The organism is Exiguobacterium sp. s59 (assembly GCF_018617475.1).
GTDB lineage: Bacteria > Bacillota > Bacilli > Exiguobacteriales > Exiguobacteriaceae > Exiguobacterium > Exiguobacterium aestuarii.
On sequence record NZ_JACSKG010000003.1, the window covers coordinates 1 to 115,343 of the forward strand.

At 46.8% G+C, this 115,343-nt stretch carries 112 protein-coding genes (1 of these 112 running past the window's edge); 19 read left to right on the forward strand and 93 right to left on the reverse strand.

Going from position 1 to position 115,343, the window contains the following annotated elements; genetic code table 11:
• Window positions 1-156 precede the first annotated feature (156 nt).
• The 3 genes from KNO91_RS06015 to KNO91_RS06025 all read left to right on the forward strand — a co-directional run bounded on the left by KNO91_RS06015 (window position 157) and on the right by KNO91_RS06025 (window position 4,118).
• The gene (locus tag KNO91_RS06015; protein ID WP_214816990.1) at window positions 157-1,686 is read left to right on the forward strand and encodes a Ppx/GppA family phosphatase; all 1,530 of its coding nucleotides are present in this window, start codon (window positions 157-159) and stop codon (window positions 1,684-1,686) included.
• 2 nt (window positions 1,687-1,688) lie between these two features.
• Complete coding sequence (locus tag KNO91_RS06020) at window positions 1,689-3,854, forward strand: RNA degradosome polyphosphate kinase (protein WP_214816993.1); 2,166 nt, start codon at window positions 1,689-1,691, stop codon at window positions 3,852-3,854.
• Between the two features lie 93 nt (window positions 3,855-3,947).
• Entirely contained in the window at window positions 3,948-4,118 is a 171-nt protein-coding gene (locus KNO91_RS06025) for a DUF1427 family protein (protein ID WP_012726630.1), read from the forward strand.
• A 28-nt stretch (window positions 4,119-4,146) separates the two neighbouring features.
• Here KNO91_RS06025 and KNO91_RS06030 read toward each other — a convergent pair whose 3' ends face one another.
• The 5 genes from KNO91_RS06030 to KNO91_RS06050 form a co-directional block, all read right to left on the reverse strand.
• Entirely contained in the window at window positions 4,147-4,716 is a 570-nt protein-coding gene (locus tag KNO91_RS06030) for a hypothetical protein (protein ID WP_214816995.1), read from the reverse strand.
• Window positions 4,717-4,719: 3 nt separating this feature from the next.
• Window positions 4,720-5,622: a deoxyribonuclease IV gene (locus KNO91_RS06035; protein ID WP_214817428.1), complete on the reverse strand. Its 903-nt coding sequence runs from the start codon at window positions 5,620-5,622 to the stop codon at window positions 4,720-4,722.
• An 81-nt stretch (window positions 5,623-5,703) separates the two neighbouring features.
• Window positions 5,704-7,047, reverse strand: a complete 1,344-nt coding sequence (locus KNO91_RS06040; protein ID WP_214787439.1) for a DEAD/DEAH box helicase — start codon at window positions 7,045-7,047, stop codon at window positions 5,704-5,706.
• Between the two features lie 61 nt (window positions 7,048-7,108).
• Window positions 7,109-8,047 carry a sugar ABC transporter substrate-binding protein gene (locus tag KNO91_RS06045; protein WP_214816997.1) on the reverse strand — a complete coding sequence of 313 codons (939 nt, stop codon included), beginning with the start codon at window positions 8,045-8,047 and terminating at the stop codon, window positions 7,109-7,111.
• On the reverse strand, window positions 8,044-9,798 hold the full coding sequence (locus KNO91_RS06050; protein ID WP_251126579.1) for a sensor histidine kinase: 1,755 nt from the start codon (window positions 9,796-9,798) through the stop codon (window positions 8,044-8,046). The genes KNO91_RS06045 and KNO91_RS06050 overlap by 4 nt, the downstream gene beginning before the upstream one ends.
• A gap of 129 nt (window positions 9,799-9,927) precedes the next feature.
• Here KNO91_RS06050 and KNO91_RS06055 point away from each other — a divergent pair, with 129 nt between their 5' ends.
• Complete coding sequence (locus KNO91_RS06055) at window positions 9,928-10,881, forward strand: 4-hydroxy-3-methylbut-2-enyl diphosphate reductase (RefSeq protein ID WP_214795732.1); 954 nt, start codon at window positions 9,928-9,930, stop codon at window positions 10,879-10,881.
• A gap of 41 nt (window positions 10,882-10,922) precedes the next feature.
• Here KNO91_RS06055 and KNO91_RS06060 read toward each other — a convergent pair whose 3' ends face one another.
• The 26 genes from KNO91_RS06060 to KNO91_RS06185 all read right to left on the reverse strand — a co-directional run bounded on the left by KNO91_RS06060 (window position 10,923) and on the right by KNO91_RS06185 (window position 34,520).
• Window positions 10,923-12,035, reverse strand: coding sequence for a Nif3-like dinuclear metal center hexameric protein (locus KNO91_RS06060; RefSeq protein ID WP_214816999.1), 1,113 nt, complete (start codon window positions 12,033-12,035; stop codon window positions 10,923-10,925).
• Complete coding sequence (locus KNO91_RS06065; protein WP_214817001.1) at window positions 12,035-12,751, reverse strand: tRNA (adenine(22)-N(1))-methyltransferase; 717 nt, start codon at window positions 12,749-12,751, stop codon at window positions 12,035-12,037. Before KNO91_RS06065 ends, KNO91_RS06060 begins: the two co-directional genes overlap by 1 nt.
• Window positions 12,752-12,847: 96 nt before the next feature.
• Window positions 12,848-13,186 carry a cytochrome c550 gene (gene cccA, locus KNO91_RS06070; protein ID WP_012726639.1) on the reverse strand — a complete coding sequence of 113 codons (339 nt, stop codon included), beginning with the start codon at window positions 13,184-13,186 and terminating at the stop codon, window positions 12,848-12,850.
• A gap of 132 nt (window positions 13,187-13,318) precedes the next feature.
• Window positions 13,319-14,413 carry an RNA polymerase sigma factor RpoD gene (gene rpoD, locus KNO91_RS06075; protein ID WP_012726640.1) on the reverse strand — a complete coding sequence of 365 codons (1,095 nt, stop codon included), beginning with the start codon at window positions 14,411-14,413 and terminating at the stop codon, window positions 13,319-13,321.
• A gap of 35 nt (window positions 14,414-14,448) precedes the next feature.
• Window positions 14,449-16,260, reverse strand: coding sequence for a DNA primase (gene dnaG, locus KNO91_RS06080; protein ID WP_214795726.1), 1,812 nt, complete (start codon window positions 16,258-16,260; stop codon window positions 14,449-14,451).
• Between the two features lie 127 nt (window positions 16,261-16,387).
• The gene (locus KNO91_RS06085) at window positions 16,388-17,230 is read right to left on the reverse strand and encodes a pyruvate, water dikinase regulatory protein (RefSeq protein WP_214787425.1); all 843 of its coding nucleotides are present in this window, start codon (window positions 17,228-17,230) and stop codon (window positions 16,388-16,390) included.
• On the reverse strand, window positions 17,217-17,846 hold the full coding sequence (gene ccpN / locus KNO91_RS06090) for a transcriptional regulator CcpN (RefSeq protein WP_012726643.1): 630 nt from the start codon (window positions 17,844-17,846) through the stop codon (window positions 17,217-17,219). Before ccpN ends, KNO91_RS06085 begins: the two co-directional genes overlap by 14 nt.
• 21 nt (window positions 17,847-17,867) lie before the next feature.
• A complete protein-coding gene (gene glyS / locus KNO91_RS06095) occupies window positions 17,868-19,922 on the reverse strand; it encodes a glycine--tRNA ligase subunit beta (protein WP_214817003.1) in 2,055 nt (684 codons plus the stop codon).
• On the reverse strand, window positions 19,915-20,808 hold the full coding sequence (gene glyQ, locus KNO91_RS06100; protein WP_214789808.1) for a glycine--tRNA ligase subunit alpha: 894 nt from the start codon (window positions 20,806-20,808) through the stop codon (window positions 19,915-19,917). Before glyQ ends, glyS begins: the two co-directional genes overlap by 8 nt.
• Before the next feature lie 295 nt (window positions 20,809-21,103).
• Window positions 21,104-21,853 (reverse strand): DNA repair protein RecO, encoded by a 750-nt coding sequence (gene recO, locus KNO91_RS06105; RefSeq protein WP_214817004.1) that lies wholly within the window; start codon window positions 21,851-21,853, stop codon window positions 21,104-21,106.
• A gap of 3 nt (window positions 21,854-21,856) precedes the next feature.
• Entirely contained in the window at window positions 21,857-22,765 is a 909-nt protein-coding gene (era, locus tag KNO91_RS06110; RefSeq protein WP_214787419.1) for a GTPase Era, read from the reverse strand.
• Window positions 22,766-22,795: 30 nt separating this feature from the next.
• Entirely contained in the window at window positions 22,796-23,143 is a 348-nt protein-coding gene (locus tag KNO91_RS06115; protein ID WP_214787417.1) for a diacylglycerol kinase family protein, read from the reverse strand.
• Entirely contained in the window at window positions 23,140-23,616 is a 477-nt protein-coding gene (ybeY, locus tag KNO91_RS06120; protein ID WP_214787415.1) for an rRNA maturation RNase YbeY, read from the reverse strand. The genes KNO91_RS06115 and ybeY overlap by 4 nt, the downstream gene beginning before the upstream one ends.
• The gene (locus KNO91_RS06125; protein ID WP_214787413.1) at window positions 23,594-25,681 is read right to left on the reverse strand and encodes an HD family phosphohydrolase; all 2,088 of its coding nucleotides are present in this window, start codon (window positions 25,679-25,681) and stop codon (window positions 23,594-23,596) included. Before KNO91_RS06125 ends, ybeY begins: the two co-directional genes overlap by 23 nt.
• Window positions 25,682-25,722: 41 nt before the next feature.
• Window positions 25,723-26,679, reverse strand: coding sequence for a PhoH family protein (locus tag KNO91_RS06130; protein WP_214789806.1), 957 nt, complete (start codon window positions 26,677-26,679; stop codon window positions 25,723-25,725).
• A gap of 134 nt (window positions 26,680-26,813) precedes the next feature.
• Window positions 26,814-27,230 carry a hypothetical protein gene (locus tag KNO91_RS06135; RefSeq protein WP_214817430.1) on the reverse strand — a complete coding sequence of 139 codons (417 nt, stop codon included), beginning with the start codon at window positions 27,228-27,230 and terminating at the stop codon, window positions 26,814-26,816.
• Between the two features lie 5 nt (window positions 27,231-27,235).
• Window positions 27,236-28,222 carry a flotillin-like protein FloA gene (gene floA, locus KNO91_RS06140; protein WP_214787409.1) on the reverse strand — a complete coding sequence of 329 codons (987 nt, stop codon included), beginning with the start codon at window positions 28,220-28,222 and terminating at the stop codon, window positions 27,236-27,238.
• Entirely contained in the window at window positions 28,219-28,758 is a 540-nt protein-coding gene (locus tag KNO91_RS06145; RefSeq protein ID WP_224861488.1) for an NfeD family protein, read from the reverse strand. Before KNO91_RS06145 ends, floA begins: the two co-directional genes overlap by 4 nt.
• 105 nt (window positions 28,759-28,863) lie before the next feature.
• A complete protein-coding gene (locus KNO91_RS06150; protein WP_074033373.1) occupies window positions 28,864-29,313 on the reverse strand; it encodes a GatB/YqeY domain-containing protein in 450 nt (149 codons plus the stop codon).
• Between the two features lie 34 nt (window positions 29,314-29,347).
• Window positions 29,348-29,542 (reverse strand): 30S ribosomal protein S21, encoded by a 195-nt coding sequence (gene rpsU, locus KNO91_RS06155; RefSeq protein ID WP_029334745.1) that lies wholly within the window; start codon window positions 29,540-29,542, stop codon window positions 29,348-29,350.
• A 74-nt stretch (window positions 29,543-29,616) separates the two neighbouring features.
• Window positions 29,617-30,282: a deoxyribose-phosphate aldolase gene (gene deoC, locus KNO91_RS06160; protein WP_214787408.1), complete on the reverse strand. Its 666-nt coding sequence runs from the start codon at window positions 30,280-30,282 to the stop codon at window positions 29,617-29,619.
• Window positions 30,283-30,361: 79 nt separating this feature from the next.
• Window positions 30,362-31,240: an EamA family transporter RarD gene (gene rarD, locus KNO91_RS06165; protein ID WP_214817006.1), complete on the reverse strand. Its 879-nt coding sequence runs from the start codon at window positions 31,238-31,240 to the stop codon at window positions 30,362-30,364.
• Window positions 31,241-31,349: 109 nt separating this feature from the next.
• The gene (locus tag KNO91_RS06170) at window positions 31,350-32,507 is read right to left on the reverse strand and encodes a bifunctional cystathionine gamma-lyase/homocysteine desulfhydrase (RefSeq protein ID WP_214817009.1); all 1,158 of its coding nucleotides are present in this window, start codon (window positions 32,505-32,507) and stop codon (window positions 31,350-31,352) included.
• Window positions 32,473-33,411, reverse strand: a complete 939-nt coding sequence (locus KNO91_RS06175; RefSeq protein ID WP_214787401.1) for a PLP-dependent cysteine synthase family protein — start codon at window positions 33,409-33,411, stop codon at window positions 32,473-32,475. Before KNO91_RS06175 ends, KNO91_RS06170 begins: the two co-directional genes overlap by 35 nt.
• A 1-nt stretch (window position 33,412) precedes the next feature.
• A complete protein-coding gene (locus KNO91_RS06180) occupies window positions 33,413-33,880 on the reverse strand; it encodes an S-ribosylhomocysteine lyase (protein ID WP_214787399.1) in 468 nt (155 codons plus the stop codon).
• Between the two features lie 16 nt (window positions 33,881-33,896).
• Entirely contained in the window at window positions 33,897-34,520 is a 624-nt protein-coding gene (locus KNO91_RS06185) for a class I SAM-dependent methyltransferase (protein ID WP_214795717.1), read from the reverse strand.
• Window positions 34,521-34,829: 309 nt separating this feature from the next.
• On the opposite strand from KNO91_RS06185, the gene KNO91_RS06190 reads away from it, so the two are divergent.
• Window positions 34,830-38,483 (forward strand): S8 family serine peptidase, encoded by a 3,654-nt coding sequence (locus KNO91_RS06190; protein WP_214817012.1) that lies wholly within the window; start codon window positions 34,830-34,832, stop codon window positions 38,481-38,483.
• A gap of 44 nt (window positions 38,484-38,527) precedes the next feature.
• Here KNO91_RS06190 and KNO91_RS06195 read toward each other — a convergent pair whose 3' ends face one another.
• The 6 genes from KNO91_RS06195 to hrcA form a co-directional block, all read right to left on the reverse strand.
• Entirely contained in the window at window positions 38,528-39,280 is a 753-nt protein-coding gene (locus KNO91_RS06195; protein ID WP_214817015.1) for a 16S rRNA (uracil(1498)-N(3))-methyltransferase, read from the reverse strand.
• A gap of 3 nt (window positions 39,281-39,283) precedes the next feature.
• Complete coding sequence (gene prmA / locus KNO91_RS06200; protein ID WP_214817018.1) at window positions 39,284-40,222, reverse strand: 50S ribosomal protein L11 methyltransferase; 939 nt, start codon at window positions 40,220-40,222, stop codon at window positions 39,284-39,286.
• Window positions 40,223-40,240: 18 nt separating this feature from the next.
• Window positions 40,241-41,347: a molecular chaperone DnaJ gene (gene dnaJ / locus KNO91_RS06205; protein WP_214787390.1), complete on the reverse strand. Its 1,107-nt coding sequence runs from the start codon at window positions 41,345-41,347 to the stop codon at window positions 40,241-40,243.
• A gap of 110 nt (window positions 41,348-41,457) precedes the next feature.
• The gene (gene dnaK, locus KNO91_RS06210; RefSeq protein ID WP_214787388.1) at window positions 41,458-43,284 is read right to left on the reverse strand and encodes a molecular chaperone DnaK; all 1,827 of its coding nucleotides are present in this window, start codon (window positions 43,282-43,284) and stop codon (window positions 41,458-41,460) included.
• A gap of 29 nt (window positions 43,285-43,313) precedes the next feature.
• Window positions 43,314-43,901, reverse strand: a complete 588-nt coding sequence (gene grpE / locus KNO91_RS06215) for a nucleotide exchange factor GrpE (protein WP_214787386.1) — start codon at window positions 43,899-43,901, stop codon at window positions 43,314-43,316.
• Between the two features lie 17 nt (window positions 43,902-43,918).
• The gene (gene hrcA / locus KNO91_RS06220; RefSeq protein WP_214795708.1) at window positions 43,919-44,941 is read right to left on the reverse strand and encodes a heat-inducible transcriptional repressor HrcA; all 1,023 of its coding nucleotides are present in this window, start codon (window positions 44,939-44,941) and stop codon (window positions 43,919-43,921) included.
• A gap of 192 nt (window positions 44,942-45,133) precedes the next feature.
• Here hrcA and KNO91_RS06225 point away from each other — a divergent pair, with 192 nt between their 5' ends.
• Window positions 45,134-45,739, forward strand: coding sequence for a DUF1054 domain-containing protein (locus KNO91_RS06225; protein WP_214787383.1), 606 nt, complete (start codon window positions 45,134-45,136; stop codon window positions 45,737-45,739).
• Window positions 45,740-45,784: 45 nt separating this feature from the next.
• Here KNO91_RS06225 and hemW read toward each other — a convergent pair whose 3' ends face one another.
• The 5 genes from hemW to lepA form a co-directional block, all read right to left on the reverse strand.
• Window positions 45,785-46,939, reverse strand: a complete 1,155-nt coding sequence (gene hemW, locus KNO91_RS06230; RefSeq protein ID WP_214795704.1) for a radical SAM family heme chaperone HemW — start codon at window positions 46,937-46,939, stop codon at window positions 45,785-45,787.
• A 67-nt stretch (window positions 46,940-47,006) separates the two neighbouring features.
• Entirely contained in the window at window positions 47,007-48,188 is a 1,182-nt protein-coding gene (locus tag KNO91_RS06235; RefSeq protein WP_214817021.1) for a DUF1015 domain-containing protein, read from the reverse strand.
• 10 nt (window positions 48,189-48,198) lie between these two features.
• Entirely contained in the window at window positions 48,199-49,362 is a 1,164-nt protein-coding gene (locus KNO91_RS06240) for a phosphoglycerate dehydrogenase (protein ID WP_214795699.1), read from the reverse strand.
• Window positions 49,340-50,410 (reverse strand): 3-phosphoserine/phosphohydroxythreonine transaminase, encoded by a 1,071-nt coding sequence (gene serC, locus KNO91_RS06245; protein WP_214817023.1) that lies wholly within the window; start codon window positions 50,408-50,410, stop codon window positions 49,340-49,342. Before serC ends, KNO91_RS06240 begins: the two co-directional genes overlap by 23 nt.
• 114 nt (window positions 50,411-50,524) lie before the next feature.
• On the reverse strand, window positions 50,525-52,348 hold the full coding sequence (gene lepA / locus KNO91_RS06250; RefSeq protein WP_214693159.1) for a translation elongation factor 4: 1,824 nt from the start codon (window positions 52,346-52,348) through the stop codon (window positions 50,525-50,527).
• A gap of 219 nt (window positions 52,349-52,567) precedes the next feature.
• On the opposite strand from lepA, the gene rpsT reads away from it, so the two are divergent.
• Complete coding sequence (rpsT, locus tag KNO91_RS06255) at window positions 52,568-52,828, forward strand: 30S ribosomal protein S20 (protein ID WP_012726675.1); 261 nt, start codon at window positions 52,568-52,570, stop codon at window positions 52,826-52,828.
• Between the two features lie 27 nt (window positions 52,829-52,855).
• Here rpsT and KNO91_RS06260 read toward each other — a convergent pair whose 3' ends face one another.
• Both KNO91_RS06260 and holA read right to left on the reverse strand, forming a co-directional pair.
• Entirely contained in the window at window positions 52,856-53,293 is a 438-nt protein-coding gene (locus tag KNO91_RS06260) for a GNAT family N-acetyltransferase (protein WP_214787373.1), read from the reverse strand.
• A gap of 12 nt (window positions 53,294-53,305) precedes the next feature.
• Window positions 53,306-54,316: a DNA polymerase III subunit delta gene (gene holA / locus KNO91_RS06265; protein ID WP_260569857.1), complete on the reverse strand. Its 1,011-nt coding sequence runs from the start codon at window positions 54,314-54,316 to the stop codon at window positions 53,306-53,308.
• A gap of 90 nt (window positions 54,317-54,406) precedes the next feature.
• On the opposite strand from holA, the gene KNO91_RS06270 reads away from it, so the two are divergent.
• Complete coding sequence (locus tag KNO91_RS06270; protein ID WP_214787369.1) at window positions 54,407-54,571, forward strand: YqzM family protein; 165 nt, start codon at window positions 54,407-54,409, stop codon at window positions 54,569-54,571.
• Window positions 54,572-54,632: 61 nt separating this feature from the next.
• On the opposite strand, the gene KNO91_RS06275 is transcribed toward KNO91_RS06270, so the two are convergent.
• From KNO91_RS06275 to KNO91_RS06290, 4 genes are all read right to left on the reverse strand, one after another.
• Complete coding sequence (locus KNO91_RS06275; protein WP_214817026.1) at window positions 54,633-56,750, reverse strand: DNA internalization-related competence protein ComEC/Rec2; 2,118 nt, start codon at window positions 56,748-56,750, stop codon at window positions 54,633-54,635.
• A 1-nt stretch (window position 56,751) separates the two neighbouring features.
• Complete coding sequence (locus tag KNO91_RS06280) at window positions 56,752-57,327, reverse strand: helix-hairpin-helix domain-containing protein (protein ID WP_214787364.1); 576 nt, start codon at window positions 57,325-57,327, stop codon at window positions 56,752-56,754.
• Between the two features lie 252 nt (window positions 57,328-57,579).
• On the reverse strand, window positions 57,580-59,223 hold the full coding sequence (locus tag KNO91_RS06285; RefSeq protein ID WP_214817028.1) for a methyl-accepting chemotaxis protein: 1,644 nt from the start codon (window positions 59,221-59,223) through the stop codon (window positions 57,580-57,582).
• A complete protein-coding gene (locus tag KNO91_RS06290) occupies window positions 59,220-60,191 on the reverse strand; it encodes a BMP family lipoprotein (protein ID WP_214787360.1) in 972 nt (323 codons plus the stop codon). Before KNO91_RS06290 ends, KNO91_RS06285 begins: the two co-directional genes overlap by 4 nt.
• A 207-nt stretch (window positions 60,192-60,398) precedes the next feature.
• Here KNO91_RS06290 and KNO91_RS06295 point away from each other — a divergent pair, with 207 nt between their 5' ends.
• Window positions 60,399-60,668 carry a hypothetical protein gene (locus KNO91_RS06295; RefSeq protein WP_214817031.1) on the forward strand — a complete coding sequence of 90 codons (270 nt, stop codon included), beginning with the start codon at window positions 60,399-60,401 and terminating at the stop codon, window positions 60,666-60,668.
• Between the two features lie 67 nt (window positions 60,669-60,735).
• Here the strand turns inward: KNO91_RS06295 and KNO91_RS06300 are convergent, their stop codons facing one another.
• Genes KNO91_RS06300 through KNO91_RS06310 form a run of 3 tightly spaced genes read right to left on the reverse strand, consistent with a single transcriptional unit; the run spans window position 60,736 to window position 63,182 of the window.
• A complete protein-coding gene (locus KNO91_RS06300) occupies window positions 60,736-62,256 on the reverse strand; it encodes a flotillin lipid rafts scaffold protein FloT (protein WP_214817035.1) in 1,521 nt (506 codons plus the stop codon).
• A 3-nt stretch (window positions 62,257-62,259) separates the two neighbouring features.
• Window positions 62,260-62,781 (reverse strand): NfeD family protein, encoded by a 522-nt coding sequence (locus tag KNO91_RS06305; protein ID WP_214787354.1) that lies wholly within the window; start codon window positions 62,779-62,781, stop codon window positions 62,260-62,262.
• Window positions 62,781-63,182, reverse strand: a complete 402-nt coding sequence (locus KNO91_RS06310; protein ID WP_214787351.1) for a hypothetical protein — start codon at window positions 63,180-63,182, stop codon at window positions 62,781-62,783. The genes KNO91_RS06305 and KNO91_RS06310 overlap by 1 nt, the downstream gene beginning before the upstream one ends.
• A gap of 119 nt (window positions 63,183-63,301) precedes the next feature.
• On the opposite strand from KNO91_RS06310, the gene rnhC reads away from it, so the two are divergent.
• From rnhC to KNO91_RS06325, 3 genes are all read left to right on the forward strand, one after another.
• Window positions 63,302-64,216 (forward strand): ribonuclease HIII, encoded by a 915-nt coding sequence (gene rnhC / locus KNO91_RS06315; RefSeq protein ID WP_214795679.1) that lies wholly within the window; start codon window positions 63,302-63,304, stop codon window positions 64,214-64,216.
• A gap of 71 nt (window positions 64,217-64,287) precedes the next feature.
• The gene (locus tag KNO91_RS06320; RefSeq protein ID WP_214817039.1) at window positions 64,288-65,100 is read left to right on the forward strand and encodes an alpha/beta fold hydrolase; all 813 of its coding nucleotides are present in this window, start codon (window positions 64,288-64,290) and stop codon (window positions 65,098-65,100) included.
• A 300-nt stretch (window positions 65,101-65,400) separates the two neighbouring features.
• A complete protein-coding gene (locus KNO91_RS06325) occupies window positions 65,401-66,423 on the forward strand; it encodes a PTS sugar transporter subunit IIC (protein ID WP_214817042.1) in 1,023 nt (340 codons plus the stop codon).
• Between the two features lie 40 nt (window positions 66,424-66,463).
• Here the strand turns inward: KNO91_RS06325 and pheT are convergent, their stop codons facing one another.
• The 9 genes from pheT to infC form a co-directional block, all read right to left on the reverse strand.
• Window positions 66,464-68,839 (reverse strand): phenylalanine--tRNA ligase subunit beta, encoded by a 2,376-nt coding sequence (pheT, locus tag KNO91_RS06330; protein ID WP_214817045.1) that lies wholly within the window; start codon window positions 68,837-68,839, stop codon window positions 66,464-66,466.
• A gap of 12 nt (window positions 68,840-68,851) precedes the next feature.
• Window positions 68,852-69,874 carry a phenylalanine--tRNA ligase subunit alpha gene (gene pheS / locus KNO91_RS06335; RefSeq protein WP_214787342.1) on the reverse strand — a complete coding sequence of 341 codons (1,023 nt, stop codon included), beginning with the start codon at window positions 69,872-69,874 and terminating at the stop codon, window positions 68,852-68,854.
• Between the two features lie 302 nt (window positions 69,875-70,176).
• Complete coding sequence (locus KNO91_RS06340) at window positions 70,177-70,923, reverse strand: TrmH family RNA methyltransferase (RefSeq protein WP_214787340.1); 747 nt, start codon at window positions 70,921-70,923, stop codon at window positions 70,177-70,179.
• Between the two features lies 1 nt (window position 70,924).
• On the reverse strand, window positions 70,925-72,004 hold the full coding sequence (locus KNO91_RS06345) for a M42 family metallopeptidase (RefSeq protein ID WP_214817048.1): 1,080 nt from the start codon (window positions 72,002-72,004) through the stop codon (window positions 70,925-70,927).
• A 19-nt stretch (window positions 72,005-72,023) separates the two neighbouring features.
• Window positions 72,024-72,506, reverse strand: a complete 483-nt coding sequence (locus tag KNO91_RS06350) for a dUTP diphosphatase (protein WP_214787336.1) — start codon at window positions 72,504-72,506, stop codon at window positions 72,024-72,026.
• A 24-nt stretch (window positions 72,507-72,530) separates the two neighbouring features.
• Entirely contained in the window at window positions 72,531-72,785 is a 255-nt protein-coding gene (locus tag KNO91_RS06355) for a hypothetical protein (protein WP_214787334.1), read from the reverse strand.
• An 86-nt stretch (window positions 72,786-72,871) separates the two neighbouring features.
• On the reverse strand, window positions 72,872-73,231 hold the full coding sequence (gene rplT, locus KNO91_RS06360) for a 50S ribosomal protein L20 (protein WP_012726696.1): 360 nt from the start codon (window positions 73,229-73,231) through the stop codon (window positions 72,872-72,874).
• Between the two features lie 28 nt (window positions 73,232-73,259).
• Entirely contained in the window at window positions 73,260-73,454 is a 195-nt protein-coding gene (gene rpmI, locus KNO91_RS06365; protein ID WP_012726697.1) for a 50S ribosomal protein L35, read from the reverse strand.
• A gap of 30 nt (window positions 73,455-73,484) precedes the next feature.
• The gene (infC, locus tag KNO91_RS06370; RefSeq protein ID WP_074033409.1) at window positions 73,485-74,015 is read right to left on the reverse strand and encodes a translation initiation factor IF-3; all 531 of its coding nucleotides are present in this window, start codon (window positions 74,013-74,015) and stop codon (window positions 73,485-73,487) included.
• Between the two features lie 341 nt (window positions 74,016-74,356).
• Here infC and KNO91_RS06375 point away from each other — a divergent pair, with 341 nt between their 5' ends.
• Window positions 74,357-74,566 (forward strand): hypothetical protein, encoded by a 210-nt coding sequence (locus tag KNO91_RS06375; RefSeq protein ID WP_012726699.1) that lies wholly within the window; start codon window positions 74,357-74,359, stop codon window positions 74,564-74,566.
• A 95-nt stretch (window positions 74,567-74,661) separates the two neighbouring features.
• On the opposite strand, the gene KNO91_RS06380 is transcribed toward KNO91_RS06375, so the two are convergent.
• The 9 genes from KNO91_RS06380 to KNO91_RS06420 form a co-directional block, all read right to left on the reverse strand.
• On the reverse strand, window positions 74,662-75,075 hold the full coding sequence (locus tag KNO91_RS06380; protein ID WP_214817050.1) for a DUF2231 domain-containing protein: 414 nt from the start codon (window positions 75,073-75,075) through the stop codon (window positions 74,662-74,664).
• A 98-nt stretch (window positions 75,076-75,173) separates the two neighbouring features.
• On the reverse strand, window positions 75,174-76,046 hold the full coding sequence (locus KNO91_RS06385) for a DUF1002 domain-containing protein (RefSeq protein ID WP_214787330.1): 873 nt from the start codon (window positions 76,044-76,046) through the stop codon (window positions 75,174-75,176).
• A 104-nt stretch (window positions 76,047-76,150) separates the two neighbouring features.
• Window positions 76,151-78,094 carry a threonine--tRNA ligase gene (gene thrS, locus KNO91_RS06390; protein ID WP_214782220.1) on the reverse strand — a complete coding sequence of 648 codons (1,944 nt, stop codon included), beginning with the start codon at window positions 78,092-78,094 and terminating at the stop codon, window positions 76,151-76,153.
• Between the two features lie 298 nt (window positions 78,095-78,392).
• Window positions 78,393-79,307: a primosomal protein DnaI gene (gene dnaI, locus KNO91_RS06395; RefSeq protein WP_214787328.1), complete on the reverse strand. Its 915-nt coding sequence runs from the start codon at window positions 79,305-79,307 to the stop codon at window positions 78,393-78,395.
• Between the two features lie 4 nt (window positions 79,308-79,311).
• Window positions 79,312-80,664 carry a DnaD domain protein gene (locus KNO91_RS06400; protein ID WP_214795669.1) on the reverse strand — a complete coding sequence of 451 codons (1,353 nt, stop codon included), beginning with the start codon at window positions 80,662-80,664 and terminating at the stop codon, window positions 79,312-79,314.
• 40 nt (window positions 80,665-80,704) lie between these two features.
• Window positions 80,705-81,172, reverse strand: coding sequence for a transcriptional regulator NrdR (nrdR, locus tag KNO91_RS06405; protein ID WP_012726705.1), 468 nt, complete (start codon window positions 81,170-81,172; stop codon window positions 80,705-80,707).
• Window positions 81,173-81,184: 12 nt separating this feature from the next.
• A complete protein-coding gene (locus tag KNO91_RS06410) occupies window positions 81,185-81,556 on the reverse strand; it encodes a hypothetical protein (RefSeq protein WP_214787324.1) in 372 nt (123 codons plus the stop codon).
• A gap of 112 nt (window positions 81,557-81,668) precedes the next feature.
• A complete protein-coding gene (gene speD, locus KNO91_RS06415; protein ID WP_026825618.1) occupies window positions 81,669-82,055 on the reverse strand; it encodes an adenosylmethionine decarboxylase in 387 nt (128 codons plus the stop codon).
• A 231-nt stretch (window positions 82,056-82,286) separates the two neighbouring features.
• Complete coding sequence (locus KNO91_RS06420; RefSeq protein WP_214787322.1) at window positions 82,287-83,318, reverse strand: glyceraldehyde-3-phosphate dehydrogenase; 1,032 nt, start codon at window positions 83,316-83,318, stop codon at window positions 82,287-82,289.
• Between the two features lie 157 nt (window positions 83,319-83,475).
• On the opposite strand from KNO91_RS06420, the gene KNO91_RS06425 reads away from it, so the two are divergent.
• A complete protein-coding gene (locus KNO91_RS06425) occupies window positions 83,476-83,958 on the forward strand; it encodes a site-2 protease family protein (protein ID WP_214817053.1) in 483 nt (160 codons plus the stop codon).
• A 15-nt stretch (window positions 83,959-83,973) separates the two neighbouring features.
• On the opposite strand, the gene coaE is transcribed toward KNO91_RS06425, so the two are convergent.
• The 15 genes from coaE to dnaE form a co-directional block, all read right to left on the reverse strand.
• The gene (gene coaE / locus KNO91_RS06430) at window positions 83,974-84,579 is read right to left on the reverse strand and encodes a dephospho-CoA kinase (protein WP_214817057.1); all 606 of its coding nucleotides are present in this window, start codon (window positions 84,577-84,579) and stop codon (window positions 83,974-83,976) included.
• A gap of 12 nt (window positions 84,580-84,591) precedes the next feature.
• Window positions 84,592-85,419 carry a bifunctional DNA-formamidopyrimidine glycosylase/DNA-(apurinic or apyrimidinic site) lyase gene (gene mutM / locus KNO91_RS06435; protein WP_214817059.1) on the reverse strand — a complete coding sequence of 276 codons (828 nt, stop codon included), beginning with the start codon at window positions 85,417-85,419 and terminating at the stop codon, window positions 84,592-84,594.
• Window positions 85,420-85,440: 21 nt separating this feature from the next.
• Window positions 85,441-88,035: a DNA polymerase I gene (gene polA, locus KNO91_RS06440; RefSeq protein ID WP_214817062.1), complete on the reverse strand. Its 2,595-nt coding sequence runs from the start codon at window positions 88,033-88,035 to the stop codon at window positions 85,441-85,443.
• A 230-nt stretch (window positions 88,036-88,265) separates the two neighbouring features.
• The gene (pnpS, locus tag KNO91_RS06445) at window positions 88,266-89,993 is read right to left on the reverse strand and encodes a two-component system histidine kinase PnpS (RefSeq protein WP_214817065.1); all 1,728 of its coding nucleotides are present in this window, start codon (window positions 89,991-89,993) and stop codon (window positions 88,266-88,268) included.
• Window positions 89,990-90,691, reverse strand: a complete 702-nt coding sequence (locus tag KNO91_RS06450) for a response regulator transcription factor (protein WP_074033421.1) — start codon at window positions 90,689-90,691, stop codon at window positions 89,990-89,992. The genes pnpS and KNO91_RS06450 overlap by 4 nt, the downstream gene beginning before the upstream one ends.
• 182 nt (window positions 90,692-90,873) lie before the next feature.
• A complete protein-coding gene (gene mdh / locus KNO91_RS06455) occupies window positions 90,874-91,806 on the reverse strand; it encodes a malate dehydrogenase (RefSeq protein ID WP_214746459.1) in 933 nt (310 codons plus the stop codon).
• Window positions 91,807-91,843: 37 nt separating this feature from the next.
• Window positions 91,844-93,112: an NADP-dependent isocitrate dehydrogenase gene (gene icd / locus KNO91_RS06460; protein WP_214789804.1), complete on the reverse strand. Its 1,269-nt coding sequence runs from the start codon at window positions 93,110-93,112 to the stop codon at window positions 91,844-91,846.
• Window positions 93,113-93,211: 99 nt separating this feature from the next.
• The gene (gene citZ, locus KNO91_RS06465) at window positions 93,212-94,324 is read right to left on the reverse strand and encodes a citrate synthase (protein ID WP_214787305.1); all 1,113 of its coding nucleotides are present in this window, start codon (window positions 94,322-94,324) and stop codon (window positions 93,212-93,214) included.
• Window positions 94,325-94,509: 185 nt separating this feature from the next.
• On the reverse strand, window positions 94,510-94,974 hold the full coding sequence (locus tag KNO91_RS06470) for a DUF441 domain-containing protein (protein ID WP_214817069.1): 465 nt from the start codon (window positions 94,972-94,974) through the stop codon (window positions 94,510-94,512).
• 67 nt (window positions 94,975-95,041) lie between these two features.
• Window positions 95,042-96,784 carry a pyruvate kinase gene (gene pyk / locus KNO91_RS06475; protein ID WP_214782199.1) on the reverse strand — a complete coding sequence of 581 codons (1,743 nt, stop codon included), beginning with the start codon at window positions 96,782-96,784 and terminating at the stop codon, window positions 95,042-95,044.
• A gap of 90 nt (window positions 96,785-96,874) precedes the next feature.
• The gene (gene pfkA, locus KNO91_RS06480; RefSeq protein ID WP_214817072.1) at window positions 96,875-97,843 is read right to left on the reverse strand and encodes a 6-phosphofructokinase; all 969 of its coding nucleotides are present in this window, start codon (window positions 97,841-97,843) and stop codon (window positions 96,875-96,877) included.
• A gap of 160 nt (window positions 97,844-98,003) precedes the next feature.
• Window positions 98,004-98,939, reverse strand: coding sequence for an acetyl-CoA carboxylase carboxyltransferase subunit alpha (locus tag KNO91_RS06485; protein ID WP_371816645.1), 936 nt, complete (start codon window positions 98,937-98,939; stop codon window positions 98,004-98,006).
• Window positions 98,932-99,786 carry an acetyl-CoA carboxylase, carboxyltransferase subunit beta gene (gene accD / locus KNO91_RS06490; RefSeq protein ID WP_214787295.1) on the reverse strand — a complete coding sequence of 285 codons (855 nt, stop codon included), beginning with the start codon at window positions 99,784-99,786 and terminating at the stop codon, window positions 98,932-98,934. Before accD ends, KNO91_RS06485 begins: the two co-directional genes overlap by 8 nt.
• 14 nt (window positions 99,787-99,800) lie before the next feature.
• Window positions 99,801-100,355 carry a FadR/GntR family transcriptional regulator gene (locus tag KNO91_RS06495; protein ID WP_214787293.1) on the reverse strand — a complete coding sequence of 185 codons (555 nt, stop codon included), beginning with the start codon at window positions 100,353-100,355 and terminating at the stop codon, window positions 99,801-99,803.
• A gap of 77 nt (window positions 100,356-100,432) precedes the next feature.
• Window positions 100,433-103,600 carry a DNA polymerase III subunit alpha gene (gene dnaE / locus KNO91_RS06500; RefSeq protein ID WP_214817075.1) on the reverse strand — a complete coding sequence of 1,056 codons (3,168 nt, stop codon included), beginning with the start codon at window positions 103,598-103,600 and terminating at the stop codon, window positions 100,433-100,435.
• Window positions 103,601-103,703: 103 nt separating this feature from the next.
• Between dnaE and KNO91_RS06505 the strand changes: the two genes are divergently transcribed.
• On the forward strand, window positions 103,704-103,895 hold the full coding sequence (locus KNO91_RS06505) for a YtzJ family protein (protein WP_214787290.1): 192 nt from the start codon (window positions 103,704-103,706) through the stop codon (window positions 103,893-103,895).
• A 16-nt stretch (window positions 103,896-103,911) separates the two neighbouring features.
• Here KNO91_RS06505 and KNO91_RS06510 read toward each other — a convergent pair whose 3' ends face one another.
• On the reverse strand, window positions 103,912-104,880 hold the full coding sequence (locus KNO91_RS06510; RefSeq protein WP_214787288.1) for a DHH family phosphoesterase: 969 nt from the start codon (window positions 104,878-104,880) through the stop codon (window positions 103,912-103,914).
• 75 nt (window positions 104,881-104,955) lie between these two features.
• Between KNO91_RS06510 and KNO91_RS06515 the strand changes: the two genes are divergently transcribed.
• Window positions 104,956-105,270 carry a YtpI family protein gene (locus KNO91_RS06515; protein WP_074033432.1) on the forward strand — a complete coding sequence of 105 codons (315 nt, stop codon included), beginning with the start codon at window positions 104,956-104,958 and terminating at the stop codon, window positions 105,268-105,270.
• A gap of 40 nt (window positions 105,271-105,310) precedes the next feature.
• Here the strand turns inward: KNO91_RS06515 and KNO91_RS06520 are convergent, their stop codons facing one another.
• Window positions 105,311-106,621 carry a DRTGG domain-containing protein gene (locus KNO91_RS06520; protein WP_074033433.1) on the reverse strand — a complete coding sequence of 437 codons (1,311 nt, stop codon included), beginning with the start codon at window positions 106,619-106,621 and terminating at the stop codon, window positions 105,311-105,313.
• Window positions 106,622-106,786: 165 nt separating this feature from the next.
• Between KNO91_RS06520 and KNO91_RS06525 the strand changes: the two genes are divergently transcribed.
• Complete coding sequence (locus tag KNO91_RS06525) at window positions 106,787-107,884, forward strand: M24 family metallopeptidase (RefSeq protein WP_214787285.1); 1,098 nt, start codon at window positions 106,787-106,789, stop codon at window positions 107,882-107,884.
• Window positions 107,885-107,932: 48 nt separating this feature from the next.
• Here KNO91_RS06525 and KNO91_RS06530 read toward each other — a convergent pair whose 3' ends face one another.
• Together KNO91_RS06530 and KNO91_RS06535 are read right to left on the reverse strand one after the other, a co-directional pair.
• Complete coding sequence (locus KNO91_RS06530) at window positions 107,933-108,655, reverse strand: metallophosphoesterase family protein (RefSeq protein ID WP_214787284.1); 723 nt, start codon at window positions 108,653-108,655, stop codon at window positions 107,933-107,935.
• 11 nt (window positions 108,656-108,666) lie between these two features.
• Entirely contained in the window at window positions 108,667-109,392 is a 726-nt protein-coding gene (locus KNO91_RS06535) for an SDR family oxidoreductase (RefSeq protein WP_214795645.1), read from the reverse strand.
• A gap of 183 nt (window positions 109,393-109,575) precedes the next feature.
• Between KNO91_RS06535 and KNO91_RS06540 the strand changes: the two genes are divergently transcribed.
• Entirely contained in the window at window positions 109,576-110,013 is a 438-nt protein-coding gene (locus tag KNO91_RS06540) for a universal stress protein (RefSeq protein WP_012726732.1), read from the forward strand.
• Between the two features lie 54 nt (window positions 110,014-110,067).
• Here the strand turns inward: KNO91_RS06540 and KNO91_RS15430 are convergent, their stop codons facing one another.
• The 4 genes from KNO91_RS15430 to tpx all read right to left on the reverse strand — a co-directional run bounded on the left by KNO91_RS15430 (window position 110,068) and on the right by tpx (window position 113,850).
• Window positions 110,068-110,664, reverse strand: a complete 597-nt coding sequence (locus tag KNO91_RS15430) for a 3D domain-containing protein (protein ID WP_214795643.1) — start codon at window positions 110,662-110,664, stop codon at window positions 110,068-110,070.
• Window positions 110,665-111,040: 376 nt separating this feature from the next.
• Entirely contained in the window at window positions 111,041-112,252 is a 1,212-nt protein-coding gene (locus KNO91_RS06550; RefSeq protein WP_214795641.1) for an acetate kinase, read from the reverse strand.
• 119 nt (window positions 112,253-112,371) lie between these two features.
• Complete coding sequence (locus KNO91_RS06555) at window positions 112,372-113,265, reverse strand: class I SAM-dependent methyltransferase (RefSeq protein ID WP_214795639.1); 894 nt, start codon at window positions 113,263-113,265, stop codon at window positions 112,372-112,374.
• A gap of 96 nt (window positions 113,266-113,361) precedes the next feature.
• Window positions 113,362-113,850: a thiol peroxidase gene (gene tpx / locus KNO91_RS06560; protein WP_214817078.1), complete on the reverse strand. Its 489-nt coding sequence runs from the start codon at window positions 113,848-113,850 to the stop codon at window positions 113,362-113,364.
• Window positions 113,851-113,999: 149 nt separating this feature from the next.
• On the opposite strand from tpx, the gene KNO91_RS06565 reads away from it, so the two are divergent.
• Complete coding sequence (locus KNO91_RS06565; protein WP_214694006.1) at window positions 114,000-114,818, forward strand: NAD kinase; 819 nt, start codon at window positions 114,000-114,002, stop codon at window positions 114,816-114,818.
• A 52-nt stretch (window positions 114,819-114,870) separates the two neighbouring features.
• Here the strand turns inward: KNO91_RS06565 and KNO91_RS06570 are convergent, their stop codons facing one another.
• Window positions 114,871-115,343: the final stretch of an amidohydrolase gene (locus tag KNO91_RS06570; protein WP_214795635.1), read on the reverse strand. Its footprint extends 1,099 nt past the window's final position; the window shows 473 of its 1,572 coding nt (coding positions 1,100-1,572); its start codon lies beyond the right edge, outside the window — the gene reads right to left on this strand; it ends in the stop codon at window positions 114,871-114,873.

The window sequence follows — 115,343 nt, forward strand, 5'->3', positions numbered from 1 at the left end:
TTTGGACCGGGCGATTCATTTCCCACCTACGCTGGGCTTCGCCCCGAGACGCTTAGAGGAGGGAGAATTCTCGCCTGATTTAGTTAAAATTCACGTAAATCATATGTTCGTCCAAAACCTTGTCGATTACACTAAGAATATGAAGGGGATGTTTTTATGGAAAAGAAACTTGCAGTCATTGACATTGGGTCCAACTCGATCCGGAATGTCATCTTTGAAGTCAATGAGGAAGGACAATATTTCGAGCGCTTAAACGTGAAAGAAGTTGCTCGTTTATCTAGTCATATAAGTGATTCGAATGAAATGACAGATGACGGAATCGCTGCTTTGATCGATACGCTACGTCATTTTAAAGAATTGAATGATTATCATACTGTTACCGATGTACTTCCTGTCGCGACAGCCGCCATCCGTAACGCGAACAATTCGGATGACATCTTACAGCAGGTGAAAAACGCCACTGGTATGACGATTCGCTTACTAAGTGATTATGAAGAAGCATTCTATGGGTACTCTGCGATTGTCAATTCGACGTATGTTGAAGATGGTTACTCCGTCGATATCGGTGGAGGATCAATGGAGGTCACCTATTTCCAGAACCGTGAACTCGTCTTTTATCATAGCTTCCCGTTTGGAGCCGTCACCTTGACGAAAGAGTTCATGAAAGACGATACAATGACGAAAGACGAACGTAAAGCTTTGACCTCATACTTAAAGAAAGCTTTTAAAGAAATCGAGTGGCTAGAACCACATGGTGTCCCACTTGTCGGCGTCGGAGGGACGGCCCGTAACTTAGTTCGTGTCGAACAGACCATGTCGAACTTTCCACTTGAAGGAATCCATCAGTATACAATCTCATCCGATCAACTCGAGGAAGTCATTGACGAACTTGTAAGCATGTCGAGCAAACAACTCGGACGACTCGATGGACTTTCAAAAGATCGCGTGGATATCATCTCCCCAGCTGTCACAGCGATTGGTGAACTTGCGAAATATTTGAAGGTGCCCGAATTCACGATGAGTAACAATGGACTTCGTGAAGGGTTGTTCTATGAGAACTATTTACACGAGCACGATAAAGTCCGGTTTGCAGATGTAAAAGAAGAAAGTTTTCGTCATTTTGAAAATCAATACGATGTAAATCCGACCCGCCATCAACATTTGATTCGATTGGCTCGTCAGCTATATACCGGACTCATCGAAGAGAAGGCCATCAAGCCGAAACCGTTCGAACCTGGTCTCCTTGAAGGTGCTTGCCGACTTGCCTATATTGGCGAATATATCGACCATAATAATAAGAGCGACCACACATTCCATTTGATCACGACGAATGACTTCAAAGGATTGAATAATGAAGACCGGCTCGCACTAGCGCTCGTCACGTCATTTAAATCAAAACGCGTGTTAGAACAACATATTGAGGCATTCCCTAAGTGGTTTGACCAAAAATTATTAAAGAGTCTTGAGCTGCTCGGTTCGATCGTCAAACTCGTCGATGCCCTCGATTTGACAGAGCGACAAATCGTCTCCGATGTTCATGTGTCTAGCTCGAAGGATGGTCTCACAATCTCGCTTGATACGAACGGGTCTGCTCGATTTGAGTTACAGCGCAGCACACGACACAAAAAACATTTAGAGCGCGCCATTGATCAATCGATTGAAATCGTCATGAACGAGGAGGAGTAAGCATGTCCGAATATACGTATGAACATTTTAATAATCGTGAACTTAGCTGGCTCGACTTCAACGAGCGTGTCCTCGAGGAAGCGATGGATGAGCGAAACCCTTTGATGGAACGACTGAAGTTTCTAGCAATCTTCAGTTCCAACCTCGATGAGTTTTACATGGTTCGTGTCGGAGGACTAAAAGATGAGGTGCTCGCAGGGTTTAACCGTCCGGAAGACAAGACAGGACTCACTCCGAAGCAACAGATTAAAGCCATCTCGATGCGTGCTCAAGAACTTGTTGAGACACAATACGCGACTTACAAGAAAATCACGAAGCAGTTATCGAGTCAAAACGTACGATTTTTACGTCCAAAACATTTGAATAAGGCGCAACAAGAATTCGTCAAAGAATATTTTCGGACACACGTCTTCCCGGTTTTAACGCCGATTGCGGTCGATGCCTATCGTCCCTTCCCGATGCTATTATCAAAATCATTGAATATTGCCGTTGAAATCGCTTCGAATGACGAAGGAAAGAAACGACTCGCCCTCGTTCAAGTTCCCTCTGTCCTTCCTCGTTATCTTGAACTACCTACCGATGACGAGGAGCACACCGATTTGATTTTGCTCGAAGATATCATTATTCAATTTATCGATTCCCTATTTAAAGGGTTTGTCGTCGAATCGACGATGCCGTTCCGAATCACCCGAAATGCTGATATGCCTTTTCATGAGGAGGGCAGTCGTGATGTCTTGAAGCAAATCGAAAAAGAACTGAAAAAACGACGCTATGGGGTCGCCATCCGACTCGAAGTGCAACAGCGTTCGTTACGAAAAGAGCTGTTATTCATGCTTCAGGACGTTCTTGATTTGCATGACCGTGACATTTTTATTGTCGATGGTCCGATTGACCTGACCTTCCTGTTTAGCATATATAGTCAAATCGGGATGGAATATGACGACATGATCAATGAGACGTTGATTCCGTTCATCCCGGAAGGTCTCGAATCCGGAAAAGATTTATTCCAAAGCATCGCAAAACAAGACTATTTGCTTCATCATCCTTATCACTCGTTCGATCCGATTGTACGCTTCATCGTCCAAGCCGCGAAAGATCCAAACGTATTGGCGATTAAACAGACGCTTTACCGAGTTTCTGGAGACTCTCCGATTATCAAGGCATTGACCGATGCGGCCGAAAGCGGCAAACAGGTCACCGTCCTCGTTGAGCTGAAAGCACGATTTGACGAAGAAAAAAATATTCAATGGGCTAAACAACTTGAAAAAGCAGGTGCCCACGTCATATACGGTTACAAAGAACTAAAAACTCATTCGAAGATCACACTCGTCGTTCGCATCTTAGAAGGTGGCGTCTTGCAGCGGTTCATTCATCTTGGTACGGGCAACTATAATGACTCTACGGCTAAACTGTATACAGATATCGGGCTCCTGACTACAAATGAGGAGCTTGCCGAGGATGCCACAAACTTTTTCAACTGGCTATCCGGTTATGGAGAACGACCTTCCTGGCACCAATTCGAGACATCTCCTGACGATATGAAAGACTTCTTCCTCAACAAAATCGAAGAGGAAATCAAACTACACGATAAATATGGGAACGGTAGAATTGTTGCGAAGATGAACTCGATTACAGATCGGGCCATCATCACAAAATTGTATGACGCTTCGTCCGCAGGTGTGAAAATCGACTTGATCATCCGAGGAATCTGTTGCTTACGACCGGGTATCAAAGGTGTTTCTGAAAATATTCGGGTCATCTCGATTATCGATCGGTATCTCGAACATTCCCGCATCTTTTATTTCTATCAAAATGGCAAAGAAGACTTATATTGTTCTTCTGCAGACTGGATGACGCGTAACATGAAGAAGCGAATCGAGATTCTCTTCCCAATCCTCAATGCATCACATAAAACGTACATCAAAGATATGATGGCACTGCAACTTGTCGATAACGTGAAGGCAAGGAGACAGCGTTCCGACGGTCGTTATGTATACGTGAAACGGGAGAACAATGAAGAAGAGATTCAATCTCAAATCATCATTCATCAATATACGGGAGGACGCTGGAACAACATTCCTAGCGTATTCGAACGTGAACCTTCAAATTGGGCTGAGCGCGAAGTTTTACGACTCCGAGCCGAAAATGAGAAAATGACAGATGACTGATGTTAGACTTCTCAAAAAGAGAAAGTCATTGTATAATAAATGCGGTTCAGTCATTATAAAGCGCTTTCATTAGAAGATACGGAGGAATAATACATGCAAGAGATTCTATTATCATTACTCGCCGGCCTAATTTGTGGTGCCATCTTCACTGCACTCAAGTTGCCACTACCGGCCCCACCGGTATTACCAGGTGTCGTCGGAATCTTCGGGGTTTTCCTCGGGATGAAAGTATATCAATTTGCCGTGGCGAACTGGCCATTCTAAAAAAACGATGCCTCTCGGCATCGTTTTTTTAGTCTAACGTATGAATCGCTTTATGACAGGTTGGACAAACCCAAATCCCGTGGTCATCTTGCAGATGATACTCCATCAGTTTCGAAGCATCGTTTCCATATCGTTCGAAAAGATTGATCTCACAAACCGAGCATGTTGTCACCGGAGCGTACGGGGCCACGAGCTTTTCCCGAAACAAATGCGCCTCATACGTCTCTTTTGTCCATTTCGATGCGGGCACGTGATTCCCGTCTACCCATTTCTGATGAATCGACTCGTACGGTTCATCTGCCTCATACATACCTACTTTTAAAAGAGGATGGTGAAAATGAAGTTGGATTAAGTCGACTAAGCTATACGTCGCCAACCCTTCCTCCTCAACGCCGAGCCAATAGGGATCGTCAGGTTGCTCAATCATCTCCTCTAACAATACTTCTGCCTCTGCCACGATCCCATGTCCCATCACTTCGATGAATGCGGTCGGTGTCGTCACCGTCCCTTTCACATAGACTGGACTTTGTTCTAAGAAATAAGTCGGGAATGCACTCCAGACATCATATCGATTCGGGTCAATCTGCAGGATCGTCATCGCTTATTGATATGAAAGCGTGAAGCGTTCACGCCACTCTGCATCAAATTGATTCGCACGGAACATTTCGATTTCTTGTTTGTATGGTGCCACTTTCGTTTTTTCATTCACAGGAATATATGGCGTCTCTAAAATTTTAGGAAGATGCGCAAACGCCTCATGGTGAATGATTCGATTTAGCGTATCGAATCCAATTTCTCCGTACCCGATATTTTCATGTCGGTCTTTTCTCGCACCACGTACATTTTTCGAATCATTCACATGAATGACACCTAGACGATCGAGTCCGACGATCCGATCAAATTCTTCGATGACACCGTCCAAATCACCGACCAAGTCATATCCTGCGTCATGTACGTGACACGTATCGAAACAGACAGAGAGTCGGTCATTGTGTGTCACACCGTCAATGATTATCGCAAGTTCTTCAAACGTCTTTCCGAGTTCGCTCCCTTTCCCAGCCATCGTCTCAAGGGCAATCTTAACTTGTTCATCACCCGTCAACACTTCATTGAGTCCTTCAATGATGCGAGCGAGACCAATCTCTTCCCCTGCACCGACATGTGCGCCTGGATGAAGGACAACATGACGCGCCACTTGGAGCGCCTCAGCACGCTTCAATTCTTGTGTCAAAAAGGAAACGGCTAATTCGAACGTTTCAGGCTTTGTCGTATTTCCGAGGTTAATGATATAAGGTGCATGAACAACAATCTCTTCGATGTCATGAGCAGCCATATGGGTAAGTGCGGTCTCGATATTCAAGTCCTCAATTGGCTTTCGACGCGTGTTTTGAGGCGCTCCCGTGTATACCATCATCGTGTTCGCTCCATATGAAACGGCCTCTTCGCTACCTGCAAGTAGCATCTTCTTACCTGATACCGAAACGTGTGAACCTATTTTTAACATCATCATCTTCCCTTCATAAGCTTCTGTCTTTAGTTTACACAAAAAGAAGAACCGACTCCAAGAAGTCGATTCTTCAAACGATTAACGCTTGTTTTTCTTACGAGCGGCACGACGATCCGAGCGTTGCTGTTGCATATGCTCGCGTGAAGCCGTCTCTTTTAACTTATACTTAAATTTCTTCTTATAGCCAGGTTTCACTTTTTTCTTCGCCTTCTTGATTTCTCCGGCCATACGACTATGTGCCGTATGCGAGACTTTCATCTTCCGGTCTGTCTGGCGACGACGACGTGTTTTGATTGGTTGAATCGAACCGTTCCGAACATCGACGTGTGTGAATTCAAAGCCACGCTCTTCGAGTCGGTTAATTGGTCCATTCTCATGGTCCTCATATAACGTGTAAGCTTCACCTGACGCACCTGCACGACCGGTACGACCGACACGGTGCGTGTAGAAGTCAAGGTCTTTCGGGATCCCGTGGTTGATGACATGAGAAACTCCTGAAATGTCGATCCCACGAGCTGCCAAGTCCGTCGCGATGACGTATTGATACTTCGCGTCGTTAATATCTTTGATTGCCTGTTTACGGCGACGTGCTTGCATGTCACCGTGTAACGTACCGACATTCAGACCTGCTTCACGGAATGATGTCTCCAATTCATCCGCTTCTTGTTTCGTATTCGTAAATACGAGACAAACGAATGGGTTGATGGCTTTCGCAATTTCGACGGTCAATTCCTTGCGGTCACGGTGACGTACCGGAATGACATGGTGTTTGATTTTTGGTGCGACACGATGCTCAACACTAGCTTCTGCAAAACGTGGATCGTGCAAGTATTTCTTCAAGAACGGCTCGAGTTTCTCAGGAATTGTCGCTGAGAAGACCATCGTTTGAAGTTTTTCCGGGAGTGATTGCGCAATGCGGTCAACTTCCGGCAAGAATCCCATATCGAGCATTTGGTCGGCTTCATCGACAACGAAATGCGTCACTTTATGTGGGAACAACGCTTGTGCTTTCATCAAGTCAAGGATTCGTCCCGGTGTTCCGATGATGAGTTGTGGTGGATTTTTCATCTTATCGATTTGACGTTCGCGGTCTGTTCCTCCGACAATCAAACTTGATTTGATATAATCCGGATTCTTAATGAGGATTGATTTTAATTCTTCGTGAATCTGCCATGCAAGTTCACGTGTCGGTGCGACAACGATGGCTTGGACAGATGCTTCTTCTGGGTTGATTGCTTCTACAATCGGTAATAGGAACGCGAGTGTTTTCCCTGTTCCAGTTTGTGATTTCCCAATAATATCTCGACCATTTTGTGCAGCCGGAATAATCCGTGCTTGTATATCGGTCGGTTTCGTGATGCGTTTTTCTGTTAACGCATCGACTATAAACGGTAGCAATTTGAACTGTTGGAAGCTGTTCAATCGATACACCTCCTGTTTCTTTCCACTTTTCCTAGCATAGCGGAATCAAATCATTTGTCAATCAATCTTTTGCCACACCTTCATATAAATAACTCGATGAATAATAGTGCTTGGCAATTTTCTTTCCATTTAAATGTTGTTCGAGCGCTTTGAAGCCCACTTCCATCATCTCGTTCGGTGACTGCACGATAGTCGCGTTGACTTTCCCATTCTGAATCAGTGGATAAATATCAGAAATGCCATCCACCGATACGATTGTCTTGTCTGTTAAGTCATGACTTTCTAAAGCACGAACGACACCGAACGTATTATCGTCATTGTGCGAAAAGACGGCGTCAAACGGGATGTCTTCTTCTAACCAACGTGACATCTCAATCTCTGCCTGAAACGTATCATAGTTTCCGGTGATGGAGGCGATAATTTGGAATTGATCAGCATTCGCTTTTTCGAACTCTCGAATTCCAAGACTCCGATCCATCGTAGATCGAACTTTCGGTGTTCCCCTGACTTCTACTACACGAATCGGTCGATCGAGGTCACTATATTTCGCGGCAATTTGTTCCGCTGCCATCCGACCGATATCGACATTGTCAGAGACAACCGAAGTCAACACACTCGGATGATCAATCATCCGGTCAATCGCAATGATCGGGATGTTTTCTCGCTTCGCACGTTCTAACGACGGTTGGATGAACGTGTCATCGAGAGTCGTCAAGAAGATGGCCTCGACGCCCCGATCAATCAAAGAGTCCAATTTTTCTTTTTCTAACACGCGAGAGTCTTCACTCGTCGTTGGAATCGGGATAAATCCCTTTTGGTTGGCCGTATGAACAAATGAATCCAACAACTTGTTCGCGTGCTCATGTTTATCGCTGACAAACACGAACCCGACCTCTTTTTCATCTGTCTTTTGCTCCGGTAATTGAATGGATGTGATCAGAAGGATTATCATGGCCCAAACGATTGGTAACCAAATCCAATAATGTTTGAGTTTTTTCATGATGGATCTCTCCTTGGAATTTTAATCAACATCGCCGTCCCTTTGTTGACGACGCTATCGACCTCCATCGATCCGTTTACACTCTTCAAATACTCTTTGATCATATAGATCCCTAGACCGTTGCCGTTATCTTTCGTCGTATTGAATGCAGATCCAATCGTCTTGAGTTGTTCTTCTGTCATCCCGATTCCGTTATCTTCAATCAAGAACCGATATTCCTGCTCCGTAAAGAGGACGGTCACGACAACACTTCCCTCTGCGCCCTTCGACTCGACTGCCTCGACCGCATTTTTGAACAGGTTATAGATGATTTGAACGAGCATATCAAAAGAAGCATAGAATGGAGGCATATCATTCGGAACGAGTAATTCCCATTTGGTCGCTCGCTTATAGCATTCGGCGTCCATTAAGAATTCGAGTCGTTTCGCAAAGTCTAACATATCAATCCATTCTTCGTCTTTTCCTGCCTGATCCGGCTTGGCGAGCGTCAGCATCGTCGAGATTAAATCGTTTGCCCGCTCCAACTCTTTAATGGCGACATCCACCATGTCTTTATTGCTTTGCCCTTCTCGCGCCATCTGTAAAGTGATGTGCACCGGTGTGAGGGGATTTCGAATCTCATGGGCAATCCCTGCCGCCAATTGACCGAGTGATGCTAGTTTCTCCTGATGCAAGATCAACTGTTGCTGGCTCAACTGCTCACGCCTTGATGTTTCCATTCGCTGTGCATAGTCGTTATACGTATCGAGTAACGTCTCTACTTCTTTTGAACCGGTTCGCTCTAGGGAGATGGTTCCGAGTGATTGTTGCTTCTTAATATGATTGACAAGTTCCACGAGCGGATTGGTCAATGTTCGTGAGAGCAACAATCCGACAAGGATGCTCAAGAAGAAAGTGACAAGTGCAATCATCAAGTATTGCCAGCGAGTATCGTAGACCGTCTCATACACGGAATCGTTCTGATGTTTCGCAAGCATGCTCCACCCACTGACTCGGGCATCTGGCTCATACATTAACGTATCTTCTTCCGTGCTTAAAATCGTACGTGTACTCCGCCCTAACACATCGTCAATGACTTCACGTGACACTCGGCGTTCTGCATCTGTGACCAAATTGAACGAAGTCGTCAACACTTCTCCTTGTTCGTCCAACAAATAAAGAATCATGTCATCATTCGCGGATTCGAGCGATCGACGGTATAAGTCAGAGTTGAGCACACTGATACTTCCACCAAAAATACCGACCGGTCGGTTATCTTCAATGACAGGAACGTATAAGAACGTCCCCATGTCGCCGCTAATCATGATCGGGTCACTCATATATAGCTCTTTCCCACTCGCCGTCAACACTTCTTTAAACTTTGGATCACGTTTAATGACAGATGAAGAGACTTGACGCTCTGAATACCATTTAAACGAGTTCTTATTGACGTCATAATAGAAAATCGAAGTAAAACTTGTCCGTTGATTCAAATAGCCTGTTCGAATCCGTTCCTCAATCCACGGCTCGTTTCCGACGTAAGCTCCTAGGTAAACCAAATCTTCATACAGTTTTCCAAGTCGGGACTCGACATTTTCAATGCTATCGTCAATCGCGTAGTCAAACTGCTCTTTTGCGAGCTCTTCTGCACGAGACACCGTGACGCGATCAGCAGAAAAGGCAAGTGACGAGATGACAAGTGCTAGAATAATGATGATGATGAAAGTGATTTGGAAAAAATATGATTTTCTAAGTTCACGCAACTGTTTCATTCGATTCACGATGTCCCTCCTTTCTAACCTAAAAATTATAGCATGAATACACGCAAATCTTTTCGTATTTTCGAAACAATGTTAGACTAATACGTATGAAAGCACTTCGAAAGGAGCCTTCGTCTTCATATGAAAGTTAAAAAAATTAGTCCACGCGGATATTGCTATGGTGTCGTTGATGCCATGAAACTCGCAAATGAGGCGGTTGCAAATCCCGATTTGCCACGCCCGATTCATATACTTGGAATGATCGTTCATAACCGTCACGTCACACAGGCGTTCGAAGATCTCGGTGTCAAAACGGTTGACGGGGAGGACCGGATGCAGGCGCTTGAAACCATCGATCGCGGAACGGTCGTTTTCACAGCGCATGGGATTTCCCCACTCGTCCGCAAACGTGCCATTGAAAAAGGATTGACGATTGTCGATGCCTCTTGTCCTGACGTACTCGTCACACACGACTTGATTCGTGAAAAGACGGCAGAAGGATATGATGTCATCTATATTGGAAAACACGGGCATCCAGAACCAGAGGGTGCGATCGGTGTCGCACCCGACCATGTTCATTTAATTCAATATGAACATGAAATCGATCAGTTACCGAGTCGTTTATTCGACCGGAAAATTCTTGTGACAAACCAGACGACGATGAGTCAATGGGACGTCTCCACACTGATCGAGACAATCCAAGCCCGCTATCCGCACGTTGAAGTGCATAACGAAATTTGTAATGCGACTCAAGTCCGCCAAGAAGCCGTCGCCGAACAAGCGGGTGACTGTGAATTGTTGATCGTCGTCGGAGATCCAAAATCAAATAACTCGAATCGCTTGGCACAAGTCTCAAAAGAGATTGCCGGCACAAATGCATATCGTATCGGCGATTTGAGCGAGCTTGATTTGAACTGGCTAGAGGGCGTTGAGACCGTCGCTGTGACATCTGGTGCCTCTACACCGACACCAATCACGAAGAAGGTCATCGACTTCTTGTCACAGTACGACCCAGACGATTTGAGCACACATGATAAAACACCATATCTCGAACTTCGCAGTATCTTACCGAAAGTAAAAGCATTGCGTAAGTGAAGGAATCCCCCATTCTCTCAGAGGATGGGGGATTTATCGTTTTATTTAAATTGGAACGGGTTCGTGTTCGCTTCGGAAATGATCAAATCGACATCGATTTTCGCTTTCTGAAACTTCTCTGCGAGCACATCGACAACGCCTTGCTTCATCACGCTCTCAACGTGATGGCCCGGGTCTACGACCGCGAGTCCTAACGCCATCGCATCATGAGCTACATGGAAGTATAAATCACCTGTCACGTAGGCATCTGCACCTTTGAAGTGCGCAGCGGAAACATATTTGTTTCCGTCCCCTCCAAGGACGGCCACTTTTTCAATCAAGCGCTTCGAATCTCCGACGAAACGCACACCCTCCACGCCAAAGCTCGTCTTCACATGTTCGGCAAACTCTTCAAGTGTCAAAGCCTGTCCAAGTTTACCAATGCGTCCTAGACCGTAGACATGCCCTTCAATCTCATCTCGAATCAAGTCGTAAGCCACTTCTTCGTACGGGTGAGCATCTTTCATCGCTCTTAAGACTCGTTTCTTCTGACTTTCGCGAACGACCGTCTCAATCCTCACCTCGTTCACTTGTTCCGTCTCATTTGGTGTGCCTATGAACGGTGTCGTCCCTTCGAGCGGCGTGAACTGCCCCGTACCAGCCACACGGAACTGACAATCCGCATAGTCTCCAATATGTCCGGCACCTGCTTTGCCTAATGCACGGGAAACGTCTTCTGCGTGTGTTTCCGGAACGAATACGGTTAGTTTATAAACCGGTTCCTCATACTTCGGCACGAGTACTTTCGTATCGTGTAATCCGATTGCCTCGCTCATCCAATCGTTCACACCGCCCACACAGACATCTAAATTCGTGTGTGCTACATAGACCGCAATGTCATGCTGAATACATTTCATCGTGATTTTCCCTGCCGTGGAGCGATCGTTGACTTGAGATAACGGGCTAAAGATAGGCGGATGATGTGCAATGATCAAGTCCACTTCTTTCTCGATTGCTTCGTCTACGACCGATTCAAGCACATCGAGCGTCACCATGACCCGTTTGACCTCTTTGTTCAGCGATCCGATTTGCAAGCCGATTTTATCACCTTCGACAGCTAAGTGTTTTGGCGCAAACTCTTCAAACAACTGAATCACTTGATTGCCGTTCGCCATTACTGACTCACCTCTCTCATTTTGTCACGCATCCGTTTGAATTCGACCTGTTTTTGAACTAACGCCTCTGATTGAATGCCATCTGCCATTTGACCGAGTACGTATTCGAGCTTATCCGCTTCACGACTCCATTTCAGTTTGAACGGTTCAGGGCGTTCCTGAATCAAATATGGGCCGAACAACAGTTGCCAAGTCCGCTCATTTAGAACGTCACTGTAAATCGTCTCAGTCCCTTTTTCGCCGACGAGAATCTCATATACCTTATCATTTTCTTCGACAATCGCTTCTTCGACGAGAACGTAACCATTCTCAAGCAACCAGCTCCGAACGTGTTGTCCATCGACATTCGGTTGAAGAATAAGACGCTCGACTGCACCGAGCTTCTCTTTTCCAGACTCCAGAATCGAACGAATCAAACTGCCTCCCATCCCACAAATCGAGATACAAGTCGCTTCGTCTTCTTGAAGCACGGCGAGACCATCGCCTAGTCGCACATCGATGACTTCTCGTGCTCCAATCAAATCTACTTGCGCTTTTGCGGCCTCCATTGGACCGACATTTACTTCACCTGCAATCCCCTTTGAAATGATTCCTTGTTGAAGGGCATAACATGGTACATATGCGTGATCTGATCCGATATCGGCGAGCACACTTCCTTTAGGAATATAATCGACAACCTGCTTCAAGCGGCGGTCTAAGATGACACGTTCTTGCATGTAAGACAACTCCTTTGTTCTACTTCTTCCTTAGCGTATCGAATTCTCTAGACTTCGACAACAAAAAACGCACCCCGTTACGGAGTGCGCCATCTCTTATTGTTCAATCAACCAGTTTGCAAGCACTTCTGCTTCTTCAGCTGAAGCAAGACCTGCAGGCATCGCACCTTGTCCGTTGACAATGATGTTTGCGATTTCTTCTGGTGAAAGACGATCGCCAACACCAGTAAGTGCTGGACCAACGCCACCTTCAAGGTTTCCGCCGTGGCAACCTGTGCAACCCTTCGCTGCATATAACTCTTCTGGGTTCATTTCAGTGACTGCTGGACCTTCAGCCGCTTGTTGCGCCTGATTCACACCAAAATACGATAATGATACCATGGCAATAATTGCGACGATTGCGATTGCCGCAAACGGTAACAATGGATTACGCATTGTAGTTCCCCCTCATGTTCATTCCAAATTTCTATCCAACACTATTTTACTCAAAAAATAATAAAGAAGGAAGGAAAATCACTCATTTTCCTTCCTTTCTTCTAAAACTTCACACTTTATTCAAATATGAAATCAATCGAGGAAGTCTTTCAAGCGTTTGGAACGACTCGGGTGACGTAATTTACGAAGCGCTTTCGCTTCGATTTGACGAATCCGCTCACGCGTGACGCCGAACACTTTACCGACTTCTTCAAGTGTACGAGTACGACCATCGTCTAAACCGAAACGAAGACGAAGAACGTTTTCTTCACGGTCCGTCAACGTATCGAGAACGTCTTCTAACTGTTCTTTCAACAACTCATAAGCTGCCGCATCTTGTGGCGCCATCGCATCTTGGTCTTCAATGAAGTCACCGAGATGTGAATCGTCTTCTTCCCCAATCGGTGTCTCGAGCGATACCGGTTCTTGCGCGATTTTTAGAATCTCACGTACTTTTTCAGGTGTGAGTTCCATCTCTTTCGCAATTTCTTCTGGAGACGGTTCGCGACCGAGATCTTGGAGCAATTGACGTTGGACACGAATCAATTTGTTGATTGTTTCAACCATGTGGACAGGGATCCGGATGGTACGGGCTTGGTCAGCAATCGCGCGTGTGATTGCTTGACGAATCCACCATGTCGCATAAGTCGAGAATTTGAACCCTTTCATATAGTCGAATTTCTCGACCGCTTTGATGAGGCCCATGTTCCCTTCTTGAATCAAATCAAGGAAGAGCATTCCACGACCGACGTAACGTTTCGCAATCGAAACGACGAGACGTAAGTTCGCTTCTGCAAGACGTTTTTTCGCCTCTTCGTCTCCTTGCTCGATTCGTTTCGCAAGCTCCGTCTCATCTTTTGCACTGAGAAGGTCGACACGTCCGATTTCTTTTAGATACATTCGAACCGGGTCGTTAATTTTAATGCCAGGTGGTACCGATAAGTCGTTTAAGTCGACTTCTTCATCTTCTTTTTTCGCAGGTGTTTCCTCTGCGTCAGCTGCGTCCTCTGTGACACGAATATCTTTTGCTTCTAAATCTTCGATGAAGTTATCAATGAAATCCGAGTCCACCTCAAAATGACTGAGGCGATCTTGAATCGCTTGCATTGAGACGACGCCTTTTTTCTTCCCTAACTTTTCGAGCTCTTCTATGGCGTTAAATAAATCCTCTTTCTTCTTCTCTGCCATCTAGCAGTTCAACTCCTTCCAAACTTCATCCACGTTCATCGTTCTCGTAGACGACGACTACGGGCAATCAATTCTTGTAGCTTGGACGCCTGGTCAACAATACTTTCGGCGTCTTGTGCGATTTCCCTTTTTGCACGCTCGATTTGACGTTGCTCCTCATAACTGTTTATGACCCGAATATATTCGTCTAAAACATCTTCAGACAGTTCATCCGGTCCAGCCATCAGTCGAATCTCCGCAAAGCGCATCGCATAATCGGGACGCTGGTCGCAGTAACGCTCCATAAATGGCGGCGTTACTTGGTCAAACTCGTCTTGTGTCATCGTCTCTGAGACGATTTCATACAATGCCGATCCTAACATACGATGTATTTCATCTTGATAACGAAGCCCTAGACGGTCACGCACGAATCGAACTTGTTCCGGTCCAGTCAACATGGCACGCAACAAATATTTCTCTGCTTTCATCCAGCGCGGTTCACCTGTTTTACTCGAACGCTTTCGTACGGGTTCAGCAGGTTCCATCGTACGGACTGGTGTTGATTCGCTTGACGTCGGACGAGGGATTCTCGAACGAAGGGTCTCAAGCGGAATCTCAAATTCATCCGACAATTTTTTCACGTATAAATCTCTTCGAATCGAATCATTCGTCTTACCGATCTCTTCAAGCATAGATTCAATAAAACGAATCCGTTCTCCTTCTCGATTCAAGTTTTTTCCTCGTCTGAGCATACGATTCATGAAATCAAGAACACTCAACTGCTCAGTCTCGACAAACTGTTGCCAGTGCGTTGCCCCATGTTGACGAATATAATCATCTGGGTCCGTCTTCTCCGGTAATGGCAAAATTTGTACATCAAGAGGTGATGACTCTAATAAGCGAATGACTTTTTGAGTCGCCTCTTGTCCTGCATGGTCTCCGTCATAACAGATGATGACTTCTTCCACGATGCGAGACAATGCTCTTGCATGTTGTGGAGAGAACGCGGTACCAAGTGATGCCACGACTTCTTGTATACCCGCTTGTGCGACTTGTAAGACATCTACGTTACCTTCTACGAGGAAGACTCGCTTTTTCTTTCGCATCGTTGCACGGGCTTGTGAGAAGCCAAATAGCAATTCGCTCTTGTTGAATAACGGTGTTTCCGCCGTATTCACGTATTTTGGTTGTCGGTCATCAATCGCACGTCCGCTGAAGCCAACAATGGTGCCGTCTCGATCCGCAATCGGAAAGACGACCCGACCTTCAAATCGGTCAAAATATTCACCGGATTTTGACTTTGAAATCAAACCTGCCTCAACCATCACTTCTAAATCAAACCCACGCCGCTCCAACAACTCGACAGTAAAGCGCCGTTGGTCTGGGGCAAATCCAATCCGATATTGCGCAATCGTCTCTTCCGTTAAATCACGATTTCGCAAATACGTTAATCCCACTTCGCCAGCTTCTGTCTTCATCAAGACTTCATGGTACAAGTCAGCGACAAGTCGGTGCGCATCCCGCATCTGTTTGCGCCATACTTGTTCACGCGTTAGTTCTTCGTCCCCTTGTATGCCGTCTACTGAAATGTTCGCACGCGTTGCTAAGCGTTCGACTGTCTCAGGAAAAGACAACCCTTCGGTCTCCATCACGAACGTAAACACGTTCCCTCCGGCTCCGCAGCCGAAGCAGTGATACATCCCTTTTTCAGGTGAAACGGAAAAAGACGGTGAATTTTCGGAATGGAAAGGACATAACCCGACAAGTCGATGTCCTTGTTTCTTTAATTCGACACGCTCGCCAATCAATTCTACGATATCGGTCGCTTGCTTCACTTCTGCGATGACTTCATCTGGTATCCGTGGCATCTTGACCACTCCCTGTTTCCAATCTCGCAACGAAACGGAACGCTGATCACGTTCCGTTTCACTGTACTGTCAATACTCTATTATACCCTCTCAAAGCAACGATTACTAATTGAAACACTTATTCAAATTAGTCGTCTTTGGATTGCTCGAGATGACGCAAAATAATACCCGCCGTCTCTTCGACCGCCTTATTCGTCACGTCGATGACTTCACAACCGATTCGCTCATAAATGCCACGAGCATATTCAAGCTCTCGATTGATTCGTTCGAGTTGAGCATAGTCCGCTTCTGGCTTCAAACCGAGTGACTTGAGTCGCTCCATCCGAATCGAAATCAACTTCTCTGGTGAGATGATCAATCCGACACATCGCTCTGCCGGCAAATCAAACAACTCCTCAGGCGGTCGTGATTCTGGAACGAGTGGAACGTTGGCAACCTTGTATCGTTTTAATGCTAAATATTGGGATAATGGCGTCTTAGACGTTCGCGAGACACCGACAAGTACGATGTCGGCTTTTTTAAGCCCACGCGGGTCCCGACCGTCATCATACTTGACCGCAAATTCCATGGCCTCGATTTTGCGGAAGTAATCATCATCTAATCGATAGATGAGTCCCGGTTTTTCACGCGGGGCCTCTTTCAATTGTCCCGATAACACATCAAGTAAATCACCGAGCAGGTCGACCGTCTTGACTTGGTGTTCTTCCCCGAGTCTCATGAGAAGAGCCCGATGCTCTTCGTTGACGAGCGTGAATGCAATGAGCGCCTGTTGCGCTTTCGCTTGTGTGACAACATCGATAATCGTCTGCTCATCCTCAACGAATGGGATGCGGAGCGTTTCGATTGCATTCTCATGGAATTGGATACTCGCTGCACGGACGACAAGTTCACACGTCTCCCCGACCGAATCACTTACAACAAATACGAGTTGTTTCGTAGTCAAATCGGTTTCCTCCTCAAATCGACTCATCGTTCGCTAACGCAATGAGCACCTTTGTCATGTTGGTCTTCGTCATCCGACCGAGAACAATTAGTTTCCCGTCCTTCTCTTCAACGACCGGCATGGCATCGATTTGCTTTTCAATCAATTTCATGCCCGCACGGATTAATGTCTCGGTTTTCTCGCATACTGTGATGTTCGGCATACGTGTCATGATGACATTGACAGGTAATTGATCCAAGTCTTGGTTCCCGATTGCAGCACGGAGTAAGTCTTTACGAGACAATACTCCCACTAGTTCCCGGTCACGTCCGACAACGAACAGTGAGCCCACATCTTCTAAAAATAACGTGACAATCGCATCATATACCGTCATCTCATCTCGTACGACTTTTGCAGAGGACATGAAGTCCCCTACAGTCAACGAGTCTAACTTTTCACGGAGCATCGACGAATTCCGTTTGCCAACGAACGTGTAGCCGACGCGAGGTCTAGCTTCAAGTATTCCTGTCATCGTCAAAATTGCAAGGTCTGGACGCAAGGTCGCACGAGTGAGCGATAATTCCTGGGCGATTTGTTCCCCTGTAATCGGTCCATTCTCTTTTACAATCTCGACGATTTTTTGTTGGCGTTCATTCAGTTGCATAGCCAACCCCCTCTAGTTTGTTCAGAGTACGAGCGCGTTGAAGTCTGCGACACTCTTAATCGTCGTAGCAAGTCGGTTCATTTCGTGGAGTCGGTTTTGGCGTACCGCCTCGTCATCACTCATGACCATCGTATGTTCAAAATACTGCATAATTGGTGATTCGAGTGTTTGAAGAAGTTGAAGCGCTTTGTTATAGTCTCCCGCTTGAACGGCCTTCGTCGCTTCAGGAGCTGTCTGTTCAATCGCTTCATGTAACGCAACCTCTTGGTCATTTTCAAACAATGAAGGATCAACGTCTCCCTGCTCACCTTTTTTCGAGATATTGACGACGCGTGAGAGTTGTTCAATCAACGATTTAGCGTCCGTAGAGACGAACTGTTGAATCGCCTGTGCACGAGCATCGAGACGGTCGACCGTAAGCGTTGTCGTCAACACTGCATCGATCACATCATAACGTACCTGCTGTTCTTGCAGGCGATATTTCAAGCGAAGTTTAAAGAACTCGACGAGCTGTGCCTTGACTTGTTCTTTATCGGCTTCATAGAGTCCTGCTTCCAGTTGTAATTCGACAACTTTCGAGAGAAGTTTGTCGATTGAGAGATTAATCTTCCAATCGCCAAGGATTTGGACGACGCCTTGAGCTTGACGACGAAGTGCGAACGGGTCCTGTGAACCGCTCGGAATCATTCCGATGCCAAAGAACGCAGCAATCGAATCGAGTTTGTCTGCGAGAGCAAGCACCGCACCTGTCGCTGTCTCAGGAGATGCATCTCCTGCGAAACGTGGCATATAGTGCTCACGAATCGCAGCAGCCACTTCTTTGTCCTCCCCTTGTTGAAGCGCGTACTTCTCTCCCATGATTCCTTGGAGTTCAGTAAACTCGTAAACCATCTGGCTGACGAGGTCAAACTTGTGGATTGCACCAGCACGATTCACTTTTTCAAGATCCGCATCAAAGAGTGGTGCAAGGGTTTGTGCGATTTCTGTCACGCGACGTGCTTTCGCTCCAGTCGTTCCCAATTTTTCATGGAAGACGATTCGGTCGAGACGAGCAAGCTGGTCATCGATTTTCGTCTTCTTATCCTCTTCATAGAAGAAGACGGCATCCGCAAGACGCGCACGAATGACTTTTTCGTTTCCGCGTGCGACGTTTTCAAGATGATCGGCATTTCCGTTTCGAACGGTGACGAAATAATTTTTCAACGTTCCATCGACATATACCGGGAAATAACGTTGGTGCTCTTTCATCGTCGTGATGAGTACTTCTTCTGGTAAGTCAAGATACGTCTCATCGAACTCACCAAAGAGGGCAGTCGGCCATTCGACTAAGTTTGTGACTTCTTCTAACAAGTCAGCATCAAGTGGGATCGTCCATCCTTGGTTTGTCGCAAGCGCTTGGATTTGACGTTCAATTTCTGCTTTACGCGCTTCGTAACTTGCCATGACAAAAGCAGCATCTAGCGCTTCCACATATTCAGCTGGTGAATGGACGACGACGTCTCCTTTACTGAGGAAGCGATGTCCTCTCGTCACGTTCCCTGTCTTCACGCCTTCAATCGTAAAGTCGATGACATCCTGACCGAAGAGGGCAATCAACCAACGAATCGGACGCATGTAGCGTAAACTGCTCGTTCCCCACTTCATGTTTTTCGGGAACGTCAAGCTTCGAACAACGTCTTCAAGACCACTTAACAAAGAACCTGTTGCCTGTCCCTTTTCATGACGCTCCGCGAAGACATACTCGACTCCCTTTTCTTCCGCAAAGTATAGGTCTTCCACTGACAATCCACGACCACGGGCAAATCCTTCTGCCGCTTTCGACCAGTTCCCTTCTGCGTCTTGAGCAATCTTCTTCGCAGGTCCGCGAAGTGTTTCCGTCAAATCTTGTTGTGTTTCCGCCACATCATGAACGATTACAGCTAAACGACGAGGTGTCGAATATACTTCGATTGATCCAAACTCAACTCGCGCTTCTTTCAAGAACGAGGCGATTCGTTCTCCTAACTGTTTTTCTGAACGCAAGACGTATTGAGCCGGAAGCTCTTCCAATCCAATCTCTAGTAAAAGGTCACGCATTCAAGTCACCTGCTTTCTCTTGTTTCAAAAGTGGGAAACCGAGACGCTCCCGTTCTTCAATAAATTTAGAAGCACATGCACGTGACATATTACGGACGCGTTGAATAAATCCAGTCCGCTCTGTCACAGAAATCGCGCCTTTTGCGTCTAACAAGTTGAACGTATGTGAACATTTCAAAATGTAGTCGTACGCAGGGAAGACAAGATTCTCTTCAAGAGCACGTTTTGCTTCCTTCTCATATGTGTCAAATAGCGTAAAGAGCATATCGACATCTGATAATTCGAACGTATATTTTGAGTGTTCGAACTCAGGCTGATAGAAGATATCTCCATACTTGAATCCGTCTGTCCAAACGAGGTCGAAAACGCTCTCGACTTCTTGAATGTACGAAGCGAGACGTTCGAGACCGTATGTGATTTCAACAGCAATCGGATCACACTCGATGCCACCGACTTGTTGGAAATACGTGAATTGCGTGATTTCCATCCCGTTTAACCATACTTCCCAACCGAGACCGGCTGCTCCGAATGTCGGATTCTCCCAGTTATCCTCAACGAAGCGGATATCATGTTCGAGCGGGTTAATTCCGATCAACTCGAGACTTTCTAAGTACAACTCTTGGATGTTGCTCGGAGAAGGCTTCATGATGACTTGGAACTGATGATGTTGATACAGGCGGTTCGGGTTCTCCCCGTAACGTCCGTCAGCCGGGCGGCGCGACGGTTCTGTGTAACAGACATTCCAAGGTTCTGGTCCTAGCGTTCTTAATGTAGTCATTGGGTTTAACGTACCTGCCCCTTTTTCCACATCATACGCTTGCATCGTCAAACAACCTTTCGATGCCCAAAAGTTTTGTAGCGTGAGAATGATTTCTTGCATAGTCATATGCTTCATAGATGACACCTCCAATAGTATTGAAACGACAAAAAACGCCCCTATGTGCCTAGCACATAGGGACGGGATTGATTCCCGCGGTTCCACCCTACTTGCCCCAATCATTGGGACCACTCTTAACAAGATGTGGGCGCTCTGGAATCGCCATTCACTCTTCTCATGACGCTCGGCTCACACCACCCCGAACTCGCTTCATTCATGACATGAAGAGTTACTTATTTCCTTCATCGCGCACGCTATTTCATTGTCTAATCGTAACTCATCGTATCGAATTCACTTTAAAAAGTCAATCCTCATTCAGATGAAGTCGAATCATTTGATCGAGCACTCGCTTCGTCTTCAGTCGCAATCCGCTATACGATTCCATGTACGCATCGAACAGTTGACGCAATAGGAGTCTCGACTCGTTTGACAACGGCACGTTCCGAAATTCCGACAGTTCGTGCTTGCTCATCAAATAGAGTAGTTTGGCTAGGCGCTCTGACAATTGAACCGATCCTTCTTCTCGGTGGCGACCACATAAAAATCCTCCGGATGCGACCGAGAAATACATCGGGTCCGTCACGTCCCCGCAGCGGACACATCCGGTCAGCACAGGAGAAACACCCAGAAGATGTAGCATGCGCAGTTCTATGTGATGCGTGATCACATCTGGGTCCATTCCTGCATTCAATGCTTGAAGCGCGTCCTGTAAAATCCGGAATAACGGACGATTTTGTACGCGATCCTCGACAGATCGGTCGACGAGCTCTAACCAATACATCGCGTACGCCATCCGATCGACATCTTTGCGAACCTCTGGATAGGACGTCATGACATCAGATGATTTTAACTGAGCGAGTCCTCGGCTAGACGGGAAAATATAAACACCTTCTACAAACGGTTGGCTCGAGGCATGGAACCGACTTCCCGGTTTCTTTGCGCCTCTTGCCATAATCGCAACTTTGCCAAGCTCTTCCGTAAACAATGTCACGACTTTATTCGATTCACCATAATTAACGGTACGAATGACGATTCCCGTGACTTTTTGTAACATGGCTTAGTACTCGTCGTCGCGGAAACCGAGGTCACGAAGCTGACCCATCTTGTTACGCCAGTCTTTTTGAACTTTGACCCAAAGGTTCAAATACACTTTCGTACCGAGAAGCGCCTCGATATCTTGTCGGGCATCTGTTCCGATTTCACGAAGCATCGTCCCTTTTTTGCCGATGATGATTCCTTTTTGCGAATCACGCTCTACCATGATCACCGCTTCGACATCAATCATCTCGGAGTTTTCACGTTTCTTGATTGATTCGATTGCAACAGCAATTGAGTGCGGGACTTCGTCACGTGTCTTATGCAACACTTTTTCGCGAATCATCTCAGAGATGATAAAACGCTCCGGGTGGTCTGTCACTTGATCGGCCGGATAATACATCGGTCCTTCAGGTAACAGTTTCTTGATTTCTCCTAGGAGCGGTTCGACGTTATTGCCTTGCAGTGCTGAAATCGGTACATACGCTGCAAAGTCCAACTCATTCGTGTATTGCTCAATCACTTTTGGAAGTTCATCCGGATGAATCAAATCGATTTTGTTCATCACCAAAATGATTGGTGTGTCGAGTCCTTTCAGTTTTTCGATGATGAAGTCATCACCTGCACCGCGAGGTTCCGTCACATTCACCATAAAAAGAATCGCATCGACTTCGCGAAGGGCGTTTGTCGCCACTTTCATCATGAAGTCTCCGAGGCGATGTTTCGGTTTATGGATTCCCGGTGTGTCGATGAAAATGATTTGGGAATCATCCGTCGTATACACACCTTGTACTTTGTTTCGTGTCGTTTGTGGTTTATCCGACATGATGGCAATCTTTTGTCCGATCACGCGGTTAAGGAATGTCGATTTACCGACATTTGGTCGACCGATGATCGACACGAAACCAGATTTAAAATCTTCTTGATACATAATGCACCTGCTTTCTCAATTTCAGAACTCTTAGTATAGCACGTTCCATAGTCTTGGACCGAATATAATGAGTGCTGTTACAGCGGCTCCTATAGAAGCGACGAGTACGGCTCCTGCAGCCACATCTTTTGCCTGTTTCGCGAGCGGATGGACCTCTTGTGTGACTAAATTGACCGCCCGCTCGATGGCAGTATTCATCAATTCTAAGCTGATGACCAACGTCACCCAGGCGAGAAGAACTAGATTTTCTAGTTTCGTCGTTTGTAACCATATCGCCACAGCGAAGACGAGTAAGGCCGCGATAAGGTGGATACGCATATTCCGCTCTGTACGAATGGCATGGAGGATTCCCTCGCATGCCACACGGAACGGTCTCACACGTTGCCTCGCTTCAACTCGAAGTGAGTAAGGACTTCTTCTTGTCTTGCGGTCATTTCCGCTTCTTCCTCTGGCGTCATATGATCGTATCCTAACAGATGAAGGAATCCGTGGATGGCCAAGAAACCGAGCTCCCGCTCGAACGAATGACCGTAGTCCGCCGCTTGTTCTCGGCAACGTTCCACTGAAATGACCAAGTCTCCGAGGAGATGTGGTTCATCCTCATCAAGCGTGAAATCCATCTCGTCTTCACCCATTTCATCAAAGGCAAAACTAATTACATCGGTCGGGGCATCTTTACCCCTCCATTCCCGATTCACTTCATGGATCTCTTCATTCGTTAAATACGTGACGGATAATTCACTCGGTTCTTCCACATCTTCTAATTGTGCGGCATGTTGTAAAATCGACTCGACAAGTTCGATTTGAGACACCGTTAACAATTCATGTTCATCGTTCGAGATGATTTGCATGCAATTCTCCCTCTTTCTTTAGCTCTGGATATTCAATTCGTTCATGGAACAAGCCCGTTAACGTCTCGCACGCACTCTCACCAACGCGCCAAATTTCTTTTGTCGTCAATTCACAGTCCTCAAACTGCCCATCTGCCAGCTTGTCTCGGATAATGGCACGAACGAGCATCCGAATTTTCTCAGGCGTCGGCTGTTTTTGCGAACGAACGGCTGCCTCGATCGAATCGACAATCATGACGACCGCCGCTTCTCGCGTTTGAGGTTTCGGACCAGGGTAACGGAATCGAGATTCCACAACGTCTTTCTCATGATCTTCTTTCGCTTTGACATAAAAATATTTCAATAAGGAAGTCCCATGATGCTGTTCAGCAATATCAATGATTTCCTTTGGTAATTTATAGCGTCGTAACAGATCGGCCCCATCATAAGGATGAGCCATGATGATATCCGCGGACTCTTCTGGCGTCAGTCGATCGTGCGGATTCCCTCCACCTTGTTGGTTTTCAATAAAGTGAAGAGGACGTTCCGTCTTTCCGAGGTCATGGTAATAACTCGCTACCCTTGCGAGCAAGCCGTCTGCACCAATCGCTTCACATGCCGATTCCGCCAAGTTTGCTACCATCATACTATGATGATATGTGCCCGGTGCTTCCATCAAAAGTTTGCGTAACAACGGATGTGTCGGACTCATCAACTCGACAAGTCGACCAGACGATAAGACGCCAAACCACGGTTCTAGGAAAGGTAAGAATCCAAACGTCAACACGATGGACAACAAGGCGCTAATGACGGCGAATCCAGAAAGATACATCGCCATTTCCCAAGTGATCTGAACGTTTCGTAATAAAAGTAACGCGATGACCATAATAATGTTCACGACACCGAGCAAGATCCCCGACAAGAACAAGCGCTTCCGCTGAATTTTCGGCTCGACTAAAAAGACAGCTAAAAAACTCCCGGTTGCGACGTACACTAACGTCATGAAATTCGTACTTTGTCCGAACGTGACGACGATACTACCCGCAATCATCGTAATGAAGGCAGATGCGAGCGCGACCCGTTCGTCAATCAAGATTCGGAGTAACAAAACGACGAAAGCGGTCGGCGCCAAGAGATAAGCATACGTCGTATAATCGACACCGATATATCCGACGCCGAAGAAGATACCAAGTTGTAAAAGAAGCAACCCATAGACAGTCACTAATATTTTTGGGCTCAATAATAAATCTTTAATCTTTGAACGGATGAGCATGAATAAGAAACCACCCGTCAACAATCCGCTCAACAAGAACGAGCCAAACAGTGGCGCGAGTGAACGGTTCGGATCGATTGCTCCAGTTAATTCTAGCTTCCGATAAATCTCACGTGTGACGACTTCTCCTTGACTAACAAGGAGTTGTCCCTCTTGAATGATGACAGGGTCGACCGCATCAACAGCCTCCTGCTCTTTTTGACGCGTCGCCTCAGAATCGAACACATAGTTCGGAACGATGAGTTCATCACTGAGCGTCTTCGCGATTGCACGGAATTCGAACGAGAGCGGTGATTGATCGACGATTGCAGCCGCACGATCTCGAGCAGCTGCGACTGCTTCATTACTCGTCTCGATCCGGTCGTCCATCACTTGTTGCAACGCCGTCACCGTCACGTCTTCGACGGTTTGCCGAGTGTCTTCCGTCGCCTCAAGAAGTGAGTTTAGTTCTTCGTCTGCGAGAATCCCGTTCGCCTCCGTCGAATTCAAACGGCTCTTAATATCCGCAAGTTCCGTCTCGTCGTCCGTCTGATCGAACGCTGCAAACAATTGCTCGACTTTCGCAATCTGTTGGTCAGCAAATTCTCTTCGGAGCGAGAACTGGCTACCGACGCCGTTCGTCACTTCTTGTTTCAACCGTTCAGTCGCCACTCGGTCCTCGACTGTGATCGGAGACCGGATGTCTTGTTCAGCAATCCCTAGTGGTTCCACACTGATGATGGACGGGCGCACGGTGAAGTAAAGAATTGCACCTAATAAGAGAAAGAAAATCAGCGAAATCGTCGCGACTGTCCAATGTTTAGCTTGCTGCATTCGTGCCCCCCCTTTCACGATCAATGACCTCTTTCACTTCCTTACTTGAGGTCTGTACTATAGGCGTTAATGATTTTCTTGACGAGTGGATGGCGGACGACATCAGATGCGCTAAAGTGTTCAAAATGAATCCCGTCCACGCCCTCTAATAAGTGCAACGCCTCTTGTAAACCTGACGCCTTCCCTTTCGGTAAATCGACCTGTGTCAAATCCCCTGTGACCACCATCTTCGATCCGAATCCGAGTCGCGTCAAAAACATCTTCATTTGTTCTTTCGTCGTATTCTGTGCCTCGTCTAAAATGACAAATGCATCTTCTAGCGTACGTCCACGCATATAGGCGAGAGGCGCCACTTCGATTGTCCCTCGTTCTAACAATCGATTCGTCTGCTCCACACCATAAACGTCGAATAAGGCATCATATAACGGTCGAAGATATGGATCTACCTTCTCTTTTAAGTCACCTGGTAAAAATCCGAGGTTCTCGCCGGCTTCAACGGCAGGTCGCGTCAAGATAATTCGTTTCACTTGACCTTCTTTTAGCGCACGTGCTGCTAGAACGACTGCCAAATACGTTTTACCCGTTCCGGCCGGTCCAATTCCGAAGACAAGATCTCGTCGTTCAATCGCGCGAACATAACGACTCTGGCCAACCGTTTTGGCGCGAATCGGTTTCCCCTTGTTCGTCGTAAAGACGACACGCTCGTAATGCTCGAGCAATTCGTCTCCCTTTCCGACTTGAATATGTTGGATGACACTGATTGCGTCACTTTCATTGAGACGCGCACCTTTTTTCACCAATGTCTGTAACGTGATGATGACTTGCTTCGTCAATTCTAATGCCTCTCCTGTGTCAGCTTGGATAATCAATTCCTCGCCTCTCGGGATAAGCGCAACTTTCAATTCTGTCTCAATCGCTTGGAACACTTCATCTTTTGGTCCGAGTAAAGCTTGCGCTTCATTCGCATGTTCCATGACGAATGGTATTTTATCAGTCATAATCAATGGATACGTTGCCCCCTCTAAATATCGGTTATTCCTCTTTTACTTTAGCACTAACACGCCTATCGTGAAAGAAAGACCGCGTAATTTCCCCATGCAAAAGGCAGTAACACGAGGTTACTGCCTTTGCCTTACTTCTTTCGTTTCGAGACCGGAGGTTGTAACACCTCACTCCAAATGACCGCTTCCTGCATTCGCTTTTTCGAAACTTTCAGTTGTTTCGGTTTGGTCTTCTCCTGAATCGGAGGGATTTTTACTGCTTGCTCGAACTGCGCACTCACTTTCGGTCTCTCGACTTGACGTTCTTGAGGAACCCGTCGTTCTTCAGCTCGAGCGACTCGCCGTCTCACCTTTTGCGGCGTGGGTTTTTGCTCCGAATCATCAAACGCCGTTTCAATCTCTTTCATCACGTCTCCAACCGAATCCAAATAACGCTTAAGCTCACTGCTTTGAGGACGATCGCCAGAGGACGATGACTTTTCAAGACGCTTCATCACAGCCGAGGCGATCCCGAAAGCTGCTAACAAGAGTACCCAAAGTCCTTCCATATCAATCACTCACTATCTGATTCAGAATCGACAGGTGCCCCAATCGCTTTTCGCATTTCCGTATCTGCTTGTACGTTCAGGTAATTCACATAATCCATCACGCCAAGTTTACCATTACGCAACGCTTCTGCCATCGCGAGCGGAACTTCCGCTTCGGCCCCGACGACTTTCGCACGCATTTCTTCAACAGAAGACTTCATTTCCTGTTCGCGGGCAATCGCCATCGCACGGCGTTCTTCCGCTTTCGCTTGCGCAATCTTTTTGTCTGCTTCGGCTTGGTCAGTCTGCAAGACCGCACCGATGTTTTTACCGATATCGATGTCTGCAATATCAATCGATAGAATTTCAAACGCCGTTCCCGAATCTAACCCTTTCGTGAGTACGGTACGTGAAATCATATCCGGATTTTCTAATACATGTTTATGGTTGTTTTGCGAACCGATCGTTGATACGACCCCTTCGCCGACACGTGCGATAATCGTTTCTTCCCCCGCACCACCAACGAGACGGTCGATATTGGCACGTACCGTAATACGCGCTTTCGCTTTTACTTCAATCCCATCCATTGCCACACCGGCGATGAAAGGTGTTTCAATGACTTTCGGGTTAACGGACATTTGTACAGCCTCGAGCACGTTACGACCTGCCAAGTCAATGGCAGCAGCACGCTCAAATGATAATTCGATATTTGCTCGATGTGCCGCAATCAATGCGTTCACGACACGGTCTACGTTACCACCCGCTAAGAAATGACTCTCTAGCTGGTTCGTATTTAATTCGATGCCTGCTTTGACCGCTTTAATCAACGGGTTCACAATTTTTGATGGAATTACGCGGCGAAGACGCATTCCAATTAACGTGAAGATGGAGACATGGACCCCTGCTGCAAACGAACTAATCCATAGTCCGACTGGTACGAACGTGAAGAACACGGCAAGCGCAATCAATCCTCCACCTGTGATGAGTAACGTCGTCAATAGTTCTGGTGTCATTCTGTTACATCCTCCTTCGGTTCTATAAAGGTCCGAACGACAATCCGCCCTGAATCCACTTTATATACCTGAATTTTTGTCTGCTGATCGAGATAGCCACCCTCTGTCACGACGTCGATACGCTCTCCGTCGATTTCGGCAGTACCGGCCGGGCGAAGTGGTGTTAACGTCACACCTACTTTCCCAAGAAGTTGTTTACGGTCATCATGGGACAAGTAACCTTTTTCGGTCGATGTCGAATCTGTCAAAATCAACCCTTTATAAATGAGCGGTCGATTCGTACTTAATCGGCGATATGCCCAGAAACCGAGTCCAGTGAGCACCGCTGCCGCCAAACCGATTGAGAGCCATAGCTGACCGATCGTCGCACCCGCCATAATCAAGCTGGCAACGACCGCTCCGATCCCAAGCAAACCGAACAATCCAAACCCTGCAACGAACACTTCAATTCCAAGAAGGACGACTCCGACAAAAAAGACTGTCAGAATCACTCCGAGACCAAATGTCATCGTCTTGCTACCCCCTTCCAAATTCAAAGCTATCTCCTATCTCTAGTGTATACGAAACAAGATTGAATGTGGTTTCAGAATACGCAAAAAAAAGCAGAAACTTTCGGTTTCCCGAAAAGTTCTGCTTTTTCATCAATTCGTCAATTGTTGTTTGACGATTCGGTTCACAAGACCACCGTCTGCCTTGCCTTTGACTTGCGGCATGACGACGCCCATCACCTTACCCATATCAGATGGAGCGGATGCGTTCGTTTGAGCAATTGCTGCTTGGACGATCGCAGTCACTTCATCTTCTGAAAGTTGTTCAGGCATATAGGCTTCTAGGACGACAATCTCTTCTGCTACTTTGGAAGCAAGGTCTTCACGACCAGCGCTTTCGAATTCTCGGAGGGAGTCTCTGCGCTGTTTCATCTCTCGGTTGAGCACCGTGAGTTCCTCTTCCTCGGTAAGATCTTGACGACCTAGTTTGATAGCCTCATTTTGGAGCGACGCTTTTACCATCCGGATCGTCGTGAGACGATCTTTCTGTTTAGCGCGCATGGCTTGCTTCATGTCGTCCGTCAAGCGTTCTTGAAGACTCATGAGCCAACACCCTCTCTACACAATGAAACTGGAATCAGAATTTCTTACGCTTACGCGCAGCTTCTGATTTCAATTTACGTTTTACGCTTGGCTTTTCGTAGTGACGACGTTTACGAACTTCGGCAAGTGTGCCATCTTTCGAAACACCGCGTTTGAAACGACGAAGAGCGTCTTCAAGCGATTCGTTTTTACGGACACGAGTTTCCACTAGTTTTCCCTCCCTCCGAATTACACGACTAAGGAAACGTGTTTCACACGTCATATCATATTATAGTGAAATTAAGTCGTGTGGTCAACCACTTATTAATAGTCGCTGTCTGAACGTCCACCAGTGACGATTGCGATACCAGCTGAAGCACCGATACGTGTCGCACCAGCATCAATCATCGCTTTCGCGCCTTCGAAGTCACGAACACCACCTGAGGCTTTTACGCCGAGGTCTGGTCCGACTGTTTCACGCATGAGACGAATGTCTTCGACCGTTGCGCCACCAGTTGAGAAACCAGTTGATGTTTTGACGAAATCTGCTCCAGCTTTTACTGAAAGTTCAGCAGCTTTCTTGATTTCTTCTTTTGTAAGCATGCACGTCTCAAAGATGACTTTGACGAGTGTACCGTTTGCCGCTTCGACAACCGCACGAATGTCACGCTCTACGAGATCGTAGTCGCCGTCTTTGAGCGCTGCGATGTTGATGACCATATCTACTTCATCCGCACCGTTTGCAATCGCATCTTTTGTTTCGAATGCCTTCACTTCAGGAGTGTTCGCTCCGAGTGGGAAACCGATGACTGTACATACTTTCACGTCGTCATCTGATTGAAGTTGCTCTGCAGCATATTTGACCCATGTCGGGTTGACACAGACACTTGCGAACTTATATTCGAGTGCCTCTGCACAAAGTTTTGTAACTTGATCTTTTGTAGTTTCAGCTTTTAAAGCTGTGTGGTCGATATAACGGGCTAATTCCATTATTCATTTCCTCCTCTGACAAATAAGTCTGACATCTAACATATTACCACGTTTTTTCGAGATGTAACAGCTTTCAAACTCAAATGAGTTGACGACGTTTGCGAGCGACGACCCAGCTATTCCAACTGAAGAAGAAGATGGCTAGCCAAATACAAGTGAATGCGAAGACGTGATATGCCGTGAACGGTTCATGATACATGACGACCCCGATTATCAGACTGATGGTCGGTGCGATAAATTGAAGAAAACCGACGAGCGTAAACGGGATATGTTGTGCCCCGTATCCAAACAAAAGAAGCGGGAGCGCCGTCACAACACCCGTCCCTAGTAATGCGACCCAAATCATCGGTGACATGTCAAAGGCAACCTGGTCTTTGACGACCTGATTGCTGAGAAAGATGAGCGCGACAGGAACGACAGCTAACGTCTCAATCCCGAGACTCACGGTTGAAGCGAGAGGTCGACGTTTCTTCACCATCCCATAAAAACCGAACGTACTCGCTAATACGAACGAGATCCACGGAAACGAACCATACCCAAGCGTCAAGACGAGGACGCCGATCGACGCGATCCCAACCGCCATCCATTGGACTCGATTTAATGATTCCCGAAAGACGAGCACGCCTAACACCATACTGACAAGCGGGTTAATGTAATATCCGAGGGATGCCTCGATAATATAACCGTGATTGACAGCCCATATGTACACAAACCAGTTTGCACTGACGATGAATCCGTTCAACATGAATGCGTTTCGTGTGGCAGGGTGGCGAAGAGCGTAACCGAACTCTTTCCACTGATTCGTCCATCTTAAGACGAGTAAAATAAATAAAAAGGACCAAACGATACGATGTGCCAAAATTTGTCCACTCGGCACTTCCTGCAAAAACTTCCAATAGATTGGGAGGACGCCCCACATGACGTAGGCCCCGATTGTCGTCCAAACTCCCTTATTCACACGTTCACCCGCTCTCTTTCAAGTTAAAAACAGTTTAGTCGATGAACGACTTCCGATACAAGGCTTTTGTCTCATGAAAAAAAGGACGCGAAAATCGCGTCCCTACTCATTATTGTTTGACTTGTTCAATAGCGGATAAAGCTTGTGCCAAATCCTCGATTAAATCATCGATATCCTCTAATCCGACCGAGATTCGAACGAGCCCGTCCGTGATCCCAAGTTCTGCACGGCGTTCGGCTGGAATCGACGCATGTGTCATACGAGCCGGAACACTGATTAGGCTTTCTACTGCACCTAAGCTTTCTGCGAGTGTGAAGTACTTCGTCTTCGCGACCATCATTTCCGCCGCCTCGGCCGAACCGACATCGAACGCAATCATCCCACCGAATCCACGCGCTTGAGACAAGTGGACTCGTTTTGCCTCTTCACTTGAGACACTCGGGTGTAGGACGCGTGACACGTTCTCATTCGATTGTAGGAAGTCGACCAACGCTCGTGCGTTCGATTCGATTTCTTCCATCCGAACGGCAAGCGTCTTGATTCCGCGAACGACGAGGAAGCTGTCTTGAGGTCCGAGTACTGCCCCGACCGAGTTTTGGAGGAATGCCAACGCTTCTCCTTGTTCTTCCGTACGTGCGACGACTAAACCTGCCACAACGTCACTATGACCACCTAAGTATTTTGTGGCACTGTGTAAGACATAGTCGGCGCCAAGGTCGATTGGATTTTGGAAGTAAGGGGTCATGAACGTGTTGTCCACTACGAGTAAGACGTCTGCCTCATCCGCAATCGTGCGCATTGCACGGATATCTGTCACATTCAAAAGTGGGTTCGTCGGCGTCTCCACATAGATCATTTTCGTGTTCGCTTGTAGCGCATCGCGAACCGCCGCTTCATCGGATGTGTCGACAAAAGTTGCCTCCAAGCCTCGTGACTGAAATACTCGATTGAATACACGGTACGTTCCTCCATATACATCAGACCCGACGATGACGTGGTCTCCAGATTTCAACAACATGAGTACGGTCGAGATGGCCGCCATCCCAGAACCGAATGCGAAACCTTGCACGCCGCCCTCGATATCCGCAATAAGCGTCTCAAGCGCAGTTCGTGTCGGGTTGGCAGATCGAGAATACTCGTAACCTTCCCGCAAGTTTCCGATCCCGTCTTGCTTGTATGTGCTCGTTTGATAAATCGGCGGTGTGACTGCCCCTGTTAATGGGTCCGTCGTCTTACCGCCGTGAATGAGTGCTGTCTTTGTACGCATATTCTGCCTCCTTGACAATTCCTTGACTTAAATATCGCTCTGCACTGTCTGGCAAGATTGTCACAATCGTGCCTTCCGACATTTGATTTGCTTCCTTTACACATGCTGCAATGGCAGCCCCAGAAGAACTCCCGATAAGCAATCCTTCTTGTTTCGCGAGATGCGCCACATAGTAAAACGCTTCCTCGTCTGTGATCGTATGAATCGCATCGACATAAGACCGCTCCAAGAAGGGAGGCCATTTTTCGACGCCGATTCCTTCAGTTTTATGTGGCCCCGGCTCACCGCCGTTCAAAATCGAACCGACCGGCTCGACGACGACGGTTTTCGTCCCTTGCGGCTTTAATGATTTAGCGACACCGGTGAATGTACCACCCGATCCCGCTCCCGCCACAAACACATCAATCTGCGGCACGTCTTTCAATAGTTCTTGTGAAAGAATGTCCACATAGGCTTCAGGGTTATCCGGGTTTGAAAACTGTTCCGGTACGTACGCATCATATTCTTCCGCCAACTCGAGCGCGTGACTGATTGCGCCTTTCATCCCTAGCTCGGTCGGTGTATTGACGACGGTCGCCCCAAGGAGACGCATCAATGCTTGTTTCTCTTGACTAAACTTTTCAGGGGTCACGGTGATGAGGCGAATGTCGTATCGCTGACAAGCGAGTGCGAGGCCAATTCCTGTATTCCCGGCTGTCGGCTCAATGACCGTACCACCTGGTGCTACGTCTCCACGCTTCATCGCCCGCTCAATCAAATTCATGCCGAGTCGGTCTTTGACACTCCCTCCCGGATTCATCATCTCCATCTTCCCATATACTTTTACCGTAGATGGTACAGGTAATGAACGGAGCTCGATGAGCGGCGTGTCCCCGATGAGTTCATAGACGTCACGGACAATCATCTTATGCTTCGTCCTTGAAGATGATATGCCACTCGTCACGTTTCGCAAGCATGTCAGCCGCTAATTTTTTAGCTCCCTCAAAATCATGATGGTTCGCATTCCCACATTGAACCGGATTTTGCGCTGGTAATTCTTCCGCGTTCATCGCATCGCGTAACGTTGCTTCGACGAGGTCGAGCATTCGTTCATAATTCCCATCATTTAGCATCGTCCAATAGAAACCTGTTTGGCATCCCATCGGAGAAATATCAACGATGTCTTCTGAATGGTTGCGGCTGTTTTCAGCGATCAAATGTTCGAGAGAGTGAACTGCACGCATCGGCATGAGTCCTTCGTTCGGTTGAATGAAGCGAATGTCATACTTGTAAATGGTATCCGCCGTTCCTTCTTTCACACCAGCTAAACGAACAAATGGAGCCTGTACTTTCGTATGATCCAGGTTAAAACTTTCGACGTTATATGTTTTCATGAGTGATTCCTCCTAATTATTTTGTAGCGACGACAAGCCAAACGAATTTATTTTTCTGCGTCATCGTGACGTTGTATCCGTTCGCCTCTAACATTGTACGAATGGTTGTTGTGTATGGATAATATTCACGGTTTAGGTCTTCGACCAAGTCTGAATACCCTTGTGCCGTTGCCCAGTCAATGATGTCCTGTCGAGCTTCCGGAGATTCGAACATCGTATCGAGCAATACAAATTTCGGATGTCCCCACTCCCGAACGTATTGATCAATTGCTGATTCTTTTTCAGAATCCGTCAAGTGATGGAAAGCGTACGAAGATACGACCGTATCGACTTGCGAGAAAGATGGATAACGAAGAAAATCACCGTTTTCTACCGAAATACCTAATTTATCAATCGCAATCTGCCTCATCTCCGGAGAAGGTTCGATTGCAATTAAAGGATGTCCTTTTAAAATACGGGCACTCAAGTTACCTGTGCCGACGCCAAATTCCAAGACTGTTCCTTCAACGTGTAACGCAACATCATCAAGCATTTGATCATATCCGATAAATACTTCATGATATTGCTCGTCATGCCCCCCGACTGCCGTATCGTAATCTTTCGCCCAATCTTTAAAGATATCCATGAATGGTAAATTCATAGCGCCACCTCATTCTTAATTCTGACTAAATTGATATGTTTTATTGGTATTTAACATTAACGTTACATTAACAGGTTTCTTTGCACTTTTCAAGTCATTCGCGCAAATCATCTGATCCAAAAAAATCGGATATAGGTCTTATGTTTTAGGTCTTTAGTAATTGTCTGAACATTAAAATTTGTGCAAAAACACTCCCCTATTTTACAAAAAAATCCACTCTTTTTCGTTTGAACAACGATATGATAATTCACAATGTAAGTAAAATCTTTATTTTTTACAGGTAATAACAAATATTAGGGGGTATCTACATTGTCACGAAGAAACATTTATTTAAATGCATCACTTGCTACATGTATCGCTTTAACACCTGCCTTCATTCAAGCAGGTACAACATCCGTTTCGGCAGAAGCTTCGATCAAACCAAAACTCGTTCTTGAAAAGAAACAGAAAAAAGTTCGGGTCGTCGTCGAACTCGTCGGTGCACCTGCGATTGCAGAAGCAGCACAAAAGGGGAAAAAGTTTAACGAGTTGACAAAATCAGAACAAAACAAAGCGCAACAATCTGTTCAGTCTGAACAAAAACGTGCAAAATCCGCTTTGAAGAAACAGGGAGTGACCGCTACGCCGATTGAAGAGTTCACGACCGTCTTTAACGGCTTCTCTACTTTCCTCACTACAAGTGAAATCGCGAAAGTCGAAGCCCTTCCAGAAGTGGCGACTGTCTACGTCGTCAATGAATATGAACGTCCTGAAGTGAAACCAGATATGGTCACAAGTAACGGAATGGTACAAGCCGAACAAACGTGGGGCGATTATGGATTCGCTGGGGAAGGCACCGTCGTCGCTGTCATCGACTCAGGAATTGATGCCGACCACCGAGATTACCTAATCACGGATGCGAAAACAGCAGAATTGACGAAATCAGAAGTCGATCAGGCCATCACTTCTTTTGGTCTTCCTGGTGAATATGTGAATGAAAAAGTTCCATACGCGTATAACTACTACGACGAGAACGATGATATTAAAGATGATTCTCCGGGTGCTTCCATGCACGGTCAGCACGTTTCAGGAACGGTTGCCGCAAACGGTGATTTAGAAAACGGCGGGATTAAAGGTGTCGCACCTGAAGCTCAAATCCTAGGTCTTAAAGTATTTAGTAACGATCCGAACTATGCGTCTACATACGGAGATATTTATATTAAAGCGATTGACGATGCGATCAAACTTGGAGCAGACGTCATCAATATGAGCCTTGGATCTACAGCAGGTTTTGTCGATGCTGACTCACCTGAACAGCAAGCCGTTCAACGTGCTGTTGATAACGGCGTCTTTATGTCGATCTCTGCCGGAAACTCGGCATACTTCGGCCATGGTTTCGACTTACCGACAGCTTCAAATCCTGATACAGGTGTCGTCGGGGCACCAAGCGTCAGCCAAGCCTCTACATCGGTCGCCTCACTTGAAAACGATCAAATCCAATTGGATGCTTTCCGCGTTGGTGAAGAGAAGATTGGATGGAAAAAGCAAGATGGACCAGCATTCTCAGAAGGCACATACGACATTGTCTATGTCGGGGACGGACAACCAGAAAATTATGCTGGTAAAGATGTAAAAGGAAAACTCGTCCTCGCCGTTCGCGACGGTGGATATTTCTATTCGAAGATTCAAAAAACGGCTGAAGCACAAGGCGCCGCTGGTGTCATCGTGAGAGGTGCCGTTTCTCACGGAGACTACGTATCGATGGCTCTTGACCAACCACTTATCCCGATGGCATCACTTAGCATCCAAGACGGGAACGAGTTAAAAGAGAAATTAGAGGATGGACCACTCCAACTCACGTTTGCAGGTGACCGCATTAGCGTAAACAACCGAGCGGCAGGTGCAATGTCTGATTTCACTTCTTGGGGCGTCACACCGAACCTTGACTTCAAGCCAGAGCTTTCAGCTCCAGGCGGTCAAATCTTCTCAACGTTTAACGACAACCAATACGGTTTGATGAGCGGAACATCGATGGCTGCACCACACGTGGCAGGCGGAGCAGCACTTGTCCTTGAACGAGTCGATCGTGATTTCGACTTGAGTGGAAAGTCACGCGTCACGATGGCCAAAAATTTACTACTCAATACATCGAAACCTGTCACAGACATCGGACCGTATAACCAGGAACTAAAACAGTCTCTTCCATATTCACCACGTCGTGCGGGAGCGGGTCTCATGCAACTCCATGCTGCTGTTACTTCTCCGGCGGTCGCATATGAGAAGAAAACGAAAGAAGCAAAAGTCGCATTAAAAGAATTATCGAAAAGTAAGGCGAAATTCACCATTGTCGTCGAAAATATGTCTGACGAATCTCTCACATATGATGTAGCGGCTTCCCTACAGACAGATCTCGCCGTCACGAACAAGGACGGGGTCATTCAAAACGCAATGGAAGCTCAGGCACTTCAACAGGCCGTCATTAAAATCAACGGCAAAAACACGAGTAAAGTCACGTTGAAAGCAAACCAAAAGAAAGAAATCACGGTCTCGATTGACGTCTCAAAGGCAAAAGTTTTAAATCCCGAGACGCTAGAAGGAACGGTAGACGCAAAATCAGTCTTTGAAAACGGGTATTTCGTCGATGGATTCCTCCGTTTGACAGATCCACGTGGTACTGACGGTCACCCGTCACTCGTCGTCCCGTTCGTTGGATTCGAAGGAGATTGGGGTAAAGCACCAATCTTTGATGAGACTATTTATGAAGAAGGCTCATTCTATGGAATCTCTGGATTGGTTGATGCGGCTGGGAACTATTTAGGAGAGAAACTTGATGAGTCCGTGGCTGAAGAGGCGGTAGCGATTTCGCCAGACGGAGACGGTTCAAAAGACACAGCAACTCCTGTCTTCTCACTTTTACGTAATGCGAAAGACATGAAGTACCGGATTGTCGATGAGCAAGGAAACGTCCTTCGTACCCTCAAGATGGATGACGAATTGAGAAAGAACTATTTCGATGGTGGAAGTGGCGACCCTTATTACTACACGTCTGATAACGCTTGGGATGGAAAGCTAAATGGAGAGATGGCGCCAAAAGGAACGTACTACTACGAGATTGAAGCAAGCATCGACTATATGAAAAAACAAGCCCAGACGCTACGTATCCCAGTCAAAGTGGATTACACAGACCCTCGTTTCACGATTCGATGGAATGATGGCGTCGCAAGCGTCAAAGCATCAGATGATTTCGCCGGCATTAATGGAATCGAGTTCCTTCTCAACGGTAAGGTCATAGCGAAAGAAGCAAAAGATACAGCTAACTTCACTCTCGATGCGCCACTTGAATCAACAGATCAGCTCTCGGTACGTGTCTCTGACAATGCGGGTAACGTGATCACACGGGACGTATCTACAGAAAATGATGCGGATAAACCAGGTGTCTTCGTCGATGCACCACTCGCCCTATCTCCATACGGTTCATCGATTGTACCAATCATCGGTCAAATTAAAGACGCCTCTGACGTTGTATCGTTCACTGTCGATGATGTGGACGTACCACTCACGTATGACGCAACTTTAAAACAATACACGTTCAATACGACACGTGCGTATGAAGATGGATTCCACAAGATTCGCTTCATCGCTGAAGACACGTCTGGTAACGTGACGAACTTCGTCCGTCCAATCTTTGTCGACTCAACGGAAGCGACGCTATCGATCAGCAATGTGCCGAAAAACGTTTCGGCGAAGCAAAACACCGTGAATGTGAAAGTACAGGTGTCGGACAACTTTGACGATATCAAACTTCGTGTCAACGGAGATTTAAAATGGAGCCACACGTTGAAGGAGCCTTACGCGATGCGAGCATTCTCGCGTACCGAAACTATCTCACTCCCTGTGACGAAAGGACAGAACACCTTTACATTTGAAGTAACTGACCTTGGTGGGAACGTGACGCAAAAAGTAATTACAATCAATAAAAAATAATCGATTTCATGAAAAAACGGCTGTCCTGAGGGACAGCCGTTTTTCTATTCTTTCGCCAATTCAAGCGCGTACGAGATGGCAGACAGTGCATATAATGGAGCCGTTTCCGAGCGGAGAATGCGTGGTCCAAAGGCACAAGCCGTTGCTCCTGCCTCCACCCATTGCGTGACTTCTCCTGAATCGAACCCGCCTTCAGGTCCTGTGATGACGAGGAGGCGTTGTTTCGGGTTGAGTCGATTCAATGTTTTGGCAAGCGTCGACTGTTCGCCTTCTTTTGCGGATTCTTCATATGCGATGATGACTTCATCGTACTGCTCAAACTGCTGTGACAGTTGTTTCGAAGTGAGGAACGTACATGTTGGGACGACGGCTCTGTACGATTGCTCGGCCGCCTCTTGCATGATTTTTTCGATACGTTCTACCTTTTTCGGTACTTTTTTCGCGTCCCATTTGGCGACTGATCGCGAGGATTCAAACAATAGAAGATGATGAATCCCGAGTTCGGTCGCTTTTTGAGCAACGAGTTCGACCTTGTCCCCTTTCGGTAACGCGTAAGCAAGCGTCACGTCAATCGGCAATTCAGTCTCAGAACGACGAGATGACAGTACTTTCGCCACTCCACTCTTCTTTTCAAGTGACGTCACGACACATGCATACTCATTCCCCGCACCGTCAAGAAGTACCATTTCGTAACCTGCCCCTTGTCGTAGGACCGTTCCGATATGATGAACGATATCTGAAGGAAGTGCCACAGCATCACCTGTGAAAGCTTCTGGTGTCAAAAAATAACGTTGCATAGCTTACCCCTTCTTAGCGATGATCGCGACCCAGTCTTCCATGACGCGTGTCTCTTCAATCTCGAAACCTGCAGCCATCAGAGCGCTCGTGACTTCCGCCCGTTTCTCTCCGATAATACCAGACGTGATGAAGCGACCGCCCGTTTTGGTGCGTGCATACGCATCTTCGATGAAAAGAAGAATGACATCAGCAAGGATGTTCGCCACGACCAAGTCATATTCTCCGTCTACACCTTTTAATAAATCTCCAGTGTCTACTTGAACGAGTGATTCGACACCGTTCGTCTCGACGTTTTGACGAGCTGATTCAACGGCAACCGAATCCAAATCTAACGCTTTTACGCTCTTTGCTCCGAGTTTCGCAGCAGCAATCGACAATACGCCTGAGCCTGTTCCGACATCAATGACGCGGTCGCCTTCCTCGATATAGTTCTCAATCGCTTGAATGCATAACATCGTTGTCGGGTGAGTCCCTGTACCGAACGCCATACCTGGGTCGAGCAAGATGACATTCTCTTCCGGTTGTGGTGTGTACTCTTCCCAAAGTGGCACAATCGTCAGATGTTGTGAGATTTTGACCGGCTTGTAGTACTGTTTCCATGAATGTGCCCAATCTTCTTCATCAATCTCTGCGACCGTGACTTCGCCTGATCCGATATCGAGCATGCTCCGGAGGCGCTCGATTTCTTTTCTTAAGTTTGCGAGCACATCTTGGAAATCACCTGAAGCCGGCACGTACGCTTTGACGTGTACACCGGAAGTCGGATACGTTTCACGGTCCGAGACATCCCAAATCTCTCCGAAATGGTCTTCCGCCATCATTCGGTCGAAGTCTTCGACGTCCTCGATGACGACACCTTGTGCCCCCACTTCGTGTAATAAATTCGATACGGCTTCCACCGCAAGCTGTGTCGTGTGGACACAAATTTCAGACCATTTCATCGTTTGTACACGCTCCTTTTAGTGACTAAAGAATTTCTTCATTTTTTGGAACATGCCATGTTCCTCTTCGACACCCGATTCGCCACTGATTTCTTCGAATTCACGAAGCAATTCTTTTTGGCGATCTGTCATATTTTTCGGTGTCATGACGACGACGCTGACATACTGGTCGCCATTCGCGCCACCACGTACACTCGGCATTCCTTTGCCGCGCAAACGGAACTTCGAGCCGGTTTGCGTCCCGGCCGGCACTTTCAAACTCACGTTCCCGTGAACTGTCGGCACTTCGATTTCTGCACCGAGTGCTGCTTGTGCGAATGTGACCGGCATTTCCATCGCGATGTGTTGGTCGACACGTTCAAAAATTTCGTGGGCTTTCACTCGTACGACGACATATAAGTCGCCCGCTGGTCCACCATTTACTCCAGGACCACCTTTTCCAGATAGACGAATCTGTTGCCCGTTATCGATACCGGCTGGAATTTTCACTTCGACGGTCTGTTTCTTCTTCACATGACCTGAACCATGACAAGTCGGGCATTTTTCTTTAATCGTCTTACCGCTACCATGACACTTGCTACAAGGACGCTGGTTGACCATACGACCGAGAATTGTGTTTTGCTCAACCGTTTCAACGCCACTGCCGCCACATTGGTTACACGTTTCTGGTTTCGTTCCAGGTTTCGCACCGTTCCCCATACATGTGTCACACTCGACTTCGATTTCAAGCTCGATTGTTTCCGTCTTTCCTGTCACGCTTTCCATGAAGTCGAGGTCGACTACGTATTGATAATCTTCCCCGCGACGCGGTGCGTTCGGGTCTTGACGACGTCCACCGCCACCGAAGAACATGTCAAAGATATCGCCAAATCCACCTTGGAAATCGCCTCCGCCTCCGAACTGGTTTGCCCCTTCAAAACCGAATCGGTCGTATTGGGCACGTTTTTGTTCGTCAGAAAGCACTTCATAGGCTTCACCGATTTCTTTGAACTTATCCGCCGCATCTGCCTCTTGGTTGATGTCCGGGTGATATTGACGGGCCAGTTTTCGGTATGCCCGTTTAATTTCTTGCGCCGAGGCCGACTTGTCGAGCCCGAGCACTTCATAATAATCTCGTTTCGCCACTATTCTCGCTCCTATCCTTACAATCTACGTATCGATTTTACCGATTCTACCTTAACATGGAAAGAGCCAAAGCAGAAACCTGCTTTGGCGCTCTCCTTTACAACGGCTGTTTATTTACGGTCGTCGAGATCCTCAAACTCTGCGTCCACGACATCATCGTCCTGTTTCGCTTCCGTTTGTGGTTCTGCGCCTTCAGCACCTTGCTGTTCAGCCATTTTAGCATATACTTTTTGCGTCAACTCTTGAACGACAGCTGACAATTCGTCTTTGGCTGTACGGATCGCCTCAAGGTCTGAACCTTCGAGAGCAGTTTTCGCTTTTTCTTTCGCAGCTTCTGCTTTTTCTTTGTCCGCCTCTTCCACTTGCTCACCAAGGTCTTTGATCGCCTTGTCTGTTGCGAAGACGAGTTGGTCCGTTTCATTGCGGAGTTCTGCTTCTTCTTTACGTTGGTTATCTGCTTCGGCGTTCGCTTCAGCTTCTTTCACCATACGCTCGATTTCTGCCTCATCGATACCTGAAGAAGATTGAATTGTGATTGATTGTTCTTTGTTCGTACCGAGATCTTTCGCCGATACGTGAACGATTCCGTTTGCATCGATATCGAATTTAACTTCGATTTGTGGCACACCACGTGGTGCTGGTGGAATGTCAGTCAATTGGAAGCGACCAAGTGTCTTGTTGTCTGGTGCCATCGGACGTTCACCTTGAAGGACATGGATGTCAACAGCAGGTTGGTTATCTGCCGCAGTCGAGAACACTTGTGATTTCGATGTCGGGATCGTCGTGTTGCGATCGATCAATTTCGTCATCACGCCACCCATTGTCTCGATACCGAGTGAGAGCGGAGTCACGTCGAGAAGAACGACGTCTTTCACGTCTCCAGCAAGAACCCCACCTTGGATTGCCGCACCGAGTGCAACAACTTCATCCGGGTTTACCCCTTTGAATGGTTCTTTCTTCGTGAAGTCGTGGATCGCTTTTTGAACGGCAGGGATACGTGTCGAACCACCGACGAGGATGATCTTGTCGAGATCAGATGGCGTGAGTCCTGCATCTTTCAAGGCACGACGAGTCGGTTCCATTGTGCGTTCGACGAGGTCAGCCGTCAACTCTTCAAATTTCGCACGTGTGAGTGTCATTTCCAAGTGGAGTGGACCTGCTTCACCTGCTGTGATGAACGGAAGGCTGATGTGTGCACTTGTGACACCTGAAAGGTCTTTCTTCGCTTTTTCAGCTGCATCTTTCAAACGTTGAAGTGCCATCTTGTCTTTTCCAAGATCGATGCCGTTCTCTTTTTTGAATTCTGCAACGAGATAGTCGATGACTTTTTGGTCGAAGTCATCTCCACCGAGACGGTTGTCACCAGCTGTTGCGACAACTTCGAATACACCATCACCGAGTTCAAGAATCGAAACGTCGAACGTACCACCGCCGAGGTCATAAATCAAAATCGTATGGTCTTCACCTTTATCTAAACCGTAAGCGAGTGCAGCGGCCGTTGGCTCGTTGATGATTCGTTTTACATCAAGACCAGCAATTTTACCAGCATCCTTTGTCGCTTGACGCTCAGCATCGTTGAAGTATGCAGGAACTGTGATGACTGCTTCTGTAACTGTTTCACCGAGGTAGTCTTCAGCATCTTTCTTCAACTTCTGCAAAATGATTGCTGAGATTTCTTGTGGTGTGAATTTCTTGCCGTCGACGTCAACTGTATGTGAAGTACCCATGTGACGTTTGATTGATTGGATTGTGTTCGGGTTCGTGATCGCCTGACGTTTTGCGACCTCACCGACTTGGCGCTCTTCTCCTTTGAATGCGACTACCGAAGGAGTCGTACGGTTACCTTCTGCGTTTGAGATGACGACCGCTTCGCCACCTTCCATTACTGCCACACATGAGTTTGTAGTCCCTAAGTCAATACCGATAATTTTACCCATCGTTAATTCCTCCGTCTCGTTAAGTAGTGTTATTCTGCAACTTTTACCATGCTCGGGCGAATGACTCGACCGTGCATCGTATATCCTTTTTGAAGCTCCATCGTCACGATGCCAGACTCGAACTCATCACTCGGCTCTTGCATGACTGCTTGATGGAAATTCGGGTCGAATGGTTGTCCGACTGCCTCAATTACTTCGACTTGCTCAGCATTCAATACATCGAGAAGCTGACGATGAATCATGTCAACGCCTGATTGAATTTGCTTCGCATCCTCCGAAGTTGCTTGTACTTGAAGTGCACGCTCAAAGTTATCAATGAGCGGAATCAATTTTTCAATGACAGACTGTGAAGCAAACTTGACGCGTTTTGCGTTCTCTTCATTCGTCCGACGACGGAAGTTGTCAAAGTCGGCACGAATACGGAGTTCGCTCGCTTTCAACGCTTCGATTTCTTTTTGTAAGTCCGTCCCCTCAGAACTTTCTTCCACAATCTCAGCATTTAAAACCTCATCTTCATTTGATTCAGTTGACTCGTTGTCTTCTGTCTGTGCCGAGTCTACAGATTTTTCTTCAAGCACTTCTTCTTGCTCATGCCCGTTTTGATGATCTGCTGTCATAGTAAAACTCCTTTCCGTCACTCATCTAGTTTCGTTCGTCGCAACGCTTCGATAATTTGTCCCATCATTTGCACACCGTGACGGTAATTCATCCGAGTCGGACCAATCATGGCAATTGTTCCGAATGTTTTCCCGTCTAGTGTATAATCCGAAGTGATGACACTACAATTCTGAAGGGCGACAATTCCATTCTCGCTCCCAATGCTCACATAAATCTCGCGATTTGGCAACGATTCGAGCCAATGCGTCAAACGTTCTTGCTCATCAATCCATTCTAGGAACGGCCGGAGCGTGTCCAGCGTCTGAAACTCGGGTTGGTTAAAGATATTTTTCTTACCTCCGAGATAGAGCGAAGACGGCGTTTGAATCCCAACCGTTGATTGAATCAGTTGCATCATATTTTCGTATTGCTGTCGCTGTGCGAGTTGCAATTTTGCAACCTCTTCCCCGATTCGGACTTTGAGTTGCCCAATCGATGTCCCAACGAGACGATCGTTTAACAATCGAATCGTTTCCTCGATGACGTCAGGAGCTACACGTGATTCAAACATGACGGTACGATGCTCGACATGACCTTGATCCGTGACGATGAGGACGACACCCCGTCGCTCATCTAATGGCATAAAGTCCACACGTGCCAATGTTTCAGACTGACTGTTTGGACCGAGGGCGACCGTCGTATAATTGGTCAAATCAGAAAGGAGATCTGCAGCTTGGCGAATCAGGATCTCAGACTCTTTCGAAGATTGTTTTAAACGCTCTTCTAAACGACCCGTTTCACGCTCGTCGATAATTTGTTTCTCGACGAGGTGGTCCACGTAATATCGGTATCCGACTTCTGACGGAATTCGACCCGCGGAAGTATGTGGTTTTTCAATTAACCCCATGTCTTCCAAATCGGCCATATCGTTCCGAATCGTTGCCGAACTAAACGTCAAATCGTCTCGTTTCGATAACGTACGCGAACCGACCGGTTGAGCCGTCTGAATATAATCATCAATGATGGCTCGAAGAATGAGCAACTGTCGATCTGTCAGCACAACATCACTCCTCTCTGAAAAAGTTACCTCGCTTTATTAGCACTCATATTTAACGAGTGCTAATCACACTTCAAATATTATCACGTTCTCACTATTTGTCAATTCATACACTCCGATTTTTTCACCTTTTTTACAGACAGCAAACCTGAAAAAGAAGCAGTGTTTCGTTATGATAGAACGTGAGGTGATGAAATGTTTACAACGAAACAATTTAACGTATTCAAACAGGACGGACTCGACGAACGAATGTCTGGTATCCGTTCGGATATCCAACCGCTCTTTCATCGGATTTATGACGAGGTCGGTCCACAACTCGAGGCAGATGTCGGAATCCCACTCTACCTACATGTGGCAAAACATGCACGCCGAACAGTGAACCCTCCGAAAGATACGTGGATGGCCATTTGTCATGATAAGCGCGGATATAAAAAGCATCCACACTTACAAGTCGGGCTTTTTGACGACCGTGTCTTCATCTGGCTCGCGTTCATTTATGAGATGCCGAACAAAGACGCAATTGCGAAGCATCTGCAACAATTGGACTTCAAATCAACGTTCAACGATTTCCATATCGCTGGCGACCATATGAAAAAAGATGCGTTTCTTGTCGAAGAGACATCGAACGAAGACATCCAATCGTTACTCGAGCGATTTGGTACTGTCAAAAAAGCCGATTTCTTAATCGGGCGACAACTTCCTGCCGACGCATCGATTCTTCAAAACGAAAACGCCTTCCTCGCACTAGTCGAAGATACGTTCGCGCGACTCACACCGCTTTATCGTGACCTCGTCTTATAACCCTACAAAAATGGACAAATCCCTCACAAGGGATTTGTCCATTTTTCATGACTCGGCATGCTCGAGTTTCGCTTCTCCAATAAACGCTGCGAAAGCTTCATTCGCAAGTGGTAAACCGGACGCCGTCAGACGGATATGTGTGTCCGTCCGTTCGATCAGTGACTTCTTCACCAATTCATCGATGACGTGACCGAACACATCATCAAGCGACATGCCATACTTCTGTTTAAACGTCTGAAAGGAGACCCCGGAACGCATCCGTAGACCCAGGAATAACTCTTCCTCCATTTTTTCCACTTCTTCAAGCTCGGTCACCCGTTTCACCGGGATGCCTTCCGCTTTAATATAGTGAGGAATCGGTGCGATGTTGGCACGACGCGTACCGTTCAAATAACTGTGCGCACCTGCCCCGAATCCATAATACTCTTCATTTCGCCAGTACACTTGATTGTGACGACTTTCTCGCCCCGGCAATCCATAGTTTGAGATTTCATATTGCTTCAGTCCGTGTCGTTCAAGCGTCTCCATCACTTTCAGGTACATCTCGACCTCGACATCTTCACCCGGTAAACGGAGTTTCCCTTTTCGGTCCTGTATCGCAAACACGGTATGCGGTTCAAGGATCAAGGAATAAGATGAGACGTGCTGAATCGGAAGCTGTAGCGCGAGTTCTAAGTCTCGCTCAATTTGCTCGAGCGTCTGTTCTGGTAATCCGAACATGAGATCGATTGAAATATTATCAAAACGTTTCGCCGCTTCGTTCACGGTTTCAAACACATCATCTGCCCGATGCGTTCTCCCAATGCGCTCAAGTCCACCATCATCGAACGTCTGGACACCGAAACTGAGTCGATTGACGCCACCGGCTTTCATCGTGTCGAGTTTTTCCGTGCTCACGAAGTTCGGATTCGCTTCAACAGAATACTCTAGATCTTCTGAAGCAAGCGGGAGGAGATGTTGACGGACCATGTCCATCAAGCGAGCCATCTGCGCTTCATTGAGCGCGGTCGGTGTGCCCCCTCCGATAAAGATGGTCTCGATCCGCTCTGTCGGGAACGCTTCGAGCGTCAACTTCATCTCTCGTTCTAATGCATCTAAATATTCATCAACAGGTTGGTTTTTCAAAAACACCTTGTTGAAATCACAGTAATAACAAATATGTTCACAAAATGGAATGTGAAGATATACGGCTTTAGCCAATTTCGGCCACCCCTTTCTTCTCATTCCATTTATAACGCTTTTCGTCCGTTCTTTCCAGCCTGCGCCATCAATCGAACCGATGAATAAAGAGTCCGCTCTTTAATTTCGGTTCGAACCATGTCGATTTTGGTGGCATTTGGCCACCACTATCTGCCACTCGCATCAGCTGAGGCATCGTCGTTTCATGGCATGTAAATAATAATTGGTCCGGTACTTGCGCGAGTTGTTGCAATTCTTCGATTGACCTGTTCCCTCCCACAAAATCGACTCTAGCATCCGTACGAATATCTTCAACGTTGAAGTAAGGAGCAAGGAGATCACGTTGTAAGATGGCGACATCGAGATCGGTTTCATTTTTTCGTTTGGATAACCTGTAATAATTTCCTCGATACGCAGCGCCGAACACGCCATGACTTTCAGGCAAGACGAGTTCATCTACTTCTGTCACTTCATATGAGAACGAAAGTCCTTCCAACATATGTTCCACTTCTTCAGGTGCGATTTTTGTAAGCAGACGGTGATATGGTAAAATCGTCAACTCGTCACTCGGGAAGAGAACGCCTAAAAAGTGTGTGCGCTCGTTCTTTTGAGAATGACCTCCACCCATCCCGGAAACGACCGCTGCCGCTTTCGCACGATGATGCCCATCTGCGATATAAATGGATGGGATGGTGGCGCCAATCATCATGACACGAGCGAGTTCTCGGCTCGGAATCATGAACCCTTCGTGCAACACCCCACGCTCATCCGTAAACGAGAACAAGGGCTCTTCTTCCGTGGCACTATTTAAAATCTGTTTGAGACTCGCATGAGGCGGATGGCTGAGTAAAATCGGACCGGTGTGCGCTCCTGTCGCCTGAACATGTTCGACTCGTTCTCGCTCTTTTTTTTCACGGGTATGTTCGTGAATTTTGATTCGACCGGCTTCATAATCTGCGACTGAAAACGTAGAAACCAAACCGGTTTGTTGACGTTCGTTCCGCGTCAAGCGATAGACGTAGAAACCACTTGGGCGGACCGTCAACTCGTCTGCATACAAACGCTCTAACTCCTGACGTGCCCGTTGTCCCCAGTCTTCAAGTGAGAGGTCCGCTTGGAGCGCTTCTGGTTTATCGACTCTTAAAAATGAGTTCGGTTGCTTCGCGATGATTTCTTTCGCTTCTTCTACGGACACGACGTCATATGGATCTGCGGCAACGTTTTCCGCGTGTATCGGCATATACGGGCTAAACGGTTTAAATACGACCATAATATCCTCCTTAAAATTCTCGGACGCGAATGACGCCTTTGATGTCATACAGTGCATGAATTGATAACGGTTCATGTTCGTTGTTGTCTAAGTCGATCAACGTATACGCCATCTCACCACGACTACGGTTGATCATATTATCGATATTCAACCCATGTGAGGCGAGCTCTCCTGTAATTTGTCCGACCATGTTCGGTACATTTTGATGTAAAATCGCGAGGCGACGTTTTCCGGTATACGGAAGCTCAGCATTCGGGAAATTGGCGGACGAACGAATGTTGCCGGTCTCAAGATATAATTTAAGCGTGTCGACGGCTTGAATCGCACAATTGACTTCTGATTCTCTCGTCGAAGCACCGAGATGTGGCAACGCCATCACTTGTGGGTGACCGATGAGCGTATGACGAGGGAAATCGGTAATGTAGAGTCCGACATGATGATGGAATGCCTCTACTAAATCGTCATCTTTCACGAGTTCACCTCGTGCGAAATTTAAAACGGTCATGCCGGGCTTCATCCGCTCGAACCAACTACGGTCGATGCTGAAACGCGTCTCTTTCGTAAGTGGCATATGAATCGACAAAAGGTCAACCGCTCCTAAAACCTCACTTAAATGTTTGGCGCGTGTGACGTGTTTCGAAATGTTCCAAGCGGCATCGACCGAGAGATGAGGATCATATCCGATAACATCGACCCCGAGTTGAAGGAGATCATTGGCAAGTGAAGCCCCGATGGCACCAAGCCCAATGATTCCTACTTTCTTCCCCCGTAACTCGGCCCCGAGGAACTGCCGTTTCTGTTGTTCCATCGCTTTTTCTAACTGAGATTGCGACTCGGTCGTCTGTTCATTTACCCAGTTGAAACCTTTGACAATCGGTCTTACTGAGAGAATCATGCTCGCGAGGACAAGTTCTTTTACGGCATTCGCATTTGCACCCGGAGTATGGAACGCCACAACGCCTTGTTTCGCGAGTTGATCGAGCGGTAGATTGTTGACACCAGCCCCGGCTCTGGCGATGGCAAGCAGGTGCGGCGGAATTTCTTCATCGTGCACATTATGACTTCTCAGTACCCAGGCGTCGGCTTGGTCTGATGCATTGATGACATACTCGTTCGGCTCAAATCGTTTCAGGCCGGCAGCAGCGATTTGGTTAAATGTTTTGATGTGATACATCGTTCTCCTCCTCAAATGCTCTCATGACGTCGACAAGGCGTTCAGCACCTTCACGTGGCATCGCGTTGTATAAACTTGCTCGAAGCCCACCGACGGAACGGTGCCCACCTAGTTCAAGCAATCCTCTCTCGATGGCAAATTGTTGAAAACTTAAGTCTCGACCATGATCACCTGTCGTGAACGGAATGTTCGTCAATGATCGACGTTCACCTGAAACGAGAGGAGAAAATACATTCGATTGTTCAAGGAATGAATAAACCGCCTCACTTTTTTCACGATTTAGTCGCTCCATCGCCTCAACGCCTCCTTGGTCTTCCACCCACTTCAGGACACGTTCGGCTGCATACATACTGAACGTCGATGGTGTGTTGAATAACGTATCGACATGAGACGCATAATCAAGATAGCTTGGTAACTCCTTCGACTGAATCAAGTCGCGACGTATGATGACGACCGTAAGTCCTGCAGGTCCGATATTCTTCTGGGCACCAGCATAGATTACCCCGAAACGCTCCACGTCGATATGCTCCGCCAAAATGTTCGATGAGGCATCCGCAATAATCGGCACAGTCGTTTCTGGTAAATTTGTAAATCGGGTTCCTTCAATCGTGTTGTTCAGCGTCACATGGAGATAGTCGACATCTTGGACAAGACTCGGCTCGAATGACATCCCACCCGCCTCATCTATGAGTGGATGGATGACGTCGACCTGTCCAAAGTGTTTCGCATCTTCCATCGCTTTTTTAGACCACACCCCAGTATCGACATAGGCGAATCGATTTTGATTCCGCAAGTTCATCGGAATCATTGAAAATTGAAGCGTCGCCCCACCTTGTAGCCAAAGAACCGCATAGTTCTCAGGGATATGCATGAGTCTCCTCAGCCTCGCCTCAAGAGAGTCGACTACATGTTGGAAAGACTCCGAGCGATGACTCGTTTCGATAATTGAAATCCCATCGTATTCAAACGTCAGGAGATGTTGTTGAATCTCTTGCATCACTTCTTTTGGTAGCATGCCGGGACCCGCAGAATATGTATACGTCGACACGGTGTTTCCTCCTCTATAGTCTGTCTAAGGGTGTACTCTTCCTTACACGAAGTCCCATTTCCTGCCTAAACAAAAAAATCACCCTGATTCGAAAATCAGGATGATTCGATCCAATCACTCTTCGTCCATAGAAAGTACAGACATGAACGCTTCTTGCGGGACTTCGACAGACCCGACCATCTTCATGCGCTTCTTACCTTCTTTTTGTTTCTCAAGGAGTTTCCGCTTACGCGAGATATCTCCTCCATAACATTTAGCAAGAACGTTTTTACGAAGTGCTTTGATTGTCGAGCGGGCGACGATTTTTGTTCCGACAGCAGCTTGTACCGGGACTTCGAACTGCATCCGCGGGATGAGCGCCTTCAACTTCTCGACGATGACTTTTCCGCGTTCATATGCAAAGTCACGGTGTACGATGAAGCTGAGGGCATCGACTACTTCGTTGTTGAGCAAGATATCCATCTTCACAAGACGCGATTGGCGATAGCCGATCAACTCATAATCGAGAGACGCATAGCCTTTCGTGCTCGATTTCAATTGGTCGAAGAAGTCATAAACGATCTCACTAAGCGGAATTTCATACGTGATTTTGACGCGTGTCGTATCGATGTATTGCATATCGATGAACGTCCCACGTTTCTTCTGACAAAGCTCCATGATGGCACCGACATAATCGTTTGGTGTCATGACGGCCGCTTTGACGTACGGTTCTTCAATCGACTCTACCTTTTGTTGTTCAGGCATCTTCGATGGGTTATCGACGTGAACGACTTCTCCTGAAGTCGTCGTCACGTGATAGATAACCGATGGTGCCGTCGTAATCAAGTCGATTCCGAACTCACGTTCAATCCGTTCTTGGATGATTTCCATGTGAAGCATTCCGAGGAACCCACAGCGGAAACCGAATCCGAGCGCTTGTGACGTCTCCGGTTCAAACTCGAGCGCAGCATCGGAAAGTTGAAGCTTTTCGAGTGCCTCACGGAGATCATTGTAGTTGGCTGCATCAATCGGATACAATCCGCAGTACACCATCGGGTTCATCTTACGATAACCAGGGAGCTGACTCGTTGCCGGGTTTTTCGCGAGTGTGATTGTATCCCCGACACGAACATCTCCAACTGTTTTAATTGACGCAGAAAGCGTACCTACGTCACCGACGTTCAATTCTTTGACCGAGACCGGCTTCGGTGTCGATACACCGAGGTCTGTCACTTCGAACGTCTTGCCAGTTGCCATCATTTGAACTTTATCTCCTACTTTGACCGAGCCGTTGACGATACGAATCGATGCGACGACACCACGATAGGCATCATAATACGAGTCGAAAATCAAAGCTTGCAACGGTTCTGAAGGGTCACCCGTCGGAGGTGGGACGAGTTCCACGATTTGCTCAAGAATCTCTTCAATTCCGATACCTGCCTTCGCAGATGTCGGAACCGCATCGCTCGCGTCGAGTCCGATGACGTCTTCAATTTCTTGACGGACACGATCGACATCCGCTGACGGCAAGTCGATTTTATTGATGACCGGAATGATTTCGAGGTCGTTATCGAGAGCTAAGTAAACGTTCGCAAGAGTTTGCGCTTCAATTCCTTGAGCCGCATCGACTACGAGAATCGCACCTTCACATGCCGCAAGCGAACGCGACACTTCATACGTGAAGTCGACGTGTCCTGGCGTGTCGATCAAGTGAAGAATATACTCTTCTCCGTCTTTTGCCGTATAATTCAACTTAACGGCGTTCAGTTTGATTGTAATTCCGCGCTCGCGCTCTAAATCCATCGCGTCGAGCGTCTGCTCTTTCATCTCACGAGCCGTGAGTGCACCAGTTTTTTCAAGAATCCGGTCAGCGAGTGTCGATTTTCCATGATCGATGTGAGCGATGATCGAAAAGTTACGAATCTTCTTCTGACGATTCTCTAATTCTTGTTTGTTCATATATGGGTTCACCTATCCTTCTCATGCATACCGTGTCATTATATCAAAATCCTAAAGTAATGTGTACGACCTACTACAACAATACCACATATAGTTTTCAGAATAATCATCAAGTGGTTGCTTTTCATATAACCGTTTGCTACAATTGTGCTTGTTCTGTTGAATGATTACTTGAAGTAATAAGAACATACACTTTCTTGTTTCAGGAGGTGACAAACAATGGCAAACATCAAATCAGCAATCAAACGTGCAAAAACTTCTGAAAAACGTCGTGTTGCGAACTCTCAAGAGAAAGCGGCAATGCGTACAGCAGTAAAACGTGTTGATGCTCTCGTACTCGAAGGAAACAAAGAAGCTGCTCAAGAAGCTTTCGTCCTCGCTACGAAGAAGCTCGACAAGGCTGCATCAAAAGGCCTTATCCACAAAAACAAAGCAGGTCGTGATAAATCACGCCTCGCAGCTCGTATCGCTGCTCTCTAATTAGAGACCAAACGAAACAGCCGCCTCCTACTCGGAGCCGGCTGTTTTTTTGTATACCATGACATAATGAGGACCAATACCAGGAATGTCGAACGGTTTACCGATTCGCACGAGACCGTTCCGTTCGTAGAAACGAACGGCCACTTCTCTGGCGTTGCACCACCATGACCCATCTATTTCTTCATGCAACGCCTGTAAGAAGCACGATCCGATTCCTTGTCCGGCCAGATTCGGGTCCGTCGCCATTCCACGCAGTTGGTACGGTACCGATTCCCCATTGATTAGTCTCGAGGACAACATGACAGTCGCGACCGATTGTACGCGATCTTCTTCGACCCAGGCAAAGTGACGTGTCGTTGACGCTTCATCCCCTTCAAAATAACAGGTCTCAATCCCTCTACCTGGTCTAAGAACAATATGCCGAAGTGGAATCACATCTTGTAATGTCACTTGTTTCAACCCCATCTTCTTCTCACCTCACAAAAGGGCCAGTTGGCAAACGAGTGTATCAAAGATAATTTGTTTGTCGCCACGACCTGTTTTCATTGCTTCATCTGCATCTGCAATCAATGTCAATGCTTGCGCGAGTTGGGCTTCCGAGAAGTTACGGCTCGCTTGTGTCGCTAGTTTGACGGTGTAAGGATGGGCCCCAATTTTTGATGCGATTTGTTTTTCCCCATACCCTGACTCTGTCAATTGTTTCGATAAATACATGTTTCGATATTGTCTTGCTAACAATCCGAGAAGTCCAATCAATTCTTGCCCCTGCTTCTCTAAGTCACGTACTAACCGAAGCGCTGCATCCGCTCGCCGTTTGACGAGTAGTTCGGATAATTGAAACACGTTATCTTCTAACGTACGTGGTACCAAATCATTCACGATGTCAATCGGGATCGTTGCACCTGTTCCTGCATAAAGTTGCAGTTTCTCTAATTCTCGGACTAATTTTCCCCAATCATCCTGGCATAAAAATAAAAGTCGCTCCATAGTCGCACGTTCCATTTTTTGTTGATCTTGACTGAGCGTATCGTTCACATATCGCATCAATTCTGCTTGGCTTGGCTTCTTGGCTTCGAGTACGATGGCTCGCTCTTTTAGACGTTTCACAATCTTTTTACGTTCATCGAGTTTTTCTGACTCGACAATTAAGACGAGAACAGAATAAGTCGCCGGCTGAACAACATATTCGGCGAGTCGGTCCACGTTATGCTTTTGTTTTTCTTTTGCCCCCGTCAAAAATTGCGCATTCTTGACGATAACCGTCCGAAATTCACTGAAGAAAGGGACGGTCTCTGCTTCATCAAGCGCAGTATCTAATGACGTCTCTTGCAGGTCGAGTTGCATGACATCAAATTGATCACCGGATGGATTGGCCGCCTTCACGATTCCGCGTTCCCAGTTCTCTAATAAATATTTTTCAGTTCCATAGAGAACATAGACGCTCGCTAGTTTACCATTATGTAACCACGGTTCATTCAAAACACACACCACTTTCACAATTTATTCTCATCTAAACATAGATTATCTTCGCATGATTCGCTATACTTATAAAGGAAGTATGATAAGGAGGGACCTAATATGCAAATCAACTCTGTACGTCCACCGAGTGAAAACCCGTTTGAAAATGACGTTCAATGTAAACGTAATGACGCCATCGACTCTGCGATTGGCTTCATCGTCCCATTTGGCTTTTTCTTCACGATTTTCTTCATCGGTGTCGTCATCAAATTCTTGAGCTTATAAGTTTTCAAACGATTGCCCCGGGGGAGCAATCGTTTTTTAGTGTATCATATTTGTTCATGTGCTAGTCGATGATCCCCCGACACATTCTTTTTTCGCAAACGATCATCCCGTCGAGGTCGGTCCGTAACAAACGGCGCCCTACAATCCGGTCTAACGTTTCCTGATGCGGGTGACCATAACGATTGTTCGCCCCGACGCTTGCAATCACCCACTCCGGATTGATTCGCTCGAGCAACGCTTCTCCTGAAGACGTATTCGAGCCATGATGCCCTAATTTAAACACGTCGACATCAAGTGTCGGAAGCCCCAATTCTTCTTCAATCGGCAAATCTCCTGTTAATAAATACCGCATGCCACCTACATTCATGTAGAGACTGATTGAATGATCATTTTCATCCTCATGTGCTTTGTTCGGTGCAACGATCCACATCCAAGGCATCGGACGATCTCCTGCCTCGAGATAGCGGATGGACGCCCCGTACTTTACGGCTAGCCGCAGAATCTCCTCACGTTTCTCAACATTCGCCACTTCTTTCGATAACCAGATTTCTTTTACATGCACGAACTTCAACAACCCTTCTAAACCACCGATGTGGTCGTGGTCCGCATGCGTTAGAAGGACAAAATCGACTGCGCGTTCTCCTCGCTTCCATATGTAAGGTGCCACAACGTCCGCACCGGGGTCATATATAGTCCGCTTTTGTTCCTTTGGATCCTGAAACACGCCGCCGACATCAATCAAACCAATCGTTTCTCCCGACTCGACGACGATCGCATCACCTTGACCGACATCTAAAAATGTCACCCGTGGAGACTCTGACCACTCCGACCATCCAGCAACGAGAATACACGTGACAAGGGCCATACACCATCCCAGCCTTCGTTTATATTGAAGAAGAAGCAAACTGCTCCATATTCCAACCCATAAACTGACTTGTTGCGGAAACAGCAATTCATGCAACGGCATCCAAGGGCGATATGCATCATGCATGGAGAAGATCCCGTTGATGGCGTCTAGGATCATCATGAATACAGGTGCGGTTTCAGGAATGACCCAGACGATGAAAGCGAGCGGCATCATCACCCATGATATGCAAAAGGCCATCACGATATTGAAAAGTGGAGCGGTGACGGATAGAATCGGTTGAACTTGCCAGAGGATAAGTAATCCAAATAATTGGGCGAACACGGACAAACCCAACAATCCAGTCCACATTTGTCTTGTGACCAATAAGAAGAACGTCATCCCAACCGTTAACTGAAATCCTAAATTCGAAAGAAGGTATGGCTGGAAGGCGAGCATTGCGGCCGCGCACCAACTAAGCAGACGAATCGGGTCTCTGACCGATATACCAAACAAAGAAAGGATGAGCAAGACATCCGCCACAAGGACAGCTCGCGCGACCGGTGGCGAAAAACCTGTCAACCATCCGAACGCTGTGATCGTCAAAAGGATCAATATCGTCTTTGTCTCTCGTCGAATCGGGATTGGTCGAAACAGTGCTCGCAAGGCAACAATCAAAAGAGCGATATGTGAACCTGAGATGACGAGGAGATGTAAGAGTCCTGTGACCCGATATGAAAAGGAGGTCTCATCATCGAGCATCCGGCTTTCTCCGAACAGTAATGCTTCTATATAAAGTGCGACATCGGCGCGATACCGTCGTTCGATTTGTTGGAGATGTCTTTCTTTCCACCTTAACATCCAACCGTTCATTCCAGGTGTCGGACGGCACTCATCGATTCGCTTGATCTTTCCTTTAAAAGATAAGTTCAAACTCGTCGCCCACTCCCTTTCATCAAATCCCCCAATATTACGCAATGGCTGAAACGTTTCGTGTTCCATTTCTACGAGACACGTCTCACCTGGTCTTCCAATAGAAAGTTCTCTCCCCCGCAACACTCCTTCATGCGTCTCGATGTTTCCATATAACCGAACCGAATTTCCGTTCTCTTTACGACTCTCAATCGAAAACGCCACTGTGTCTGTCGGTGTCCATTCTGCTGTATCGGCGTGTAGCCATGCAATCAAGACGAGGAGAATAACACCGACTTTCGCATACAGGTGTTGTCCATCTCGTGACGCCACGTATAACACACCAGAAACGAGTGTGACGAGGTAAACTCCTTCAGTCAATCCGGTCACCATCAATACCGCAAATAGTGGAAATAACGGCATCTCATGGTACCAATAAGTAAGGCTTCATACTTTCTAATGTTTTCTCTCCGAATCCTTTCACATCACCTAAGTCTTCATATGTTTTAAATGGACCATTCTCTTTTAGGTGGTTTAGAATCGCGTCTGCTTTTGCAGGACCAATACCAGGGACCGACATTAATTCTTCTTTCGTGGCACTATTCACGTGTACCCCATTTGATTCTAGCTCTGTGCTTGGTACCTCTTGCGCGATCGGTGCTTCTCCTTTTTTCGGCACGATGATTTTCACCCCGTCCACGAGCAGTTGTGCCAAATTTAACTGTTCCGGGTCGGCTTCATCTGTTAATACTGCCAATGAGAGAACATCCCCGACTCGCGCGCCTTCTGGAACGGTATAGACGTTCGGAGACTCGACCGCGCCTGTGACATAGACCACGATTTCTAATCGCTCTACTGTCTCAGGTGGAGCCACTTCTTCTGATTCTACGACGAATTCATCGACGACACGTTCTTCTGGTTCTTTATTATAAAATAAATAACCAACCCCTAAAAACAGGACGACGACAACACCGATGATGACCTGCTTCCACTTTTCCAAGACGATTCTCTCCTCTGATTAGACTGTTGACTCTAGTATGGCGAATCACGAATGACCACACTCGTGGCGTTGACGGCGTCTACCCATTCAGAACGAAATCGTTTCACTGTGTGCTGTGTAACCGATTTTCATATTTTATGAAAGACAATCACTAATTTTATATCGCCCCAATTGTTTCGGATCCTAAAACACTGAAACAGCAAAAAAACCGAAAACCAATAGGTGGTCCTCGGTCCTTCTGCATAAGGATGCTTACTCTTCTTCGAAATGCTGGACTTGGTCGGCGAGTGCCGCTGCCTGCCCTTCTAGTTCTTGCATCAATGTAAAGATTTGATCAAAGCTAGCCTGTTGTTCTTTCATCGAGGCCGCCACTTCCTCGTTTCCAGCCGCCAATTCTTCCGTTACGCCCGATACTTCCTCGACTCGTCGCAACACGTTATTCACTTCAGTACTTGATGTGCGCATCTCTTGTTCAATCGTACGGACGAATGAAGCGACATGGTCTGTACGCTCATGGATTCGATTAAAGGCTTCCTTCGTCAATCCAAACGCTTCAAGTTGCGCTTCTTGTTCGCGTTTCGATTCATTAACCGTTTCCGTCAAACGTACGACTTCTTGTTGAATCGTCTCAACGACATGGAAAATCGAACGGGTCGCCTTATTGCTCTCTTCCGCCAACTTTTTCACTTCGCTCGCTACGACTGCGAACCCACGCCCTGCTTCTCCTGCGCGTGCCGCTTCAATCGCTGCGTTTAAGGCAAGCAAGTTCGTCTGGGCGGCAACATCTTCCACGAGCTTCGCCATCGATTCAATCTCGGCCGTCTGTCTAGCAAAGTGATCCATTCTCGTGACAAGTACTTCATTTCGTTCACTCGAGCGATCAAGGATATGTTCCTGATCAGTTAACGTCTCAATCCCGGCTGCCACTTCACGAGTCATCTCCGACGTCTCTTCTGTCGTCTGTTTCGTTTGATTCAAGCTCGTCTCGAACGACGTTGCCATCGTATGGACCGAACTTAGCGTTTCTTGCAATTCATTGGCAATCGACTGCGCACCATGTGCCATTTCATCCACGGCATTCGTGATATTTGACGTCGTGCTGACGACCGCTTCATTTTCAGCTGCTGCCGTTTCAGTCATCCCATTCACTTTCATCGATGTCACGCGAATCGAACCGATGACCGTTTGTAGCGATGCCGTCATCTCACGCATGGCGCGTTCGAGTCGTCCGATTTCATCATTTCGATTCGACTCCGGCAATGTGACGAGGCGTCCAGAAGCAATAGCTTCTGCCACCTTCACATTTCGCTCGAGCGGGCGAGTGATGGAACGTGCAAAGAAGAAGTTGTAAATTCCAAGCGCTATGACGACAAGAACCGTTAACAAGATCGAGATGAACAATAGACGTTCTGTCTCATTCGCTGCCTCTACTTGTAGCGCTTCATAGAACGAACCGTTCTTTGCAATCAACGTATTGATATCATTTAACAAGCCTTCGAGTTTGGCAGCTTGAATTCGAGCACCAATCCCGCCTTCTAATGCAGATTCGACATCTTCATTCACTTGTTCATACTTCATCGTGGCACGATCTAGGTGATTCGAAAATTCTGGAATCAAGTATGATTGTTTTAATTCATCAAACGTTTCCGCATTTAATTCACGGACTCGTTCAAGCTGAACAAGTGTGGACTGATTCGACTGCTCTCCGAGTGATGTCCAGAGCGACTGTTCTTGCAAGAGTGACGTCTCGAGCTGAGACAATTCAATCATTTGACTACCGTACTGTTCATTGTATGTCTGCAAGCGATTTAAGGTCGATAACACATAGCTCATCATGAGGACAATTAAGACGACGGTGAACACCGTTGAGAAGATAAAACGTTTACGCAAACTCATTGTAGTGTCCCCTCCTTCAATTGACGCTCGACCGATTCATACTGGGTCATCTCTTGTTCATCCCACTGAATACGACGAAGCGGCGCTAGGCCGACACCACCTTCTTCAATACCTAGAATGACATGATCGTTGAATGGTTGTTTTGTCACACGACCAGCGATTTCAACGATTGCCAAATCGACTTGTTTCAACATTGAAGTCACGACCGCATCAGGTGCAATCATCGATTGATCGCTATCGACTCCGATTGCTTTTATTCCATACTTTTCAGCAGTCTCGAGTACCCCGACTCCAGTGAGGCCCGCCGCTGCATAGAGAACGTCCGCCCCTTCTTTGATTTGTTTCTCCGCTAACTCGCGTCCAAGCTCTGGTGAGGCGAAGTCGTTGGAGAAGTCGACGAGCATCTCGACATCCTCGTTTACAGATTTTGCTCCTCGTTCAAATCCAGACTCGAACTTCTGGATAAGTTCAATATCCATTCCACCGATAAAACCGATTGTATCGGACTCTGTCTCGAGACCTGCAACCGCTCCCGCGAGCGCACTGCCTTCTCCTTCTTCAAACGTTACATTTAAGACGTTCGGCAGTTCTGACACGCCATCAATAAGGGCAAATTGTTGATTCGGATGCGCTGTCGCTACCGTCTCGAGATCTTCCTGACAAGCAAAACCGAGACCGACGATTACATCATGGCCCTCTTTGACCAACTCTTCAAACCCTGCTTGATACGTCTCGGTCTCAGATAATTCACGATAGTCAACGAACCATTCGCCCGTCTCGCGTAACTCCCCCATACCACGCATCGCCGCATCACTGAACGATTGGTCCCCGAGACCAACATCCGATAGGACGACACCCATCGTCTGACGTTCTTCAACAGCGGCAGTTGGGTCATCGATGACCGACTGGCAACCAGATAGCCACAACGAACAGGCTGTGAATGTACTGATTATTATGCTTTTCTTCATGTATTCCATACTCCCTCTCTCTATTGGTCTGACAACTCTTTTATCGACAGAGAGGAAGCGGTTCTCCATAATTTTTTTTAAAAGTTGTGGGAATAAAATGTCGGGGACATCTGACAATGTGAGATGTTTCAAAAGGGGATTTTTCCCAATTGTTGAATTTATAAGATGAATGACGATGATGACAAATCCGAAGGGAGGATTGAGGGAATGATTGAAAAGATGATTCGACATAGTTGGAACGTCATATCTGGATTGTTTGTACTCGGATTATCACTTTGGTTGAGTGGTCCTGGTATAGCAGAAACAGATATCCCACAATATCGTTGGTATTTCATGCTATGGTTCGCACTATGGACGGTCGGCTTTATCTTACAGTTCAGACCGCGGATGAAATGGATTGGCCTATTCATCACATTCATACCAACATTGTATTACTTGATTGATGTTCTAAAAGCGACAGAAGTCATCTCGTACTAGTCAATCATGCGTAACATCGTGCTACACAAAAAACAGAGCCATAGACATCGTCTATGGCTCGTGTCGTTTATTCTTTTGAAGCAGCGACTGTCGTATCTGCTAACTCTCGCTCCGGTGCAGGAGTTTTTGCGACATTCCCTTTACCTGCAAAGTTTTCAAGCAAATCTTTCATATCGATGCCTGATGATGCTTTCAACGTTTGTTGCAATGAAGCCATGAGGTCCGTTGCATATCCCGTCACTTTCCCTGCTCCACCGTTTTGACCACCGCCAGTATCGACGACCGTGATTTGATCGATATTGCCAAGTGGTGCAGCAATCTCCTTCGCATAATCTGGAAGCATTTTGACGACCATATCGAGAATCGCAGCCTGTCCATATTGAGCGAACGCCTCGGCGATTTTCTCTTTCGCTTCCGCTTCTGCAAGACCCGTCAAGCGAATGATTTCAGCTTCCGCTTCACCCTTCGCACGTTCAGAATCGGCTTCAGCAAGACCAGCCAATCGAACACGTTCCGCATCCGCTTTCGCTTGTGCTTCGATACGATATTTTTCCGCATCTGCGCTTGCGATTTGACGTGCTTTATCCGCAGCGGCCGACTGTTCGATCGAGTAACGGTCCGCATCGGCTTTTTTCTTCACTTCAGAATCATATTGCTTCTCACGACGCATGATTTCTTTTTCTTCGAGCTCGATTTGCTTTTGACGCTCGATGATTTGAACTTGCATCTGTTGTTCTGTAACTTCTTGCTTCGCACGTGCTTCCTCGAGTTCATACGCTTGGTCAGCCCGAGCTTTCGCGACGTCTTGCTCGCGACGGTATGCCGCAATCCGAAGTTGATTCTCTTTTTCGGCTTCGGCAATTTCAGATGCTCGTTCTAGTTCTGCTTTTTTCGCATCTTTCATTGCTTCCGCCTGTTTGATGCGCGTCTCTTTGTCTGCTTCCGCAGTCGCGATATCGGCATCACGCTTCACCTGAGCGATACGAGGTTTACCGAGTGATTCTAAATAACCGTTTTTATCTCGAACATCTTTAATGGTGAACGAAACAATCACGAGTCCCATCTTCGCCAAGTCTTGTGAGGCGACACGTTGCACTTCTTGAGAAAACTTGTCTCGGTTTTTGTAAATTTCTTCGACTGTCATCGACCCAAGAATAGATCGCAAATGACCCTCTAACACTTCTTTTGCTTCATTCTCTCGTTCAACTTTCGGTTTTCCGAGGAACTGTTCAGCAGCTGTCGCAATTTCACTGATTGACCCGCCGATTTTAATGATGGCCGTTCCATCCGCCATGACCGGTACACCTTGTTCGGTATATACTTCAGGCGTCGTTACTTCTAATTTGCTTGAAAGTAAACTAAGTGGTTCTGCTTGTTGGAACACTGGTAAGACGAACGTCCCCCCACCACGAATAATTTTGACGCGGTTGCCGGAAGTATCACTATGTACATTTTTCTTGCCTAAATAACTACCCGTAACAATTAATGCTTCGTCAGGACCGACTGTGCGATATTTCAACACGAATACAAACACGAGTGCAAGGATGATGACCCCGACGATGATGCTGACTAAAATAGCCGTATTCATAAGTTATTTCTCCTCTCGAATCGTAGGTTCGTCATATGTCATGACGATGGCAATATTACTCTTCACTTCAATAATAATGACTCGGTGGTCAGCTGAAATCGATGTCCCGTCCATACTTTGAGCCGTCTTCAAGAGAGACCCTGTTACTGTCTCGATCATCACTTCGCCATATCCACCTTCTGGTATCGGTACCGTCAACCGTCCAACTCGACCGACCAGTGCTTCATCCGTCAAACCGATTGATTCTTCAGCGTTTGATAATGGTAACAACACGAACAAATAGAGAAGTGTTGTTAGAGCGAGTGACCCGACCAATGCGACAGCCAGTCCAATCACCGGCGAAACATGCGCCAACGCGTTTAAAATGAGTCCGATTCCGGCACCTAATGCTAAAAATGATAAAATGACAGCAGGGTTGAACCAGCCTTCAAACATGTCAAACGCATCAGAGAACATCATATAAATAAAGGTTCCAAAACCAGCGATGATCAACACCCACCAGTACAGTTGATCGATTGCCTCCATTACCACCCCTCCTCCTGTCGACGTTTCTGTTCCATCAGTAACATACGCCGAAGTTGCTCGACTTCAAGGGCGAGCTGATCCTCAATCGCATCCCACTCGGAAAGTGACGACGTAGATAAATCGTTCGCTTCCCGAACTCGTCCAATCGATTGTTCAATGCGTTTTCGATTGTATACATCGACGAGCTCTTGACGTTCGAGTCGCATCCTGTTTAAAAAATATTCGACTTCTTTTTGAACTTGAACCACTTGGTCCGTCACGTCCTCAGAAGAATCTTGCATCAGCAGCCGACGCACTCTCACTTGATGAGCCACTAACTTGGCAATTCTCGCTTCTAGCTCGAGAATGTGCTTGTACAATTCCTCTACCTCATCTTGATGCGTGTCATCGCGCCACCACACGTCCACTTCACCTCACTTTGCTCTAATCACTTTCATATACGATAAAACCTCATCATCGGTTTCAAAAAATCATAAAAAAATGTAAAATGAATTTGCCAGACAGAAAGGAAGTGCTCATTTTGGGCAACCAAGTCATCAAGCTATCAACTGCTGACCAAGAAAAACTAAAAAATATGTATAAGAAGTACGCGGTCACACCTCCACCTTACGCAACTTTCAGCGCAAAGACACCTGGATTTGTCGTCACGATTTATCAATCAGGAAAAGTGATGTTTCAAGGAAAAGATGCAGATACCGAGGCAGTGAAATGGGGAACTCCTGCCGGGAAGAAACAAGCGTCTCCACCGAATACGACATTACCTAAAGGCTTTTCAGATTGGTCCGTCGTCGGTAGCGACGAAGTCGGAAAAGGTGATTATTTTGGCCCACTCGTCGTCGTTTCTGCTTTCGTATCACGGGACCAAATCGCACTCGTTAAAGAGCTCGGTGTCAAAGATTCAAAGCAATTGTCTGATCCCGAGATTATCCGAATTGCTAGAGATTTACACGCCACAATTCCTTATCAAAAAGCGACACTGCACAACCCAACGTATAACAAGATGCAACGTACGATGACACAAGGTAAAATGACTGCCATCGCTCACAACGCAGCGCTGCATGCGTTGCTCGACAAACTTGAACAGAAACCAGATGCCATCCTGATTGATCAATTTGCCGAAAAATCGGTCTATTATCAGCACTTACGGTCAGAACGCGATGTCGTCCGCGACGATGTTTATTTTTCAACAAAAGCAGAAGGACTGCATGTCGCAGTCGCAGCCGCATCCATCTTAGCCCGAGCCTTTTTCTTAAAAGAAATGGACAAACTAAGTGAACAAGCAGGATTGACGCTCCCGAAAGGGGCAGGAGCAAAAGTTGACCAAGTGGCCGCTCAGATCATCCGTCGACACGGGCAGGATTATTTACAAAAAATCGCCAAAGTCCATTTTGCCAATACCAAAAAAGCAATAACCTTGAACGAACGTCGTCTGTAGAGGTTCGTTATCAAATATGATATACTCGTTTTATGGTTAAATGAACTTAAAATTTTTGGAGGATAGCGTTCATGTTGCATTATAAAACCTACACGATCAGCGATGACCATCCTTGGGTCGTCTTTATTCACGGAGCCGGCGGAAGTTTGTCTCATTGGTATCGTCAACTCCGCCCATTCCGTAAGAAATATAATGTGTTACTCGTCGATTTGCGTGGACACGGTGGTTCATACGATGCCGAACAATCGCTTAAACAACCGTTGAACGCCTATACATTTGATGTCGTCGCCAAAGATGTCATCGAGGTGATGGATCACTTAGGTATTGAGAAAGGTCATATGGTCGGTCTCTCTTTAGGGACGATTGTCATCCAGGCGATGTTTGAGCACTATCCGGACCGGATTGCATCGGTTGTACTCGGAGGTGCCATCGTCAAGTTCAACGTTCGTTCAACGCTTCTCATTCGTCTCGGTAGCCTCGTTCAAAATTTCGTTCCCTATATGTGGTTATACAAATTGTTCGCATGGATTTTACTACCGAAAAAACGTCATAAAAAATCGCGGATGATGTTTGTCCGAGACGCTGCAAATTTGTGTCAGCGTGAATTTATTCGCTGGTTTAAGATGACGGAGAACATCAATCCATTACTAAATCAAATTACTTCGATTCAAACGAACGTCCCCATTCTATATATTATGGGCGATGAAGATTACATGTTCCTCGAAGCTGTGGAACGGACCGCAAAACATCAACCGACTGCCAATGTTGAAATCGTTGCAGACTCTGGTCACGTCGTGAATGTGGACCAACCCGAGCAATTCAATTCATTGTCGATGAAATTCATCGATGATCAAATTCAAGCACTCTCATTCAAAATGAGCTGATTCAGGATGCCACCATACATCCTGAATTTTTTTTAGTTTATTTTCAGAAAATATTGATTATTACAAAAATAGATGGTATTCTTTAGCAAATCCAACAAAGAGGAGATGCTTGAGATGTTCAAACCCCTACATATGAACAGCCTGCTGATTATTATTCGACTGAGGGACTGAAATCGTTTTGTTCTTGAAAACGACTTTTCAGGCCCTTGTTCCCGTGGTAATCGGACAGGCGCCTGTAGATGTAACCCGCGCCTATCCGAATCGGATAGGTTTTTTTATTGCTCTATAGACAAAGAGGAGATGATGGAAGTGAAGCAGTATATGATGGATCGAATGGTAAAAATTTCAGCAGGAATGGCAAACGCCGTACTCGTCACGCTCGGTGTTGGTCTATTGATTGAGACGATTGGTAATTTGACCGGGATTGCGATGCTCGTTCAAATCGGGCAAGTCGCTAAATCGTTGTTGGCTCCAGCTTTAGGAGCCGGCGTCGCCTTTCAACTCGGTGGGAACACACTTATCTTGTTTAGCGCCATGATTGCCGCAACGATTGGCGGTGCTGCTTTAAAAGCGACCGAAAGTGGGCTCGTCCTCGTTCCAGGTCAACCGATTAGTGCATTGATTGCAGCCGCAGCAGCAGTATGGCTCGGTAAACGCGTTCTCGGAAAAACAAAGTTCGATATGATGGTCGTACCCGTAACAGCCGTTCTCGGAGGTGGAATCGTCGGTGTAGCCGCAGCGGCTGTAACGACCCCTGTCATCAACTCCATCAGCCAAGGAATCACAGCATCCGTTGAAACGTCACCAATCGCGACATCTCTCGTCATCGCCCTTGTCTTCAGTGTCATGCTCATGTCACCTGCTTCATCGGCCGCACTCGCCATCGCTCTTCAATTAGACCCTGTCGCCAGTGCTGCTGCATTGATTGGTTGTTCTGCTCAGTTTGTCGGATTTACATTGATGGCGTATCGTCAAACCGATCCAGGTGGTTTGGTCGCTTCCTTCTTTGTCACGCCGAAAGTTCAGTTCCCGAACATCATCAAAAATCCGCGAATCGTCGTTCCACCATTCATTGCCGCGATGATCTCAGCACCGATTGCCACGTTAATGTTCTCACTACAAGTGCCGTATGAAATCGCCGGTCTCGGACTCAACTCTCTCATTGCCCCGCTTCAAATTTTAGCGGTACAAGGAATGGACGCGTTTCTCATCTTCACGATGACGGGTGTCGTTCTTCCTGCACTCATTACCTGGGCACTTTATCGTGTCACGAGCCTCGTCGGTTGGACGAAGTTCGGTGACCTTGCCCTTGAAATTCAATGAAATAAGGAGCGCTGTCCAAATCGGACAACGCTCCTTATTTTTACGCTCGTACTTCAGCGCCGTGTGCTGCACGGACCGCTTCGACGATTGTTTCATATGCTGCTGTTACTTCTTCATCTTGTAACGTTCGTGACGGGTCTTGGAACTTGAGTGAGAAGGCAATCGACTTCTCCTCCGGTCCAACATTTTCCCCTGTATATACGTCAAACAAGACGAGGTCAATCAAGAGTGGACCTGCCGCTTCACGGATTGTTTGCTCCACTGTGCCAGCCGGAATCGAACGTGGCAAGACGAGTGCCAAATCTCGTGAAATCGATGGATAACGCGGCACGTCTTGATAAAGAAGCGTCTCTTCCCCACTAAGTGCCAATAGGTCGAGTTCAAATACGTACACTTCTTTCATCCCATAGACTTCTTTTGATGTTCCTGGATGCACTTGTCCAACATATCCGATGACGTCACCGTTCATCAAAATGTTCGCCGTACGACCTGGATGCATATCTGGCATCGAAACCGCTTCATACGTGACATCAAGACGAAGTGTTTGAACCAACGTGTCGACAATCCCTTTCGCGACAAAGTAGTCGACCGGAATCCGAGTGCCTTGTGAACGATAATCCATCCAAAGACCTGTGACGACACCTGCCACTCGTTCTTTTTCACGTGGTAACGTATCACCTTGCTCTGTATAGACACGTCCTGTTTCGTAGAGTGCGACGTTTGATTGTTGACGCGCCGTGTTGTAACGTGCCGCCTCTAACAACCCAGGAATGAGTGATGTGCGAAGTACAGAACGCTCTTCACTCATCGGCATCGCTAGACGGACGAGTTGATCGGCTTGACCACCAAAACGTCTCGCATGTGCCTCACTCGTTAATGAATAGGTGATCGCTTGTGATAATCCGACACCTTGTAACATGCGGCGTGTCTTTCTGCGCAACACGTTGATTGCTGGTAAATAGCCTTTCGACTGAGATGCAGGTAACGTCGATGGGAGACTGTCATATCCGTATAGACGCGCAACTTCTTCCGTGATGTCAGCCGGCAGCTCTAAGTCCGGACGACGAGAAGGGATATGGACACTCAATACATCATCGCCTTCTGTAGCTAGACCGAGACGTTCTAAAATACGTTCAATCGTTTGACGATCGAGTGTCATCCCTAAACGTTTATTAATGTAATCGACCGAGACTTCAATTTGACGAGCGCGTGACTCTTTTTCACCAGAGACAGTCGCTTCCCGAATCTCGCCTCCACCGAGCTCCACAATCAATTGAGCGGCACGATCAAGCGCGAGCATGACACGCTCTGGGTCCACACCTTTCTCAAAACGAGCGCTTGAGTCGGAACGAAGACCGAGCGTTCGGCTCGTCTTACGTACCGAGGCAGGATCAAAGTAAGCGGACTCTAAGACGATATCTGTCGTTGAGGCATCTACTTCTGTGTTTGCGCCACCCATGACACCTGCGATTGCGACCGGCGCCTGACCATCTGTGATGACCATCATCGAAGCGTCGAGCGTACGTGTTACATCGTCTAGGGTAATCATCTCTTCTCCGTTTTCAGCCTGACGGACCACAATCGATTGACCGAGTTTTTTCGCATCGAACGCATGAAGAGGTTGACCGATTTCTAGCATCACATAGTTCGTCACATCAACAATGTTATTGATTGGACGAACGCCCTCGGCAATCAAAATATTTTTAAGCCATTGTGGAGATTCTGTGATTGTCACCCCTCGCACTTCACGCGCTGCATAATACGGGCAGTTCGGTGTAGCGAGCTCAATGGACACTTCAGATGCAGAAGAAGACGTGATGTCGGCCGTCGGTAACGTGTACGGACGCTCTAAGATGGCCGCTACTTCATGGATGATGCCATATAGGCTCAAGCAGTCCGAACGGTTCGGAGTCAAACCGAGTTCGATGACCTCATCATTCAAGTCGAGTAAATCGAGCACATCTGCCCCGACTTGAACATCTTCACGGAACGTATGAATCCCGTCTTGCTCATCTTCCCGAATTTGCTTCTTCTCGAATCCGAGTTCCTCAAGCGAACAAATCATCCCTTGAGATTCGACACCGCGAAGTTTCGCTTTTTTGATTTTTAATCCTGGTAAGCGTGCGCCAACTTTCGCTACGATGACGTATTGACCTTCACGTACGTTCGGTGCGCCACAGACGATTTGAACGGGATCACATTCCCCGATGTCTACTTTTGTCACGTTCAATTTATCCGCTTCCGGATGCTTCTCACATGAAAGGACATGCCCGACGACGATACCAGAAAGTCCTTCTCCACGGTTTGTGACACTTTCGACTTCAATCCCATTTTTTGTGATCAAGTCGCCAAGTGCTTCTCCACTCAAATCTGACACATCAATATATTGATTCAACCATTTTTTTGATAGTAACATCTGTCTTCCTCCTTAGAATTGCTCGATGAAGCGTAAGTCATTTGTGTAGAAGTGGCGGATGTCATCGACACCGTGTTTGAGCATCGCCATACGTTCAACTCCGATCCCGAATGCGAATCCTGATACTTTTGACGAGTCATAGCCTGCCATCTCTAACACATGTGGATGTACCATCCCGCCTCCGAGAATTTCAATCCAGCCAGTTCCTTTACAGACGTTACAACCTTTACCTCCACACTTGAAGCATGAAATATCGACTTCAACTGATGGCTCCGTGAATGGGAAAAAGCTTGGGCGAAGACGAATTTCGCGTGTTTCCCCGAACAATTGTTTCACGAACACCTCAAGCGTGCCTTTTAAATCTGCCATTGAAATCGACTCATCGACGACGAGCCCTTCGATTTGCATGAATTGGTGTGAGTGCGTCGCATCATCTTCATCACGACGATATACTTTCCCTGGGCAAATGATGCGAATCGGTTTCCCATTCGCCTCTAACATGGTGCGTGCCTGTACAGGTGACGTATGTGTACGTAGCAAAGTTTCCTCGGTAATGTAGAACGAGTCTTGCATATCGCGTGCCGGATGGTCTTTTGGTAAGTTGAGCATTTCAAAGTTATATAGATCTGTTTCGACTTCAGGACCTTCTGCAATCGTATATCCGAGTCCAACGAATAAATCTTCCATCTCGTCGATGATTTGTTGCAACAGGTGACGGTGTCCAGGAGCCGATGTACGTCCCGGAAGCGTCACATCGAGCGTTTCCGCTTTTAACTTCTCTTCCAGTTCAATCGCCTTCACTTCTTCGATTCGAGCGTCAAGCGTACTTTGAATCGACGTACGAACCGTGTTCGCCAATTCACCAATGACTGGACGTTCCTCAGCGGATAGCTTGCCCATCCCACGAAGTACCTCGGTCATCGGTCCTTTCTTACCTAAATATTTGATGCGAACGTCATTTAATGATTTTTGTGTGGATGCCTGCTTGATTTCTTCAAGTGCTTCCATTTGTAACTGTTCTAATTGCTCTTTCATGTGTTCACTTCCTCCTCTACATAAAAAAGTCCCTTCAGTCGTTGACTGAAGGGACGAATCATCGCGGTACCACCCTACTTGGCCAATCATTGGCCCACTTGAGAGCATCGTTATCGAGATGCCAAACCGGTGTTGTCTCCAACACGACTCCAGAGTGAATTCAGCGACGATTCCGGCTTAGGCTTTCAGTCACGGCCTATGCTCCCTGAACGGAATCGGTCATTCGCTTACTATGTTCTTTCAACGTCATAATCTATTCATCGATGTGTTTAACCTATCACGTTTTTCACGTGCTGACAAGATTATTGTAAAGCGATGCGATACATTAAAATACCAGCAGCGACCGCTGCATTGAGCGATTCCGCCTCACCGAGTACCGGAATATGGACTCGGGTATCACAAAGAGCCAATACATCGGCATGTACCCCTTGTGCTTCATTTCCGATGACTAAGGCAATCTTATCCTCAAATGCTACCTGCTCATATGATGTCGCTTTCGAGAGGGCTGTCCCGTACACATGGAACCCTTCTTCTTTCAGTTCAGGTAGTTTATCAAGCAAATCAACCGAAGTCACATTCACGTGAAACAGGGAACCTTGTGTCGCACGAACGACTTTCGCATTGAACGGATCAACCGTTCCTTTCCCAAGGAGTACCGTATCAAATCCGGCCGCATCTGCAGTCCGAATCATCGTACCAAGGTTACCTGGGTCTTGCACTCGGTCTAACACGAGAACTTTCTTCATCTTGCGCTCGACCGGTGTCATCTTCACGACCGCAAACACACCTTGTGTCTTTTCTGTTTCCGACAAAAGATCAGCGACGTGATCAGATAATTCGAGAACCGGCATGTCCTCGATGCGCCACGTCTTTTTCGGTACGTATGATTCAGCCATGATGAGTTGTACAAGTCGACCTGCTCGAATCGCCTCATCGACCAGATGTTCTCCTTCTACGAGGAATTGACCGGTTTCTTGGCGTCCTTTTTTCGTCATCAATCGTTTTAATCGTTTAATCGTCTCGCTCTTCGTAGACGTAATCTTCGTCATATTATCCCTCTTTCAACCATTGGACCGTCTCGTGGTCTAAGCGTTTCGTCAATGCGACAACAAGTTCAATCGCTGCCTCGTAGTCATCTTTATGAATGATTGACACATTCGTGTGTAAATAACGTACAGGTACCGTCAACGCGATCGCCGGCATTCCAATCCCAGACAAATGGAATCGTCCTGCATCCGTTCCGCCTCCTGGTGTCAAATCGAGTTGGTATTTGATGTCGTTTTCTTTCGCTACATCGACAATGAGGTCGACGAGACGTGGATTCGTAACGGTCGTTGCATCAAAGAAGATGACCTGAACGCCATCGCCGAGCTTCGATAATCCTTCTGCAGGCGTCATTCCAGGTGTGTCACTTGGAATTCCTGTATCGACCGCAATCGCCACATCCGGTTGAATCAAGTTGGCCGCCGTGACAGCTCCACGTAATCCAACTTCTTCTTGAACCGTCGCTCCTGTAAAGACGAGACCTGGGAACGATTCTTCTTTCAGACGTTTTGCAGCTTCAATTGCAATTGCACAACCAATACGGTTATCCCAAGCTTTCGCCATCAAGAAGTTCTCATTTTTCATGACCGTGAATTCGCAATGCGGGACGACCGTATCCCCCGGACGAATTCCCCATTCAGCCACTTCGTCTTTTGATGTCGCTCCGATATCTAAAAACATGTCTTTGATTTCAACTGGTTTTTTACGTGCTTCAAGTGGAAGGACGTGTGGTGGTTTCGCACCGATTACTCCTGGAATTTTCTCGCCAGAACGCGTCACCACATCCATTCGTTGTGCCAATAAAACTTGGTTCCACCATCCACCAAGCGCCTGGAAGCGTAGGAAGCCACCTTCCTCTATACGTGTGACCATAAAACCGACTTCATCCATATGACCTGCAATCATCACACGGGGACCTTCTGTGTCTCCTGTCACTTGACCGAACAAACTTCCAAGACCGTCTTGTTCAAACGACTCGACATGTGGTTCAAGATATTCACGCATCAATTGACGGACTTCACCCTCATTTCCCGGGACGCCAGTCGCGTCTGTCAGGCGTTTTAACATATGTAATGATTCATTCATCCCAATCCGCTCCTTTTCATTAATAGCCTAATCGCTGTCGCTCATGGTTCACTTCATTTTTATTCATATACGCCATGAGGATCAGCTGCTCGTTGAAGCCAAGCGTATATCCTAGTTCAAGATACGCTGCCATCAGCGTCTCGTACATCGCTTCTGTTTTCGAAAGACCAAAGTTCGTCACTTTTCGATAAATATCTAAAAAAGCATCAGTCGCATCAAGATATGAGCTTCCCGCAGGAAATGCGTCTCGTTCATACCCAAGCGCAAGGCCGAGTGACAGTAAGAAATGAATGCCGTCTACATATTCTTCTAAGATCACATCTTGAGGCGACGGTCCTTTCTTCGACCAAAACTTAAAGCTACGTGTTTCGTTAGCCAGTTCACCGAGCTCGACAAGCAGCGCCAGTAACCGTTCATCAAATTGATTGCCGGATAATCCATGTTGTTCTTTGATCCGCTCGTCTAATTCGCGCTGCCGATCAAACAATGTTGTCCAGTTCACCGGATGTTCCTCCTCTATCTCCACTTATAGCAGTACTAAAATCATTAAAGACCAGCCTACCGCTAAAATCAATACTTGTAATTGAAGCAATTTTGGGGCATGAACGGTCTTTTTGCGTGTCAAATGGAGACCGAACAAGGCACCGATGGCTCCTCCCGCATACGCGTATAGCACGTTGAAATCACCATCGCCGTGCGTATAACGCTTTGCCTGAATATAGGTATAAACGTTCAAGACAATCAGAGCAAGGGCAACGATTGCGACAACCGATTGGTTCATACGATTTCCTCCTTCTCTTAATTCTAAGAAATTCTGAAGAAAAAAGAAAGCGCCGAGAGAATGTCTCGGCGCTTTCGATTGAACGATTACGCGTTCAATTTTGATTTAGCTGTTTCAGCGAGTGACGCGAATGCCTGTGCATCTGTCACAGCAAGCTCAGCAAGCATCTTACGGTTGATGTCGATTCCTGCAAGCTTGAGGCCGTGCATCATACGGCTGTATGAGAGACCGTTTGTGCGTGCTGCCGCATTGATACGTGTGATCCAAAGACGACGGAAATCACGTTTCTTCTGACGACGGTCACGGTAAGCGTACATGAGTGACTTCATGACCTGTTGTTTTGCTACTTTAAATAGAATGTGTTTCGAACCAAAGTATCCTTTGGCAAGTTTAATTTGCTTTTTACGACGTTGACGAGTCGTATAACCGCCTTTTACGCGTGGCATATGGATTCCCTCCTAAATTGTTTCTGTATTACTTCGCGATCATGTTGCGAATGCGTTTGAAGTCTCCAGCTGATACGATAGCGCCTTTACGGAGCTTACGTTTCGCTTTAGTCGATTTGTTTGCGAACAAGTGACTTGTGTAAGCGTGTGAACGCTTGAGTTTACCTGATGCTGTACGTTTGAAACGTTTTGAAGCACCGCGGTGCGATTTCATTTTCGGCATGAGTATTTCCTCCCCACTGAGAATCGATGATTAATCTTCTTTGTTCGGAGCCAGCACTAAGAACATGCTGCGTCCTTCCATCTTCGGCTTTTGTTCAACTGTTGCCAAATCGGCACATTCCGCTGCCATTTTGTCCAAAACACGTTTCCCGATTTCCGAGTGTGTGATGGCACGTCCGCGGAAACGAATCGAAGCCTTCACCTTGTTACCTTTTTCAAGGAACTTGCGTGCGTTACGCAATTTTGTTTGGAAATCGTTGTCCTCGATTGTTGGACTGAGACGTACTTCTTTCATTTGGATGACTTTTTGGTTTTTACGCGCTTCTTTCTCCTTTTTCTGGAGTTCGAAACGGTACTTCCCATAATCCATAATTTTAGCGACCGGTGGATTCGCTTTATCCGCGACTAAGACTAAGTCTAGTTCCGCTTCTTCAGCTAAACGTAACGCATCGTTACGCGATTTCACACCGAGTTGTGCGCCGTCTGCGCCAATGAGACGTACTTCACGGGCACGAATGTTTTCGTTGATAAAGAGCTCTTTGCTAATGGTTAGCACCTCCATCGTGCAATTGCACGAGATTTAGATTGACAAGACAACATGGCAATAAAAAAAGCGTCGGCAGTTTCCCACCCACACATCAGTTGAGGTCATAAAACGGCAGACGATGCCGATTGAACCAAGAACTTGATGGACCTGCCTGATGACTCTCAGACGAGGTGAAAAGCGGGTGCTTCTGCTTTGTTGTTTTTAATCACTATGTCATCTTAGCACTAGCAGGAAAAGATGTCAAGATATCGCGCATGAATAATTGGTAGCTCACACTTTTATGATGATACCAGTCATTCTCTCGTTTCGCAATACCTTTTCAAAGGGAATAATGAATTAACAAAGGAGGGATTTACATGAACTGGCGAAAAGACGTCTCGCGCGAACATGACTATCACGACCAAGTTCAGCAGATTGTCAGCAAGACCATGCAAGCACACGGCTTAGAGGATGAGAAGTTACAGGCCGTGTTAACGGACTTATTGGAAGAGATGAATCGTATCACATTGAAAATCGTCGATGATCACGAGTCGGCTCAAAATTATATCCATAAAAGATGGTACTAAGCGAATCCAGTTGTACAATCTGATCGCTCTTTCATCATGCGTATATAAATATTAAACGTCCGCTCCACAATCAAGGAAACGGACGTTTTTTGTATTTACTGTGCATATACCATTTGACCACCGAGGTGACCGGCGTAAGCAAGGAGTCCTGCTCCAATGAGTGCGATCACGAAACTAAGTGTGGTCCACATTTTCCCTTTCGCACGATATCCGACAGCAAGCAAAACAATCGTGATGCCAAACGCAATCAAACTATACAAGGCAAAATGTTCATGGTTTTCAATCATCGCTTCTGTGACCGAAGGAAGATTTGCTTCTGCATACTCCTCGGCACTATCACCGGATAGAAAGGCGACCCCACCTGAAAGTAATCCCGCAACGAGTGTGACGAGTGCAAACAGTCGAAAACTTGTCCATTTGAAACTGAGTAAAATTAAGAACGTCCCAAACAATAGTAGACCAATCGGAGCGTGCACGAGCAATGGATGTAGCGGGACCCCACCGAGCATAACGATTCCTCCTTAATAATTGGATAATAGATGAGAGTTATTTACCCAGTTCAATGATGTTTATATCCACTTTTCTATTTTTCCACAATGACACACAATCAATTCGTGAGCGATTTAAAGAAGTTGCTGATTGCTTCGAACAATCTCGCGAAAAATCCTTGCACTTCCTCTTGCTCAAGGAAAGCTTGTACGTCTTGACCCGCATCTTTTAATCCGTTACTGATTGCAGACCAGTCAAGATTTGCTTGTTGCATGTTCTCAAACAGCGTCGTCAATTGGTCGAGTTGTGCTTCGGATAATTGAACGTTATTTTGGTTCAGTACTTGAATGACGATGTCACGAATCTCAATGTTCGTCTCCGGCATCTGATTCGCAATCTCGGCTTTAATCTCGTTCATGAGACCTGCTACGTCCTCTTGACCAACCGTCTTTCCGATTTCAGACGTGACCGCCAACTCTTCTTGCGCAAGCTCTTTGCGCTCTTCAGACAATTCGATTCCCGTTTCGGCTGCTGTTTGATCATACGCCTTCATGATGCCTGTCAGAGCGGATGTCCCTGTCACGTTAATCGGTGACGTGATATAGATATCGGCATCCGTCACACCTGCCGTGACAAGTGCGTTCGCATACATATCCTTCGTGACCCACGTCACATTTTCAGTTTGAATATCAAGACCGGTACCGTCCGTCAATTTGATTCGTGCGGATGAATACATCCCGCCTCCACGTTGCGCTTGTGGGACAGAATCTCCCAAATATTTTTCTTCATCCGCGGCCGTTGTGATAATCGGTTCGATTCCTTCCGGCGCGTCCATACGCTCGAGTACCCATTTTTGTTGCTCCGAAGATAGCGACTCCCCGAGTGTGACGATCGTGTCGTTGACGATTGCCTCCGCCCCGACTTTCGGAAGTGCTCCTGTAAATGCGACTGCTCCAATAGTAAGTGCCAATACTGGCTTCATATAATTCATTCATTATCACTCCTTATGTTTAAGATACGTGTAGACGCTTAAATACACATCCGTCTATAGAACGAAAAAAGGCCACCTTTCTAGATGGAAAGGTGGCCTTTCACTTAGCGTGAACGATTCGCGATCTCTTCTGTGAGCGATGCGATGAATTCGTCAAGTGATGCTGAAACTTGTTCTTGTTGACCGTAACGGCGAATGTTGACTGCGCGCTCGTCACGTTCTTTGTCTCCAAGAACGAGCGTCATCGGAATCTTCTTCATTTGTGCTTCGCGAATCTTGTAGCCAAGTTTTTCATCACGAAGGTCCGTTTCCACCCGGACACCACGTTTGACGAGTTCCGCTTTCACTTCAGCAACGTACTCATCATGGACGTGTGATACTGGAATCAATTTGACTTGTACCGGTGCGAGCCATGTTGGGAACGCTCCTTTGTACTCCTCAATCAAATATGCAACAAATCGTTCCATTGTCGAGACGACACCACGGTGCAAGACGATTGGACGATGGTCTTTTCCGTCTGGTCCTGTGTAAGTCAAATCGAAACGTTCCGGAAGCAAGAAATCAAGCTGAACTGTCGAAAGCGTCTCTTCTTTCCCGAGCGCCGTGCGTACTTGCACGTCGAGTTTCGGTCCGTAGAATGCCGCTTCCCCTTCCGCTTCGAAGTACGGAAGTTCGAGCTCGTCCATTGTTTCTTTCAACTGGCTCTGTGCCATTTCCCAAATCGCATCGTTATCGAAGTACTTCTCTTTATCGGCAGGATCGCGATACGAGAGACGGAAACGGTAATCTTTAATGCCAAAGTCAGCGTACACTTCTTGAATCAAGTGAACGATGTCTTTGAACTCTTGTTTCATTTGTTCTGGTGTGACGAACGTATGCCCATCATTCAACACCATGTAACGGACACGTTGAAGTCCTGTGAGTGCACCTGACATCTCGTAGCGGTGCATCCCACCAAGCTCAGCGATTCGGAGCGGAAGCTCACGGTATGAGCGTGGCTCATGTTTGTAGATTGTCATGTGGTGCGGACAGTTCATCGGACGAAGGACGAGTTCCTCATTGTCCATTTCCATTTTCGGGAACATATCATCTTGGTAATGATCCCAGTGTCCAGATGTCTTGTACAAGTCGACCGACCCAAGCACCGGTGTATATACGTGTTGGTATCCAAGTTCGAGCTCTTTATCGACGATGTAGCGCTCGACCGTACGACGGATCGATGCACCTTTTGGAAGCCACATCGGAAGACCTTGACCGACTTCTTGTGAAACGAAGAAGAGATCGAGTTCTTTTCCGAGTTTACGATGATCGCGTTCTTTTGCTTCTTCAAGAAGACGCAAATGCTCTGCGAGTTGTTCTTTCGTCGCCCAAGCCGTTCCGTAAATACGTTGTAACATCTTGTTGTCAGAGTCGCCACGCCAGTACGCGCCAGCCACGCTCATCAATTTAAAGATTTTCAACTTTGAAGTCGATGGAACGTGTGGTCCGCGGCAAAGGTCGAAGAATTCACCTTGATGATAGATTGTAAGTGTCTGATCGGCAGGAATATCCTCGATCAACTCAATCTTCAGCGGGTCTCCCAACTCTTTATAACGAGCGAGTGCTTCGTCACGTGAAACGACTTCACGAGTGATTTCTAAGTTTTCATCGACGATGCGTTTCATCATCTTCTCAATCTCGGGAAGATCTTCCTCATTGATTCGGCGGTCCATTTCAATATCGTAATAGAATCCGTTCTCAATCGTCGGTCCAATCCCGAGATAAATGTTATTCTCTTCGCCATACAGACGTTTGATTGCTTGTGCCATCAAGTGTGCCGACGAGTGACGCATCAAATCGAGACCGTCCTCTGAATCTGGCATGACGAGTTCGATTTTGCCATCTTGTTCAATCGGACGACGGTAGTCGATGAGTTCTCCGTCTAATTTTGCTGCGATTGCCTTTTTGCGAAGTCCCGGGCTAATTGAGCCTGCGACGTCTTCTGCTGTGACGCCAGCATCAAATTCTTTTACCGCGCCATCTGGAAATGTCAATTGAATCATGTACATCTGTCCCCTCTCAAAAATGAATATAAAAAAAGCCCATCCCTCAAAAAGGGACGAGCTTTGATTCTCGTGGTACCACCCTCGTTCCCAAGCAAAGTGCTTGGCTCGAACACACGATAACGAGTGTGAATCGCCGCACGATTGACCCGTACGGTGCTCTGAGGGAGTAAATGCATCGTCGTCGTTAGGAAGCTTCCACCACCCTTCCCTCGCTAAAACTCGTCTCGATGATTCATATCCTCTTCTATGCATCACTTATATGGTTATTAGTATAGTCAACTCATCCAAGAAAAACAATCCTTTACCGACGGCGATTTTCACCCTTTAGTTCGATTTGAGTCGTCGTCGTTGAAATGCGCTGCATGAGACGCTGCGCTTTCATTTTATTTTGTGCGGATCCATCGATTGAAAAGTGCGTCTCGAGTTCTTCTCCACTAAAGTTTGAACTATATAACGTCGGGAGTCGGTGCATCATCCGATATTGAAGAATGATGCCGAACAACTCGTCTCGCACCCACGGACTGATCGCCTCTGCTCCGATATCATCAATCAATAAAACCGGCACGTGTTGAAACGACGTTAAAAACGAATCGAATGAGTCGGTACGGATTTTTCGTTTTGCCTCTGATACAAAGCCCGGAGCGTGGACCAAGATTGTCTCGATATCCGCCACTTTCAATTCATTGGCAATGGCGGCGAGTAAATACGTCTTCCCGACACCGAAGCTACCGTGCAAATAGAGTCCGTTCACTTTTTGTTTGGACTTCATACCCGTCACGAAACGCATCGCTTCTCGAAGCGCAATCTTACGTGCATCATCTGCCCAGTCGAACGACTCGAAGCTCGCCTCACGAACTTCTTCCGGTAAGAACAGGCTCTTAAACTTTCGATCCATCTCTTTTTGTCGTCGTCCTTGTCGGTGAGCGACCGTCTCTTCATAACGAATCGCAATCTGACCAAGATCGACATAGAGCACCGGTTGATGCCCAGGGATGACGGCCTGTTCCTCGATGAACGTCTTCCCGTCCATCTGTTCGGCATACTCACTCAGTTTCGTGAACCCAATCTCAATCGCTTTCTCATCTAGTTCAGGATGAGCGTTTAAAAAGGCGATCACGCCCGGATGGTTGAGCGTTCGTCTGCGAATCGACTCATACGCTTCCCGGACTTCTTTTCGATTCATCAACTGCGATAATGACTGGTTGATACGTTCCATCCCCTCACCCCTTCTCTTTCAATTCATTTAATAGTTTCACGAGCTCCGCATCATCTGGAACGGAAGATTCCAATTCTTTCTTCCGTGCCTGATCGTAAGACCGCTGTTGTTTCGCTTCATCCTCAAGCCATTTCGGCATCTCACCTTGTTGGGGTTTCCGACGCGACCCGACAGTCGTCCGCTGCACATTCTCACGCTTTTGCTGTTTCTTCTCAATCAATGCATCTTGTGTTTCTTCGCGTTCTAATGCTTCTTTTGCGTTCGTATAGCCCGCCGTCTTCCAACTCGTGGCGATGCGGAGGACATAGTTCTCGCTCAGACGCGTCTGCTTTTTCACTTCGATACAATAATAGAAGAGTGCATTGATCACACCTGGAGCGAGTCCGAGCGTGTCGACAAGTTCGATGACTAATTGTTCGTCACTCTTCGATAACTGAGGTGTCTTCCGTAGTGTCGATACATATTGATGAGGATGAGCCGCTTCCATCACCTCAGGGTCATGAAGATCTCCTAGTTTTGTCTGTTCGAGCTCCACCGTTTTCTCTTTCCGATGACGCGTCTGTTTCTTCTTCAACTGCAATACCATCTGACGACATCCGTCCCGTTTCTCTTGCTCACTGAGCGGAAGATACGCTTCGTGGACGAAATATTCTTTTAACATTTCCGCCATCGTCTCCTCATCGAGTTGAGACACGTAAGCGAGTTTTGTGATGGTTTCGTCTAATTTTTTTGTGAAGAATCCGACCGGGAAATTCGTCAGTTTCTTCACAATGTCCATATCGAACGAATAGTTGATTTCAATCTTCGCACGGTCTGGTTTTTCGTAATTCTTTTGTGTGAACGCTCGATGATTGACACCTTTCACGTCAAATACTTCATTAAAGTCTTTTGTCACCTCGACGATTCCTGCCGGTAAAGGGTCGATGGTAAAGCGTCCTTGCAATTGTTTAAATCGCACTTCCCCAACTTTATAGAAGAGGAAGCTAGACAGTAGCCCATCATTTAAAAAAGTATGCGGTGCGAGCGGGACACGCAACTGATAAACGTATTGTGTCAAGCGAGCATCTTTCGTTTTATACGTTCTGACCAATCCGATTGCCTCTAGTCGAAAGAGACTATCCGTCAATTCATTGATCGAGTAATCCAACATTTCACATAAGGCACTATGTGACATATAGTTCGACTTCATCTTCCCTGGTTTCAATTCGCTCCACAGCGTCTGGTAAAGTGCGAGCGCCTTCACACCGATGACAGGTTGATATAAATGATAGAGGGACTGATACGATTCACGGTCGACAAGACCCGTACTCATGATTAACAGTTCGTCCGTCCCAAAGATTGTACGTTCTTTCTCCATAGCTCTCTCCCCTGAAAAAGGGCGACCAGCAGGCCGCCCTTTAGTTGGTCGAATTTTCTTGCTTCATTAAATCTTCAAGTTCTTTAAAGAATACCGTGATGTCTTTGAATTGGCGATAAACCGAAGCAAAACGAACGTATGCGACTTCGTCGACACGTGCGAGTTCATTCATCACCAACTCACCCACTTGTTCACTCGGGATTTCCGACTGCGCGAGGGCACGGAGTTGCTGTTCGACTTTTGTCACGACTCCCTCAAGCTGTTCGAGGGTGACCGGTCGCTTTTCACACGCACGAATGATTCCGCGCAGCACTTTTTCACGGCTGAACTCTTCTCGATTTCCATCTTTCTTCACGATAATGAGCGGAGTCTGTTCCACCGTCTCAAAGGTTGTGAATCGATACCCGCATTTTTCACATTCACGACGACGTCGAATCGAATAATGGTCTTGCACCGGTCGGGAATCGAGCACTCTCGTTCCATTGTGATCACATTTCGGACAACGCATGCTCAAGCCTCCTTATCGTTCGACAGATTTATTTCCAATAGCACGAAGCGGGAATTGTTGTGTGAGCGCCTCATAATAGTGCGTGATGATTTGTGCAAGGTCTGCACCAAGTCGCTGTTCACGATTTAACGTGAAGTCGACCGCTGTACGACCACCGTCTACTTGCACGATTGTAATGAGCCCGTCCCATCCTTCACCAATAAATGAGAGTTCGCCTCGATTTGAATCAATCCGGCGTACCGTTTGACCATTCGATTGAACCTGACTTTCTAACCATTGTAAGATTGCGTTCGGAGATGCTGCGTAGTAACGCGTCCGAAGCGTTTCATTTTTATGTGTGTCTTTTGTTTCGATATGTGTTTGTAACTTATCTAACAGTCCCATAATCCACCTCAACGCCTGAGTTATATACGTTAAGCATATCAAAATTAAGGCGACAACAAAACAATTAAAAGGGCTGACCGTTAAACGGCCAGCCTCAAAAGGTTCTTCAGAATTATTTAGTTAGTGCAACTTGTGCTTCTGGAACACGAATCGGTCCCATCCCACGCTCAAGTTTCACATCTTCACGTACTTTTGCATCCAAACCTTCGGCGATGTATTGCGATGCCGTAGCTGGATCGATTCGATCTCCACATGTGAACACGTCAACTGACGCGTAGCCATGCTCTGGGAAACTGTGAATCGTTAAGTGTGATTCTGAAATGATGACGACTCCACTCACACCGTGCGGCGCAAATTTGTGGAAAGCGACTTCGCGGACTTCAGCGCCCGAACGAAGAGCAGCATCGACGAACAAACGCTCGATGTAGTCGATATCATTCAATTTGTCGGGATTGCACTCCCAAAGTTCTGTAATAATGTGACGTCCCATAGTATCCATATTAGTGGATCCCCCTTTACATCAATGGTCTCAAAGTAGTTGATGATCACTCACTTTGTGCCTGAATCGCCCACAACCACGGGGGCAAGTTAGTCCTAAGAGGTCCTAACCCTTTAAGCTGCGTTTGTCAGACCAATTGAAGTTCACGAAACTGAGTGTAACGTGTTTGGGACGTCGTTACAAGACATTTGTTTAAAAAAATCAGAAATATTTTTTAGAACGTAATATTTTTTAGGCGTGTGTTTCTTGTTGTCCGATTTGAAGGTAGCTCGCCACCATATCTAACAAGTCGACGACACGGCACGAATAGCCCCACTCATTGTCATACCACGCGAGCACTTTTACATGATTTCCGCCGAGTACCATCGTCGAATCCATATCGATAATTGACGAGCGATCGTCTCCATTGAAATCAATCGATACGAGTGGTTCATGAGAGACACCTAACACGCCCGTCATCTCTCCAAACGCTGCACGTTCAAACGCTTCATTCACCTCATCGACCGTGACGTCACGGTGAAGTTCGACGACTAAGTCGACAAGTGAAACGTTCGGTGTCGGGACGCGAAGTGCCATTCCGTTCAATTTGCCTTGAAGTTCCGGCATGACGAGCCCGATTGCTTTAGCCGCCCCGGTTGATGTCGGGATAATTGAACTGCCACAAGCACGCGCTCGACGTAAGTCTTTATGCGGATTATCAATATTATTTTGGTCGTTTGTGTACGCATGAACAGTCGTCACCAAACCTGTTTCAATCCCGAACGTTGAATGCAATACCTTCACGACTGGACCTAAACAGTTTGTCGTACACGATGCATTTGAAATGATATGGTCTTCTTCCGGGCGATAATCCCGATCGTTGACCCCCATCACGATCGTACGTAAATCCCCTTTACCTGGTGCAGTCAAAATCACTTTTTTTGCACCTGCATCTAGATGTAGCTTCGCTCCGATATCAGAGTTGAATTTCCCCGTCGCCTCGACAACGATATCGATACCAAGTTCTTCCCACGGTAAACGTGATGGATCACGTTCTGAGATCAGTTCAATTCGTTTCCCATCAACTTCAAGCGCGTCCCCTTGCGCTCGAACTGTTAATCCGAATGGCCCGTGAATCGAATCGTGTTTGATGAGATGAGCGAGCGTTTCCGCAGGATAACTCGCGTTGATTGCCACAACTTCATGACGTCCTTCGAGCATCAATTTCCGGAATACCATTCTCCCAATTCGACCGAATCCGTTAATCGCAACTTTTGTCCCCATGCTAAATCCCCCTTTTTCTACATTACGGTTTCATTATAACGGATTGCTGTAAGCGTTTTCACTATGAATCGTCACATTTTTTTCGTTTTTCTTTGTTTATTTTTTGAAAATGAGGGAAATTTCTTGTCGTGAAGCACATTAGAAAGGAGGCGTCATCATGTTTGATTGGGGAGATATCGATAAATTCTTCATTTCATTCTTTATCATCTTACCGATTGTGACGTTGATTCATGAGTTCGGTCACTTCTTTTTCGCAAAATTGTTCGGTGGCTCGCTCGACATGCAAATCGGGACAGGCAAGAAAATGTTTAAAGTAGGACGTCTTCAAGTGAACCGCGTCTATTTTTATGATGCGTGGTGTCAGTTTACAGATTTAAAATGGAGCAATAAGGTCACACGCTCTCTTGTATATGGCGGTGGGGCCATCTTTAATTTAGCGAGTATCTTGATTGTGAATGCGTTTATTTTAAGACGAGATATTGAACCGACCCTATATACGTATCAGTTCGCTTATTTCTCGTTTTATTATATTTTCTTTTCACTGTATCCTATCTATTATTCAAACGGTCATCCGAGTGATGGACGGGCGATTTATGACACATGGAAGAAGGGGTCACCCGACTCCGATCCATTGAACTAAAAAAGAAGGCGATTATTATTCGCCTTCTTTTTCTATGGCTTTAAATTGTTCGACTAAGCGTTCGATTTGCGGGGGTAAATCCCCGAGTGACCCGTTGTTATTGACGAGAAAATCGGCCTGATGCTTTTTCTCCTCAATCGGGATTTGAGAATGGATGCGTGCGAGCGCCTCTTCTTTCGTCAATCCATTCCGTTCCATGAGACGCATCAATTGAATCTCTTCGCGGCAATAGACGACGACAGAATAATCGACGAGATCGAGCATTGTCCCTTCAAATAAGAGCGGAATATCAAAAATGACGACAGACTCCCCGGCCGCTTCATGTGAACGCATCTGCTCCTTCATCTCTTCACGTATCGCTGGATGCATCAACTGGTTTAACTGTTGTCGCTTCGTCTCATCATGAAAGATTTCGCGCCCTAATGCGGGACGGTTTAAGACATCACCGTTAAAACATTTTGGAAATGCCGTTTTTACACCCTCTATCGCCTTTCCACCGGGTTCGACTACCTTCCTCGCAATCAAATCGGCATCGATAATCGGGATCCCTCTTTCCCGAAATAGTCGAGACACCGTGGACTTCCCGGTTGCAATCCCACCCGTCAATCCAATCTTCAACATAACGCCCACTCCTTAACGTTGTTGACAGCGTGGACAATAATGCGTGCCACGCCCGCCTAATTTCATCTTTTCGATTTCCTGTCCGCAGCGACGGCACGGCCCACCCGCTTGTCCGTATACATAAAGCGTCTCTTGAAACGTTCCCGTAGCGCCGTCTGGGTTTGTATAACTACGAATTGTACTTCCCCCACGTTCAATCGCCTCACTCAGTACAGCGACCGCTTCCACGCGTACACGTTCTACTTCCTCACGTGTCAAACTAGCCGCTGGTCGTGTTGGATGCACGCCGGCGCGAAACAGTGTTTCATCCACATAAATGTTCCCTAATCCGACGAAGATCGATTGATCGAGTAGTGCCGTCTTGATGGCACGCGTCTTCATCCGTTCTAAACGTCGATGCAACGCTTCCGCTGTCACACGTTCGTCAAACGGTTCGAACGCAAGTAGCGAAAGGGGAGGTGTCGTGTGAACCGTTTCATTCGTCCGCAACTCCATCGTACCAAATTTACGCACGTCGTTATAATGTAACGTCGATTGATCCGTGAAGTTGATGACGACATGTGTATGTTTGGCCGGTTCTGTAATTGTCTCATAAGGGAAGAATTTCCCTTCCATGCGGAGATGGGAGACAAGATACCCGTTTGTTAATTTGAATAAGATAAATTTCCCACGACGTTCCACATCCGTGATGGTCTCTCCAATCAAGTGGTGTACCCATTCATCAGGCTCATGTCCCCGAATGATTTTAGGGTCGAGCACATCGACGGACTGAATCGTCTTTCCGGAAACGGCAGGTCGCAATCTACGACAAACCGTTTCGACTTCTGGTAATTCTGGCATACTGACTTCCTTTCTATCCTCTTATTTCGTATCGAACCATGTTGTTCCCACGGCTCCGTCCGCGCGTAACGGTACATCGAGTGTCACCGTATGTTCCATCGCATCTGTCACCAATTTTTCTAATGCTTCCATCTCTTCTGCCGGCCCTTCAAAAATCAGTTCATCATGAACTTGTAGCAACAGTTTGGATTGAAGATGTGACGATTGAAGAGCGTGATCGACGTCAATCATCGCTTTTTTGATGATATCAGCTGCCGTTCCTTGAATCGGAGTATTGATGGCTGTACGCTCGGCAAATCCTCGCAAGTTAAAATTACGAGAATGGATATCCGGGATGTTTCGCCGGCGTTTTAACATCGTCTCGACGAAACCATGTTCACGAGCCCGTTCAATCGCGGCATCCATGAACGTCTTCACTCCTGGGAACTGCTCAAAGTACGTATCGATGAAGGTTTGCGCTTCTTTTCGCGTGATTCCTAGATTTTGCGAAAGGCCGTAATCACTGATTCCATAAATGATTCCAAAGTTGACCGCTTTCGCCTGGCGCCGCATGAGGGAAGTGACTTCTTCATTTGCGACTTTGAAGACGTTCGCCGCCGTCGAGGTATGGATATCCTCATCGTGTAAGAAAGCAGCCATCATTTTCTCGTCTTGTGACATATGCGCCATAATCCGTAGTTCAATCTGCGAGTAATCGACCGCATAAAGGACCCAGCCAGGTTCGCTTGCGGTGAACGCCTTACGGATACGACGTCCTTCCTCTAATCGAATCGGGATGTTTTGTAAGTTCGGATTGACTGACGAGAGTCGCCCGGTTTGCGTCAACGTCTGCGTGTATCGAGTGTGAATCTTGCCGTCTTCTTTCACAACTTTCTGTAACCCTTCTACATACGTCGACTGCAATTTACCAAGTTCGCGATAGTGCATGATTTTCTCGATGATTGGATGAAGCGGTGCCAACTTTTCAAGGACATCCGCTGCGGTCGAGTATCCCGTCTTTGTCTTTTTCACAGGAGGTAGCGCTAATTTTTCAAATAGGACAACCCCTAGCTGTTTTGGCGAATTGATGTTGAACGGTTCCCCGGCCAATTCATGAATCGTCACCTCAAGTGCGGTTAGACGCTCTCGAAGATCTGTCTCCATATGCTGAAGTGTCTCAACATTTACATGAATACCTGCCCACTCCATCTCAGCCAACACCGAGACGAGCGGTTTTTCGAGCGCCTCATACAGTTCCGTCTGCTCGTTTTCTTTCAGTTCTGAAACGACCCGTTCGAATAACGTCAAAATCGCATGTGCTTTTTCAGCGAGATGCGTATGGAACACATTCTCTTCCGGCACTTTGATTTTTGCACCTTTCCCATAGACCGTTTCATCTTCTTCAAGAGGGTATGCGAAATGAGAAGCAATCGAGCTGAGTGACGTTCCACCAGATAAGTTCAATAAGTAGCCAGCAACGAGTAAATCTTCATAACCGCGAAGGGATAGCTGTTGGCGTTTCAACTGAATGATTGTCTGTTTGGCATCGAGACAAATGGTCGTCCTGGATTCATCTTCAATCCATTCTTTGACTCGTTCATCTTGTAGCAGCGTCACATCGCCAATCGTCACACCACGATCTGATGCGATCGCAACCCCGACGATAGTCTCTTCAAAATAATCGTCGTGCAACTGCTCAAGAAACAGAACGGCCCGCGACAAATCTTGATCAGAAAGGTCGATGGTCGGTCGTACTTCTTTTTCAACCGTTTCTTCTGTAGAGCTGTCCGACAGTTTGCCAATCAAGGATTTGAATTGAAGTTCCATGAACAGGGGCTTCACGGCGGAAGCGTCATACGGCTTGAACACGAGGTCGTCGACGGTTACATCAAGCGGGACGTCCGTATAAATGGTCGCCAATTGTTTTGACATTTTTGCTTCCCGCTCATTCGCCTCTACCTTCTCTTTTTGTTTTCCTTTTAGCTCATCTGTATGTTCATATAGGGCTTCGACGGTACCATACGTAGAAATCAGCTTGAGTGCCGTCTTTTCACCCACCCCCGGTATTCCAGGGATGTTATCCGATTTATCCCCCATCAGTCCTTTTAAATCGATCATCTGAATCGGTTGCAGTCCTTCATAACGTTCTTGGAATGCCGTCTCGTTCATTTTTTCGACATCGGTGATGCCTCGCTTCGTCAAGTAGACGGTCACGCGATCGTTGATGAGTTGCAATAAATCTTTATCTCCCGTTACTATCGTCACTTGATCAAACGATGCATCTTTTGAGAGCGTACCGATGATATCATCTGCCTCATATTGATCGAGCTCTAAGACAGAGATGCCAAAGGCCCGACAGACGTCGCGCACGAGGGGGAATTGTTCTCGTAATTCTCCAGGCGTTTTTTGACGCCCACCTTTGTACTCGGCAAACGTATCATGACGGAACGTCTTCTTTGATGCATCGAACGCAACAGCGAAATGCGTCGGTTGCTCGTCCTCCATCAATTTCAACAACATCATCGTAAAACCATACACCGCGTTCGTATTTCGACCTGACGCGTCCGACATCGGAGGCAGTGCAAAAAACGCACGATATGTTAAGGAATTTCCATCTAGGACTAGTAGTTTATTCATTCAATCGACCTCCATTCTTCTCTTCGTCCATCATACCATACGGGTACATGCGTTCGAAAAAAAAGACCCTTTTCTACGAATAGAAAAGGGCCAAATTCTCGACCGCGTGGAGATGAGCACCGATCGAGTCACGAGATGATGAAGAGGTCTCATCCATAGAATAACAAGGTTTTGTAAAGCAAATATGAATGAAATAGCAAGGTTTTGTAAAGTGAATGCAACCTGGAAAATTAATCCCTCGGGAACGTGATTGTGAACGTCGTCCCTTTCCCTTCGACACTATCGACATCGATTGATGCATGATGCAAATCAATGATGTGTTTCACGATGGCAAGACCAAGACCTGTCCCCCCTGAATTTCGACTTCTCGCTTTGTCGACACGATAGAATCGTTCAAAGATGCGACTCACTTCTTTTTCAGCGATCCCGATTCCATTGTCTTTCACTCGTAACTTGTATGCGTCCCCCTCCGCTTCGACAGAAATCTCAACGCGACTTCCTTCAGGAGAATAATTAATAGCGTTTGCGACAAGGTTCATGATGACTTGTTTCATACGGTTCAAGTCAGCTTGCAAGACAGCAGTCCCATGATGCTTGGCTTCTAGCTGAATTGACTTCTTGCTCGCTTTCTGACTGAGCAGGAGACATACTTCATCGACGAGCTGGTTCAAATCGACAGAGACCAGTTCCATCTGGAAATCATCACGTTCTAATCTCGACAGCTCAAGCAAATCTTCAACAAGCATCTGCATCCGCGTCGCCTCTTTTTGAATGATGTCTAAAAACTGGTCTCGGAGTTCAGGCACTTCTTTTGCACCGTCGAGAAGTGTCTCACTAAATCCACGAATGGACGTGAGTGGGGTCTTCAGTTCATGACTGACGTTCGCGACAAAGTCTTTCCGCATCTTCTCGAGTCGCTTCAACTCCGTGATATCGTTGAATAAAAGCGTGGTACCACGAAGCATTCCGGTATCACTGAAAATCGGCGCAGCAGATACCATATACGTCTTCTGATTAAAGCCGGTTCGAATCGACAGTTGACGGCGATGGACTTCTTCCGTCAAATAAACATCCTCAATCAGGGACTCGACGTCAGGACTCGGTAGAATCCCATGATAAAATTGTCCAATCGACAAGTCATCATATTGGAACATCTCCCGATACGATTGGTTGACTAACGTGACGATGCCTCGCTCGTCCACGAGAAGAAGACCAGCCCCCATATATTCAATCAGCGATTCGAGTCTCGCCCGCTGAACCGATTCTCCAAGTGAGATTGACTCCAGGTTTCTGGCGAGGACATTGATCGACCCCGCCAGACTGCCGGTCTCTTCATCGTTTCTCAGTTCATAAACACGAGCCCGGTAATTCCCATCCGCCAGCTCCCGTAAGACGATCGTCGCCTCATCGATCGGTCGGATGAATTGGTTCGTCAAATGTTGAAGGACGAACAAAATGATGAAAAATGAAAAGAATAGCGCCAGTGCAATCGTCAGCCAGATTCGATCATACACCCCTTCAAGGTCGGACACGTAACGAATGAACGTCAAGTAGACCGTTTCGCCTGTTGCTAGTTCGATTGGTTTTGTAAACTGAATCAGTTCGTCCTCATCCGCTTCACCGAACGTCCCTTCATCGGGTACTAGACTCGGTTCAATTTTATAATCGATTGATCCGACACGAAATGGAGTCCCGGCGATGACTTCCATCCTGCTGTTGAGTAGTAAAATGTCAAAGCTACTCCCATCATCGATTTGACCGACATACTCGCGAATCTCGTCTAGCTCTCCTCCTTCAAGATACAAGGCGGCCAGCTGAGCATCCTCTTTTAAGCGGTCTCGCTCAGAATCTAAATAAAAATCTTTGAACAGCTGACCGAGTACGATGCCAAGTGTCAGGAGGACGCCCGTGACGAGTAGGATGAGCGTCGTCATGAATCTAGAGCGATACGTCTTCATTCCGAAGTCGGCTCCTCCATTTTATAGCCGAGTCCACGAATCGTCTTGATGTACGTCGGTTTCTTCGTGACAGGTTCGATTTTTTCACGAAGGTGACTGATATGGACATCGACGATTCGCGTATCACCGACAAAATCATAATTCCAAATAGCCGATAGCAATTGATCTCGAGTGAGCACACGCCCTTTATTTTTTGCCAAGTAGGCTAACAACTCGAATTCTTTCGGTGTCAATTCGAGGCGTTCGCCTTGCTTGAACACTTCGTAATTAGAGGCGACAATTTTAACGTCACCGATTTGAATGACATCTTCTTCGACCGCAGTCTCTTGTGGGGCAGAGCGTCTTAAAATCGCTTTGACACGTGCCACGACTTCGCGTGGACTGAACGGCTTCGTCAAATAATCGTCTGCACCGAGCTCAAGACCGAGTACCTTATCAAACTCATCGTCTTTTGCTGTCAGCATCAAAATTGGCGTATTGACTTTTTGTTGACGCAGTCGTTTACACACTTCAAGTCCATCCATTTCCGGAAGCATCAAGTCGAGCACGATTAAGACGGCATCTTTCTTTTCAGCCAATTCCAATCCGGTTTTTCCATCATGCGCAGTCTCCACCTCGAAACCAGCTTGTTCTAAATTAAATTTTAATAACGTCGCAATCGATACTTCATCATCGACAACAATTACTTTATCAGCCACACTACTTCCTCCTCTTGATCCATCAAATGTCACTCTCTATTTTACAAATCAAAGCTTGAAACGACCAACCTCAAAGCAAATCTTTACAAAAACAAAACAAATCCACTTTTAGTGTAGCACGCCCCACTAGATGGAAACCGCAAAAAAAGTGCTTCCCACAAGATTGCAGGAAGCACTTTTACTTATAAGACGCCCAATACGGAGCGAACAGAGTCTGCAGATCGCGAAAGCGCCGCTTTCTCTTCATCCGTCAAATCGAGCTCGAGTACTTGCTCGATGCCATGTTTTCCAAGAATGGTCGGAACACCTAGATACAAATCGTTAAATCCATACTCGCCTTCTAAATAAGCAATAGCAGGTAAGATTCGACGTTGATCCTTTAAAATCGCCTCAACCATTTCTACGATTGCAGCAGCTGGCGCATAATACGCTGATCCATCACCTAACAGTTGGACGATTTCACCGCCACCTTTTCGTGTCCGCTCGACGATTTGCTCGATTCGCTCATGTGGTATGAGTTTTTCAAGCGGGATACCACCGGCGTATGAATAACGCACGAGAGGCACCATATCGTCGCCATGTCCACCAAGAACGAATCCAGATACATCTTTGACAGAAACGTTTAATTCTTGTGCGACAAACGTTCGAAAACGAGCCGTATCCAGCACACCAGATTGTCCGATGACGCGTTCTTTCGGGAAACCCGATTCTTTGAACGCCGCATAGGTCATCGCATCTACCGGGTTCGTCAAGACAATCAAAATCGCTTCCGGCGAATAGCGAGCGATTTCTTTGACGACGGAACGCATCACGTTCGCGTTCGTCGCAACGAGATCATCTCGACTCATTCCAGGCTTACGCGCGATTCCCGCAGTGATGACGACGATATCCGAATCAGCCGTATCTGCGTAATCTGATGTTCCGGTAATCCAAGCGTCAAACCCTTGGATTGGTGCTGTTTCTTGCATGTCGAGCGCTTTCCCTTTCGTCGGTCCAACTTTTTCTTCCATATCGAGTAGGACGACATCCCCTAGCTCACGTTGAGCCAGATACAGTGCAGTAGTTGCACCGGTGAAGCCACTTCCAATTACAGAAATTTTGTTTCGACGAATCATGAGCTCTCCCCCTCAATTGGCGACTTATTCGTATGACTTACATATTTTTGATCAATTCATCCGCAAATTCAGAGCACTTCACTTCTGTTGCGCCGTCCATGAGACGTGCGAAGTCATAAGTGACAACTTTCGAAGCGATTGACTTCTCCATCGAGTTGATAATGAGGTCAGCCGCTTCGTTCCAGTTCATGTGACGAAGCATCATCTCACCTGAAAGGATGACTGAAGATGGGTTTACTTTATCAAGACCCGCATATTTCGGAGCTGTACCGTGTGTCGCTTCGAAGATTGCATGTCCTGTGATGTAGTTGATGTTCGCACCAGGTGCAATCCCGATTCCACCTACTTGTGCAGCAAGTGCGTCTGAGATGTAGTCACCGTTCAAGTTCATTGTCGCAACGACATCGAACTCACGTGGACGAGTCAAGATTTGCTGGAGGAAGATATCAGCGATTGAATCTTTGACGATGATTTTGCCTTCAGCTTCAGCTTTCGACTGAGCTTCGTTCGCAGCTGCTTCACCAGACTCATCTTTGATGCGATCGTATTGTGCCCATGTGAACACTTTGTCGCCGTATTCCGCTTCAGCAAGTGCATAACCCCAGTTTTTGAATGCACCTTCTGTGTATTTCATGATATTCCCTTTGTGTACGAGCGTGACCGATTTACGGTTATTATCAATTGCGTACTCAATTGCAGCACGGACAAGACGCTCAGTTCCTTCAGAAGAAACTGGCTTGATGCCGATTCCTGAAGTCTCTGGGAAACGAATCTTGTTCACGTTCATCTCATCTTGCAAGAATTTGATGAGTTTTTTCACTTCGTCGCTTCCTGAAGCGTACTCAATTCCTGCATAGATATCTTCTGTATTCTCACGGAAGATGACCATGTCTGTGTCTTCAGGACGTTTTACTGGTGATGGAACACCTGTGAAGTAACGAACTGGGCGAAGGCATGTGTATAAGTCGAGCTCTTGACGAAGTGCAACGTTCAATGAACGGATTCCACCACCGACCGGTGTCGTAAGCGGTCCTTTGATGGCAATCAAGTACTCACGAATTTGATCGAGTGTTTCTGCCGGGAGCCACTCACCTTTTTCGTTATAAGCTTTCTCACCAGCGTATACTTCCATCCATTCGATTTTCTTTTCGCCGCCGTATGCTTTTTCAACCGCAGCGTCAAATACACGAACAGCCGCATTCCAAATATCAGGTCCTGTGCCGTCACCGATAATAAATGGTACCGTCGGAACGTTTGGTACGTTCAATACACCGTTTTCAACTGTAATTTTTTGTCCTTGTGTCAACATAATGAATCCCCCTAAGTACATTACTGTAGGTCGACGCGTACGCCGACCTACGTCACTTGTTAGTTTACCAAACTTTTGTCTAAAATGTGTCTCGAATTAACGTTCGCTTACAGGAACATATTTACGGCTTGTTTCACCGACATATTCCGCGCGTGGACGAATCAAACGGTTGTCCGCATATTGCTCGAGAATGTGCGCAATCCAGCCAGACATCCGTGATACGGCGAAAATTGGTGTGAAGAGATCTTCTTCAAGACCGAGCGCATAGTATGTTGATGCCGAGTAAAAGTCGACATTTGGTTTCAATCCTTTTTCCGTCTCGACGAGATGATCGATTTTCTCTGACATCTCATACCATTTCGGCTCGCCGATTTGAGCAGTCAACTGACGACTCATTTCTTTCAAGTGTTTCGCACGTGGGTCGCCGTCCTTATAGACGCGGTGACCAAAGCCCATGATTTTCTCTTTGCGTTCGAATTTGCCACGTACATATTCTTCGACGCGGTCGACCGTGTCGATTTCATGGAGCATTTTCATAACTGCTTCGTTCGCACCACCGTGAAGTGGCCCTTTGAGTGCTCCCATCGCTGCCGTCACACCAGAATACATATCAGAGAGCGTCGCCACACAGACACGCGCTGTGAACGTCGAAGCGTTCAACTCATGGTCTGCATGGAGGATGAGCGCCTTATCGATTGTCTTTTCTGCGACTTCGCTTGGTTCCTCACCATTCAACATGTATAAGAAGTTTGCTGCATAAGAGAGACCTGGCTTCGGCGCAACAGGTTGCTCTCCTTTACGAAGACGCGCGAATGCCGTCACGATTGTAGCAACTTGAGCTTGAAGACGGATTGCTTTACGCATGTTTGCCTCGTCACTCATATCTTCAGATTCTTCATCATAGAGAGCAAGCTGCGAGAGCGCCGTGCGAATCGTCGCCATTGCATTGGCTGATTTTGGTGCACGTGCTAACGTATCAATCACTTCTTCTGGCAACGTCGCTTCTTTAACGAGTGCCTCCGAAAGCGATTTCAATTCTTCTGCATTTGGTAAGCGGTCATTCCATAATAAAAATACAACTTCTTCAAATGTGGCATGGTCCGCTAAATCATCAATGGTGTATCCTCCATAAGTCAATTGTCCGTCAATAATTGAGCTGACTTTTGAGGCTGCTGCCACAATACCTTCTAACCCTTTTGTCGTTGACATTCATAACTCCCCCTCAGTCTTGTTTGAAAGTGGTCGACCGTAAAAACAGTCTATGTGTAGGGAATAAGGATACGGGACGGGCTTTTCCCCTGCATTCACCCAGTCTCCGTTTACCCTGTCCTTTATATAGTATAAACAATTTATTGCAAAAAAGAAATGTAAGCGGCTTCAGTTGTCAGAAAATATCAAAACCATTTTTCAACGACTTGATATCCACCTAAAATCAAGGCCGCGATTCCAGCTCCTACAAGTGGTCCGACAGGTATCCCTTTCATGAATCCGACCGCTAGAATCGTGCCTGCGAGAAGCGCCGTCGTGACGACGGGGTCCACGCGCATCAATTGAACACCTTGTCCAGCCGCGATTGCTACAAACATTCCTGATGCAAATGCGACAATCCCGACAGGTCCTTTAATACTATTCCACAATTCTTTAAAACCGATATCTCCGGTTGCAATCGGTACGAGAACGGCGATTGTAATAATCGTCACACCCCAGCTGATTCCTTTTGCTGCGAGTGTCGGAAATAATTGATCACCGAAACCAATCGCTTTAATGATTAGCAAAACACTACTTGCAATAATGACAGATTGATTATTTGAAATGACACCGATTAACACGAGCATCAATAAAAAAAGATATGCACTCATACGTGTTCCTTTCTTCGAACGGAAAAAGAACCGACCTTTGAAGAAGGCCGGTTCGATTGTCGTTCAATTATGCGTTGTAGATTTTACCTGTGAGTGGGTCGATTGAAATCATCTGACCGTCACGAAGTGAAGTTGTAGCTGTATCCACACCTACGATGACTGGCTTACGAAGTGATGGTCCAACGATTCCAGCATGGCTTGTCAATCCACCGTCTTCAGTGATGATTCCAGCCGCTTTTTCGATAGCAGGCATCATTTCTTTATCTGTGAATGGTGCGACGAGAATCATGCCGTCTTTCGCTTTTGCGTTTGCTTCTTCCGCATTTTTCGCGACAACGACTTCTCCGACCACACCGCGCTCGCCGATTCCACGTCCGTCCGCGAGAGCGTGACCGACGATATGAACTTTCATCATGTTCGTCGTACCAGCTGTCGCTGCAGGGATACCAGCCGAGATGACAACGAGGTCACCGTCAGTGACGAATCCAGCATGACGAGCTGCTTCAGATGCTTGAACCAACATTTCATCCGTGTTGTTCGGCATCGTCTCAGCAACGATTGGGTATACACCCCAAACGAGGTTCAATTGACGTGCAACGCGCTCAGATTCAGTGACCGCGATGATGTTCGCTTCCGGACGGTATTTTGCCGTACGAGCCGCTGTGTATCCTGATTGTGTTGGTGTCAAGATTGCTTTGGCGTTCAAGTTGATTGCTGTGTGGGCAACCGCTTGTGAGATTGCATCCGTTACCGTATGCTCACTACGCTTCTGACGATCTTTTAACAAGTTCTTGTAGTCGAGCATGCGCTCTGTACGCTCTGCGATAGCAGCTTGCATTTGAACTGACTCGATTGGGTAGTCCCCTGCTGCTGTCTCACCAGAAAGCATGACTGCATCTGTTCCGTCCAAGATAGCGTTCGCTACGTCAGATGCTTCCGCACGTGTCGGACGTGGGTTACGTTGCATCGAATCGAGCATTTGTGTTGCAGTGATGACTGGCTTACCGAGGTCATTACACTTCTTGATGAGTTCTTTTTGAACAGGTGTGACTTCTTCCGTCGGGATCTCGATACCGAGGTCACCACGGGCAACCATCAAGCCGTCAGAAATCGCCAAGATTTCTTCGATGTTATCCACACCTTCTTGGTTCTCGATTTTCGGATAGATCTTGATGTGTGACGCGTTATGCTTTTCAAGCAATTGACGAATTTCTACAACGTCAGACGCACGACGTACGAATGATGCTGCGATGACGTCGATGTCTTGCGAGATACCGAACTCGATGTCTGCGATATCTTTGTCTGTGAGGGCAGGAAGGTTTACCTTGACGTTTGGCAAGTTAACACCTTTCTTCGTCTTGATGATTCCTTCGTTTTCAATCACACAACGGAGGTCGCGGTTCGGAAGTTTCTCCACGACACGGAGTCCGATGAGACCGTCGTCGAGCATGATGTGTGAACCGACTTCTACATCTTCGTAAAGACCTTCATACGTCACAGAGAAACGATCTTTCGTTCCAACGATTTCTTCGCTTGAAACGATTGTAACTTCTTTCCCTTTTTCAAGAAGAGCTTTTCCATCTTCAAACGTATGTGTACGGATTTCTGGACCTTTCGTGTCAAGAAGTACTGTGACTACTTTTCCAGCTGCTTTCGCCGCTTCACGGATGTCACGGATACGTGCGCCATGCTCTTCATAGTCACCGTGTGAGAAGTTGAGACGGGCAACGTTCATTCCAGCTTCAATCATTTCAGGAAGACGCTTCTCAGAAGCCGGTCCAATCGTACATACAATTTTCGTTCTACGCATAATATAAAAACCTCCTAGGGGATATAGTGCAACTTACATGCAGAAAACGGGGGGCCGTAGACCTGATCCCGTCTCTGCAACTTACTTCGTTTAAATCGACAATTGGTTGACGAGGTCAATCAATTGCATATCGATCGTGTGCTTGTTGTTGTCGAGCGCCTCATCGATATCAAGATCCATCATCTGGTTATTACGGATCCCGACAACGCGGCCCGCTTTCCCTTCGAGAAGAATCTCAACAGCATAAGCACCCATACGACTTGCAAGTACACGGTCTGCAGCAGTTGGGGAACCACCACGTTGAATGTGTCCGAGAATTGTAACACGTGTCTCCGAGTTCGTCTTCTCAGCAATCAATTTACCGATTTCTTCGGCACTTCCAGCACCTTCAGCAACGATGACGATCGAGTGCTTCTTACCGCGCGCAATCCCGTGATTGATTCGTTCCACGATCGCGTTCAATTCTTCTGGGCGTTCTGGGACAAGAATCGACTCCGCGCCACCAGCGAGACCAGAATAAAGTGCGATATCACCAGCATCGCGACCCATTACTTCAATCACATATGTGCGTTCATGAGATGAAGCTGTGTCGCGAATTTTGTCGATTGCGTCAAGCGCCGTGTTGAGCGCTGTGTCGAAACCGATTGTCGCGTCCGTTCCCGGAATATCGTTATCAATCGTACCAGGAAGGCCGATTGTTGGGAATCCGAGTTCCGTCAATTTTTGAGCTCCGCGATAAGAGCCGTCTCCACCGATGACCACAAGGGCATCGATATTGAACTTCCTCAACTGTTCTACTGCTTTCGCGCGTCCTTCTTCTGTTCTGAATTCAGGACAGCGTGCAGAGCGAAGGAACGTACCTCCACGTTGAATGATGTCGCCGACTGATCCAAGGTTTAATTCGACTAAATCACCTTCGATTAATCCTTGGTAGCCGTTATACACACCGTACACTTCAAGACCTTCGAAAATCGCTTTTCGGGTCACGGCACGGACAGCAGCGTTCATTCCAGGAGCGTCTCCTCCGCTCGTTAATACCGCAATACGTTTTAAATTCACGTCACTCACCTCTTATGTGTTTTAACGAAATCTGAAAATAAAATACCATGTCTGACCTTTGTTTTACAACACAAGTATGTGAAAAAAATGCATAGGGTATCTCAAAAAGCAGTCACTTGATGAATGAATAATGCTATATTCAAAGCCATTGTTACCGTTTTCACTCACTAATTGTGCCAATTTGATGATATTTGGTCGCACGTCCTTGAATGAGCTGAGAAGTCGTCAGATCGAGCAACTCGTTCATATGCTGTAGTAATACAGGTTTCAAGAGTGATGACTGTAATGAGACATCAACGTGAGCACCGCCATATACTTCCCCTACAACTTCATCCACAATCCCTAAGTTGAATAAATCTTGTGCCGTAATTTTCATCGTTTCTGCTGCGCGTTCTGCTTGTTTGGCGTCCTTCCACAAAAGTGCCGCTGCACCTTCTGGAGAGATGACCGAGTACGTACTATTCTCAAGCATCAATAACCGGTCGCAAACACCAATTCCTAGCGCGCCACCAGAACCGCCTTCTCCGATGACGACAGATACAATCGGTACTTTTAATGTCGCCATCTCAAACAAGTTTCGAGCAATCGCTTCACTTTGACCTCTCTCCTCAGCGGCTTTCCCTGGATAAGCCCCTTTCGTGTCAATGAATGTCAAAATCGGACGGTTAAACTTCTCAGCCTGCTTCATGAAACGCAATGCTTTTCGGTATCCCTCCGGGTGTGGCATCCCAAAATTTCGCTTCATGTTCTCTTTCGTATTTCGACCACGCTGATGTCCGATGATGGTCACCGGAACACCTTCAAATGTCGCAAGTCCCGATACAATCGCCGCATCATCATATCCGTGTCGATCGCCATGGAGTTCCATGAAATCTGGGAACATATGATGAATGTAATCGAGTGTTGTCGGGCGTTTCGGGTTTCGCGCCAATTGTACGCGGTCCCACGGTTTCATATTCCCATAAATATCTTTTTCTAATCGGTCGAGCTTCAACTCAAGGTGACGGATCTCACGTGATAGATCAATCCCTTTTGTTTCGGCTGTTTCACGTAATTTATTTAATTGTTCGGTCACTTCTTTGATTGGGTCAAACATGATGAACACCCCCATCGTGTAATCCGATCATTTTCTTCAAGAACGAACGCATCTGTTCACGATGGATGACCGCATCCAATTGGCCAGACTCGAGTAAGAACTCTGCTGTCTGGAAGTTTTCTGGAAGTTTTTCTCGAATCGTCTGTTCAATGATTCGTCTTCCGGCAAATCCAATAAGCGCACCAGGTTCCGCGACGTTTAAGTCACCGAGCATCGCAAAACTTGCTGAAACTCCACCCGTCGTCGGATGCGTCAAGTAGGCGATATAGAGAAGCCCAGCTTCATCGTGTTCTTTTAATGCGATCGACGTGTTCGCCATCTGCATTAAGCTGACCATCCCTTCTTGCATCCGTGCGCCACCTGATGCGGTGAATAAGACGACCGGTAGACGAAGTGACGTCGCTCGGCGAACAGCAGAAGCAATCGCTTCTCCTACGTAAGCGCCCATCGATCCCATTCGGAATCGAGCATCCATCACACAAACGACGAGTGGTAGTCCATCGATCGTCGCCTTTCCACAAACGACCGCCTCTTCAATTCCTGTCCGCTCACGGTCTTTACTCAACTTTTCTTCATAGTCAGGGAAGTCGAGCGGATTCGCTTTGACGGAAGGTCCGGCAAAACGTTCAAATGAGCCTTCATCAACAAGCATGTCAATACGCTCCTGAGCATGAAGTGGAAAATGATAGCCACAGTCACACACTTTATGGTTTTCGTTCAACTGTTTTGTATAATGCATATATTTACAAGATGGACATTTCGTCATTAATCCCTGTGGTGCGTCAATTTTTGGCTCTCTTTGACGCAATGGCATATATCGTTTTGGTTTCTTGAAAAAAGCAGTCATCGCTTCCCCCTCGTTCATTCCGGCATCCCCATTCCACGCCACGTCTCGACAAAACGCTTCCGTTCATCAAGCGTATATAAATCCCCAACATCCAGCCCTTCAAAAAATCGGTTCACTTCGCTCCAAATCCGAATGAACAAGTCATTCTCCAATTGAAAAATGAGTCGCTGTCGAAACGTTCGATCATCTTCAATCACTGCCTCTAATTGAGTCAGTCGCTCATCTGTCGGTTTGATTTCTGAAAATGCCATACGCTCTAACAATTTGAGCATCTCGACGATATCGGTCGCTTTCGTCTGTTTCGTCACAATAAACTCCGACAGGATTTCGATGTAGCGATGTCGGTCTTGTTCACATAAGAAGGTGCCGCCACCGCGCCTTGTCTCGACAATCCCTAAGAAGCTCAACGCGCGTAACGCCTCCCGGACAGAAGCACGACTAATCGATAGTGTTTCAGCAAGTTCACGTTCGGATGGAAGGCGATCTCCTGGAACCAATGAAGATTGGACAATTAATTTTCGTATCTTTGAAATATTTTCGTGAAATGAGGATGCGTGTTTTTCATGCATCTGACCGTTCAACTCCCTTTTTTGGATCACTTATCATACTTAAGTGGTCAGACCAATTAGTGCGATTATATCACTTTTTAGGACTTGGTACTAGTTTCTGGACCAACCATTTTCATATCGATTCGTTTTAAGATGACATTTTCTTCCCCAAATCGTTTCTTCGCTACTGCCACATATTCCTCGCTCGGATTGATTGAAAAAGCAGATGCCAATTGTTTCACTTCTTTCGAGTCTGTGAATCGACAGATGACCGGAACGTCTCCTTGAGCGCGCTGAATCCATTCTTCGAGTTCAGGGAAACGATCTAACGTGAGCCTCACAAACAAGGCCTGTCCATGCAACGGACGTACCCGTTCGACAATCAATTGTTTCCGTCCATCTCGTTCGTTCGAATGAACCTCAAGCAATAGAATGTTACCGACGTAAAGGGATCGTCCAAATTGAGCGAACGTTCGCGGAAAGACGACGACTTCTTCTTGCGTCACGCCATCGTCCACCATCATGACACCCATCCGTTCTTGTTTCTTCGTCATAAACGTACGCACGTCATCCACATAAACGACTAAATATCCGTCAGTCCCGTTCATGACGTCTTCAATCGTGGAAGGCTCAATCCCTACGTCAGGAATCGTCGTCAACGGAGAATGGACGACCCATGTCCCGAGCGCTTCCCGTTCTTCTTCGGACCAGTTCGGTTCTTTCGCTTTTTTCTGTTTGAGCCCGAGTGACGACAGTTCATCAGGCAAGAAGTGTGTGCCAGCCTCTTCCCGTAAACGTTCGACTGCTTCAAAAGCACTCGTTCGGTCGCCATGATACATCCGGTCGAGTGCCCCGGCACCAAGTAAACGTCTCAACTTCAGTTGATCTTTATTCTTCCATTCCATCGCTTCTTGAAGAGTTCTGACGTCTTTCAGTTGTCCATTTAGCTCAACAAGTCTTTCGACGTCTCGTTTCGTCAGTCCTTGGATTGCTTTTAGACCGAGTCGCACACCCGGTCCTTCTAATGTCGCTTCGGTATGACCGTGCAACACGTCTGGCGGATACACGGGGATTTTATCTTTCCGCAACAGTCTTACGAGTTGACTCGTCTTTTCTGAAGTCACCACATGAAAGACACGTGGATAATGTGCTTTGACATACGCCAGTCGATAACTAATTAAACTATAAGCGACCGCATGGGAACGGTTGAATCCGTACCCTGCGAACTTTTCAATCCAAGAGAATATTTGCGATAGGACATTGCGATCATTCCCTTCGGATTGACGCAAAAATCGTTCTCGTTCCCGTTCAATCGTACTGGTGTCTTTTTTTGCAATCGCCCGTCTGATCAAATCCGCCTCAGCATATGAATATCCACCGAGTTTCCGTAGAAGACGCATGACCTGCTCCTGATAGACGAGTACTCCATACGTCGACTTCATGATCTCCTCAACGTCCGGGTGAATTGGTTGATAAGGCATCCCATGTTTTCGCTTCGCATACGTTTCGATAAACTGCATCGGCCCTGGTCGATAGAGCGACATCGTCACGACGATGTCTTCAAACTCCGTCGGCTTGACTTGACGCAGCGCCTGTTTCATACCTGACGACTCAAACTGAAAGATTCCGTCCGTATCCCCTCTCGCTAATAGTCGATATGTTCGAGCGTCATGTAATGGAATGGTCTTCAGTGAGAACATCGCATCGGTTTCACGGACCAACTCCTCCATTTGACGAAGGCGACTCAAGTTCCGTAGACCAAGCAAATCGATTTTGAGTAGACCGATTTCTTCCAAATCCTTCATATTATATTGTGTCACATGCTCATCAAGTTCTGGCTGGAGCGGGGTCACTTCTTCAATCGGTTGACGACTGAGTACGATCCCTGCAGCGTGAACGGACGATTGACGCGGCAATCCTTCTAACTGTTTCGCAATCCGAATCAACTGTTGACGCTTTTGGCTACCGGCGAACCATTTCATCTGCTTCGGATTTGCCATCAATTCGTCTAAGCCACCAGACTTCACTTGTTTGCTTGCGGCTTGCCCTTCTTCTAACGTCATCCCGAGCGCTCTAGCGACGTCACGAATCGCTGCCTTTGCCCCGAACGTTGCGAGTGTCCCGATTTGTGCCGCATGAGCTTCCCCGTATTTTGATAAGACGTACGAAACGACTTCTTCCCGGCGCTCATCCTCGAAGTCCAAATCAATATCCGGCATCGAGACACGTTCGGGATTCAGAAACCGTTCGAACAGTAGTCCATAACGAACCGGGTCAACTTCTGTAATGTGAAGCGCAAAACTGACGAGGGAACCTGCCGCTGAACCCCGACCCGGACCAACTTCAATCCCAGACTCACGGGCGAATCGGATGATGTCTTCGACAATCAAGAAATACGATGAAAATCCAGTCTTGGCGATGACATCTAGCTCGAACTTTGCTCGGTCGATATACGGTTCTTTCACGAGTTCCATCATCTTCAATCGCTCGCCGACGAGCCGCTTTAATTTTTGATCTGCATCTGGTAACTCTGGAATCGCACCTTCCGCTTGCGGAAGATGGTCGAGCTGAATCATTGTCTCGAATCGTTCAAGTTCGGCTAGTTCTTCGGCTGTGAACCAGTCGTTCATCTCGCTCGGAAGGCGGACATGCAACCCTTTTTGACGAACATCCTCTTCTGACATCACATCCCCTTCTCGAATGGCGGAGATCGCACGGAATCCTTCTACATCTTCTGGGCGCATATACCTCGTTTCAGGTACCGGAATCAACTGGACATCGAGTTCCTCCTTCATCAGGCGGAGTTGCTTCGACAATTGTACTTGTTCTGTCGTCTGAGGTGCCGGGAGGCCAAGCCATAGTCTGTCCTCATCTACAAATGACAGTAGTTGATGATACAGACGACGTCGGTGGACCGGGTCGCTCGCTTTCCAGTTTTCAGGTAGGACAATGAGAGGCATCGTCGTGCGTCCGTCAATCCCCCCTGTCTTGATGATTCGATATTGCTCTTTTAGTTCCGTCTCGTTCGATGCATAAGCAAGCACCGATACGTCGAGACCATCTAGTCGAAGGACGGTTCGCAGCCCAACGAGCGGTTTTACCCCATATCGCTTGCAGTATGTCAGAAACGACGGGACACCATAAAACGCATCGTCCGCAATCGCGACCGCGCGGCTCCCCCGCTCCGTCATCTGCATTACATATTGTTCTAGTCGAATCGTGCTTTGTAGTAAACTATAAGCAGTCCTGACATTAAGATGAATCATCTTAGACCTCCTCTCTATATTACTGGAATTGTCAAACTCAATTCCCCACTTCTCTGATACAATAATTATAGACAAAACTCACGATAAAAGGGGGCAAAAGCGTATGATTATCAATCGGGGACAAATTGCGCGCGATAAGTTGGAAAAATTACAGAACGGTCAAACCGTATTTGCGGACAGTCCAGAAATCATTGACCGACTTCGAAAGTACATTGCAGAATACCAACTAGATGTCGTCGAGGACGTGACCGACCGTGGCACGTGGTTTATTCCAAAAGAAAACGGAGACAAATGAAGAGAGCTGACCGCGGTCAGCTCTCTTCATTTTCTTCAAACGTGAATTCCCCTGCCACTTCATTTAAAGCAGCAATCACGTCATCCATTTCTTCCCACGTATCAATCGTAGCGCCTGATGCCATCGGATGGCCGCCTCCACGGTAGCGCTTCGCCACTTCATTGATTACAGGGCCTTTCGACCGAATCCGGACACGAATCTCTTCTTTGTTTTCGACGAACATGACCCAACATTTTAATCCTTCTAGCCCAGAGAAGCTGTTGACGAGTTGCGATGCCGCTTCCGGGGATGCATGGAACGTTCGGAGCACATCTTTATCAATCTTTACGTAGCCGACGCCTTCTTCCGTAACGTTAACGTGTTGTAATACATATCCCTGTAACTGAAGCGTTGCCAAATTGGTTTTATACATGTGTCGGTACAGCTTGTTCGTATCGATGCCTTTGTCAATCAATCTCGAAGCAATCTCAAACGTGCGAGCCGTGGCATTACGGAACTGGAAGCGCCCCGTGTCACCGACGATACCGGCATATAATAAGAAGGCCGCTTCTTGATCAATCGGATAATCCCAAATGTTCGCTAATTCCACAATCATCTCGGACGTCGAACTGACCGTGGTGTCCACGATTTGTGTCATCGCATACGGGTCTTCATCAGGGTGATGGTCGATTTTAATGATTGTTTTTCCTTTTAGCGCATACGGTCCATCGATTCGTTCCTGATTCGCTGTATCTAGAATCAAAACGAGCGCATCCTTATACATTTCTTCCTCGACGTGTTCCATCTTCCCTAAAAATTCAAGGTCGGGTACCATACCGCCGACTACATAGATCTTTTTATCTGGATGAACCGACTTTAAAATACGTTGGAGCCCGAGCTGACTCCCCAATGCATCAGGGTCTGGTCTGACATGTCGGTGAATAAAAATGGTGTCAGCCGCCTCGATTTCTGTTTTGATTGAATCCGCTTTCTGCCATGCCCACATGATGATTCCTCACTTTCTTACACACTATTATGGTATGATGATAACAGATTACGAGAAAGAAAGGGGTTCCTTCACTTGCAACTTGTCATGATTGGACTCATTTTGTTCGCGCTCGGAGCGTACCTTGTCTTCAAGCGTCGTGCTTTTTTGACAAAGACGCCAAACCGTAAAGCTTTGTTCAATACACAAGCTTTAATCTGGTTAAGTTTATTCCTCGCGCTGTTTGCCGCGAACCAAATGGTTGGTGGATTCGGGCTGAATTCATCGGTCGGTTGGATTGTCAGCATCGTCATGTTGGTCGTTGGCTTAGGTAACGCGGTCGTTGGATTTATCCGTTATCGGAAAATCTATCCGCTCGCCGCAGAAGAACCGACGAATACACCTTCATAAACAAGAGCACCCGCTACTCATGTAGCGGATGCTCTTTTCGTTACCGATCAATCAACTGTGCCGTGACAAGCGCCTTAGCGACAAGTTGTGTACCTTGTGTCATTTCCACATCAACTTTCCCGAACTTTCGTCCGAGGTCAAAGACGTTCGCCGACACTCGAATCTGACTCTCGATTTGAATCGGTTTCATGAAATAAACAGTGATGTTCTCGACCACTAAATCCCCTTTTTTCATATGACGCAGACTTCGCGTCGCTCCTTCGACTAATAGAGTCGTCAATACACCGGATGACGCAGTTCCCATATGGCTCGTCATTTGCGGTGCGACCTCGACAGTAAACGCGGTACCGTTCGATGCAGGATCTTCTTTTAATTGATTCGTGATCATATTGTCGAACGTTTCACCGACTTGAGGCTGACGATTCGCGAGTTGTAGCGCCTTCAATACATCCTGACGACTGATGATTCCGAGCAAACGCCCATAATTATCGACGACTGGGAGCATCTCGATGCCCTCCCACACCATTTGGTGCGCAGCGTTCGTTACGCTCGTCTGAACCCCGACCGTGATTGGACTCTTTGTCATAACTTTTTCGATATCGTAGTCATGAGATTTATCGATGACGTCCTTCGCCGTGATTACCCCGACTACTTTCATCTGTTCATCGATGACCGGATAACGATTGTGTTTCGTACGTTCATTCAATTCGTGCCAACGTTTTACAGTGTCATCCGATTTCAAATAAAACGTGTCGTGAAGCGGGATGACGATGTCCGAAACGAGAAGAATTTCTTTTTTGATGAGACGGTCATAGATTGCTCGGTTAATCATCGTTGCGACGGTAAAGCTATCATAAGAAGTGGAAATGACAGGCATATCGTACTTATCCGCCATTCGTTTCACTTCATCCGTCGTATCAAATCCACCAGTGATCAACACGGCCCCCCCGGATTGCAAGACGAGTTCATGCGCCTTTTCGCGGTTCCCGATGATGACGAGCGAGTCGACATCGATATAACGCATCATCGCTTCCAGTTTCATGGCTCCAATGACAAATTTAGATAACGTCTTGTGCAAGCCGTTCCGTCCGCCCAACACTTGCCCATCAACAATATTGACGACTTCGGCAAATGTCAGTTTCTCAATATTCTCTTTTTGTTTACGCTTGATTCGAATCGTCCCTACACGTTCGATGGTAGAGACAAAGCCCAGGTTCTCAGCTTCCTTGATGGCCCGATAAGCCGTACCTTCTGATACAGCCAACTCTTTGGCGATTTGGCGGACCGAAATTTTTGACCCAACATCGAGTGACTCGATATGTGCTATGATCTGTTCATGTTTTGTGGTCATACGCGGAGTCCCTTCTCTCAATACATTTTCTACTCTTTTTAGTATACTGTATCAGTCAAACTTGTTCAAACTGTACTAATCAAATTGCAACATTTCCTTTCTGTTTTCGAAACAGCTATAATAGACGAGTAGTCAACGTAAGAGTGAGAAGGGAAGGGATTCATCTTGAATCAACGCACCAATCAAATTGCACAATCTCTAGCGACGAAAGGATTAGACGCGGCATTTGTCACGTCAAAGGCATCTGTATTTTACTTCTCGGGAGTATACGCAGAAGCACATGAACGACTAATCGCCATTCTAGTCCTAAAGAACGGGACAACTGCCATTATTTGTCCTGCCCTAGAAAAGGGAATTGTCGAATCAAGTGAGTGGACAGGTGAAATCGTGACATACATGGACCACGAGAATCCATGGGATAAAATCGTTAAGTTGTTCCTCGATAATCAAATCGTTCCTGAGCGCATCGGCATCGAAGGTGAGCATTTGACATTCAATCGTGTCGAACAGCTCCGCGCCGGTTTTGCCGGATTGACGATTATCGATTTGACAGACGAACTTCAAACATTACGCATGATCAAATCACCAGATGAAGTTCGTACGATGAAACGTGCCGCTGAACTCGCAGACATGGCAATCGAAGCCGGTATTCGTTCACTCCGCGAAGGCGTGACCGAACTCGAGGTCATCGCGGATATCGAATATGCGATGAAGCAACAAGGCGTTCGGGAAATGTCATTTGATACACTCGTATTGTTCGGTGAAAACAGCGCCGACCCACATGGTGTACCAGGCAACAATCGTTTGAAGAAAGGTGATTTCGCCCTCTTCGACCTTGGTGTCGTCTGGCAAGGATATTGCTCGGACATTACTCGAACGGTCGTCTTCGGTGAGGCGAGTACGAAACAACGCGAAATTTACGAAACGGTGCTACAGGCAGAAGAAGCAGCCATTGAGATGGCAAACGTCGGTACGACGCTTGGAGCGATTGATATCGCAGCCCGTCAAGTCATCACGTCTGCTGGATACGGCGAGTACTTCACGCACCGTATCGGTCATGGAATCGGAATCGAAGTTCATGAACATCCATCCATGGCGGCGAACAATGACATGACAGCTCAAGTCGGGATGACGTTTACGGTCGAACCAGGTATTTATCTACCGGGTGTCGGTGGTGTCCGTATCGAAGATGACCTCGTCATGACAGAGAGCGGTCCGATCACGTTGACGAGCTATCCGAAAACACTTCAAGAGATTCAATAAGAAAAAGGTGGGGTCCAATTTAGGATCCCACCTTTACCTATATATTCATCAATAGAACAATCGGAACATGACATCGCGTTGCGGCACTTCGAATCGCTCCATTTTTTCTAAAAAGGTTCGCTTGTCATATGGAACTGCCCTCATGTCAACCCGCATCCCGCGCTCACCTTCAGTTAAAATAGCAAAGCGCGCAAGTTCATCTCGGGCGACACCGAGCGCACCTGGATTGACGTAGCGCTTCTTCTCGTCTTGGAATAGGTGAACCGGGTGGTGATGACCAAATAAGATGACATCCCCATCGTACTCTCCATACAACCGTTGCATGTTTTCAAGTGTCGGTTCGAGAATTTCATGAAATGGCTCTTCGACAATCGTCGCTTGCCGCTTTTCGCTCGGGATATGGTAATGGATACCGAACGCCTTCTGACCAGCAACCTCACCTGTCATCGTTCGCGGAAGCGACTCAAGAACATCCACATATTTAGCATCAAGATGACGTGCGACCCATTCGTGATGCGGTCGTGTGTGCGCATAGCTTTCCGGGTGACCTTGTCCGGCTATGAGCGAGACGACCGCCTCGTCATGATTGCCGGAAATCATGTGTGCCCCGCGATCAATCAATCGCTCCATGACCGCGTTCGAGTCCGGTCCCATCGCAATCATGTCACCGAGCGACCAAATCACGTCGACCCGTTCTATATCCAACGCGCGAAGGACCGCCTCTAGCGCCTCTAGATTCCCATGGACGTCTGTCACAACCCCAATCCTCATCGACCTTCCCCTCACTTTCGATATTGATGGACAACATTGACTCCGCCAGTCACATCAATGACGGCGCCTGTGATCATATCGGATTCCTCATGTAATAAGAAGGAAATAAGGCGGGCGATGTCTTCTCCAGTCCCATGTCGACCAACCGGTGTCCCTTCATCCACTTCCGCTTCCTCGATGCGCATTTCCTTTTGAGATCCGACGATGTTCCCGGGATTGACCATATTCGCCGTAATCCCAAAAGGTGCTTCCTCGAGAGCAACCGATTTCGTCAAACTGACGAGCGCTGTTTTCGCTGCCGCAAACGCTGAACGGTGAATCCACCCAGGAGCCGATGCACTTTCCGGAAACCCATATGAGATAATGCGCCCGAAACGTTTGGAGCGCATGGCAGGGATTGCTCGACGCATCAGCCAAAACGAGGCGGACAAGTTGCCGGTCACCACTTCATCCCACTCTTCATCCGTCAATTCGACGAGTGGTTTCCGTTCAAAAATATAAGGACCTGCGTTTAAAATCAATGCGTCCGGTTCACCAAACCGCTCGACTGCTTCCTCATAGGCGGAGAGCAGTTGTTCACGATCCGTCAACCCTGCCTCGATCATATGTATCCGCTCATGTTCCCAATCAATCGGATTCCGTTGCAATATACTGACGTGCCATCCTTCTTGTAACAGACGTTCCGTCACGACACGCCCAATTCCTTTCGCACCAGATGTAATCATTACATGTTTCATCGTCCAACCTCCTCCGCCTTATTTTACCCGTTCTGTCACGCGAATTCCAAACTTGGACATGTCGTGAACAACCTCATGAAAAAATTCACTCATTTTCATGACGAAAAAGCGTGAAAACCGAGAGAAGTGGTATACTATATATGTAAGCCGAACGTATATTTCGAGCGAAAGGTTGGGATTTACATGGCAATTGTATACAAACACATTCTATCTGCCGTCGACGGCTCTAAAGAGGCGGAACGTGCATTTGAGACCGCAATCGATGTTGCGATTCGTAACGAAGGAAAACTGTATGTAGGTCACGTGATTGATACGCGTACATTTGCGACCGTTGAAGCATATGATCGCACGATTACCGAGCGCGCTGAAACGTATGCCAAAGAGTTACTTGAAGACTATGTGAACCGTGCGAAAGAACGCGGCGTGAAAGAAGTCGAGACCGTCATTGAATACGGTTCTCCGAAAGTGACAATCGCTAAAAAGATTGCACCTAACCATGATATTGATCTTATTATTTGTGGCGCGACTGGGTTGAACGCTGTCGAACGCTTCTTTATCGGAAGCGTTTCAGAAAGCATTGTTCGCTACGCGAAGTGCGACGTTCTCATCGTCCGTCAATAACCGTCCATTCTCGAAAAAAGGGTCTTGCGCAATCGCAAGACCCTTTTCCTATTATTACAACACCTTGACCGTAACCGTTTTACGACCGAATTGAATCGCCGCACTGTGCGAATACATTAAGATATCGATTTTATTCCCTTTGATTGCGCCGCCTGTATCTGCAGCCGTATACGTGCCTAACAACTTGCTCCCTACATATACCTGAACTTTCGTTCCAAGCGGGATGACACGCGGATCGACCGCGATTACATTACGTTTTTGTGTACGAACATTCCAACCGAGTGCCGTCTTACCTGAACAGCCTTTGCAATAAGGTGTATACGCCGATGCTTTCATCGTATACGTTTTGCCGACAGACTGTTTCTTAGCTCCCGTTGTCGTGACATAGCTTGTCGCAACCCATGCTTTTTTCTTTTTATAATAAACTTGTGTCCAGGCCCCTTTCGAACCTAAACGTTGTAACTTTTGACCTTTGTTTAACTTACCTAAAATTTTAGTACCCATTCGTGCATCCGAACGAATATTTAAATCGTTCACTTTACTGACGACGTAAACTTTATTAGAAGAGGCAGCTTGCACTTGCGATTGTGGCAGGAAAAGCGTTGAAACTAAAATCGTAATTAGCATCATCCATCCTAACTTTTTAAGCATGCACTGTATCCTCCCTTAGTTCAGATCGTATCATCGATGAACTGTACATCGAATGTTTCGTCCAGATAACTATATGACGAAACATGAGTCAGTGCCGTTACACTTACGGTTCATTTGAATGTCATGAACGTTACAAATTGATGTCAAAACGGTCGTCTTCTTGCTCAAAATTGCAATTTTGAAACGAAGTAGAGATTTTCATATAAATTAACATCCAATATATGGTTAATTCATGACTCATATGTTACAAAACGATGCAAATAACCCGCCTTATGTTACAAACAGAAAATCATTTGTCCCATTCAATCTCTACGCCACTAGGAAAAAAGGCTCAAAAAAACCCACGTTACGCGAAGTAACGTGGGTTTGAGTGATCTTATGCGTGCTCTTCAACGAGGTTTGCAATACGAACTGTGTCACGCGCGATGACCAACTCTTCGTTCGTCGGGATGATGATGACTTTAACTGGTGAGTGCGGGTAGTTGATGAACAACTCTTTGCCACGTGCACCGTTGTTAAGTGAAGGATCCCAGTAAACGCCCATGAATTCAAGACCGCGAAGGATACGCTCACGGATGACGTCCGAGTTTTCACCGACGCCTGCTGTGAAGATGATGGCGTCGACACCATTCATCTCAGCGGCATATTGACCGATGTAACCGTGAATACGGTTTGAGAAGATTTTTAACGATACTTCTGCACGGTGGTTTCCTTCTGCAGCAGCTTGCTCGATATCACGCAAGTCACTCGAAATACCAGAGAGACCATAGACACCAGACTCTTTGTTCATGACGTTCAAGACGTCTTCTGCAGACTTCCCTGTTTTTTGCATCAAGAATGGGATAAGGGCTGGGTCAAGTGAACCCGAGCGAGTTCCCATCGTGATTCCTTCAAGTGGTGTGAAGCCCATTGTCGTATCGATTGAGCGACCGCCTGCAACGGCTGCGATTGACGCACCGCTACCAAGGTGACATGAGATTAAACGCAAGTCTTCGAGCGGACGACCGAGAAGTTCTGCCGCACGTTGTGTCACATACTTGTGGCTAGTCCCGTGGAAACCATATTTACGAACACCGTGCTCTGTATAGTATTCATACGGGAGACTGTACAAGAAGTTCTCTTCTGGCATCGATTGGTGGAATGCCGTGTCGAATACAGCAACTTGTGGAACGTTTGGCAAGATTGTTTGGAAAGCACGAATCCCAGTCAAGTTTGGTGGGATGTGAAGCGGTCCAAGCTCTGTGAAAGACTCGATGTTCTTCATGACTTCGTCGTCGATCACGACCGAATCCGCATACAACTCTTTGCCGTGTAACACGCGGTGACCTACGCCAGAAATCTCGTCGAACGATTGAATGATATCAAGCTCGATCAATTTTTCTAATGCCAATTCAACCGCTTCTTTGTGCGTGTGAAGTGGTGTGACCACGTTGAACTTCTGTCCTTCACCGTACTTGATTGTAAAAATTGCATCTTCTTTCCCTACACGCTCAACCAATCCGACTGCGAGCAACTCTTCCGTTGGCATCTCGAGTAACTGGAACTTGAGCGATGAACTACCAGCATTGACTGCCATAATTTTCGTCATGTCATACACCTCTTACCTTTCGTTTTAAACGCGTTTCTTTATCTGTTCAATTTAAAACTGATAACTGTATCATAATGAAGATACTTGATTTTGAATACCTTTTTCAAGTATTTTGTCTATTATTTTTGCGTTGTTTTGAACCAATCATCAATCTGTTTCACTACATTGGCAACTGCTCGGACATCCGTAAATGACGGAAGCTCAACGAATAAGGCTTGTTTCGGACGTGTGACGCCCTCCCCTACTTTTTGAAGGAGCAACAAACTTTTCGCATACCGCTCGTCTTTAAACATCGTCGTCGGAAGTTGAATCACACCTTTGACAACCGCTTCACGGTCCATCCACTGTTTTAATTTCCCTTCGTCATCCTGTTCAAACAAATTGTTCGGAATGACGAACAATCCGTGTCCACCCGGTTTCGTGTGACGAATCGCCTGCTCCATCATCAAGAAATGAGAATAGGCGTGTCCTTCGTCACGTTTCATATCGTATTCGTCCGCGACTTCATCATTTGGGTAGTAACCGATTGGAAGATCCGCAAGTGACAAATCGCTCGGTTCGACAAATAGCGGGGCGAGCGCGTCTTGATGGAAGTATGAAACCGGCTCTCCTAATAAGTTGCTGATTGAATAAGAGAGACGAAGCAACAATTCATCGACTTCAACCGCTTGTGCCGTCGCTTCTTTCAATTGCGAGAGGACCGCATGAGTCAACGTGCCCGTTCCGCTCCCAAGATCAAGAATCGTCGCGCCATCCTTGAGTAACTTCGTTGCCAAATAGCCCATGAACAAGCTGACCGCATCCGGTGTCGGTTGGTTGTTCGGTGGGAGTTGCGTCGTTTCTTCGAGCACGAGTAGACTGACGGCTTTTCGCACGTCATCCATCTTCTCATTTTCGATGTCGACATGGTCAAACACTTGCACGAGTGCCTCAATCGGTAAGACATCAAGGTCGTTGACAAGTTTTTTCGCTTCTTTCTTCCAATCACGATACAGTTGTTCGAAACGTTCCATTTTCGTTCATCCTTTCCATACAAAACCGGCCCCCATAAGAGGACCGGTCGGTTCACGTACTAGTGTAAGCTATTTTAATCAATTTCGCCAAACGAATCAATTCGCTTGTTCGAACGCCTTGAGTGCTGCTTCGAAATCGACTTCATCCGTCATTTCATCCATATATTGAACGTACTGGACGACGCCGTTTGAGTCGACGACGAACACCGAACGAGCGAGAAGACGCATTTCTTCAATTAATACGCCGTACGCTTTCGCAAATGATAAATCACGGTGGTCAGAGAGTGTGACCACGTTGTCTAGACCTGAGGCTGAGCACCAGCGACGCTGTGCGAATGGCAAGTCGTTTGATACAGTCAAGACTGTTCCACCAAGTGATGATGCTTTCTCGTTGAACTCACGCGTTTGTGCGTCACATACGCCTGTATCAATAGAAGGAATGACACTGATCATTTTTTTCCCCGGATAGCTTGCTAATGTCACTTCTTCTAGAGCTGTCGTCAAAACGCGGAAGTCAGGAGCCTGGTCTCCCACTTTTACCGGATTTCCTTGTAATGTCACGTTGTTCCCTTTAAATGTTGGCATGAACTCATCCCCTTTGTTGTAGTTACCTTCTCATCATATCGATGAAATTGAGCCTTTGACAAACTTCCTGCTTTTGGCTCTGTTTCAGTTTTCCCTATATTGGTTGAAGGAAACACGTTATAATAAGAGGGACACCATTGACAAAGGGGATGACTCAGATGAGAAATAACGTCTATTTGTACCATCGTAACGTCAACGAATTCACTAAAGAAGTGAAGAAGCTAAAAGAAATCGGGGAAAAACACGGGTTTAACATCGTCAATCAACCGGAAGATGCGAATATCATCGCTGCGGTCGGAGGAGACGGCGCCTTCTTACAGGCCGTTCGCTATACTGGTTTTCGTCAAGATGCCATTTATGTCGGATTCGGACGCGGATTGAACGAGTTTTATTGTGACTTTGACATACATAAACTCGATGAAGTCGACCGCCTCTTCTCGGACAACTCGACGCGAATCGAAGAAGGTCTAGAAGTACGCAAGTATCCACTACTCTCTGCATCGATTAACGAATCAACACCGCTTCTTTGTTTAAATGAAGCTTCCATTAAATCGAGTATCATTAAATCACTCGCCATCGAAGTCTATATTGATGACTTGCACTTCGAGACATTCCGTGGGGACGGAATGGTTGTGTCGACTCCTACCGGTTCGACCGCGTATAACAAATCGTTGAGCGGCGCGGTCGTTGACCCGCTCATTCCATGTATGCAAGTCAGTGAAATCGCTTCGGTCAACAATAACCGTTACCGTACACTCGGCTCTTCCTTTATCGTCCACGAATCGCGGAAGTTATCGCTTCGCATCGTTGAAGACGGAAACGATTACCCGATCATCGGTATGGATAACGAAGCGCTCAGTTTGAAGTACACGGACCGAATCGACATCGAACTCTCTGACAAAGTCATTAAGACTGTCAAGCTACGCACGAACTCGTTCTGGCATAAAGTACAACGTTCATTCTTCTAATACACAAGAGGAGCCGGTTGACCCTAGTTGGATCAATCGGCTCCTCTTTAGTTTATGATGTGACGACTTCTGCCTCATATACCGGCTTTCCTTCGACGACCGTCATGGCTAGACGATTTTGAAGGATGTCTTCTCCCTGTAATGTGAAGAAATCTTCGTCCCACACCGTGAAGTTCGCGTTGTAACTTTGAATCAATAACCCGTTTCTCCCGTGAGTGCCCGTCGCGACATGTGGTGAATACGTAAAGCTCCGAAGCGCCTCATACATGGACAGGCGTTCGCTTGGGTTTAACGTGCTCGATCCTTTAAATGACTGTCTTGCCACTGCACCGAACAATCCTTTTCGAACATCGACGGATGAAATCGGAGCATCACTTCCTCCTAATAGGAGTGCCCCCGTATCGAGGAGTGATTTGAACCGATACACGTCGTGAACGCGCTCATTCCCTAGTCGTTCAAACAACATGTCCAAGTCGTCTGAAAGGAAGACCGGTTGCGCGTCAATCAGGACAGGCAATGATTTGA

What these genes read in the sequence shown, in the direction of transcription:
- KNO91_RS06015 (WP_214816990.1), top strand. Translation starts at nt 157, where the DNA reads ATGGAAAAGAAACTTGCAGTCATTGACATTGGGTCCAACTCGATCCGG.
- KNO91_RS06020 (WP_214816993.1), top strand. Translation starts at nt 1,689, where the DNA reads ATGTCCGAATATACGTATGAACATTTTAATAATCGTGAACTTAGCTGG.
- KNO91_RS06025 (WP_012726630.1), top strand. Translation starts at nt 3,948, where the DNA reads ATGCAAGAGATTCTATTATCATTACTCGCCGGCCTAATTTGTGGTGCC.
- KNO91_RS06030 (WP_214816995.1), bottom strand. Translation starts at nt 4,716, where the DNA reads ATGACGATCCTGCAGATTGACCCGAATCGATATGATGTCTGGAGTGCA.
- KNO91_RS06035 (WP_214817428.1), bottom strand. Translation starts at nt 5,622, where the DNA reads ATGTTAAAAATAGGTTCACACGTTTCGGTATCAGGTAAGAAGATGCTA.
- KNO91_RS06045 (WP_214816997.1), bottom strand. Translation starts at nt 8,047, where the DNA reads ATGAAAAAACTCAAACATTATTGGATTTGGTTACCAATCGTTTGGGCC.
- KNO91_RS06050 (WP_251126579.1), bottom strand. Translation starts at nt 9,798, where the DNA reads ATGAAACAGTTGCGTGAACTTAGAAAATCATATTTTTTCCAAATCACT.
- KNO91_RS06055 (WP_214795732.1), top strand. Translation starts at nt 9,928, where the DNA reads ATGAAAGTTAAAAAAATTAGTCCACGCGGATATTGCTATGGTGTCGTT.
- KNO91_RS06060 (WP_214816999.1), bottom strand. Translation starts at nt 12,035, where the DNA reads ATGGCGAACGGCAATCAAGTGATTCAGTTGTTTGAAGAGTTTGCGCCA.
- KNO91_RS06065 (WP_214817001.1), bottom strand. Translation starts at nt 12,751, where the DNA reads ATGCAAGAACGTGTCATCTTAGACCGCCGCTTGAAGCAGGTTGTCGAT.
- cccA (WP_012726639.1), bottom strand. Translation starts at nt 13,186, where the DNA reads ATGCGTAATCCATTGTTACCGTTTGCGGCAATCGCAATCGTCGCAATT.
- rpoD (WP_012726640.1), bottom strand. Translation starts at nt 14,413, where the DNA reads ATGGCAGAGAAGAAGAAAGAGGATTTATTTAACGCCATAGAAGAGCTC.
- dnaG (WP_214795726.1), bottom strand. Translation starts at nt 16,260, where the DNA reads ATGCCACGGATACCAGATGAAGTCATCGCAGAAGTGAAGCAAGCGACC.
- KNO91_RS06085 (WP_214787425.1), bottom strand. Translation starts at nt 17,230, where the DNA reads ATGAGTCGATTTGAGGAGGAAACCGATTTGACTACGAAACAACTCGTA.
- ccpN (WP_012726643.1), bottom strand. Translation starts at nt 17,846, where the DNA reads ATGCAACTGAATGAACGCCAACAAAAAATCGTCGAGATTGTAAAAGAG.
- glyS (WP_214817003.1), bottom strand. Translation starts at nt 19,922, where the DNA reads ATGCGTGACCTTTTACTAGAGATTGGATTGGAAGAGCTTCCGGCTCAA.
- glyQ (WP_214789808.1), bottom strand. Translation starts at nt 20,808, where the DNA reads ATGACTATGCAAGAAATCATTCTCACGCTACAAAACTTTTGGGCATCG.
- recO (WP_214817004.1), bottom strand. Translation starts at nt 21,853, where the DNA reads ATGTTACAAAAAGTCACGGGAATCGTCATTCGTACCGTTAATTATGGT.
- era (WP_214787419.1), bottom strand. Translation starts at nt 22,765, where the DNA reads ATGTATCAAGAAGATTTTAAATCTGGTTTCGTGTCGATCATCGGTCGA.
- ybeY (WP_214787415.1), bottom strand. Translation starts at nt 23,616, where the DNA reads ATGCAAATCATCTCGAACGATGAACATGAATTGTTAACGGTGTCTCAA.
- KNO91_RS06125 (WP_214787413.1), bottom strand. Translation starts at nt 25,681, where the DNA reads ATGCAGCAAGCTAAACATTGGACAGTCGCGACGATTTCGCTGATTTTC.
- KNO91_RS06130 (WP_214789806.1), bottom strand. Translation starts at nt 26,679, where the DNA reads ATGACTGATAAAATACCATTCGTCATGGAACATGCGAATGAAGCGCAA.
- KNO91_RS06135 (WP_214817430.1), bottom strand. Translation starts at nt 27,230, where the DNA reads ATGGAAGGACTTTGGGTACTCTTGTTAGCAGCTTTCGGGATCGCCTCG.
- floA (WP_214787409.1), bottom strand. Translation starts at nt 28,222, where the DNA reads ATGACACCAGAACTATTGACGACGTTACTCATCACAGGTGGAGGATTG.
- KNO91_RS06150 (WP_074033373.1), bottom strand. Translation starts at nt 29,313, where the DNA reads ATGAGTCTTCAAGAACGCTTGACGGACGACATGAAGCAAGCCATGCGC.
- deoC (WP_214787408.1), bottom strand. Translation starts at nt 30,282, where the DNA reads ATGGAATTAGCCCGTTATATCGACCACACAGCTTTAAAAGCTGAAACT.
- KNO91_RS06170 (WP_214817009.1), bottom strand. Translation starts at nt 32,507, where the DNA reads ATGCGTACAAAGACAGCACTCATTCACGGCGGTAAGACGACGGACCCA.
- KNO91_RS06175 (WP_214787401.1), bottom strand. Translation starts at nt 33,411, where the DNA reads ATGATTGTCCGTGACGTCTATGAACTCATCGGGGACACGCCGCTCATC.
- KNO91_RS06180 (WP_214787399.1), bottom strand. Translation starts at nt 33,880, where the DNA reads ATGAAAACATATAACGTCGAAAGTTTTAACCTGGATCATACGAAAGTA.
- KNO91_RS06185 (WP_214795717.1), bottom strand. Translation starts at nt 34,520, where the DNA reads ATGAATTTACCATTCATGGATATCTTTAAAGATTGGGCGAAAGATTAC.
- KNO91_RS06195 (WP_214817015.1), bottom strand. Translation starts at nt 39,280, where the DNA reads ATGCAACGTTATTTTTTGACACCAGAAGCTTTCACAGGTGATGCTGTG.
- prmA (WP_214817018.1), bottom strand. Translation starts at nt 40,222, where the DNA reads ATGAAATGGTCTGAAATTTGTGTCCACACGACACAGCTTGCGGTGGAA.
- dnaK (WP_214787388.1), bottom strand. Translation starts at nt 43,284, where the DNA reads ATGGGTAAAATTATCGGTATTGACTTAGGGACTACAAACTCATGTGTG.
- grpE (WP_214787386.1), bottom strand. Translation starts at nt 43,901, where the DNA reads ATGACAGCAGATCATCAAAACGGGCATGAGCAAGAAGAAGTGCTTGAA.
- KNO91_RS06225 (WP_214787383.1), top strand. Translation starts at nt 45,134, where the DNA reads ATGTTTACAACGAAACAATTTAACGTATTCAAACAGGACGGACTCGAC.
- KNO91_RS06235 (WP_214817021.1), bottom strand. Translation starts at nt 48,188, where the DNA reads ATGGTCGTATTTAAACCGTTTAGCCCGTATATGCCGATACACGCGGAA.
- KNO91_RS06240 (WP_214795699.1), bottom strand. Translation starts at nt 49,362, where the DNA reads ATGTATCACATCAAAACATTTAACCAAATCGCTGCTGCCGGCCTGAAA.
- lepA (WP_214693159.1), bottom strand. Translation starts at nt 52,348, where the DNA reads ATGAACAAACAAGAATTAGAGAATCGTCAGAAGAAGATTCGTAACTTT.
- rpsT (WP_012726675.1), top strand. Translation starts at nt 52,568, where the DNA reads ATGGCAAACATCAAATCAGCAATCAAACGTGCAAAAACTTCTGAAAAA.
- KNO91_RS06260 (WP_214787373.1), bottom strand. Translation starts at nt 53,293, where the DNA reads ATGGGGTTGAAACAAGTGACATTACAAGATGTGATTCCACTTCGGCAT.
- KNO91_RS06270 (WP_214787369.1), top strand. Translation starts at nt 54,407, where the DNA reads ATGCAAATCAACTCTGTACGTCCACCGAGTGAAAACCCGTTTGAAAAT.
- KNO91_RS06275 (WP_214817026.1), bottom strand. Translation starts at nt 56,750, where the DNA reads ATGCCGTTATTTCCACTATTTGCGGTATTGATGGTGACCGGATTGACT.
- KNO91_RS06285 (WP_214817028.1), bottom strand. Translation starts at nt 59,223, where the DNA reads ATGAGTTTGCGTAAACGTTTTATCTTCTCAACGGTGTTCACCGTCGTC.
- KNO91_RS06290 (WP_214787360.1), bottom strand. Translation starts at nt 60,191, where the DNA reads ATGAAGAAAAGCATAATAATCAGTACATTCACAGCCTGTTCGTTGTGG.
- KNO91_RS06295 (WP_214817031.1), top strand. Translation starts at nt 60,399, where the DNA reads ATGATTGAAAAGATGATTCGACATAGTTGGAACGTCATATCTGGATTG.
- KNO91_RS06300 (WP_214817035.1), bottom strand. Translation starts at nt 62,256, where the DNA reads ATGAATACGGCTATTTTAGTCAGCATCATCGTCGGGGTCATCATCCTT.
- KNO91_RS06305 (WP_214787354.1), bottom strand. Translation starts at nt 62,781, where the DNA reads ATGGAGGCAATCGATCAACTGTACTGGTGGGTGTTGATCATCGCTGGT.
- KNO91_RS06320 (WP_214817039.1), top strand. Translation starts at nt 64,288, where the DNA reads ATGTTGCATTATAAAACCTACACGATCAGCGATGACCATCCTTGGGTC.
- KNO91_RS06325 (WP_214817042.1), top strand. Translation starts at nt 65,401, where the DNA reads ATGATGGAAGTGAAGCAGTATATGATGGATCGAATGGTAAAAATTTCA.
- pheT (WP_214817045.1), bottom strand. Translation starts at nt 68,839, where the DNA reads ATGTTACTATCAAAAAAATGGTTGAATCAATATATTGATGTGTCAGAT.
- pheS (WP_214787342.1), bottom strand. Translation starts at nt 69,874, where the DNA reads ATGAAAGAGCAATTAGAACAGTTACAAATGGAAGCACTTGAAGAAATC.
- KNO91_RS06340 (WP_214787340.1), bottom strand. Translation starts at nt 70,923, where the DNA reads ATGACGAAGATTACGTCTACGAAGAGCGAGACGATTAAACGATTAAAA.
- KNO91_RS06345 (WP_214817048.1), bottom strand. Translation starts at nt 72,004, where the DNA reads ATGAATGAATCATTACATATGTTAAAACGCCTGACAGACGCGACTGGC.
- KNO91_RS06355 (WP_214787334.1), bottom strand. Translation starts at nt 72,785, where the DNA reads ATGAACCAATCGGTTGTCGCAATCGTTGCCCTTGCTCTGATTGTCTTG.
- rplT (WP_012726696.1), bottom strand. Translation starts at nt 73,231, where the DNA reads ATGCCACGCGTAAAAGGCGGTTATACGACTCGTCAACGTCGTAAAAAG.
- rpmI (WP_012726697.1), bottom strand. Translation starts at nt 73,454, where the DNA reads ATGCCGAAAATGAAATCGCACCGCGGTGCTTCAAAACGTTTCAAACGT.
- infC (WP_074033409.1), bottom strand. Translation starts at nt 74,015, where the DNA reads ATGGAGGTGCTAACCATTAGCAAAGAGCTCTTTATCAACGAAAACATT.
- KNO91_RS06375 (WP_012726699.1), top strand. Translation starts at nt 74,357, where the DNA reads ATGAACTGGCGAAAAGACGTCTCGCGCGAACATGACTATCACGACCAA.
- KNO91_RS06380 (WP_214817050.1), bottom strand. Translation starts at nt 75,075, where the DNA reads ATGCTCGGTGGGGTCCCGCTACATCCATTGCTCGTGCACGCTCCGATT.
- KNO91_RS06385 (WP_214787330.1), bottom strand. Translation starts at nt 76,046, where the DNA reads ATGAATTATATGAAGCCAGTATTGGCACTTACTATTGGAGCAGTCGCA.
- thrS (WP_214782220.1), bottom strand. Translation starts at nt 78,094, where the DNA reads ATGTACATGATTCAATTGACATTTCCAGATGGCGCGGTAAAAGAATTT.
- dnaI (WP_214787328.1), bottom strand. Translation starts at nt 79,307, where the DNA reads ATGGAACGTATCAACCAGTCATTATCGCAGTTGATGAATCGAAAAGAA.
- KNO91_RS06400 (WP_214795669.1), bottom strand. Translation starts at nt 80,664, where the DNA reads ATGGAGAAAGAACGTACAATCTTTGGGACGGACGAACTGTTAATCATG.
- nrdR (WP_012726705.1), bottom strand. Translation starts at nt 81,172, where the DNA reads ATGCGTTGTCCGAAATGTGATCACAATGGAACGAGAGTGCTCGATTCC.
- KNO91_RS06410 (WP_214787324.1), bottom strand. Translation starts at nt 81,556, where the DNA reads ATGGGACTGTTAGATAAGTTACAAACACATATCGAAACAAAAGACACA.
- speD (WP_026825618.1), bottom strand. Translation starts at nt 82,055, where the DNA reads ATGGATACTATGGGACGTCACATTATTACAGAACTTTGGGAGTGCAAT.
- KNO91_RS06420 (WP_214787322.1), bottom strand. Translation starts at nt 83,318, where the DNA reads ATGGGGACAAAAGTTGCGATTAACGGATTCGGTCGAATTGGGAGAATG.
- KNO91_RS06425 (WP_214817053.1), top strand. Translation starts at nt 83,476, where the DNA reads ATGTTTGATTGGGGAGATATCGATAAATTCTTCATTTCATTCTTTATC.
- coaE (WP_214817057.1), bottom strand. Translation starts at nt 84,579, where the DNA reads ATGTTGAAGATTGGATTGACGGGTGGGATTGCAACCGGGAAGTCCACG.
- mutM (WP_214817059.1), bottom strand. Translation starts at nt 85,419, where the DNA reads ATGCCAGAATTACCAGAAGTCGAAACGGTTTGTCGTAGATTGCGACCT.
- polA (WP_214817062.1), bottom strand. Translation starts at nt 88,035, where the DNA reads ATGAATAAACTACTAGTCCTAGATGGAAATTCCTTAACATATCGTGCG.
- pnpS (WP_214817065.1), bottom strand. Translation starts at nt 89,993, where the DNA reads ATGAAGACGTATCGCTCTAGATTCATGACGACGCTCATCCTACTCGTC.
- mdh (WP_214746459.1), bottom strand. Translation starts at nt 91,806, where the DNA reads ATGATTCGTCGAAACAAAATTTCTGTAATTGGAAGTGGCTTCACCGGT.
- citZ (WP_214787305.1), bottom strand. Translation starts at nt 94,324, where the DNA reads ATGTCAACGACAAAAGGGTTAGAAGGTATTGTGGCAGCAGCCTCAAAA.
- KNO91_RS06470 (WP_214817069.1), bottom strand. Translation starts at nt 94,974, where the DNA reads ATGAGTGCATATCTTTTTTTATTGATGCTCGTGTTAATCGGTGTCATT.
- pyk (WP_214782199.1), bottom strand. Translation starts at nt 96,784, where the DNA reads ATGCGTAGAACGAAAATTGTATGTACGATTGGACCGGCTTCTGAGAAG.
- KNO91_RS06485 (WP_371816645.1), bottom strand. Translation starts at nt 98,939, where the DNA reads ATGTTTGACCCAATCAAAGAAGTGACCGAACAATTAAATAAATTACGT.
- accD (WP_214787295.1), bottom strand. Translation starts at nt 99,786, where the DNA reads ATGACTGCTTTTTTCAAGAAACCAAAACGATATATGCCATTGCGTCAA.
- KNO91_RS06495 (WP_214787293.1), bottom strand. Translation starts at nt 100,355, where the DNA reads ATGCATGAAAAACACGCATCCTCATTTCACGAAAATATTTCAAAGATA.
- dnaE (WP_214817075.1), bottom strand. Translation starts at nt 103,600, where the DNA reads ATGATTCATCTTAATGTCAGGACTGCTTATAGTTTACTACAAAGCACG.
- KNO91_RS06505 (WP_214787290.1), top strand. Translation starts at nt 103,704, where the DNA reads ATGATTATCAATCGGGGACAAATTGCGCGCGATAAGTTGGAAAAATTA.
- KNO91_RS06510 (WP_214787288.1), bottom strand. Translation starts at nt 104,880, where the DNA reads ATGTGGGCATGGCAGAAAGCGGATTCAATCAAAACAGAAATCGAGGCG.
- KNO91_RS06520 (WP_074033433.1), bottom strand. Translation starts at nt 106,621, where the DNA reads ATGACCACAAAACATGAACAGATCATAGCACATATCGAGTCACTCGAT.
- KNO91_RS06530 (WP_214787284.1), bottom strand. Translation starts at nt 108,655, where the DNA reads ATGAGGATTGGGGTTGTGACAGACGTCCATGGGAATCTAGAGGCGCTA.
- KNO91_RS06535 (WP_214795645.1), bottom strand. Translation starts at nt 109,392, where the DNA reads ATGAAACATGTAATGATTACATCTGGTGCGAAAGGAATTGGGCGTGTC.
- KNO91_RS06540 (WP_012726732.1), top strand. Translation starts at nt 109,576, where the DNA reads ATGGCAATTGTATACAAACACATTCTATCTGCCGTCGACGGCTCTAAA.
- KNO91_RS15430 (WP_214795643.1), bottom strand. Translation starts at nt 110,664, where the DNA reads ATGCTTAAAAAGTTAGGATGGATGATGCTAATTACGATTTTAGTTTCA.
- KNO91_RS06550 (WP_214795641.1), bottom strand. Translation starts at nt 112,252, where the DNA reads ATGACGAAAATTATGGCAGTCAATGCTGGTAGTTCATCGCTCAAGTTC.
- KNO91_RS06555 (WP_214795639.1), bottom strand. Translation starts at nt 113,265, where the DNA reads ATGGAACGTTTCGAACAACTGTATCGTGATTGGAAGAAAGAAGCGAAA.
- tpx (WP_214817078.1), bottom strand. Translation starts at nt 113,850, where the DNA reads ATGCCAACATTTAAAGGGAACAACGTGACATTACAAGGAAATCCGGTA.
- KNO91_RS06565 (WP_214694006.1), top strand. Translation starts at nt 114,000, where the DNA reads ATGACTCAGATGAGAAATAACGTCTATTTGTACCATCGTAACGTCAAC.